Genomic DNA, 115,343 nt, shown 5'->3' with positions numbered 1-115,343 from the left:
GTTCCAGAACCTCTCAAACACAAGACGATCTTTTCTCTTGACGTTGCCGCGCTCGTGGCTGGGACCAAATACAGGGGAGAATTCGAGAAGAGGATGAAGAAGTTGTTGCAGGTCGTCAGTCGAGATCCGAACATCATACTCTTCATTGACGAAATACACACGATTGTTGGAGCCGGTTCGGCCGAAGGCGCCGTGGACGCCGCGAACATTTTGAAGCCTGCGCTTGCCAGAGGTGAGATCAAGTGTATAGGTGCGACGACTCCCGACGAGTACAGGAAATACATTGAGAAGGATGCGGCACTCGAGAGGCGTTTCCAGAAGATCTACGTCAGAGAGCCGAGCGCCGAGGAGACGCTCAACATCCTCAAAGGTTTGAGACACAAGTACGAAGCACACCACAGGGTCAAGTACACCGACTCCGCACTGGAAGCGGCGGTCTATCTGTCGAAACGTTACATCACGGACCACTTCTTGCCGGACAAAGCCATCGATGTGGTGGACGAAGCCGGTGCGAGGGCGCGTTTGAAGAGCTTTGTTCTTCCACCGGAGATACAGGTTTTGAAGGCGCGTTTGGAACAGATCAAGAACGATAAGGAGCTCGCTGTGTTGAACCAGGATTACGAGAAGGCTGCGGAACTGAAAGAAGAGGAAAGAACACTTTCCGCACAGCTGAACGAAAAGTACCAAGCGTGGAGAAAAGCTGTCGAATCTTCAATAATAACCGTTGACGTTGATCAGGTTGCGGAGGTCGTGTCGAGCTGGACAGGCATACCTTTGATGAAGATAGAAGAAAGCGAAAGTGAGAAGCTGTTGAACCTCGAGAAGGCATTGCATCAGCGCATCGTGGGTCAAGACGAAGCCATAAAGGCCATCGCGAGGGCCATAAGACGCGCCCGCAGCGGTTTGAAAGATCCGAGGCGCCCCATCGGTGTGTTTCTGTTCCTTGGACCCACGGGTGTAGGTAAAACGGAGCTGACGAAGGTGCTCGCCGCACACCTCTTTGGTGACGAGAAGGCGCTGGTTAGGTTCGACATGAGCGAGTACATGGAGAGGTTCTCTGTTTCGAGGTTGATCGGGGCACCTCCAGGCTACGTTGGTTACGAGGAGGGTGGAACGCTGACCGAAAAGGTCAGACGCAGACCCTTCTCAGTCATTCTGTTCGATGAGATCGAGAAGGCACATCCGGACGTCTTTAACATCCTGCTTCAGATCATGGACGATGGTCGTCTGACCGATTCTCAGGGTAGAGAGGTGGACTTCAAGAACACGATCATCGTCATGACCAGCAACATTGGAGGTACGTTGATAAACAAGTCCAAGAGAACGCTCGGTTTCGTCTCTCAGGAAGATGCACAACGCGATTACGATGAGATGAAGACGCTCGTTCTCGAAGAAGTCAAGAAGACTTTCAGACCGGAGTTTCTGAACCGAATAGACGAAATAGTGGTCTTCCACCCGCTGTCAAAGGAGGACGTCTCGAAGATCATCGACATACTCATCTCGGACTTGAAAGACAGGTTGAAGAGCAAGGGACTCGACGTGGTCTTGGCAAAATCTGCTAAAGAGTTTTTGATAGAGAAAGGTTTCGATCCCGTGTACGGTGCAAGACCTTTGAAGCGAGCCATCCAACAGTATCTGGAAGATCCGCTCGCCGAAGAGATACTCAGAGGCAAGTTCAATCCGGGTGACGTAATCGTTTGTTCTCGCGGCAAAGACGGTCTGAAATTCACTAAGAGACGCAGGACAAAGGCAGGAGTTCTGCAGGGATGAAGAAGACCAGCCATTTTGTTTGTGAAAACTGTGGCTACGAATCGCCAAAATGGTTTGGAAAGTGTCCAAGTTGCGGTGCGTGGAACACGGCCAGGCAGGTCACAAACGTTGAAGGTGAACGGCGAAAGAACTTGGTTGAACCAGTCAGTCTGACGGCTCTCACAACAGAACCGAGGTTGAAGAGGATTCGAACCGGTTTTTTTGAACTCGACGAGGCGTTGAGTGGTGGTTTGTTACCAGGACAGGTAATTCTGCTCGGTGGGGAGCCAGGCGTCGGTAAGAGTAGCCTGGCTCTCCAGATTTCTTGTCACCTTGCGAGCACGTTCAAAGTGTTGTACGTCAGTGCCGAGGAGTCGGCGGAACAAGTTGGCTACAGGGCGGCGAGGTTTGACTGTCGCTTCAAAGACAACGTCGTTGTCCTGAGCGAGAACGATCCGCAAGGTGTGCTGAACGTCTTGGACAGCTCTTATGAGTTTTTGGTCCTGGACTCACTCCAAGCCATGTATTCAGAGCAAGTCGGTGCTTATCCTGGAAGCATCGCTCAGGTTCGTACAGCTGCTTCACTGATCACGGAACGTTGTAAACAGCTTTCGATTCCCGCATTGCTCATAGCGCATATAACAAAGAGTGGTGAGATCGCGGGTCCAAAGATGGTTGAGCATCTGGTTGACACAGTGATCTATTTCGAGGGAGAGGCGAACACAGATTACAGGGTCCTCAGGGTTGTCAAGAACAGATTCGGCCCTTCTGGTGAGATGTGCATCTTTGAGATGACCGAGCTGGGTCTGAAACAGATCGACGAATCTTTCCTGATAGATGTGGAAGAACCACCAGCGGGCAACTGTCTCAGCTGCGTGATCGAAGGTTCGAAACCACTCGTTGTGCAACTGCAGGCCCTCGTGTCGAAGACAAGATCCGTTTCGCCAAGACGCGTGAGCAACGGCTACGATTTGACCAGACTCTTGATGCTTATAGCCATTCTGGAGCGTCAGGCACGTCTTTCTCTGGAGAGTCGAGACGTTTATGTGAACGTGATGGGTGGTTTGAGAATTACCGACACGGCCGCAGATTTGGCCGTCGCCTGCGCCATCGTTTCTTCTTTGACCGAGGTTCCACTGGGTAGAACTGCGGCCCTCGGTGAGATCAGTTTGGATGGAAGGATCAGGCCTGTTCACAGGATCAAGAATCGTCTCGACGCGCTGAGCAGGATCGAGTTGGAAAAAATACTGTTGCCCGCAAGTTCAGATCTTGCCAACAATTGCCGTGCGCTGAAAGACGTGAGATCCCTGCTGGACGTTCTGGGAGTGAGGAAAGTTGATCGCGAGTGAATTGCTCAACAAGATAGCCCTGTTGTCTCCGGGTACAAAACTCAGAAAGGCTCTGGATGACATAATGGCGGCGAATCTTGGAGCCCTGATACTCTTTGTTGACGATCTCTCAAAGCACAAAAACATCATTCAGGGCGGTTTTGAAGTGAACTGCACGTTCACTCCTGAAAGGTTGTACGAGCTGTCGAAAATGGATGGAGCAATAATTGTCTCGCAAGACGTTTCCAAAATCTTGATAGCGAACGCACACCTGGTTCCTGATCCAAATATTCCGACAGGAGAAACGGGTACGCGTCACAGGACCGCAGAAAGGGTGGCGCGTCAGACGAACTGCATGGTCGTTGCGATCTCGAAACGCAGGAATGTCGTAACCGTTTATTACGGACCCCACAAGTACGTGCTCAGTGACACCAGACTGTTGATGGCAAGGGTGTCTCAAGCTCTGAACGCGATGGAGAAGTATCGCCTCAACCTCGACAAACTGTTGTCTCACATCGATTCTGTCTTTGACGCGGGTGTGTCCATCTACGATGTGGCAAGGACTATAGAGAAAGCGATAAGGATGATGAGAATATACGAAGAAATCTATCCGTTCATTGTGGAACTCGGCGAGGAAGCCAGTCTGATCTGGGCGCAGCTGGAGGAGGTTCTTTCGGACGTCGAGGAGACCACGATGCTTTTGATCATGGATTACAGTACGGCGGATGTTGATCCAGATAAGGCCGCAGAAATGATTGAGAGGCTCAAACAGGAGAGAAACTTGACAGAGATGAAGATCATCAGGGAGTTGGGCCTCGACGTTCAAACGGTCGCACAGGCCGGTGAAACTGTGGTCTATCCAAAGGGTTACAGGTTCTTGAAAGAGACGGTGAAGATTCCCCTGAACGTTTCTCAGAACCTCGTGAAGACTTTCAAGAACTTGAAGAATCTCGGTGAAGCGGATGTGGAGGAACTGAAATCCGTGGATGGAATTGGAGAAAAAAGGGCGTTGGCAATTGTGTCCAATCTTGGTATGATAAAGAGAAGGGAAAAGACTCAGATTGGAAAGAAACCGGAATAGGAGAAGGAGGAAGACGAGATGAAGAGAACTTATCAGCCGAACCGAAGAAAGAGACAAAAGACACACGGTTTTCTCGTCAGGTCCCGTACGGCCTCGGGAAGGAAAGTGCTCGCCCGCAGAAGGGCGAAAGGTAGATGGAGATTGGCAGTTTGAATCTCCATTCGTTTCCCCGCCAGGAACGGCTGAGGTTAAAACGAGATTTCGACAGGGTTTTCCGTGAGGGAGTGTCTCTGCAGAATGAGCTTTTCACCGTCGTATACGCCAAGAATGGTCTCGATTTCAACAGGATTGCGATCGTGGTTCGAAAGAAACTGGGTAAAGCCCACGACAGGAACAAGATAAAGCGATGGGTCAGGGAGAGCTACAGAACCATGAAGTTAGAGATCGCCAAAGGCTACGATATCGTTGTGATTCCACGGAAGGCCCTGTCCGAAATCCTTGATACCATTGACTATTGGACGATCAGAGATGGATTGGAAGCGTTGTTGAAGAGGATAGGTACATGAGAAGGTTCGTCATGAACTGTATAAGGTTTTACCAAAAGTACATTTCCCCGATGAAACCTCCGACATGCAGGTTCACCCCGACCTGCTCGACTTACGCTTTACAAGCCGTTGAAAGGTTTGGAGTGTTCAAAGGTCTATTGCTCGCCATCTGGCGTGTCCTCAGGTGCAACCCGTTGAACCCGGGTGGTGAGGATCCCGTACCAGAAAAATTCACACTGAGGAGGAGATCGACTTGAAGAGGTTGCTCATCATCTCGATTCTGATCGTTGCAGTGTGCTTGAGCGTGGCACAGAACGAGATCAAAGTGACGTACCTTGCCAGTGGGATCAAGATCCAAACGCGTTTTGCGGAATACGAGTTCGATCAGAACGGTAATCTTGTTAATGTCTACCTGACGGCTGAAAGAAGAGTTCACGTTTTTGAGAGAGACAACGACGGCTTTGATGTCTTGACCGAGGACGGAACGTCCTTGAACGTCGTGGCTGAGGCACAACTCTTCGGCGAACAGGTTGCTACCAACAGTTACAGAGGTGATCTGACGCTCATCTATGACTATGGAGATGTGAAAAAGACTTACGTTTTTCGCAACGTTCCGGAGTATCTCATCGAGGTTCGATTGGAGACGAAGTTCCCGGTGACGGTGAGCCTGCCGCGTGTGTGGTTTGCCGACAACGACAGAGTGATCAAGGATTACTTTTTGTCCTTCGCACCCAAAACGAGAACACTGAGTCTGGTTAAGACCAGTTCGCAGAGAATCGTGTCGAACAACGTTACCATTGATTCCAGTGCCACCTTGATCTTTCATCTGGGACCCTACAAGAGAGTATTTCTGAAAAAACTTTTCCCGGGGGACTATGAAGAGCTCGTCTCAACGCTGAAAACCATTCCCGGTTCCTCCGCGTGGTACGATCCGGTCTTCTATCCCCTCGTATGGTTTTTCTGGTGGTTGTTCAAGCTCACCAAGAATTTCGGCTGGGCGATCATTCTGTTCACGATCGTTGTGAGGTTCGCGCTGTATCCTCTTTACCACGCTCAAACGAAGTCGATGATAAAGATGCGCAAGCTACAACCGAAGATCGAGATGATACGAAAGAAGTACAAAGACCCAACGAGGCAGCAAGAAGAACTCTTGAAAGCTTACAAAGAAGAAGGTGTGAATCCGGCGAGCGGTTGTCTCATGCTCGTTGTGCAACTTCCCGTTTTCTTTCTGTTGTACGCTGTGATACGTTACTTCCAAGAGGAGTTCGCGTTCAACGGTAGGTTCTTGATATGGTCTGACCTGTCGAAGGGAGGGTTCTCAGCCAACGCGGTGTTCGTTCTGATCACGATCCTGGCGAGCTACTACAACACGCTCATCACGAGCCAGGATGCCAGATCTGCCTGGCAGGGGATCCTCATGTCCGTTGCGTTCACTTTCCTGTTCGTGGGATTGCCGAGTGGTCTGTTTTTGTACTTCACAACCAACACAGTCATTCAATTGCTCGTCACTTACTACATTTACAAACGTTACAAGATCAGAGGGATCACCACACGTGAACTTCTGGGTTTGAGACCCAAGGGGTGAGTCGAGGTGAAGAAGGTCAGGATCAGCGCGCCAACAGTTGAAGAAGCCTTACAAAAAGCGAAGGAGCGTTTTGATCTGCGTGAAGGTGAATATGAATATACGATCATAGACAAAGGGTCGAAGGGGATCTTCGGTCTGTTCTCCAAGGATGCTGAAATTGAGATCAACTTCAACAGTAACTACTTCACGCGAAAATTAGAAGAATTCCTTTTGAACGCTTTGAGCGCCGGCGGTGACGTGGTAGTGAAAGTATCTTGCTCCGGCAGGAGATTCTTGGTGGAACTCGACGGATCAGATCTTGGAAGGCTCATCGGAAAGCACGGTAAAACGCTCGCCGCGCTCCAGCACGTTGCAATGATATACCTCAACAGAATGAGCGACACGAAACTTTCTGTATCGGTGGATGCGGGCCAGTACAAGAAACGGAGAAAGAAAAACCTGGAAGCGATCGTCAAGCAAGCGATTCAACGTGCAAAACTCACGAAAGGCAAAGTGATGCTCGATCCCATGTTCGCTTTCGAGCGCAGAATGGTCCACGAGATAGTGAAACGGCACAAAAATGTAAAGAGTTACTCAGTGGGTGTCGAGCCTTACAGGAAGGTCGTAATTGAGTACAGCGCAAACGGAAAAAACGAAGAAGAAGACAACTAAGCCCTTTTCCAGGCGTCTAACGCTGCGTTCGCGGCGGCGAACAAGACGTCCCGTCCTATTTCCGCGCTGCCTATAATGCTCTTTTCTTTATCGTTGGCGAGCCTTGTTACGTGGCAAACGACAAAGTCCTTGCCGGCCAAATTGACGACTCTCACGTCGTCCACTGAGTACACGTTGCTGGAGAGCTCTTCTACGGCCTTCAGAACCGCTGAAGCTGCTATTCTGAGCCTCTGCAGGCTTGTCCTGGGCCCCTCGGCGATGCCTTCGTAGGCTTCGTCATCGTGCCTGATTATGACGGTCACCCTCAAATTCTTTCCGACCTCTTCCGCCTTCACGGACTCGATCGTGTAATCCTCCATTGGCTGGTAGTCCTGGTTCAGCTGGGCAACACTGACGATCTTTCTGTCGATCCTCAAACCCGTCGAGGCGAGTATGGCGGTCTCGACGTCTCGAACGATCTGCTTGGGATTCTTCGCAGAATCGGCGACCACGTGGATCTCTTTCAGACCATCCGTGTCCGAAACCACTCGCGCAGCTATTATCCCGGAGATCTGTGTTATTATGCTTTCCAATTTTTTTGGATCGATCGACACCATCGTCCCCCCACACTCTGCATTTTATCATACAATCTGCCAGAATCGACTTGACAAGGTTTGTCTACGTTTATGATATAATAACGGCAAACATAGCCCGCAAACTGTTCAATGGAGGTGGTGTTGTGCGTAGGTTCTTCCTGGTAGTGTTGATGGTTTCCGCCGCGCTCATGTTTGCTGCCGAGGTCACCGAAGTTAGGATCGGTGCAGGTTGGGAGATGACTGGGCCCATCGCAGGATTTGGACAAATGTCCTGGGACGGTGTGAAGTTGGCCATGAAGCTCAGACCCACGGTCAACATTGGAGGAAAAGACGTACCCGTCAAGGTGATCCTGCTCGACAATAAGGGTGACAAGGCCGAGGCTGCAAACGTCGCAAGAAGGTTGATCGACATGGAAAAGGTCGTTGCGATTCTTGGTCCCTGCACGAGCTCATGCGCCTTGGCAGCAGGTGCGATCGCAGAACAAAAGCAAGTGCCCCTGGTGACGAACACCGCGACGAATCCACTCGTCACCCAGAACAGAAGGTTCATCTTCAGGGCCTGCTTTGTCGACACGTTGCAGGGTGAACTGCTCGCGAAGTTCGCATGGGAAGAGTTCAAGTCCAGGAAGGTTGCGATCTTCGTCGACGTTGCACAGGACTACGTCGTTGGGCTTGCGAATTACTTTAAGCGCGCTTTCGCCAAGTTTGGTGGAAAATTCTTTGAAGTCTACTACAACACTGGAGATCAGGATTTCTCCGCGCAGTTGACCTATGCTCTGGCCCAAAACCCCGACACGATCTTCCTGCCTGGTTATTATGCTGAGATAGCGCTCATTTGTAAACAAGCAAGGGAACTGGGTTTCACGGGTAACTTCCTTGCCGGTGATGGTGCGGATGCGCCAGAGCTGATCCAGATTGGTGGGAAATTCGTAGAGGGTCTCTGTTACACGACTTACTTCCACCAAGATGCGGATCTTTCACCGAAGACAAAACCGTTCGTCGAGGCTTACGTGAAAGAGTACAACAGAAGACCCGACGCGTTCGGTGCCCTTGCGTTCGACGCTTACAATCTGGTTCTGGACGCGATCGAACGAGCACAGTCTCTCGATCCGGTCGCAATAAGGGACGCCTTAGCTGCGACGAAAGACTTCGCCGGTGTCGCAGGTATGATAAGCTTTCCACCCGATTCGGGTGATCCTGTCAAGCCTGCGGTGATAATTGAAATCAAAGGTGGAAAACCAGAATTGAAAACGGTTGTAAGACCGTGAGGAATGAGCCCCCTCACGGGGGCTCTTCTGTGTCAAAGGGGGAGTGAGATTTGAGGCTCTCTGATTTTGTACAGCATTTGATCAACGCGTTCTCTCTCGGTGGGATCTACGCATTGATAGCTATCGGCTACACGATGGTCTATGGGATCCTGAGACTCATAAACTTCGCGCACGGTGACATCTTCACTTATGGTATCTATTTCGCTTTCTACGGGGTAACGCTCTTCATGTTTCCCTGGTGGTTATCCTTCATCACCGCGATCTTTTTCACCGCCTTTCTCGGAGCATTGATTGAAAGAATCGCTTATAGACCACTGAGAAATGCGCCAAGGATATCTGCACTCATAACTGCCATAGGAGTTTCTTTTTTCCTGCAGAACTTCGCCACGGTGGTTTTCGGTGGCCGGGCCAAATCTTTCAACCCTCAAACCGGGATGTATCCAGTGTACTTCTTGAAAATTCTGAAGTTGGGTGATGTCAGGATCAGATTGGTCACGCTGATAACGCTCTCGATTGTCGCCGTTTCGCTGTTGGTTCTGGTATGGATCGTCTACAAATCCAAGGTGGGTATGGCGATGCGGGCCATCTCGAAAGACATTCCCACAACGCGGCTCATGGGCGTGAACGCCGACAGGATCATAAGCTACACCTTCATGATCGGCTCTTCTCTCGCAGCGATCGGTGGCATACTCTGGGCCATGACCTACCCTCAGGTTTACCCCTACACCGGCATGGTACCCGGTTTGAAGGCGTTCATATCTGCAGTTGTCGGTGGAATAGGCAGCATACCGGGCGCAATGCTGGGGGGATTCATCCTTGGTGTCAGTGAAATCATGATCGTGGCTTTGTTCCCATCTATAGCAGGTTACAGGGACGCTATAGCCTACGTGATACTGATTTTCGTGCTTCTTGTGAGACCGACAGGAATACTCGGCGTTGAAGTTTCCGAAAAGGTGTGATGCGCATGTCGAAAAGACTGTCCGTCAAGACCAAAACCATTTTGACAATTCTCTTTGTCATTCTGATGGCGCTCTTGATAACTGTTGCCGACAAGAAGGCGAGCGATTACGTTGTGCTCATTCTGAACCTGATAGCCATCAACATAATCTTTGCGGTTTCGCTCAATTTGATAAACGGGATGACCGGGATCTTCTCTCTTGGACATGCAGGTTTCATAGCCATAGGCGCCTACACTTCGGTGCTGTTAACGCTTCCGATTGAACAGAAAGAGATCACTTATCTGATAAAACCGCTCATCTCTCCCTTCAACAGAATAGAACTGCCTTTCTTACCGGCGATCTTGATAGCCGGGCTCGTCTCGGCAGGTTTTGGATATCTGGTCGCCGCGCCGTCTCTCAGGCTGATAGGTGATTATTTGGCCATCGCGACGTTGGGTCTGGGTGAAACCATAAGGGTGATTGCGAACAACGCTTGGTCCATCACCAACGGCGCTCTGGGATTGAAAGGGATCCCATCTTACACGAACCTTTACTGGTCCTGGGGATGGGCCTTGATAACAGTTGTCGCCATAGCGAGCTTAGTGAGCAGTAGCTACGGTAGGGCTCTGAAAGCTATCAGGGAAGATCCAATCGCTGCAAAGGCAATGGGCATAAACGTTTTTTCACACCAGGTGATGAGTTTCGTCATTGGTTCGTTTTTCGCAGGTGTCGGAGGTGCTTTATGGGCGCATCTGATAACAACCATAGACCCGAAGTCCTTCGCTTTCGTCAGAACTTTCGAAATATTGATCATGGTTGTCCTCGGAGGGCTTGGAAGCATCACTGGTTCGATCATAGGTGCGGCGATCTACACCGTGGGGCTGGAGTTCCTCAGGGTGTTGGAGAGTCCGTTCAAGATCTGGTTCATCAACTATCCAGGTGTTCCGGGCATGAGGATGGTTGTGTTGTCCGTGCTTTTGATAGTTTTGATGCTTTTCTGGCAGAGAGGCATCATGGGCAGGAACGAGTTGAGCTGGGATTCAATCGTCTCGATCTTTGCCAAGCTCAAACGAGGTGGTAAAAGATGAACGAGGTCGTCCTTGAGCTCAAAAACGTCACGAAACGTTTCGGTGGTTTGACCGCGGTTGACAAATTCAGTGGACACGTCAAGAAGGGTGAGCTGGTCGGTCTCATAGGTCCTAACGGGGCCGGAAAGACCACGCTGTTCAACCTGATCACAGGTATGTACGAGCTGGATGAAGGAGAGATGGTTTTCCTCGGTAATAGATTGAACGGTCTGAAGCCACACGAGGTGACACGGCTCGGTATAGCGAGAACTTTTCAGAACATAAGGTTGTTCTCCGACATGAGTGTGCTCGAGAACGTCATGGTCGCACGACACTGCAAGCTTCGCAGCATGTTCTCCCTATTCAGTTTCGTTTTCAAGACCCCATCTGCTTTGAAGTTTGAAAAGAGTGTCAGAGAGCATTCGGAAAAACTTCTGGCAAAAGTTGGGTTGTTAAACTTTGCAAACGAAAAGGCCAGTGCGCTTCCTTACGGTTTACAGCGAAAGCTCGAGATAGCCCGAGCGCTTGCCACCGAACCGAAGCTTCTTTTGCTCGACGAACCCGCAGCGGGCATGAACCCGCAGGAAACCTCTGAGCTCATGGAGTTCATAAAGGCGATCAGAGACGAGTTTGGCCTGAGCATCATCGTGATCGAGCACGATATGAAGGTCATCATGGGCATATGCGAGAGGATTTACGTTATGGATTATGGAAAGCTGATTGCAGAGGGAACGCCAAGCCAGATCCAGTCGAATCCTTTGGTCATCAAAGCCTACCTCGGCGAGGAGGTGCTGCTGTGAGCGACGTCGTCCTGAAGATCGAAAATTTACACGTTCACTATGGGAGCATTCATGCCGTGAAGGGCATTTCTATAGAAGTCAAAAAGGGCCAGATCATCACACTGATAGGCGCCAACGGTGCGGGCAAAAGCACCACCCTGAAGGCGATCATGAACCTGGTGAAAAAGAGCTCCGGCAAAGTTCACTTTAATGGGGTTAACATAACAGATAAACCGACGCACTCGATCGTCCAGCTCGGGATCGCAATGGTTCCAGAAGGCAGGAGGATCTTTCCAAATCTCACCGTGTACGAAAACCTCATGATGGGGGCTTACAACAGAAAAGATCCAGACGGAATTGAGAAGGATCTTGAGTGGATCTTTTCACTCTTTCCACGGTTGAAGGAGCGTTTAAAACAACCCGGAGGAACTCTTTCTGGTGGAGAACAACAAATGTTAGCCGTTGCCAGAGGATTGATGACCCGTCCAAAGTTGCTCATGCTCGATGAGCCATCGCTCGGATTAGCCCCGCTTTTGGTGAAGGAAGTCTTCGAAGTGATTCAGAAGATAAGAGACGAAGCTGTTACAATATTGCTTGTGGAGCAAAACGCGTACGGTGCTCTGAAGATAGCCGATTATGCTTACGTTTTGGAAACAGGTAGAATAGTGCTGCAAGGACCTGGAAACGAGCTTCTGGCGAACGACGATGTCAGAAAGGCTTATCTTGGGGCGAAGGGGTGAAGGGATGAGAAACATTGCAGCACGTTTGATTCTCTTCATCGTGCCGTTGATAGTTGTACTTCTGGTGGTCGGAAACTCGCTGAGCTATCTGAGGGTATCACGAACGGTGGGAAAGTTGACCTCGCAGAACTTGGAGAGGTTGGTCCATTCGTACGCTCTGATCGTCTCATCGAGCTTGCAGAGCTGTGTGAATGTGGCCGAATCGCTGGCGAATACGCCCATGCTCAAGCCAATCCTTAATCTCGCGTTTGAAAACGCGGCCCTGACTCTTGCGAACTTCCTTTCGACTGAGCGTGAGAAGATGCCAGATTATGTCCGTGGCTGTTTCGTGATCGTTCCGGACGGTCGGTTTGTCATCAACGGCAGTGAGGAGATCTTCGTTTCCGAGAAGTTGAAGGAAATGCTATTGAGTGAGACAAGAATAGGAATGGACGTCGTCAAGGAGCTCTCGGAGGATCATTCGCTGGTGGTAATCGTTCCAGTGCGTGCCGAAGATAAGCTGATCGCTGGTGCGGGTGTCGTCTTCGACCTCTCCGTTTTCGATAAACTTATGAAAGAATTATCGGGAGACTCTCTGGAAGTCATCTTGAGCGATGAAGAGATGAAGATTGTTTCACACAGTGGGAACGTTGAACGAAGCAGGCATTTAAAAGAGCTTGGGTATGAGTTTTCTTCGTCTCTCAAGAAGTCGAAAATCGGTTCGAGGAGTGTTTATCTCATCAGCAGTTTCATTCCAAAAACCAACTGGTCAGTCCACATCTCCTCGCCGGCTGAATCAATCGAAGCGCCCATGACTTCCCTGAGAATCTACACGATCGTGTTGATATCCATAGTCTCCGTTGTCTCCGTTGTTGCGATCTTTTTGGTGGCTCGATGGTTTGGAAACAGGATCAAGAAACTGATACCCATCTTCGAGGCTGTCAGGTCCGGAGATCTGACAGCTTCGATTTTCGACAGATCACGTGACGAGATAGGACAGATCTGCAATCTGATGACAGAGGTTGTTGGCGAGTTGAAGAACCTTGTGAGCGAGACCAAAGCTTCGGCAAAGTTGGTCTTTGACGTGTCGAATTCCGTGCAGGGTTTCATTGACAAAGAGAAGACCGTCTCACGGGAGTTTCAAGATTCCTTCAAATCGATCGATGATAGAATGAAACGTGTTGCTGCGGCTTCTGAAGAGGTTAACGCCTCATTGGAAGAAATAAGCTCTTTCATCCAGAACCTCGCACGTGAGTCCACTCGTTTGCTTGAAAATTCGAGCAAGATGAAAGATCAACTCAAAGATGGCACAAGTTCGATCAGTAAGATCTCTCAGAGCATGGAAGAGGGTCTCAAATGGTCGATACAATCAAGAAAGAACATAGAAGAACTCGTTCAATCTTCAAACAAGATAAAGCAGATTGCCTCGACGATACAGAACATCTCCGAGCAGACCAACTTGCTCGCTCTGAACGCGGCCATAGAAGCAGCGAGGGCTGGAGAGAATGGAAGAGGATTTGCAGTCGTTGCGGAAGAAATAAGAAAACTGGCAAACCAAACAAAATCCTCCGTTTCACAGATAGAATCTATACTGACTGAAATCGAGGAAAGGGTGCAAAGAGTGGTTGAACTGACGACGAAGGTGGGCAACGTGGTCGAACAGGTTTACAACGAACAGAGCAGTTTGACCAAACTTCTGCAGGACACCATATCAGGTTTGAATCAGACTATGCAGACGTTTGAATCTATCACTTCCGCCGTACAGCAGCAGGCCGAATCCATTCAGGAAGTTTCTCAAGCTCTCAGCGAAGTTTCCAGGAACGTTTCGGAAACTTCAGATGAGACATCGAATCTATCGAAGCTTCTCACCGAACAACATCAGTTGATCGCATCTTTGATCAGTTCAATCGGAGATTTGTCCAGTTCTGTTTCTCGTTTGCAAGAACGTTTGGAAATTTTCAAAACGGGGTGATAAAAATGGGTAGGTTCAAAATCGTCCTCGACAGCACTTCTGACGTTCCCATGGGATGGATAGAAAAGTTCGACCTGGAGATAATTCCCTTGCATGTGACTTGGCCCGACGGCAGTCAAGAGGACGACACAAGAGATTTGAAAGAGATCCAGAGCTTTTACGATCGCATTTCCAAAGCGAAGGAACTTCCCAAGAGCTCCCAACCGTCTGTGGGAGAGTTCCTGAACCTCTACGAGAAAATCAAGAAGCAAGGCTACGAGGAGATCGTCGTCATGACGATTTCCTCCGCACTCTCTGGAACGTACGATTCTGCAGTGCAAGCCGCAAGGCAATTCGATCTGCCAGTTCATGTCATTGACACGAAGCTTGCTTCAGCGGCGATGCCTCTGCCGGCCAGAAGGGCCCGTGAGTTGGAAAAAGAGGGCAAGAGTGTGAGTGAGATCGTCAAAATCATCGAAGACGAGCTGAAGAGAGGCCGATACAAGGCAATCTTCTACGTTTCAAACTTCGATTTTCTCGTCAAAGGTGGAAGGGTCACACGACTACAGGGTTTTTTGGGTACTTTACTCAACCTGCACGTCGGCCTCTTCATAAACGAAGAAGGCAAACTGATCCCGTTCGAAAAAGCGAGGGGTCAAAAACGCGCACAGGAAATGCTGATCAAGAAAGCCCTGAGCATGGTGCCAGAAGGTAAAAAAGTCAGGTTGCTCATGGTGGACGCCAACGAACGCGAGAGCACCAAGGTGTTGCTTGAAATGCTTAAGCAACATTACGACGTTCTCGATGCCGAGTTCACTGAGATGGGCAAGGTAATCACAACACACGTTGGCCCAGGTACTGCCGGCTTCGGCATGGAGGTCGTTGAATGAAGTTTGCAGCCCTGTTGTTTGTCGTGGCTCTTGCATTGATCATCGTACTGAGTCAGGTCAGGTTGAACAAAATCGTCATCGTAGTTCTGGAAGATGGTGAGGCGAACTTCTTTCAAGGCGTGGAAGCGTTTCTGAAAGAGCACCGACTTCGTTATGAGGCTGTCAGGGTGAGAATCGATGCCGAAAAGCCTAAACTCGAAGCCAGCCTCAAGAAATATCAAAACAGCTATGCCGTCGGTCCTCGTATTAGTTCCCAGGCTCGCGATTTGCTTCCTTTTCTCGAAAAGTACAAGATCTTTGCAATCGCACCGCAGGTCACATCCTACCTCGTGGTGGGTAAGAGTAGCTATTTAATGAGTTTGTCGGTCACGGATGAGGAACAAGGTAAACAAATCGCGGAACTGTTAAAACGTTTCGGGCACGACAGGGTTCTTCTGGTTTGTGACAAGTTCAATCCAGTGTACAGCCAGTCTCTGGAAGAGAGTCTGCGTAAATTTTTATCTGTCGAGACCTTCAAATCAGTTCACATTTCGAGTGTCGATGAACTCGTTGACGAAGACTTTGCACATTACGATGTGATGGTCTTGGCTGTTGATGGAAGGCTGGCCGGAATGATTGCCCAGTTGGCCAAAACCAGGGGCTTCTCGGGAACACTCGTCGGAAGTGACTATGCTTTCGACAGAGATCTGATTCCGAGCGGAAAAGACGCAGTCGAAGGCATGCTTGTGTGCTGTCTGTTCAACTATCCCATCCTGATTGAGAAAGGTTTTGATGATATAGATGTTGCAGGTGCGTACGATGCGACGATGTTGATCGTCGAGCTGTTGCAAAACAAGATATCGCCTCAGAACGCCGCAGAATATCTGCGAGGCCGCAAGTTCGTCGGGGTCACGGGTGAGTTCGTTATCGGCAGTGATCTTTCATCGAAACGTGAACTGACTTTCGTTGAGGTAAGAAACGGGAGCTTTGAGATCGAGAGGTGAACGAATGAGCCTCAGAGAAATGGTGCTGCGCTTCAAGAGGTACGGCATGCTGCTGGTCTTGATACTCGTTGCCACGTTCGTGATGGGTCTTTTTCCCTTGGCCCGGAGGATAAATTCGTATTACTCAACGAGTTACGTGAGCTTGCTCAAAGGTTTCCTGAACGAGCTGCTCGACCAAGCGTCCAGCCAGAGCCAATCACCGTTCAATGCAGTCGTGAGGCGATTGAACAGACACGTCGACAGTGTCAGCAATATAGATCTATCGAACCTTTTGCGTTATGAGAAGCTACCTTGGGTTTCCTCAGATTTGAGGGGAATCTTCGTGCACGGTAACAGCGTGAAATTTCTGCTTGAACGCGAATCAGAGATTCTCTTGGTCGAGGTTCCCGTTTCCCTGTTCGAAAGAACCATTTCAGCTGACATGGCGTACGTTTTTCTGACCAGCTCAGAGGGAATCGTGGTGGTGTGTAACCGTCTGGATCTTCTCGGTTCGAAGCTCAACACAAACAAAGGCTTTCTGAGGATCAACGGTCTGGTAGGTTTTGTTCATTCAGAGCCTCTGGAGGGATTCGACGCCTTTGTTGGTTCCTTTATCCCGTTCGGCACATACCTGATCGTTTTGCTTCCATACATAATTGTTGCTCTGGCTGCGCTGTGCGGCGCAGTCTTCTGGCTGAACTTCGCCTACAGCTTTGAAAATCGGCTCATCACCGCGGTGAACGCTGTGTTAGACAACGTGAACCAGAGTCTGGCCAAGCTCGAGAAGACAGATGAGGTGGTTTTTGTTCCTTTGGAAACGAAAATCTCGGAACTTAACCAATTGCAGGATGGGATCCACAGACTCGTTGAGGCACAGAAAGCCTCCTGGCATGAGCTGCACGCGATGACACAGAACCTGCAGGACACGGTGAACGAGCTCGAAGAAACTCAGAAGATTCTGGAGGAGAGGAACGAACAAATCATCGCAACGTTAGCTGAAGCCATTGAAGTCAAGGATGCCAACACCTTCGGTCATTCGGACCGTGTCGTGACATTAGCTTTGGAACTTGCGAAGGAAGTAGGCTTGAGAGATCCCGCTGATCTGGAGGCGATCAAGTTCGGTGCGTTGTTGCACGACATAGGAAAGATAGGAATACCCGAACACATTCTCAACAAACCGGGTAGACTGACTCAGGAAGAGTACGAGATCATGAAGATGCATCCAATATATGGTGAGAAGATCATAAAGAAGATCTCCGGTTGGGACCTTGTTGCGGATATCATCAGACACCATCATGAGAACTACGACGGCTCAGGTTATCCCGATGGTTTGAAAGGAGACCAGATCACTCTGAGGGCGCAGATCGTGAGTCTGGTGGATGTGTTCTGCGCTCTGATCGAGGAAAGGCCTTACAGGCGTGCCATGAGTTTGGAAGAGGCCCTGAGATTGATCGAGAAAGAGATGGTTGGGACCAAGTTCGATCCAAGATTGTATCAGGCGTTCGTCAAGGTGCTCGAAAGATATCTGCGTGTGTACTCTGCTGGTTTATAATTTCCTTGGGTGATTTCATGATCGCGGTCGTTGGGGTTCTTCCAGAAGAAGTGAAACCTCTCATAGATGCACTTTCACCGAGATTGCAAGTTTCAGAGATCTTGAAACGCCCCGTTTTTCGTGGTTTGATCGGCACGAACGAAGTTTTAATAACGAGTGGCTGTGTTGGAAAGGTAGAAACCGCATGCGTCGTTCAAGCCCTGCTGGACAAATTCTCGCCTGATTGTGTCCTGCTCGTTGGCGCGGCTGGTGCACTTCGACAGGACATCTTGCTTGGGACGTTGATTGCAGGTACCGCTTATGTGGAGTACGACTTTTCACCGAGAGTAAACGTCGATTCTCTGATCAATCCTTCACAGGAAGTGTTCGCCCCTCTGCTGGAGTCGAGCGATGTCACTTGTGGGATTATCGCCTCGGGAGACAGCTTCATTTCTTCGGAGCTTGTTGCAAAGAAAATTCACGAGAACACCGGTGCCATCTGTGTGGACATGGACTCGGCGGCCGCGGCGAAGGTCTGTGTGGAGAATGAAAAACCCTTCCTATCCATGAAAGTCATAGTCGATTTTGCGGGTTCGAAGGCCATCGAACAGTACATAGAGAACCACCCGAAGTACGCACCGAGCCCCGCACGGTTGCTTGCCGAATCGCTGAAGAACCTGATCCTGGTATGAGGTGATGATCGTGTCGAATGTTCCAGAGGAGATCAGGAAGAGGGTTGAACAGCTCCGCGAAGAAATAGAGTACCACAACTACAGGTACTACGTTCTGGCATCCCCTGTGATAACCGACGAGGAGTACGACAGACTCATGCGCGAACTGATCGAACTGGAAAGACAGTATCCTGAACTGGTGACACCGGATTCCCCAACGCAGCGAGTGAGCGAGAAAGTTCTCGACGAGTTTCGAAGCGTACCTCACTCCGAACCGATGCTGAGTCTCGACAACACTTATAGCGAAGAAGAGATAAGACAGTTCGACGAGAGGATAAAGAGACTTTTGAACCTGAAAGAAGTAGTGTACGTTGCCGAGCTAAAGATAGATGGAGTCTCTGTGTCTCTCCGCTACGTGGATGGCAGGTTCGTTCAGGGCCTCAGCAGGGGTGATGGAACCAGGGGTGACGACATAAGTGAGAATTTGAAGAAGGTCAAGAGCATTCCCCTCAGATTGAGGAAATCGGTGAGCGTCGAGGTGCGTGGGGAAGTTTACATGCCCACGGATGTGTTCGAGAGACTGAACGAAGAAAGACAGAAGCGAGGCGAACCACTCTTTGCAAATCCCAGAAACGCAGCCGCCGGGACCCTCCGTCAGCTGGACACCAGAATTACTGCCGAACGCCATTTGGACAGTTTCATATACTACGTGCTGAAACCCGAACAGTATGGACTCAAGACCCAGTGGGAAGCGCTGAACTGGCTCAGAGAGATAGGTTTCAAAGTCAATCCACATTCAAAGTTGTGCACCGGTATCGACGAAGTCATAACTTACTGGAAAGAATGGACCCAGAAGAGGCGTGAGCTCGGCTACTGGGTCGATGGAGTGGTCGTGAAGGTTAACGAGTTCGAGCTGCAGCGTGCCCTGGGAACTACCGCAAAGGCTCCACGGTGGGCCATCGCATTTAAGTTCCCGTCCGAGCATGCCCGTACGAGGATCGTCGACGTGACGGTCCAAGTGGGTAGAACTGGTACTTTGACGCCCGTCGCTGAGCTGGAACCGGTTCAACTGGCTGGAACGATCGTCAAGAGGGCAAGTCTTCACAATTTCGACTACATAGAGGAAAAGGACATCCGAATCGGAGACTGGGTCTACATAGAAAAGGCTGGAGGCATAATCCCGCAGGTTGTCTCCGTGATTGAATCGCTCAGGACTGGTAGCGAACAAAAGATAGAACCACCAAAGAGGTGCCCGGTATGCGGAGGCGAAGTCGGGAAAATTGAGATCGGTGAGGTTGCGTTGAGATGCTTGAACCCACACTGCCCGGCGAAATTGAAGAGGGCTTTAGAAACGCTCGCATCGAGGAGCGCACTCGATATAAATGGCTTGGGTGAAAAGATGATAGACAGGCTCGTCGACTCAGGCCTGGTGAAGGACATCGCTGATATTTTTTATCTGACTCCGTTCGATCTCTCACAGCTTGGCCCTGGAATTGGGCAGAAGACCATCGCTAACCTTTTGAGCGAGATTGAAAAGGCTAAACGAGCACCCCTTCACAAGTGGATAACAGCCCTTGGAATACCGCTGGTCGGCGAGAAAACGGCTTATGTACTTGCTCAGAACTTCAGAAGTCTGAAGAAGCTCGCCGAAGCCGACGTGGATCAGCTCATGCAGATTCCGGGTATAGGGGAAGAGATAGCCCGCAGCATCGTTGAATACTTCAGGAACGAAAAGACAAAGGAAATACTGGAAAAACTGGAAAAAGCTGGTGTCAAACTTGAGGAAGAAAAATCTACTGAGACATCTGAAGCTCTAAAAGGTCTCACCTTCGCGGTGACGGGAACTTTGAAGAACTTCAGTCGAAGTGAGATCGAAGAGTTCATCATCGCACACGGAGGTAAAGTCACGGACAGCGTGTCTCGGAAAACTGATTATCTGATCGTCGGAGAAAACCCCGGCTCCAAGCTCGCAAGAGCCCAACAGCTCGGGGTGAAAATTCTCACCGAAGAGGAGTTCCTACAGAAGTTCAAACTCACAAAGCCCAAACAAGAGAGGTTGTTCTAAAACCTCACAAGTTTGGCAAGTTTCGCTATTCCCAGAGTGTGAGCATCCTGTAGAAAAGTTGTGCGTAGATCCTTGCGACCGTCACCAAATCATCCAGTGCGATCCTCTCGTCTGGTTGATGCTCCGTTCCTTCCCTTCCTGGAAGCAGCGGGCCGAACGCCACACCACACGGCACTGCGCGTGCGTAAGTGCCACCACCCATCGTTAAGAGCGTGGCAGGCTGGTTGGTCATCTCGGTGTAAACTTCGCTCAGAATCTTGATCAACTCGCTGTCTGGGGAAACGAACAATGGAGGTAGATGGTGCTCTCCCTCTACGTCCAGAGGCTTCAAAGCTTCCTTGATCTGTCTGGCCATCATCTCTTCGGAATAGTAGATGGGATATCTTATGTTGATCGTAGCCTCGAGCGTCTCATCGTTCATACGTACGGTTCCGAGATTCACAGTCAGATCTCCAACCACGCAGTCTCTGCCGGCGATCCTCAAAGACGATCCGTCCGTTTCGTAACCAATCTTGCTCGCGAGCACACGAACGAATGTCTTCACATCTTCGCTCAGATCGAGATCTCTCAAAAAATCCAAGAGCGCAGCGATGGCGTTGATCCCCTTCTCCGGCGTGGAACCATGTGCGGATTTACCCTGGGCTCGAACCACGAGCCTGTCGTTTTCTGTCGACCAATCTATGCGTGCGTTGTTCCTCGCTCGGAAAGTTTTCAATTTCTGCATCGTTTCATCGTCGACTGGGGAAAGCTCCACAACCGCACTCTGTGGTACCACGTTCGAAGCGTCTCCACCTTCGAATCTCAGCACTTTGATCTTTCCGCTCGAAGATAGATCTCTTTTCATCCTGATCCTGTAGGTTATTATTCCTTTCTCCGCGTATATGATTGGAAAAGCCGCGTCCGGCGTTACTGCGTACACCGGTTTTTCTTCCTTTTCGAAGTAGTGCTTCACACACTCCCAACCTGATTCCTCGTCCGTTCCCAGAATGATTCTCGCCCTATTCTTGATCGGTACGCCAGCTTCTTTGACCGCTTTGAGGGCGTAGATCACAGCCACGGTGGGACCTTTGTTGTCTGCAGCGCCACGACCCCAAAGATAGCCATCCTTGATGATCCCACCATAAGGATCAACGCTCCAACCTTCTCCTTCCGGAACGATGTCCAAATGACCCAGCACCGCGAAAAGTTTTCCAGTTTCTCCGTACTCTATGTGTCCCGCATAGCCATCCACATTCTTGACACGAAAACCGAGCCTCTCACCGAGTTTCAAAGCGTAATCCAACGCCTGTGCCACACCCTCGCCGAACGGCTTTCCAGGTGCTGGATCGGATTGGACAGATTTGATTTTCACTAAATTTGAAGCTTCTTTGAACATTTCTTCCTTGAGAGAGAGCACTATCTTGTCTATCTTTTCGTTCACCTCTTTGCACCTCCAAATAAGATGATACCAGCTATCCAAGAAGAACATCAAGCGCGGTCATGACGATGAAGCCGATCAAGATCCAGTAAGTCGTGATTCGCTCTTGGCCCTTCAAGTGCGTTTCAGGAATCACCTCATCGCTTATCACGAAAATCATCGCGCCCGCGGCCAACGCGAGCAGGTATGGCAACAACCCTTTCGCAAAACTTATCAGTGTCGCACCCAGCAGCCCACCAAGCGCTTCCACAACTCCTGTGAAGAGGGTGATGAAGAAGATGGACGACTTTTTGTACTTGGCACTCATCAAGGACGCCGCCACGGCTGCACCTTCGGGAATGTTCTGCAAACCTATAGCTATAGCGATTGTTAAAGCCTGTGGTGTGAAGCCTCCAACACCAACTGCCATGCCCTCAGGAAGATTGTGAATGGTGATCGCGATGATGAACAGCCAGATGGTTTTGAGACGCTTTGCATCTATTCCCTCGTGGCCCTTCGTGAAATGTTCGTGAGGCAGAAGCTTGTCCATAACGTCGACGAGAATACCTCCCAGTGCAAAACCAACGGCGAAGCGCAAAATCCCACCCAGCTCGATCGACGGTAGGGCTAAGCTGAATGCGCTTGCAGCGAGCATCACGCCTGCGGCAAAGCCAAGGAAGGCGTCTATCAATTTTTGTGAAGCAACCTTGTTGAACAACAGAAAAGGTATCGCACCGAGCACCGTGCTGGTGCCAGCGACACTGCTGTAGATCAAGCCACGCCAGAAGCCCGTCATAGTACCTTCGCTATGGCCTTCTTCACAGCCTCGATTGGTGCATTTATGCAGGTGAAGTTCTTGTCGTGGAAGTCCATCTCGTCTCGGACATGCTCTTCGTTCAGGTATTTCACATCGTCAATGTGTTTTCCATCGATCAGTCTGCAGACTGCTTCGGATGCAGCGATCACGCGCGGACAACCCACTGCTTTGAACGCAACGTCTTTCACGACGTAGTTCTCGATTCTCAAAAAGATCCGAACCTTGTCACCGTGTTCGGGATAGACGACTTCCGCGGTGTGTGTGTACTCTATGTCTTTGCAGTATTTTGGGTACATGAAGAGCTGCTTGAATTTGTCTGAATACATGAAGTTTTCCCCCTCAGGACATCTTCCTTAGTCTGTCGACTTCTTTGGAAAGGACTTCCACGAAATACTCTATCTCATTTTCGCTGTTGTCGTAACCCAGGCTTATCCTGATCGCTCCATCGATCATCCAGTCCTCAAGCTGCATCGCTTCAAGCACGTGCGACCTTGCCGTACCGTGGTGAGAAGAGCATGCGGAAGCTGTCGAAACTGATATTCCGTTCATGTCCAGCGCCGTTGCGAGTGTTTCACCAAGAACGTTCTTGAACGAAACGTTGATGTGAGAAAAGATCGTGTTCGAACCGTTTACGTGGTGGGCCGGGATGTTCTCAATGGCACTCAGGATCTTCTCTTTGAATCTTTTCACCTTCCCAGACCAAACCTCGTAATTCTTCTCAATGATCTCGAGCGCCAGCGCCATAGCGTACGCACCGGGCACGTTCTCAGTACCGCTTCTCAAACCCCTCTCGTGCCCTCCACCGTACATGATGGGCTCAACCTTCACTCGCTTCGACACGTACAGAAAACCACATCCCTTTGGCGCGTAGAACTTGTGACCGGACGCAGACAGCATGTCGACGAGTCTGGCGTCGATTTTGATTTTCCCTACGGCTTGGACCGCGTCGCTGTGGAGAACTATTCCATGTTCTCGAGCTATTTTGGATATCTCTTCTATCGGTTGGATCACTCCAGTTTCGTTGTTGACCCACATGATCGATGCGAGTACCGTATCTTTTCGTATCGCCCTTCTAAAGTCATCGGGCGTGACGTACCCGTCGCTCGTTGGTTTCAAGTAAGTCACACTGTATCCTTCTCTTTCCAACTGTTTGGCGACTTCGAGCACTGCAGGATGTTCGATCTGGGTGGTTATGATGTGCCCACCGTTTGGGAAGTTCGCTTTCAAAAAGCCTCGTATTGCGATGTTGTCGGACTCAGTCCCACCCGAAGTGAAGTAGATTTCTTCAGGCTCAACGTTCAAATGCTTCGCGATCTTGCTTCTGGCCTCCTCGTAAAGTCTTTTGGCTTCGTACCCGTGTGAGTGCAGACTGGAGGCGTTGCCGTAGAACTGTGTGAAGAGCTTGACCATCTCTTGTGCAACTTCATCGAAAACGCGCGTCGTTGCGGCGTGATCCAGATACACCCTCATGAACGATCACTTCCCAACGAGCGATTCTTCATACGCGCTGATCGCCTTTCTGAGTGTGTCTATCGCGAGATTGCTGCAGTGATATTTCACAGGAGGCAGGCCTCCGAGCCTCTCAACTATGTCCTTCCACGTGATCTTCTTGGCTTCCTCCAGCGTGAGGCCTTTGACAACTTCCGTCATCATGGAGGCCGTGGCGATGTTCGCAGCACACCCGTACGATTCGAACTTTATGTCCACGATCTTGTTGTCCTCGATCTTCAAATACACTGTCATCATGTCTCCACAAGCGATACTTCCTTCCGTGGCTTCAGCGTCCGGGTTTTCTATGCGTCCAAGATTTCTGGGGTTTTTGAAATGATCCAGAACCAGTTCTGTGTATTTCAACATGCGCATCACCTCTCAGCCTTGAGCGGGCTTATGTTGCGTAACCACTGGACGACCTTCTTCAGTTTCTCGACCGTGTAATCGAGTTCTTCCTTTGTTGTGAATCGACTGAACGTGAAACGGATCGAGCCGTGAGCACGTTCGTGATCACCACCTATGGCCAATATCGCGTAGTTGGGTTCGAGAGATTCCGAAGCACAAGCCGAGCCTGTCGCAACTTCTACTCCTTCAAGACTCAAACCCAAGCTGATCGCTTCTCCCTCGATGAACGAAAAGCTGAAGTTCACGTTGTAAGGTGTTCTCTTCTCACCCCTTGGTCCATTCAGTACGACATGCTCGATCTCGCTCTCGATCCTTCCTATGAAGTAATCCTGAAGCTCTCTCAACCTTCTGTAAGATTCTTCCATCTGCTCGAAGGCGAGTTCCGCAGCCTTCCTCATACCCATGATTGCAGGAACGTTTTCTCCACCAGGTCTTCGCTTGTCAAACGATTCTGCACCGTACATGATGGGTTCGATCTTCGTTCCTTTTCTGACGTACAGAAAACCGACGCCTTTTGGTCCGTGAAACTTGTGTCCACTGACGCTCACAAGATCCAGCTTCAAATCTTGAACGTCCAAAGGCATCTTTGCGTACATCTCGGCCGCGTCGGTGTGAAAGTATATCTTGTGGTCCTGCCTTGAAAGAATCTCTCCGATCTGCTTCAGGGGCATGATCGAACCCACGAAGTGACCGACCGCGATGACACTGACCAGGATCGTTGTGGGTCTCAAGGCTTTTTCGAATTCTTCGAGCCTCAACATTCCCTCGTGGTCCACTGGTACAACAGTCACTTCAAAACCTTCTTTCTTCAGAGCGTCTACGATACTCATCACTGAGCCGTGCTCGAGAGCAGATACGACGATGTGATTGCCTCTCTTCTTGTTTGCCCTCGCCACACCTATCAGAGCAAGGTTGTTCGCCTCGGTGGCGCCAGACGTGAAGATGATCTCTTCGTCTGAATTGGCGTTGATCGTTTTGGCAAAGAATTTTCGTGCCTCGGTAAGCTCATCGTAGATCTCCTGTGCAGACTCGTACAAACCGTCGGGCCTTGCAAACTTTTCAAGCATGTATTTTTCAACTTCTCCGATTACTTCCGGAAGAACCCTGGTAGTTCTGCAGTTATCCAAGAAAACCTTCATGATCCACCTCCTTCAGAGTTTCCGCACCACCCCGAGGATGATCCGGGCGATCTTTTTACCGGTTTCTTCAGCTATTCTCAGAACTTCTTCGGCAGTGAGCGGTTTGAGATCCTCGGGTACAGCACGGTCCGTGATGGCAGATATTCCCAGCACTTTTATTCCAGCGTGTCTGGCGACTATGACCTCCGGCACTGTGGACATACCCACGGCATCCGCACCGAGATTTCTGAACATGCGAAGTTCTGCTGCCGTCTCAAAGTTGGGTCCTGCCACCGCCACATACACACCTTCGTAAACTTCTATCTTTTCCTCCTCAGCCACCTCTTTTGCCAGACTTATGAGTTTTCTATCGTAAGGCTCGCTCATGTCCGGGAACCTCGGTCCCCATTCGTCCACGTTCTTTCCTCTGAGCGGGTTGTCCCACATGAAGTTTATGTGATCGGTTATGATCATCGGTCTTCCAACTTCGAACAATGGGTTCAAACCGCCAGCCGCGTTGGTCAAAAAGAGATACTTCACACCCAAAAGTTGCATGACCCTTATGGGGAACGTCACATCCTGCATCGAATGTCCCTCGTAGTAGTGGAACCTTCCGTTCATGAGCACGACGTCTTTGCCAGAGAGTTTTCCAAAGATCAGTTCACCTTTGTGACCTGGCGCCGTTGCCACTGGAAAACCTGGGATTTCTGCATACCTTATAGTTTTGGGTGATTCGATGACCTCCGCGATCCTTCCAAGTCCAGAACCGAGCACGATTCCAATGGTCGGCGATACCTCGATTCTTTCTTTCAAAAACTCCACAGCCTTCTTTACCCTCTCCACGTAATCCATCCTCTACACCCCCATCAACTTAAGAGTCCCTTTATGATGAGCTCGGTGGCTTCATCTTCACTCAAACCTTTACTCATGAGTGTTTCAAGTTGCTTCGCGTTCACCCTACCTATGGACGCTTCATGGGTGAGTTCCGCTCTGTCGTTGAAGACCTTCAATATTGGAACCGTGCTCACCTGCACATCTGAACCTTTGGTGATTTCCTCGCACTTCACGTGACCTTTCGAGTACTCTCCTCTTCCGTATGCCTCGTTGACGACACGCGCTCTGGCTCTATCCAGTGCAACGACGATGGTACTCAGCACGCCTCGAGATTCGACACCAACCAGGTCCACCTTCTCGTGGATGTCCACCTCATCGTTCCCACTCGCCCTCACGCGCGCCAGCATGTCAGCCACCGCACGATCTTTTAACTCCACAGAAAAGTCCAACCTCATCTTGCCGACACGGGTCTTCGTGAGCGCGAATCTGTTCACATAGAGCCCGTTCTCCTCCACGACCACGCGTGAAACAGTGATCAGATTGACCGTGCCCGCTTCCGAATGGTAATGCTCGTCTGAGTAGGACATCTTCGCGTTCTTCTTGACCACGACGTTCATGAGTGCATCGTGGGTGAATTGTTCCGTCCATGGAAACACACAGTGTGCGACAAAGTGGGCTTCGGCATCTTCCTCCACGACGATGTCGAAGATCACCTTTTGATAGCCGTCGCGTTGTAGATATCCTGTACACACGTGGATTGGGAACGAGAGCTTGGTTCCCTTCTTTATGATCATCTTCGCGTGAACGCCGTGTTCTATCGTCTGCGGCACGAGCTCCACGCCCGGAACGTTGTTCAGGCCGACCACTTTATCGCCGCTTATGATGATCGAAGCGATCCTTCTGTCCAGAAACTTCGATACGTCCCCGCCGGCCTTCTCGTACGCCTTAACGAGGGCTTCGAATTCAGTTCTTCTGTCTACATCAACTTGCATACCCATCACTCCTTGGCCGGCACGTTCGTGTGATCGCACACGTCACAGAAGCTTTTGTAATACCTCATGATCTTGTCCGGTGGACCAGTTTGAATGATCCTACCATCACACAGAACGTGGGCAACGTTTGCGATCGAAACCATCTCCTCGCGGTGTGTGATCATTACGAGTGAGCCACGATGTTCGACGATTCTCTGAGCCACAGCCTTTATCATGTCGAGTGAGAGAATATCTATGCCAGAATCAGGTTCGTCCATGATCGCGTATCTCGGTCTAAGCAACAAGATGGACGCCAGCTCGACTCGTTTTCTCTCACCACCACTCAACAATTCATCGACCATCCTGTTAAGATAGAGACCCGGAGACAGGCCGACCAGGTGCAGGACTTCCTCGAGATCACTCTGTGAAACCTTCATTTTTCCACCCAGTGTGAGGTACTGTCTCACCGTCAGACCTCTGAACCTGACTGGTTCCTGCCACATGAGATGTATCCCGAGTTTCGCCCTCTCATCGACTCTGAGGTCGGTGATGTCTACATCGTCGAGAAAGATCCTTCCTTCGGTTGGTTTGTAGCCTTCCAATCCCATGATCACATAGGCTAACGAGGACTTGCCAGCCCCGTTCGGCCCCATGATGACGTGTACTTCTTTCTCGTTGAACGTCAGATTGATATTCTTCAGTATGAACTTGGAATCTCTGACGAGACTGACGTTCTGCAACCTCAGCACCGTTCACACCCCATTAAGATTTTAATCACCTGGCTTTACAGCATATTGGACCTTTTAAGTCGGAAATGTTGCCTTCACAGATAGATGTGTGGCCCTTCTTGTCTGAAATCACCCCTGAAGGTCTTCTCGTCCAGAGACAGGTGCGCATCGAGATCGTGGTAAGCAAAAGCACCAGTGCCGGCCGCAAAGTGAATGCTCTGATTTATTCCAAGACTACTTTCACCCATGCAGCCTATCATGAGCTGAACGCCAGCCGACTGTGCCAGATGGACTATCGCCAGTGCGTCACTCACACCAGATTTCATGAGCTTTATGTTGATGAAATCCACAGCTTCTTCCTTGATCAACCTCAGCGCATCGTACTTGGTGAAGATAGATTCGTCCGCCGCCACAGGATAAGGACAGTTGAACCGCACCAGCTTGAGGCCTTCTATGTTGTAGCGGTTAACAGGTTGTTCGTACACCACAACCTCCACCCTTTCTGAGTGAAGTGTGTTTGCAAACTCGATCGCTTCTTTCGGAGTGAAGCCCTGGTTCGCGTCCACTATGAACACGGCTTCCGGAGCGATCTTTTTGGACTCAACCACTCTTTCAACGTCTTCCTTGAAGTTCTTGCCAACCTTTATCTTTATGATTCTGAAACCATCCTCGTATATCTTTTTCACCTTCTTCAGCGTCTTCTCAAGATCCATTATCCCCACCGTCAAGTCGGTCTCGATGTGGTCTTTCGCCCCTCCAAAAAATTCGTATGGTCTGATACCGATTCTCTTGCAGAAGGCATCGATTATTGCGAACTCGACTGCCGCTTTGATCGCAGGTGTCGCCCTGAGTTGCTGAAGCCTTGAGAACAGTTTCCCGTAGCTTTCAACGTCCTCACCAACGATCATTTCCTGAACCGTTTTCTCTGCTTGCATCATGATCTCGACCGTTTCACCCGAGATAACGAACAGAGTGGACGCCTCACCGAGCCCAACGGTGCCGTCCTCGAGTTCCAAGCGCACTTCGATGTTCTCCTGATCTTCGTGGGTGCCCAAAGAGATCGTGAACGGCTCGAAGTACCTGTAATAAGTCTTTTCGAACTTCACGCTCTTGATCTTCACAACATCGCCCCCATTCTCTCAAAGATTTTCTCGATCTGACTATCATCGAATGGATTGAACACCGGATAGACTTCATGCTTGAAATTCTCGTCCAGGCAAGAAATGCCGAGCACCTTTGTGGCTACAAATTTCTGTACCAGTGTGATTTCTGCATCCACATCTGGTTTCATATCTATACCTTCGAAGTACTCGAAATGCTTCCTGCTCGGATCGTGCACGAACACACTCATTTGGGGCATCGAACCGTAGATCAAACCGAGTGTGACCTGCCCGTACGCAGGATGCCTCAGTGCGCCCTGCCCTTCGATGAATATCAGTTTCTTGCCCTCAGATTCAAGCTTCAAAATGAGCTTTTCAATGACTCCCGGTATAAAATCAGCAGGTAAAGCATCGATCGCGACACCTTCATCGGCTCCAAGCATGATACCGGTTTGACCCGTTGCGAGGAAAGCCGCTGGCAGGCCTCTCTTCAATGCGAATTCGTACAGTTGAACCGCGGTGGTCCGTTTACCTGTAGCACAGTCAGTACCAAGCACCGCGACACGTAACGTATTGCTTTTGAAGATATCACCACGGAAAATAGAAAGCTCCCCGTTGTAGTGTCGTACATCGATGATTCTGACCTTCGCCGTCTTTGCCGCAGACTTGAAAGGTTCGATTTCGCTCAGTTTCATGTGGAGCCCTGAAAGAATGTCCATACCGAGATTGATCGCATCGAGCACGTGCTGCACCATGATGGGTGGTAGATAACCTCCAACACTTGCGATCCCGATGATCAGCACCTTCGCTCCAAGACGCGCTGCATCTTTCAAGTTGTCAACGATGGGCACATCGTACCTTATGGGCTTAACGAAATCCGACGCCCTCTTACCTGCGTGCTCGGCCACGACGCAGACGGGTTTGAGAATTTTGCTGTGTCTGAGAAGCCCATGGGTGGTTTTGGCCAGTGTTGAATCAAGCTGGCCCCACGCGAGCAACGCAGCGGGCGTTCCGGCTTCGAAGTAGTCCGAGATCCTCACAGAGTCACCTCCGCACGCCGAAGCGTCTACAGTAAAATCATATCAGAACCGATAATTCTGTTGGAGGAATGATGTTGGAAGGTTTCGTCGTGGAAACTTTCGGTAAGTTCGCCAAGCTGCGCACCGACAAAGGCGACATCGTGGTGAAGGTCAAAGGTCAACCACCAGAGGTTGGCAAGCTCGTGCGCATAAGTGATCAACCGTTGCTCGACAAGGTCTATCTGGCTGAAAAGGTCCTGCAACTGAAAGGTGATTCGCCATCTTTGTCCTCGCTCGAACCGATTCTGAAGGCGATCAAGAAGTTCAGGTTCGACGAAGACGTCGTCTTCCTTTCCCAAACGGTGCAGGCCGTTCAAAGCAGGACAGGAAAGTTGGACAGAGATTTCTACCGCTCGATCGCACGATACTACGAAACTGCCGAGGACGAAAGCTTTGGCATCTGGCTTTTCACACTCTCCAGTCCTTATATCTTTCAAAGCTTTCCCGACAAAGAAGCGCCCGTACATGTGTACATCGATAGGTCTCACCACACTTTCAGGATAGATTTCGTGAAAGACTCAAAGCCCATCGTGCTCGAGGGAAATGTCTGGCAACATCAGATCGTGCTGTCGTTTTCTCAGATGCTGCCGACCGAAAAGATGGAAGAATTGAGAGAAAGGCTTTCGAAACACTTCACGATCGTGAGGTTCGTCTTGGGGGCAGGTATCGATGGACTGTACGCGTGAGATCGCGGTGGCTCTCGGTTATGATCCAGAACGATTCGATGCACCGTTCGTCATAGCGAAGGGTAAAGGTGAACTCGCAAGAAAGATCTTGGAGGAAGCGAAGAAACACAACGTTCCAATCGTTCGATCGCCCGAGCTGGTGAAGAAATTGTACGAGCTTGAAATCCTCCAACAGATCCCCGAGGAACTCTTCATTGCCGTTGCGGAGATCTTAGTGTTCATTCGCAATCTATGAACCGGCTTTCCTCCTCTCGAGCAACTGTTTCAAGTTCTCCAGCTTTTCGGCAGTCTCGCGCAACATTCTGTCGCTTCGCTCAAGTTTGCTCGCCAGCCTCGAAAGCTGGTTTCTCAAAGCGGGGTTTTTTATCGTGGCTTCGTCGAACCTGTGTTTCTCGATGATATCACTTATCGCCCTCTCGATCTTTTCTTCAGTTCTGTCAGTTTTTCGCCCCGGAATCAATCCAACCAGGAACAGCACGATCGCGACTGCAAAGATGAGATAACTCTGCAATCGATCGTTTTTGTAAGTCGTCCCGACAAAGACCCTGAAACCGAACTGTTCGTTGTTTTTCTGTTTGAAGAGGTACTTTTTTCCTTCGTACTTTATCAGCGAAGAAGTTAAATTCGATAGATCCGAAACGACTGCGTCTATGTTCTTTCCCACCATCGACTTGTTCGAGGAAGCCAGCACCACACCAGACGGATCACACACATAGTACACGAACCCCTCAAAACCGAGTTTCAGATCCACAACGGCCACTTTCACGTTGGAATCTCTCCTCACCGCCACCACAGTCTTCTTCAGTTCAGGATCGAAACCTACGTACCCACCGAGCCTTTTGGCTATCTCTGTGTAACGAACCAGTTCAGGCGAACTGACATCCTTCAGCGATCCCTCGACCAGTTTCTCCGTTTGAAGATCAATCGCAACGAGGCACAGATCCAGAAACTGCTCCTGCAAGCGTTCTAAACCTGCGCTCCAGTCGTACAGGTGGAAGATCAACATTGCGAACACGAAAAACAAGAGCGCCAGCAACAGGGAACGTATCAATCTTCGAGCCATTTTCCCATCACCAACAGATCAACGTACCCATCGTTCAGGCGTATCGCCTTCTTCTTCCTTCCTTCGAGCTCGAAGCCGAACTTTTCGTACAGCCTGATGGCCCTTTCGTTGTTTGCCATGACCTCGAGCTGGATCTTCTTGAAGCCCTTCTCTTTCGCAATTCTGAGAGCTTGGCTCATCAGCATGCTCCCGATACCCTTGCCCCAATAAGGTTTCCTCACGCTTATACCCAGCTCCGCCTTGTGAAGGATCTTTCTCTTCCAGCTTCCGGCGAGCGTTATCATTCCGACGATCTCTCCGTGGTGCTCCGCAACGAGGAAGATCCGCCTTTCGTCTGTCAAATAGATACTTATGAAGCGCCGCGCCTCAAAGACATCCTCCACCTCGTCCGGATAGGTTATGAGAAAAGGAGACTCGCTCGTCACAGCCTTTTTAAAGATCACAAGCTGTGGTGCGTCGGAAAGCCTAACCCATCTGATTGTGATGTCCTCCACTCAATCCCTCCCAAAGAATCTGTCCAGATCCCTGAAACCGATCGAGAACATCAGAGGTCTACCGTGCGGGCAAGTGCTGTAACCCTCATTGATGATCTTCTCTGCGAGTTCTTTCATCTCGATTTCGCTCACTCTGTCTCTCGTTCTCATGGATTTTTTACACGCATGGTCCGCCAATATCTTCTTGATCGTTTCTCTCATACCCTGAAGATCGACAAGCTTCAGTTCATCGACGCTTTCTCTCAGGAACTCTTCAACCTCGCTGAGTTCCATCCAGTCTGGAATCTGTTCCACGACGAGTCCCTCGTCGCCCACGCTCAGAGCGAAACCGAGTTCTTTCAATACTTGAGACGATGCGAGTAAAGCGGCGTCCGTTTCTTTCATCCTGATCCTCATAGCAACGATCAACGTTTTGTTGTTTCTTTTTGCCAAAGAATTCATCATCTGCTCGAACACGATCCGCTCGTGTGCCGCATGAAAGTCCAAAATTACTAAACCTTCATCTTTCTCGAACAAAACGTACCTACCCCTCACTGTCCCAACGAATCTGAGCTTTTCTCCCTCTAAGAGTCTCTCTTCAACCTCCTCGATCTTTTCTGGCTGTACGCTCGGTCTGTAGAACTCAACGGGCTCCGCAACACGTGGCCTTTCCTGAACGTGGATCTGTCTCACGATGGGTTTCGCAAGCAACCTCCTCAGACTGTCCCTGACGAACTTGAACACGTCTTCCTCGTTGACGAACTTGACCTCGAGTTTTTGAGGATGCACGTTCACATCGATGTTTCTTGGGTTCAAAGACAATTTCAACACCACAAATGGATGTTTGCCCTTTTCGAGCATGTCAGAGTACGCGGCATAGACAGCACTCGTGAGGGTTTGGTTCACAACGAACCTGTCGTTCACAAAGCAGATCACCATTCCCCTCTTTGCGAACGTGTTCAGGCTCAAGCAACCTCTTAGTTGCATGTCCTTGTGTTCGACTTCGAACGATTTCAAACTCTGTACTGGAACATCCGGAAAGATGGCTTTCACCCTCTCGAGCAGGTCCGACGCCGCCAGATCGTACACGACCTGCTGATCTCTCACCAGGACGAAGTGTACATCCAGTCGCGACAAGCAGAATTTCTCGAAGATTTCTGTTACCATCCTCGATTCCACGGCCGCAGATTTCAGAAACTTTCTCCTCGCAGGGACGTTGAAGAAAAGATCTCTCACGATCACTGTTGTGCCCACGTCCGAGTGGATCGGTCTGCTGTAGACGAGTTTCCCTGCCACCACTTCTATCTCGTGACCAAATGGTGCTGATGCTGTTTTCGATATCACTCTCATTTTTGAAACAGAACTTATCGAATGCAACGCTTCTCCACGGAATCCAAACGACGAAAGGTTGGACAGATCGGAAAAGCTACTGATCTTGCTCGTTGTGTGTGGCAGAAAGCACACTTTTAGATCTTCTTCGTCCATGCCCTCACCGTCGTCCTTCACTTTCACTTCGCTCTTTCCACCATTGATCAGTTCCACGACGATTTTCTTCGCTTTGGCGTCCAAAGCGTTCTCGATCAATTCTTTCACAACAGAATGAACGCCGACCACCACTTCACCAGCTGCGATCTTAGAAACGACAGAATCGTCTAATCGTTTTATCTTCATTGCTTCACCTCTAAAACATATAATAAGCCAAAGAGAGAGGAGGAAGGCGAGATGAGTGGAAAAACAAGATCAGCGATGATCTTCATCGTCTTGATGGGCTTTGTGAGCCTGTTCTCGGACATCGTTTACGAAGGCGCACGCGGTGTGGCCGGTCCTTTCTTGTTACAGCTCGGCGCAGGTGCCGCCGTGGTGGCGTTCGCCGCAGGTTTCGGTGAATTCGCAGGTTACGTGCTCAGGCTCTTCACAGGTTATTTGGTCGATCGAACTAAGCGTTACTGGTTCTTCACGTTGCTGGGCTACAGTTTCAACCTCTTCGCCATACCTCTTCTGGCCTTCGTTTGGGACTGGAGGGTAGCCGTCTTTCTCATGATTCTGGAGCGCACTGGGAAAGCCATAAGAAAACCCGCACGGGACAGTATGGTGTCTTACGCTGCCAAGCAAGTAGGCCCAGGCTTCGGTTTCGGGATCGAAGAGGCTCTGGACCAGATAGGAGCCGTCACGGGTCCATTGTTGCTCTCATTGATCTTAAGCTTTAAATCTGGTGAGTTGATCGAACGTTACCATTTCGGTTTCTCGGTCCTCTGGATACCTGCCAGCGTCTCGATGGCGCTCTTGCTCACCGGAAAGTTTCTCTTTCCAAGGCCGATCGAGTTCGAAAAGAGTGGAGTCGAGAAATCTCAGCCTTCGAGAGGTTTGGGCGTGGAAGCTGTGTTGTATCTGGTCGCTGTTGGATTGCTCGCCGCAGGTTTCGTGGATTTTCCCTTGTTCTCTTACCACATGGCCAAGCGGGAGATCTTCACGAGCGCAATAGTTCCTTTGCTCTATTCAGTCGCGATGGGTGTTGATGCTGCGTCTGCCATCTTCTTTGGTAAACTTTACGACAAACTTGGCATAACGTCTCTCATGATTTCGTCAGCTGTTGGAGCGTTCGCTACCCCCTTCGTATTTCTGAGCGATGCCAGAACTTTTGTGATCATCGGTGTTAGCCTTTGGGGCATCAGCATGGGGGCGCAAGAATCGGTGATGAAAGCAGTGATAGCGAAGATGATACCACCCGAAAGAAGAGGTTTCGCCTACGGTCTGTTGAACTCCGTGTTTGGCATCTCCTGGTTTGCGGGAAGCTTCGTCATGGGACTTCTGTATCAGAACTGGCTTGGTGTCATGGTTTTGCTTTCTTTGTTGCTTCAGCTTGCGAGTGTTCTTGTGATGTTCTTGCTCAAAGTCCGCGCGGAGGTTTGAGGATGTACCAGAGCAGCTTGGTCACATCTTTCGGCACGTTCTTTTTCTGAAGCGGTGATTGGAGGTATCTGTAGAGCCATTCGAGCTTGAGGTTCTGGATGATCTTTGGAGCCCTTTTCTTGTAACCTGATATCACGTCAAAAGACCCACCCACGCCCATGGCGAGCGTGGCCGGTATCTTGTCGAAGTTTTCACCAATCCACATCTCCTGTTTTGGCACACCCATTCCCACAAACAACAGATCGGCTTTCGAGGAAGAAATTAAATCGATTGGTCCTTCACCATCGAAGTAACCGTGATGATAACCAGCCACTATGTTCCCGTAAGTTCTTTCAAGGTTTCTGGCAGCCTTTTCAACGATTTCCTGTTTGCTTCCAAGCAAGAAGACCCTCAATCCTTGTTTTGCCGCGAACTTGCAGAGTTCAAGCATCATGTCTATGCCGGTGACGCGTTCAGAACTTTTTTTGTGGAACCTTCTTATCGCCATGACAACGCCAAAACCGTCTGGTAGCACCAAATCGGCGCTCTGAACGATCCTCCTATATTCTGGCTTCTCTATGGCTGTCACGACGATGGTTGCGTTGGCGGTGACAACGAAGGTCTTCTTCTTCTGAAGTATTCTGCTCTGGATCTGTTCAAGCATCTCGCTAAAGGTTCCTGTAGTGATTGGTAAGCCGAAGATTTCTACCTTTTCCAAGAACGAACCTCCAAACAAAATTTAAGGCCGGTGGACCCGGCCTTCTGGTGCCGAGGGCGGGACTTGAACCCGCACGGGTGGAAACCCACATGATCCTGAGTCATGCGCGTCTGCCATTTCCGCCACCTCGGCGCGCCGTCGTAAATAATATTACCACACACGTTGGCTTTGTTCAAGACTCTTCAAAGAGACGGTGAGATACAGAACAGATACAGAAGGGAAACGGCAATGTCAGAGTTTTAGTGTTCTATATCTATAGAACACTATGACAATGGAGGTGACAGGATGTTTTCCATCGTGCAATCCAAACTCCTGGGAACGCTCATCACCATCGCAGTGCTCGGTTTAGTCGGTTGGTTGACACCCTTTGCACCTTTCAAATTTATCGTTGCTTTAGCCTCGATCGTGATACTTGCGCTTTCCCTCAGAGTCTACATCAAACGCATCGCCGGACTCGTCGTGCTGTCGATCGTCATTTTTCTCTTGCCTATGACGGTGAATCTGTACTCGAGGATTATCTTTCAGGCACTCGAAAACTTGAACGTGTGGCCGTACGTGTCGGTTCAAACCGAGCGCAAACCGACGGCAACGATTCAGATCGAACCGTCCATCTCGATCAAGATCGATGGGAGCTTGGAGGTGTCCCTTGTCGAGGGTAGATCGCTCGAGTATCCCTCGGAGTTGAATGTGAGAAACCTTCAAGATCGATTGGAGATCTCTGGTGGGGAGAAGTCGAGAAAGTACGTCTTGAGGATCGGGACGGATGTACTAAAGACCCTCCAACTCAGTGCGACCTCGATCTCGCTCAAGGGTGAGGGATCGCTCGAACAGCTCGAGCTGAGGGCAACGGCTGTGAACGTGCGTGGTAATTTAGTAAGCACGCGGTTTTTCGTCGATGGGACTGGTGTGAACATGAGTGGGAACTTCTCGGGTGAGAACTTGATAGTGGATGGAACGGGTGTGAACCTGAATGGAAGATTCTCTTTCACACGAACGAAGATCGATGGCACTGGAGTGAACCTGAAAGTCGAACTGAGAAACTGTGAGTCGGTGATTGTGGATGCCGTGGGCGTTAACGGAACCATCGACGTGACGGGAACGCTTCCCACCGTGCTCGTTTTGAACGGAACGGGTGGCACGGTCACCGTACGCAACAAGATAGGAAACAAGTTGCAGTTGCAGAGTTCAAACGTGAAGATCCGAAGCGAGTGATGGTGATGTTGCGGAAGATCGACAAACACAGCGGTGTACCTGCATACCTTCAGATAGTCAATCAGATCAAAGCGGAGATCTTGCTCGGCAATTTGAAAGCGGGTCAGCAACTTCCGACGGTTCGAGAGCTCGAGACGATCTTCGACGTGAACATAAATACGATACTCAAAGCCCTCGAAAGGCTGAAAGCGGAAGGCCTCGTTGTGTCGGAGCAAGGCATCGGATACTTCGTGGTGAAAGAACTGAACATCGATGCCGAAGTGGTTGTCGCAATCAAGCAGTTGGTATCGAAGTTGAAATCAAAACAGTTCGATCTGTACACGACTTTAGTCCTCGTTGAGGAGGTGTGGAGGAATGAAAGAGTTTGAAGCCTACATGAAAAAGCAACTCCTTGAAAAGTTCCCGAGCATGGTGTTCTTCTTCGTCGTCATGATGATACCCAACTATGGTGCAAAGGTGTTCGGCACGTTCTTCCTGATACTCTTCTCTGTCGCCAGCGACGTGAGGCAAAAGAGGTTGGATCTGTTACTCTACCTTCCTTTGACACGCAAACAGATCTTCTGGTTTGAATACGCTTTCCTTTCGCTCATGCTCGGCATAACCTTTTTCGTTGGTCTACCCTTCGCTGAGAAAAATGTCGGAGTCTGGCTCACGTTGCTCAAATCGCTGATCTTTCTCTGGGCTTATCTGAGCATCGTGTTGTCTGCCGTCAGCGTGGGATTCGACCCATTCGGCGCCGCTTTCTTGTTCCTCTTGTTCGACATAGTCATGGGTTCGATCGGCTCGACGAGACTCTCGGTCAGTTTCAACCCATACAAGTTCATCAGCCCGTTGAGACAGGAGAGTGTGTTAGCCTCGGCAGCGTTCGCCGCGGTGCTCACTTACGCTTCTTACAGATTGTTCACGACGAGGAGTGGTGAAAGATGATTCGAGTGGAGCATCTCAGGAAGAATTTCTCTGGCAAACAGGTGCTCAGCGACGTGTCTTTCTTTGTTGAGCCTGGAAGCATCCTTGCGTTGGTTGGTCCCAACGGCGCGGGAAAAACCACAACGATCCGCTGCATCACTGGAGTGTTGAAGCCAGATGCCGGTTCAGTGACCCTTTTCGGCGAGAGGTTCGAACACGTCACATCGCACACCGCAAAACAAAGGATCGCCGTTGTGCCGGAAGAAAGAGTTGTTTTCAGAAACTTCAGTGGGGCAGACTACGCACAGCTGTGGGCGAGCCTGTATCCCAAATGGGACGATTCGATCTTCTCAAATTTCGTGGCTCGTTATGGGTTCGATCTTTCACAGAAGGTCGAATCTTACTCCATAGGCATGAAGACGCTTTTTTTGCTTGGCCTATGCATTTCCAGTCAGGCAGACGTGCTGATCCTCGACGAACCTACGCAACACCTGGATCCCACGGTGAGGCTGGAAGTGATGTCTCTCTTGAAAGAGTACGTGGATGGAGAAAGGTCGGCCATAGTCTCTTCCCACGAGATCTTCGAACTTGAAGAGTACGCAACACATATGGCGATCATCAAAGAGGGAAGGATCATCTACACAGACTCTATAGATGAGGCTAAGGAGAAGCACAGGATCGTCGAAAAGGGAGAAAGCATTCAGGATGGAGAAGTCGTTGGTTTGGTGGGTCAGAACGTGCTCGTGAAGGCAAGCAGCGATGTTGGAAAATATCCCAAGCTCAGCGAGATCGTGGTGGCTTATCTGACAGGCAAATCCGAGCGGAAACTCGCGTTGAAATGAAAGCGGGCCTTTCGGCCCGCTTTTTCTTCACTCTCTCAACAGCACTAAATACAGAACGAACAGAATCGCAAGGATCCACGTGAACCAGTGTATCTGCTTACCTTTTCCCGAAAGCAACTTGACGATGGGATACGTAACGATTCCGAGTGCTATACCGTTGGCGATGGAATAGGTCAATGGCATCATGAGCAACGTTATGAACGCAGGAATCGCTTCCGTCACATCGTCCCAGTCGATCTTCTTCAAACTCTTCATCATGAGCACGCCGACGAATATCAGAGCAGGGGCCGTTGCCGCAGCGGGAACGGTCATCGCCAAAGGTGAGAAAAAGAGCATCAACAGCATCAGAACGGCGACCGTCACAGCGGTTAATCCAGTCCTTCCACCTTCCGCTATTCCAGCACTACTCTCTATGTAAGTGGTTACCGTGGAGGTTCCGAACATCGCACCCACTGAAGTTCCAACTGCATCTGCAAGGTACGCCTTCGAGGCTCTCGGGAATTCACCGTTTTTTGTGAAGCCAGTTGATTCGGCCAGTCCCGTCAAGGTTCCCACCGTGTCGAAAAAGTCTACAAAGAAGAACGTGAAAACCACCATCCAGAACGTGGCGCTCCCGAGCGCCTGAAGGTTGAAATCCATTTTCATGAACGTCGGTGCAATGCTCGGTACCTTACCCACAATTCCCTGATACTTCGTCACACCGAAAATCGGTAGCGCACCTATGAGCGTGCTCGCTAAGATACCTATCATAATGGCGCCCGGTATTCTCATAGCGAAAAGCGCAGCGATGATGAAGAAACCTATTATCGCCACCAAGACGTTCGGGTCGCTCAGATGACCAAGACTCACAAAGGTTGCAGGATCGCTCACGACGATCCCAGCGCTCTTCAAACCTATGAACGCGATGAACAATCCAATGCCTGCACCGGTTGCGAGTTTCACCGAAGCAGGTATCGCTTTGACAACGAAGCTCCTTGCTCCTGTGATCGTCAGAACGATAAAAATTATCCCTTCCACGAACACCGCTGCGAGCGCAACTCTCCAGTCTATGCCCATCTTCAGACACACTGTGAAAGCAAAATAAGCGTTCAGGCCCATACCTGGAGCGAGTGCAAATGGATAGTTCGCGTAGAGCCCCATGATCATCGTTGCGATGAAGCTACCAATGATGGTGGCGACCATGAAAGCCCCGAAAAACTGTGTGTACAGACTGCTACCAGGGGTTGCTCCAGGTATTACGTTGATGAGGATCGAAGGGTTCACGAAGACGATGTAGGCCATAGTGAGAAATGTTGTGATTCCTGCGATGATCTCGCGACGAACAGTAGTACCTTGCTCTTTCAAACGAAAGAGCTTCTCCATGTTTTCTCCCTCCCACAGGTAGAAGTGCACAACGAAAACACAGCAATGATAATACCTTTCGCTTCTTAACATTTTTTGAAGGGCAAGTTGAAAGAGCAAGAAAGTGAGAGGCTCAGTCGATGAGGACAAACGCAAAAAGCCCCCTTGCGGGGGCTTGGGATTATGGCTGATGAAAATCGTTTATTCAGTTTTCTAACCTACCAGGGTGCTTAGAATTTGGGGAGAGCTCTCGCGAGGAATCAACCAACAATATCTTTTTGATTTGAGTCCTTGTTGTGTGACCGCTTCGTTCGCATGGTCTTCACGGCGATCTCGTGTTTCGTAGTTGGCTATGTATAGTGATGATTCGGTTCGAATGGTGATGCTTGGTCTGTGAGAGTTGCAACTTTCAATGATTTTGATGAATCTTTCCGAAACCATTAGATTGGGAGCGCACACTCTTTTCAAGCATAGTTCGTTACGAAAGATTAGACCAAGGGCCATTTACGGGATGCTTCCCGCTGAAGAATGTACCATCCAAGGAGCGCTCCCATAAATATATATACGGATGTGACTATTGCGGCGAGGAAACTACGATGTAAAACTCACCGATACAACGTCATGTTTGGGCTGTTGCTGATGGAAAAGATCCAGACCACATTTTCAAAACATGGTCGAGTACAATCAACAAGCCAGTTCTGGATGTGGTGAAGAGTAGAAGAAACTTGACACTGAGTTGGTTGTGTGCTAATATGATTAACGGCGTTGCGGGGTGGAGCAGCCAGGCAGCTCGTTGGGCTCATAACCCAAAGGTCGCAGGTTCAAATCCTGCCCCCGCTACCAGGTATGTAACCAGGTTTAAGCATTTCAAATGAAACCCGAACGTTACTGAGACTGGCCCCCGAGGTTATTCGGGGGCATTATTTTCCTGTTTATTCTCCGGGGGGCGATTCAGAACAAGGGACAGTTCAGCCAGAGTTAACTCCGCTAAAATATAAACTGGATGTTACTCAACCAACGATTCAAAGAAGTTAGTTCAAGTTTCAGAAAGATATTCAGGAAAGTGGATCGCACAGGCAGCAAAGGGGCTATCGTGAAGGACAATTCTGGGGGGTGAAGATCGTGAAAAGGTTGATTGTAGCGGTGTTTTTCATGATTTTTTCAGCCATCGCTTTTGCTTTGTCTCTCGTAATAGTCAACTCGTTCCTCTATGACTTTGCTTTCTTTGATGATCCTGCAACGAGTGATGAGGCATTTTGCTCACGGGTTGTTAACGGAGACACGATTGTGATAAACGATGGCGTATACGTTCGATTGATCGGTGTGAATACGCCCGAAACGGTACATCCAAGCAAGCCCGTTGAGCAGTTTGGAAAAGAAGCATCGGAGTTTACGAGGACACATCTTGAAGGCAAAACGGTCTATCTGACGTATGACCAGAACAGGCAGGACAAATATGGACGACTCTTAGCGTACGTGTGGCTTCCTGTTGAATTTAGAGGAGAAACAAAATACGTTTTGTGGAACGCCGTCTTGATCCTGAACGGATACGGAAACGTTTACACTGATTTTGCGTTCAAAGAAGAGTACATGGAGAAATTCAGAGAGCTTGAATGCTATGCGAGAAAACTCAGACTTGGACTGTGGAGCACATCCACCGAGCCACAGAAAGCGCAGGGAAGTACATCCACCGGACCACAGAAAACACAAGAGAGTACACCTGTCGAATCGCAGGAGACAGAGGACGTAAAGACGTACAACGTGAAGATTGTCACTATTCAGTACAAAGGCAAGGATGAATACATTGTCATTCAAAACTTTGGAACTTCTCCTGTGAACCTCGCTGGTTGGAAGATCTTCAGCAAGGGCGGACAGTGGTACACGTTCCCAAATATCACGCTTGATCCAGGCGAAATAATATCTGTGCACTCAGGACCAGAGGCAAGTGGAGCCCTCGTATGGACGAACCAATACATCTGGAACGACAAAGGTGATAAAGCTACACTGTACGATGTCAACGGGAACGTGGTGAGTGAGTACGAGTATTAAAAAGCGCCTTCATGAGTCGATGCTGTCAGTTCTGCACACCAGAAGGTCACACACATATATTACACATCTTCACGTGTAGGTGGTACATATACACGCTTCGTTCTTCCACTTCAGAAGTGCTATTATATGTACGTAGGGGGGATATTTGATCACCATCATAGATCTGTTCCGACATGGTAGGTATCCCATACAACACCGTAGTTCAGATGAGACTGAAGAGATCCTGCGTCAGTTCTTGGAACTGATCTGAGATGGGTGGCTTTTTCTCAAGCACTCGAAAAACTGGCGCAATGTAGAACCACTTCCAGAGAACTTCCGAAGATGCTGGGATACTGGAGCGTTACCGACGTCATAAACACACATGAAAAACTATCACAGGTAATTGAGATCCTTAGCAAACTCGAGCTTGTAAAGAGTCAGCTTTGATGGAAGGCTCTTGAATGAATTTAGGACGCTCACCTTTAGATGATGGAGTCTGCATTACTGAGTGAAAAGGATCAAGTTCCCTGCCAATGATTAAAGAAACTTGTCCAAGTTGTCGTTATGTCCGAAAGTTTGCGAAGGAGGGACAGGACATGAAGGAAAACGAAAGGGAAAAGGATCCTCAGGACCAGGAAGGAGAAAGTCATATCACTAATCAGAAAGAGCCTGTCATCTCGAAACTCACGGTAGTTGTTCTGATGATTTTGTGTTCTGCTTCAGTTGCGACCAGTCTGCTGGCATTGCTTATGCTCAATCATTTCATCGGTGCCACTCGACTCGCGATTATTAGAGCACGAGATGATGGTTCATTAGTTCGTGATATTATCAAACAAGCAGATTTAAGACTTTCCTCATCCGATTACGAGACCGCTCATCTGATGATTTTGAACTCGCTGAAGATCTTCCCAGACAATGCCAAACTTCTCAATGAATACGATCAGATCCTCAGCGCAGTCATTTCGAACGTTGACAATCCTCAAGCCGTGTTCGGGATACTGAACGACGGAGAAACTCTCATCATAAAGTTCATGTCCGAGGCCGAACCGTCGCATTTTCTGAGTCTGAACCGAATTCTGAAGCTCATAAGAGACAAAAGATCAAAATATCTGGAGAATATGGTAAAGTACATTCGAAAACTGGAAGAGGAAGGGAACACAGACAGGGTAAACCTCCTAATAAAGAATTTTTTGCATGTTTTCTCATCTTCCAGGGAATTGACTGACAACATTGTGGATTTGCTTCTCAAAAGATTGGAACGCCTTTCAGCATTAGAGAATCCCTCACTCAATCTTGCATACGTGACCTTAGAAATGGCCGTTTCCCTTGAGGAAAGATTTGCTCTGAACGCAGTTGATAGCACGTCCATCAAAGATCGTATTGACAGAATTAATGAGCTAATCAGTGACATAGAAAGAAAAGAACTGAACAAAGAGGTCGATTCCTTATGTTCTGAGTTGGAAAGAGAACAACTTCAACCATATCCAGATATGGATGAAGCAGAACTATCGGCGAAAGTTCAGAACCTACTGGCAAAAGCCCAGAGATTGATTAATAATCCTCTTCTGGAAAACAGTGACAGAGAGAGAATTTACGAGGGTATGTACAACGTACAGAAAGCTATGCAGAAGACACTTGAAGAGAAAAGCTTGAGGAATTTGAAGGATTACAATCGGTGGGCTCTGGAGATTCTGAAAGTGTACAGTCAAGATTGGAATGTTTCACAGATACAGCAGTATGCAAAAGAACTAGGACAGATTGATACAAGATACCTGTTTCCGGAAGTCAATGTGTATTACAACTGGGTACTATCCAAGATCGTGGAAAAATTGAAAAAAGAAAACGATCTCAAGGTATTCGTTGACACCATGTTCAATCAAGGTAAACGATCACCCTGAAGGGGGGGCCAACGGATATGAAGAAGACACTGATAGCCTTTTGGTTTCTGGTATCGGTGTTTGCTTTCGGATTGCCTGAGATGTATCATGCTTCCGAAACAGTGAGAGTGCTAAATATTCTAAAAATTCCTGCAAGATACGAACAATTAGTGACCTTTCACAGAGCTATAGATACTGTTCCGGGCTCCTATGCACCTGGTGGATGGTATCACAGAGAAAGGTGGGGACACGACACGAATAGTTTAGCAAAGCTTCTAAGTAGTGATAGCTCCGGGCTTTCAGTTTCACAGAAACGAGTAGCATGGGCCATTCACATTCTTCAAGACTCCAAAACAAAGGCAGGTGTCCCATATGAATCAGTAGTGGAAGCAAGAAAAATCCTATCGAGAGAATTCTTCAAGCCTACTACTATCAGGGCCGTGGGACGTATTGCTGTGCTGAGTATTTTCGATTTCATATACCAGGTCGCTCTTCTGGATGTTGATCCAATAACTGCTTTAGAGCGTACGTTCACGGGGTTTGTAATAAGTACTGGTTCGACAATTGTTGTGAACTTCCTTGTTTCAAGGATATTCCCGTATGTCTACTCTCAGCCTGGCAGATTCCTGTCATTTTTGCCTTCGGGATTCCTAGGTCCAATCATTTACATCGTAGTGGATATCACCCTAAGAGCCATAGCGACCGGGTCATTCAGAGAAGCACTATTTTCTCCCCAGACCCTCCTGAACTCTTGTATAATCACGCTGTTTTTTGTTCCGGGAGGCCAGTATATTGTTCCTGCAGCAATGGCATTCAGCTGGATATTGAACTGGATCAGGTATAGTGAAATGAAAGCGAAGTATGAACTGTTCGACGAATTCCTCCACAAAGAGTACTATGAGCGTCTTTTGAGCCAAGTTGAGATGGGTGTAAGATGATCTTAGTCTTTTTTGAAAGGACGCTTACTCAGGAAGGTAAAGATGTCATGTGATGCAATGTGAGGAAGGTTATTATTATTTTGAATTCGACGGCGTGGCTCCGGGAAACTACGCCCTCGTAGTGGATAATACAGACGATGGATGGGAGGTTACTGACTTCGATTTTGTAAATGATTATGCTGTTTTCGATCTTGAGGTTTACTTTCAGCCTTACTAAAGGAGTTTCATGATTAAACGAGCCGTTGTACGTGCTTATCATAACCCAGATATTGCACACAAAAACATTGTGAAAGTGCGCAAAGGTGCTCCTGGAAGTCACCCCGAACGAAGTTCTGGGACGTTGAAGATTGTTACAAGCTTTTCTAAAGATGCCATCAAACAGGATAGCCTTCTGAGAATGGCGGTACTCTATCAAACGATATGGAAGGATTGCTCAAAGACTGATCCGTCGAGGTAATGGCGAAGATATCTACATGGAGGATGTAGAGCTGAAGAAACAGAAGCACAGATAATACCTTCCATCCTGGGAGCAGAAGGTTTCAGAACTGTTGCGTATCTCATGCTCTTGCGAGAGCATGACCGGCCGCGCAGAGAGCTATCCTTTCGATAAGGCATAGGATCGTACTCGTGTTTTTACCCCGAAGCACCAACATATCAGACAGCTGAACAAAGGGGAGGAAGTCATCCTCCCCTTTTTGGTAAAGTGTCTTCACCACTTGGTGGTTCCGAACGAGGACGAAGTTTCAATCTTACCGATTCGTGGGCTCCACCGTCACCTCATCGAAATAGATCGTCGTAGGTTTGTGCAAACCGAGCTCGAAGCTTATCTGAACGACTTCGTCCACATCTTTTGGATGTGTGTAAGAATATGTGAAGGTTTGCCATTCAGTTGTGAGATTCACAGTTTGAACAAAGTAGTTTATCCATGGATCGTGGTTCTGAAGGATCTTGACGTTTATCAATCTTGGAACATCTGCTTTGGCTTTGAACGAGATGGTGTAACTCTTTCCACGCTTCAAACCGATCCACTGGTTGAACTGGATATGCCAGGTGTCAGTTCCTGAGTTTGCAACGATTATGTATGCGTAGCCATTCTTCACTCCGTAATCGCTCACACGAGCACCGCTTATTCCGTACCTTCCAGCTTCCCAGATGAACCATTCGTCTGGCCTATTCGCCTGATCGTTCATGATGGGTTCGTCAAAACTCGGGTTGTTGATCTTCTCGAAGGTGACTTCAGGTACCTCTTGCTCCAGTTCGATTTCTTGCACTTCTTCGTACACTTCTGGGCCAACGTCCTCGTAAACTCTTATGTAATCGATGTACATGCGCTGCGGGAACTGTGTCGTTTCGTCTGGATAACCGGGCCAGTAACCTCCAACCGCCACGTTGACGATCAGGAAGAAGGGTTGATCAAAGACCCATTTGAGTCCCAACGCTTCGAGTTTGGCTTTGGTGAGCACATGATAGAGCTTTCCGTCCACGTACCACTCGATCGCGTCCTTGTCCCATTCGATGTGGAACACGTGAAATTCATCTGAAAAGTCAGGCTCATCCTTGGACAATTTGTAAGCGTTCCCTATGGAAGCTCCACCCGAGTAACCTGGGCCGTGGGCCGTTCCATAAACGGTTCTGGTGTCATGACCAAGCATTTCCATGATATCGATTTCACCGCATGTTGGCCATCCAACTTCTCCTATGTTGCTTCCGAGCATCCAGAGAGCCGGCCATATACCTTGTCCTTTCGGCAATTTCGCTCTTATTTCGATTTTTCCGTACTGAATCTCGAACTTTCCCTCCGTCGTCATCCTCGCGGACGTATAGTCGTAGGTGCCATATTCGTCCGAAACAGTTTCCTTTCTGGCTTCTATGACCAAACATCCGTTTTCGATGAAGGCATTTTCTTTCGTGTAGTACTGGAGCTCAGCGTTCCCCCAGCCGGGAATTCCTTTCGCGTGTCCGTTTCCAATCTCGAAATTCCACACACTCTCGTCTACGAAATCTTCGTCGAACTCTTGACTCCAAACAAGCTTCCATTCTTTCACCTTTCGCTTCCTCGCTCCCGGCTCGGAGACCTCCACGACTCCAACCTCCTTCATGACCACGTCGTCTATCCAAACCGTTCCAACGGCTCTTCCAAGTTGAAACTCAAAGCGCGCTTTCGGATCAGTCTCTTGCCTCATGACGAATTCGAATTCGTAAGTTTGCCAGTCTGTGCTAAGATTGAAAACCATTCCTCCTGATTCATCAGTGCCGGGATTGTAGGCTGGCCAGCCTCTCGTCGCGATGCCTCCGATTTTCACGCCGACGTTTCTTTCACTCGAGGCCTTTGCCTTGAAAGATACCCTGTACTTGTGATACTTCTCCACCAGGATCGGGGATTGAATGATCTGGATCGACCAGGTATGATGTCCACCGTTTGTGATCTCGACGACGAGAACTCCATCTTCGACGTATGCCGTGCCTTCACCACCACTGTTGGGGAAGAAGATCCAGTTTTCCCTGGTGTCGATGAAACCATCCGGAGCCGGTGGCTCGATGTCGACGTTCGCGATGAGAATTGGTCGATCGAATGAACCGTTCGTAAGAACGTTCTGAGCGAGCACGATGATCGGCAAAAGAAACAAGACAGAAAGAACCTTCTTCATGCTCACCACCTCACGGTGCAAACCTCACTTCCTCTTTCAAAACGAACGTTCCCTTCAACCTGATGTCCCTCGAGGAAGAGCCCACTCTGACTTCGTACTCTCCTTTTTCCAAGAGCCATTCTTCTCCATCGAAACTCGCAAGGTCTCTCAGTGGTATTTCGATGCAGATCTCTTCAAACTCGTCACGGTTCAAAAGTTGCGTTTTGTGGAAGGCCTTGAGTTCCTGGAAAGGTTTATCAATCTTTCCCTTCGGCGCTCTGATGTAAACCTGCGATACCTCTTTTCCAGCCATATCACCCACGTTCTTGATTACATAAGAGACCTTCAAGACGTCGCTGTCCACAGAGACTTTCAGATCACCGTAGTCGAACTTCGTGTAGGAAAGACCGTAACCGAACTCGTAAGCTGGTTCAACACCGAAGGTGTCGTAATACCTGTAGCCAACGAAGATGTCTTCTTCGTAGATCACTCTTTCGGGATCTTCCTTGGGTTCTCCCGGAAAGTTCCATGAAGGCACGTCTGAGTAATCTTTTGGGAACGTGGTGGGTAGTTTTCCAGACGGATTCGCTTCACCCGTCAAAAGGTCTGCGACGATCCTACCAGTTTCTTGTCCAGCCTGCCAGATCAACAAGATCCCGTCGACCAGATCTCGCCAGCTCACCATCTCGATGGGACCACCTATGTTGAGCAACACAACAACCTTTTTTCCAACCTCATGGAACTGCTTCGAAACTACTTGAAGGAGTTTGACTTCATCGTCAGAGAGGTAGAAATCTCCCTTGATCGGTTTTCTGTCTTCTCCTTCGCCAGAGATTCTGCTTATCACTACGATCGCAAGGTCGTTCCTTTCAGCGAATTTCTTCACTTCGTCCTCCGTCAAGAAATCTTCCAACAACTTCGGATAGACCAAAAATCCCCAAGGATGTTGCACTGGTTTGTATTGCTCCGTTTCTCTCATCTTCTTGATGTACTCTTCGTACATGTTCGCGAGTTCCTCGTCCACCTTCAATCCTTTCTCTTTCGCACCTTCGAGGACGGAGATCGCGTACCTCGGGTGTGTGTCTCCACTTCCCGTTCCTCCCTTGATCGTTTCTATCTGTCCTGTTCCGAAGATGGCGATCTTTGCATCTTTCTGAATGGGAAGGGTGTTTTCGTTCTTCAAAAGTACTGCACCCTCAATACCCGCTTTGTGAGCGATCTTCGCGTGTGCATCGAGGTCCGGTTCGTTGGAGTACTTATAAGCCTTGAAAGAAGGGGAGTTCACAAGAACGTTCAAAATGTTCCTCACACACTCGTTCAAAGTTTCCTCGCTCAGTTTTCCTTCCTTAAGAGCCTCCATGATTTCACTGATTTCGTCTTTTCTGAACATGTTCACCTGGTTCACCTTACCGGGCATTATCAGATCGTTCCCCGCCTTGAGTTGTTCGACGGGGTTGTCTCCAGCGAACCAATCAGTCATGACGAAACCTTCGAACCCCCACTGCTTTCTCAAAACCTTCGTCAAGAGCCACTCGTTCTGTGAACAATACTTTCCGTTCAACTTGTTGTAGGCGCTCATCACACTCCAAGGTTTGGACTTCTTGACGGCTATTTCAAAGCCTCTGAGGTATATCTCTCTCAAGGCTCTTTCAGAGACGATCGTGTCCACGCTCATTCGATTGGTTTCTTGGTTGTTCGCTGCAAAATGTTTCAGACACGCACCAACGCCTTGTGACTGTACACCCTTCACGAAAGCGGATGCCATCTCTCCCGAAAGGACTGGATCTTCCGAATAGTACTCGAAATTTCTTCCGCACAACGGGTTTCTGTGTATGTTCATCGCAGGTGCCAAGAGGATGTCGACACCGTACTCTCTAACTTCCTCACCCATCGCTTTGCCCACTTCTTCCAAAATCTCGAGGTTCCAGGTGGAAGCGAGCATCACCGCGATCGGAAAAGCAGTTGCATGATAAGTTTTCTCATCGTTCTCGCGCGTTGGGTTAATTCTCAATCCGGCCGGACCGTCTGCCAGGATGGCGCTCGGTAGACCCAAACGCGGTATCGAGTGCGTTTCGCCCGCCACTCCAGCGACTCTCGATTGTGGATTGGAGAACACACCCGGCATTCCAACCCCAACAACGATTTTCACCTTTTCTTCCAAAGTGAGCTTCGAAACGATTTCATCCACGTTTATCATCCTCATCCCTCCTCTTTCGTTCCCGAAAAATGAAGAAAGACAGAAATAAGACTGTGAAGATCATCAAGCCGAGGTTCACGTAGAACTCGACAGGCCTTGTACCTTTCAACAGATAGTAGAGCAGTACGAAAATCTCCAGCACCAACGCCCAGGCGAAGATGGTCAAAATGGCGCGCGTGAACATCTCACAGACCTTCCAATTTCCTGTAGAGTTTCGGGATGCTCTCCACCAAAACCTTCGAATACTCGTGGGTTGGTTCGAGCACCACTTTGTCTGGATGACCCCTTTCCACTATTTCTCCGTCCTTCATCACGAAGATGTTGTCAGACACGTAGTAAGCGAGCCCGAGATCGTGGGTTATGAATATGATGGAGGTTCCCTGTTCTTTTCTCAGCTCCTCCAGAAGTTGTATGATCCCTCCTCTGCTCGAGGCATCTATCATGGAGGTCGGTTCGTCCGCGACTATCAAAAAAGGTCTCAAGATCCAACATCTGGCTATCATGATCCTTTGCTTTTGTCCACCGGAGATCTGGTGTGGATACTTTCCCAGAACATCCTTGGGATCTATCCCCACTCTGACGAGCGATTCTTTTATCAGTTCCAACGCTTCTTTCTTGTTGGAAGGTTTCTTCTCCAACAGGTTAATCGCTTGCCAAAGCGTTCTTTCGACTGGATAGAAGGGATTGTAACTCGCGAACGGATCTTGAAAGACCGCGTGAACTTTTCTTCGAAAGTCTTTGATCGATTCATGATCTTTCAAGTCTTTCCAGATATCTTTGCCTTCGAAGATGATCCTTCCACTTGTCGGAGGAATGAGTCTCAAGATCATCTTCGCGGTTGTTGTCTTACCAGAACCACTCTCTCCCACGAGTGAGACAATTTCTCCTTCTTTGACTTCGAAAGAAACGTTTTTCACAGCCTCTATGCGTTTTCTTGAGAAGAACCCCAGGGTGAATATCTTGGTGAGGTTTTCAACCACGAGTCTGCTCATGTTCTCTCCTCCGAATACAGAAAACAGGCCACCTTTGAACCTTCCTCAACTTCTCTTAACTCTGGTTCTCTTTCCTTGCACACCTCCATCACATGTGGACATCTGGGATGGAACCTGCATCCGCTGGGTGGATTTATCAAGTTGGGTGGCGTGCCGGGAATCACGCTGATGCCTCTTCTTCTGACCTCAGGTTCAGGCGTCAACACCGAATTGAACAGACCTTTCGTGTATGGATGGAGGGGTCTTTGCAATATCTTCTCCATGGTGGATATCTCAACGATCTTTCCAGCGTACATGACGATAATCCTGTCGGCGATCTGTCGAACGGTGGCGATGTCGTGCGTTATGAAGATGATGCTCCTCACAACACCCATTCTCTTCAACTGCATCAAGACTTTGAGGAACACCTTTTGGTTGACTACGTCGAGGGCAGACGTCGGTTCATCTGCTATCAGAAGCTTTGGGTTCAAAATCGTCGCTATGGCTATGACCGCCCTCTGTCTCATGCCTCCACTGAGTTCGAATGGGTATCTCTTCAACCAAAGTGGGTTCAGGCCAACTTCTTCAAATCTTTTTTCAGCTTTCTGCAAAAGTTCTTTCCCATTCAGTTCGTGCGACTGTGCCAGGTGTTCAACGTATTTTGCCATCCTTATCGTCGGCATCAGAGCGTTCATCGCGCTCTGCGGAACGATGGTTATCTCTTTTCCCCAAAGTTTTTTCTTCACTTCCTCCCTCGACATGGAGGAGATCTCTTCGAATTTTCCGTCGATCTTCATGAACACTTTGCCTTCGACCAGAGTTAGCGGCTTTAAGATGTTCATAGAAATGAGGTTCGAAAGCGTGGTCTTTCCGCAACCTGATTCACCCACCACACCGATGACCTCGTCTTCAAATATTTCGAACGAAACTCCATCCACTGCCCTGACGGAAACTTTCTCCAATTTATAGTAGGCCTTCGCGTTTTCTATTCGCATCAATACTTCGTTCACTCTCTATTCCTCCCTCAAGCGCGGGTTGAAAACTTCATCCATCGTCGTACTGATAACCATGAGCGACGCCGTCAAAGCAACGATGGCAACTCCTGGTGGAACGAACCACCACCACAGTCCTCTTCTCACAGCTTCCATGAGCACCGCCCATTGCAACATCAAACCAAGAGAAATTCCTCTCGTGGGTCCAAGACCTATCAGACTCAAACCCGCCTCGCCCATTATGCCTCCGTTTATGAAGAGCACGAAGGACATGAAGGCGTAGGTGGCTATGGTCGGCAGTAAATCTTCTATCACCAATCTCATGTCCGAATAACCCGCCATGATCGAGAGATAGACGTACTCTCTCGACATGACACTCATCAACTGTGCCCTGATCGCCCTCGCGAACCAAGGCCACTGGAACAGCCCCAAGATCACGGCGACAACTTCCATGCTTCTTATCCTCAGATAACTCGCGATCAGTATGGCTATGAGGATAGATGGTGTCGTCAAAACGATGTTCGTTATCGCCATCAACGTGTCATCCACAATGCCTCTTTTCACCGCCGCCAGACTACCAACGACAGTTCCAATACTCAAGGAAATGATCGCCGCAAGAAAACCTATGTAAAGGGAGGATCGAATGCCGTGGAGAAGTTGTGCCAGAACATCTCTGCCGTACGTGTCCGTACCCAGCGGATACTTAGCGGAAGGAGGTTGTTCGTAATCCCACGTCATCTTGGTGGGACTGACTCTGTAAAGAACAGGTCCCAAAATGCCCAACATCAAGAAGAAGAGGAATATCGAAATGCCTACTATGAATTTTTTATTCTTGAAAAGTGGCCTTATCATCGTCGCGAACATTCTTCATTCCTCCTGTCCGAGTCTTATCCTCGGATCTATCAGTGCGTACAAGAAATCCACGATGAAGTTCGCTAGATAGATCGATGCGATGAGAATGACGAATATTCCCTGTATCATCGGATAATCCAGCGTTGTCAGAGCTTTGAAGAGCAGAAAGCCCGTGCCGGGATAGTTGAACACGATTTCGGTGATCAGAGCACCTCCAAGGATTCCTCCCAAACTCAGAGCGAGCCCCGTTATCTGTGGCAAAAGCGAGTTTCTGAAGGCGTACTTGAAGATCCTCTTGTCTTTCATTCCAAGATACTCTGAGAACAAAGAATAATCGCTTCCAAGTTCATAAACAACCATCACCCTCATGCCTATCGCCCAGCCACCCATCGCAGAGATCACGATTGAAGCGAAGGGCATCACGTAGTGTTTCAGAGCGTCCAAGAAAAATCCCCAGCTCAGGTTCGGTATGGTTCCCAGAGAGTAGGCACCTTGAGTGGGAAGCCAACCGAGTCTCACGCCGAAGAAGAAAATGAATATCATTCCGAGCCAGTAGTAGGGTATCTGTGAAACGATCAAGGAAGTTGTCAAAACCCCTTTGTCTATCCACGTGTTTCGTCTGTAAGCTGCCATTGCCCCGAGGGTGTTACCGAGTATCCACGCAACGAGTGTTGCGGGTAGAAGAAGAACCAACGTCCAAGGTATCACAGGAACGACGAGGTCTATAACCTTTCGAGGATAGAAGGATATGGAAGTTCCAAGATCACCGCGCAACGCTTTGAAAACGAACGTCACGTACTGAACCAACAGAGGTTTGTCGATCCCAAACTCTGCCATCAAAGTTCTCTCGGCAGCCCTTATGGCTTCTGGATTCGCTTGGGCCAGTCTTGAAAGGTTCGAAAGCAATTGAGCGAGTGGATTTCCGGGGATCGCCCTCGGAAGTATGAAAACTATAGTGGTCGCAACGATGTACGTCACCAAAAGAAAGATGAAACGTCTCAAAAGGAACTTGAACAACGGTTTGGAAGCCATTTCTTTCTCCACTCCTCTTGGGAGATTGTAAACCGGCCCCAGACGGGGCCGGATAGATCACTTCTTTGCGGACTGAAGATCCTCAAACACCTTCGAGGTTGGTACGCCCATTCCGCCTTTGTCGGTGGTTTCTATCCACTTTGGAACAGGCTGCGGGTTGTTTTTTGGAGAGATACCGAACAGTGTTGGCAAAGTGTCCACATGCCACGGGGCAGGCCTGAACCAGTACGGATTGTCTTGGTTCGGCCAGTTGATCCAGTACTTCGTCGAGTACTCGTACCAATGAGCTGTGAAGAACGCTGGAACGCTTGGCATATCTCTGTAGATGATCTCTTGAATTCTGAAGTACGCGTTCTTTCGAACTTCTGGATCCAGCGTCGAGACGGCTCTGTCCAATAGTTCAACGACCTCATCGTTGTCGTACCTCTGCCAATCTCCAGCCCAAGTCACTTCACCGACTGGTGCAGAAAGCCTCTTGTCGAGCACGAACCTGTAGATGTTGAACGGATGATCGAAGCTTGGACCAACGCTCCAGGAAATGATGATGTCGAAAGTTCCTTTAGTCATTCTGTCTGCCCAGACGGAGTAGTCTGGGAATTCTGTGACAACATCGATGCCTATGCTTCTCAGATTCTCGGCGATCATTTCGCACATCATCATCCAGTCTGTCCATCCGTATGGAACAGATATAGTGTACGGACCAAGTTTCTTACCGTCTGGTCCAACTCTGATACCATCCTTGCCAACCTTGTAACCAGCTTCGTCGAGGATCTTCTTTGCTTTCGCAAGATCGAATGGTATCCTTCCATCACTCGTGCCCCAAGTTTTTCTTGCAAGATCGTAGTTTATATACTGCTTGTTGGGTTCAAACAGGTCTATGACCATAGATGGATGCGCTTGACTACCATAACCGAAGTAGGCCTTGACCAACATTTCTTCGTAAGGTATTGCGTGGGCAATCGCTTTTCTGACAGCAGGATCGGAAAGCCCAGGTTTTGTGTTGTTCAGATAGACAAATCCCACGCCATCGGGCAAGTAGTATGGTTTTTCGTTGTACCAAGTACCGATGGGCAGTTTCTTCTTCTCCCACATCTCCCATACACTTGGTATGAAGAGTCCAGCCCAGTCGACGTCTCCTTTTTCCACGGCCAAGCTCGCACTCGGGTTGTCTTTGTAGATCACGTGTCCGATGAATTTCGGCCTCGGCAGTCCGAAGATGTCCTTGCCCCACCAGTTGTCAATCCTCTGGTAGATGACGATGTTCGGATCGTAGTAGTAAAGCTTGTAAGGACCAGAGACGACTTGTTCGTCTGGTTTATCGTTGACCCAGTCTCTAATCGTTCCTTCTGCTTCGAGTTTGGAGTAAACATGCTTCGGCATCGGCTGAGCACCGAGTGAATAGGAGAGGAACTGATAGTAGTTCAGCGCATCTTCTCTGGCTTTGAATTCAACAACTTTCGTGTCGATCGCCTTCACGTACTCAATGTATTTGTCCCAACCAACGCCTGGTCCAACACCAAGCTTTTTCGAAAGCTCCAGTGCGTACACGAAGTCCTCTGCCGTGATGGGTTGACCATCGCTCCACTTCGCCTCGGGCCTTATGTGGATTCTGATGGTCTTGTCATCGACGAATTCGTACTTCTGTGCGATGAACGGTATCCATGCGTCCCTTCCAAGATCGTACTGGAACGCCGAGACGAACAGGAACTGGTCTGTTCCCCAAGTTGACTGTGGTGCGTACAGGTTCCATGTCGTTGCCGGCCCCCAGAGAGCACCGGCGATGTAGACAGTTTCCTCCCTTGGAATGGTGACCTGCGCGATCAAAAGCACAGTTAATGCCAAGACAAGAAGCACCAAGAACCGCCTCATGAAACCACCTCCTCGGATGGTGTAACCCCCCTCTTATAGGGTTTTCAAAACATTCTCGATGACCAAAACGTTACCACCAACAAGGGATGGTGGAACTTCTTTGAAGATGGAATCTCTTATCACCACACCTGTCAGTATCTCCTTTTCCGTGATGGTTTCCAGTTCTCTTCTTATGTACGGTCCAAAGGTCTCGTATATGTCGTTTATCAATCCTCCCAAAATGATGACATCGGGATTCAAAAAGTAAACAAGGTCTCTGAGAACAACTGCGACATGGTGCAAGTAATCCTCCAGGATTTTTTTCACATCCCTTTGTCCAATGAACCAGAGACGCTTTAAACGTTGAAACTTTTCTTCCAGCGGGCTATCATTGTTTCCGATCCATTTTTGCACCTTGTCAATGAGCCTCGAAATGGAAAGAAAACTTTCTATCTCGTTTTTGTCTCCGTTGAATGTCACATGCCCGATTTCCCCCGCGGCGGAGTTCTTTCCTCTGACGATGCTCCCGTCCACCGAGATCGCACCACCTATGCCTTCACCGAAATAGAGAAAGAACGCAACCTTCGATCTCTTCACATCCTGAGAGAAAAATTGTTCAGCCATAAGAGAAAGGTTGGCATCGTTTTCGACAAAAACTTCCATATTCAGATCCACGAACTCCTGTTGAAAATCTATGTTCTTCCAACTCAAATTCGGCGCGAAGATCAAAAGCTTTTTCTCGTAGTTGACCATACCCGGCAATGAAAATACGATCTTTGTGATATCCTTCCTGATGGTTTTCTCCTTTATGATCTTTTCGAATGACATCTTCACACTCTCTTTGAACAGTTCAAAGTTCGGTGGTGTGGGAAATCTTTCGATGACCTTCCACGAACCATCAAGGAAACCGATTGCAACGAGTGTTTCCAGGACCTCGACGTTGTACACAACCGAGGTAATGAAAGATCTCGTGGGACCATAGATGACAGGCTTTCTCCTTTTACCCGTAGTGAAACCTCTCTCCTGTACGAGTCCCTCGTTCACGAGCTCGTTCATTATCCGCCAGATGGCACTCTGGGCAAGTTTTGTGTGACGCACAATTTCCATCCTGCTACTTTGTCCTCTCTCTATCAGGTACCTCAGAATCAATTTTTTGTTCTCTCTCTTCATGGAAATGGGATTCAATTTAGTGTGCGTCGAAGGTCCCTCCATTCGTCTTTGAATATCTTTCTCAGAAATAAATCATACACTATCGCAACGTTAACTTCAAGTCTGATCCAAGGCAAATTTCAGTCAAAAGGCGAGGCTGTCAGCACTCAGACGGTGATAATCTCTGAAAACTTTTGTTTTCGTCCCGAATCATGTGTTTTCGTTATTTTGAGTAATGTTACAGAACGATGTGCTTCGCTGACCACGTCGTGCCTCAGATGATGGAAGAAATCAATAAGCTTCATCCGCATGTAAGTACAGTGGATTGGTGCTCAGAGCAGCTTCTTCTGTCGGTGTTGCTATTCCACTCGGTTGGTTCTATTGCGTCGGCAGCCAACCTGACTATGAGTGTTGTTGACGAACAAGGTTTCTTGCTTACCCTTGATAAGCAGGATGCTGGATAAGTTCGGCGGGAGAAGGCTCTGCCTCTTAGTGTGGGAGGTACGTTTCTATCGGCTGATGCTTGGTTTTGCTCGTTCCATCAGATTCTTCACGCTCTCACAGGTGCGGCGTACGGACTGGCTTTCACATATGGCATGATGGGGCTTTCAGCTCCCACGTTCTTTGTCTCGGTTCTTTTGTTCTTCAATTTAGTGAACATCGTCTTCGTGCAGCTTAAAATACAAAGGGGCTCGAGAAAAGTGTCGTTCACGTTCGCTGAACTGAAAACACACCGCATGTTAGTTGCTTGATGCTGGTGAAGTTTTTCTGCGTTCTGTGTGTTACAACTTTCCAGACTTCTTTTGCCTTGATCTCTCAGTCCATATCTCATCTGGTTCTGTATTCGATGTTCCCGAACGTCACAGTTCTGTTGGCACTTCTGGCACCTCTATTGATTCTATCTTGACAAGCGTTTCACGAGGTTCGTTGGTCACACAGTTGATCGTGACAAACTCGAGGAACACTAAGTATATTCAACTCCATCGACAGTTTGATGAAGATACTCAGCCCGTTTTTGGATACCTTCACATTTCAGTACCTCGGCCCAGTGTGCTTTGGTTCTTTCGGAGCAAGTTTCGCGTTGATCGCAAGGGTCTCGTTCGTCTTGCTGTTCCGTCCGAGATACAAGCATTTCCTTTCTAAGCCTTCGATGTGAGTTCCGCCAAAGTCTAAGAGAGCTCACCGTTGATTTTCTTCATCAAAGTTGGTATCTGTAGCTTCTGTGGACATTTACTCAGACATTCACCGCATTCGGTGCAGAAGGCTGCAGAGATTTTCTGGCTACTGAACCAGCGATACTCACCTTTCGCCATCTCGAAATTTTCGAACATGATCGCTTCGTTGTACAACCTGAAGTTCGCAGGAATATCCACACCATGGGGACATGGCATGCAATAACCACACTCGGTACAGTTTATCACTGCGTAGGACTCCAAAGTTTTTCTCAACTCGTCGATCAAACGGAGTTCTTCTTCCGTCAAGTTGTTGGGTACCAGCTGCTCTGCTATTTCAACGTTCTCTTTCACCTGTTCGAAAGTGCTCATCCCACTAAGAATGACAGATACCTCTGGAAAGTTCGCAAGCCACCTTAGACTCCATTCCACGGCGGACCAGTTCTTTCCGCTTTTTCTGAGAACGCTCATGGCTCTGTCGGGCAACCTCGCAAGCTTCCCACCCTTTAGTGGTTCCATTATCACGACGGGTAAGCCCTTCGAGGCTGCGTACTTCAGACCCCTCAAGCCGGCTTGGTAGTTTATGTCCATGTAGTTCAATTGAATCTGACAGAAGTCCCAGCCATCGTATTCGTCGATGATTTTTTTGAAGATGGGGTATTTGTCGTGAAAGGAAAAGCCCGCGAATCTAAGCTTTCCCTCTGCCTTCGCTCGTTCGAAGAATTTGTCAAACCTCAGGCTCTTGATCTTTTCCCATCTCTCTTTACTCAAAGCGTGCATCAGGTACATGTCGATGTGATCGGTTTGGAGTTTTTCCAGCTGTTCGTCGAGGAATTTGTAGAAATCTTCATGACTTTCCACTTGCCAAACAGGGGACTTCGTGGCCAGAAAAGTCTTTTCTCTGTAGCCGTCTTTCAGCGCCTTACCAACGAGTATCTCGCTCCTTCCCCTGTGGTAAGGATAAGCGGTATCGACGTAGTTGACTCCGTGATCGATCGCGTATCTGATCATTTCTATAGCCTTATCTTCATCGATTTGTGAATCATCGTTGTTGAGTGTGGGTAACCTCATTGCTCCGAAGCCTAAGATGGAACAGCGCACGTTTTTGAAGGTTCTGTATTGCATTTTCACACCTCCCTGTGTAATTGTTGCGGCTCTCTGTCGAGGATACCAAATTTTATCAGATCCATCAGCTTGTCCGATTCGACCATGATTCTCTCCAGGTTGTTCAAAAGTTCCTCGGGTTTGTCTCGATACTGATCCAAATAACTGTTAGCTACACCATCGAAAACTGCCGTGATAAATTTTAAAGCATCTTCCTCACTGATGCCTCGTCTTAATTTCACGGATTTGATCTTCTCAAGCAAGATCTCTCTCGAATCCAGAAGAGCTTCCCTGATCAAACCCAGTACGATCGCGCGCAGCTTTGGAGAAAGATTCGTTACTGTGAGGAGGAACTTCGAATAGACGGGATTCTCGATTGCCAGAGTGATCTTCTGCAAGCCCCATTTCTTGATGAATTCGAAAAAATCCTCGTTTTTTACTTGTTTGGCGAACTCTTCAAATTTTTTCTTAGACCAGGAAAGAACGTGCTTGTAGCATTCGATGTACAAATTTTCCTTGCTCTTGAAGTAATGAAACAACAAACCTTTCGACACTTTCGCTTTCTTAGCGATCGAATTTGTCGAAGCGGCTGCGTAACCTTTTTCCGAGAATTCTTCTATGGAAGCCTTCAAGATTCGCTCCACGACTTCGTGCACTACACCACCTTCTTCACAAATAGATGTCCTTTTTCGAGTAAAAGAAAAGCGAAGAAAGAACCAGCGCAAGGTTCAGAAAGAAATATATCACTAAGAAGACGGGTTCCATCCTCCCGTACTTCACTATTCTGATTCCTTCGGAGTAATAGAAGGGCGTTAGATATTTCAAGAGCTCGAGCTTCTCCGTGAGTTTGCTTGCCATGGCAAGGATGTACAAAACGAACGTCATACCAATGCTAAATGAGGTGGTGCTGTCCTGACGTTTAGCAAGAACGATGACGGCAAAAACCAGATTTGAGACGGTGAGATGCAGAAGAATCTGTGAGAGCCATAAGAGCCAAAACTTGGTGTAATCGACCGCACCTTGCTTAAAGAATTCGACCATCAAAAGTGAAGATACACAAATTACGAGATCGAACGTCAAGATCAAAGTCAGTGTGCTCGAAATCTTTTGCAAAAGAACGTTAGATCTTTTGACTGGTTTTGAGAGGAGAAATTCGGCGGTTTTCTCGCTCTCTTCTTTGGCGAGCACTTTGCAGGTCAGAAGAACCGCGAAGATGCTTCCAACCAGGGTCACGTAGATGCTGGAAATGCTGGCCTGATAGTTCAAAATGTTGGAAAAATCGAGATCTTCCAGACCGAAGATCCTCAGGAAAGCTTTGGGCATGAGCTTCATCATTCTTGTCAAAAGCTCGGTATCTTTCACCATGGATGGATAAACCGATATGTACATCAACTGCACGAGCACGAGTGCAACCATCCAAACGATAGTCGTCTTGATGTTCCTCTTCATCTCCCACGTGTAGACGTTCATCTTTCCCCCTCCTCGTAAAAGGATAGAAAGAGTTCCTCAAGCGAAGGATCCTCGATCCATATGTTCTCGATCTGAATCTCTGAAAGTTTCTTCAAAAGCTCGTTAATGTCTCCACTGTATTTGAAACTGATCGTTGAGTCGTCGATCCTTCGATGTGGGATTTTCAGGGTCCTTTCGAGTTCGTCTATCTGCCTCGATTGAAGGGTGATGGATTTGTAGTTGAACCCGGCCAGCTGCTCTATTTTTCCTGTCTTCACCACTTTGCCCTCTTTGATCATCGCGAATTCATCACACAGCTTTTGAACTTCACTCAGTATGTGTGAAGAAAAAAAGATCGTCGTACCCTGCCCTTTCAGTTCTCGGATTATTTCGAACAGTCTGTTCTGCATGATTGGATCGAGCCCGTTGGTCGGCTCATCACATATGAGCAGCTTTGGTTTGTGTAGAAGGGCCTGTACTATAGCGACCTTTTTCTTATTACCCGTAGACAGTTCTCGAAACTTCTTTTTCGGATCGAGTTCGAAAATTTCGCACAACTCCTTGATGTATTTTTTATCAACTCTGTCGTAAAAGCTCGCCGAGTAGTTGAGCAGTTCATCAACAGTGACGCTCGAATAATAATTCACTTCGCCTGGAACGTACCCGATCTCTTTTCTTATTTCATGACCTTCTCTTGTGCAGTCTTTACCAAAGATCCTTGCGGTACCAGAGGTTGGGAATATCAAACCGAGGAGAATCCTTATTGTCGTGGTTTTTCCTGCACCGTTCGGACCAATGAAGCCGAAGATCTCTCCTTCCTCAACGGAGAAACTAACGTCAACTATTCCCCTGTGCTTTCCATAGTACTTGCACAGGTTTCTGGTTTCTATGACAGACATCTTCACACCTCCTTGACCATGTGGTCAACAGGATCATACCACAGATTGACCACGTGGTCAAGTATCTCAAAAATCTTGAGACAAAATCCTTCTCTTTCACACGTGGGTGCGGACGATGATCACAAAACGCCCCTCCATCGGAGGGGCGTCATCTTTATGAAAAAACTTTCAGTGCAGAACCTGCTCCGCCGCGATCACGAGAGGATAAGACGTCGGAGCCGAAGTCAGCAGTGGATGGGTTCCGATCTGCATGGTGAACAAATCGTTTGCGGTTATACCCTTTTGGATTCCAAGACTCAATATGTTCACGATCTCACCAACACTTTTTCCACCGTAGAGTTGTGCCCCGAGCAGGATCCTACTGTCTTGGGAAAATATGAGTTTCACAATGAGTTTGCTCGTATCGTCAAACTTACCCGGGTGTCTGTCGATACCTTCGGCCTTACCAACGACGATTTCAAATCCTTCTTCTTTCGCGGTTCTTTCTGTTATTCCCACGGAACCGAACGCTTTGTGTCCTATGACGGTGGAATACGCATTCAACGAACCTTTGTTGGTTCTGATAACCTTCAGTCCATACAAATTGGACGCCACGATCCTCGCATCGAAAACGGCGGCCGAGGCGAGCATGAGCCTTGAAGGCTTGCCAGTCAGAAAATCCTTGTGTTGCACGCAATCACCGGCCGCGAAGACGTCTGGCTTAGACGTTCTCATGTATTCGTCCGTTTCTATGAAACCGTACTCTGTGATCTTGAGGCCCAGTTGCCGGGCAAGCTCTGTGTTGGGTTTGTAACCCGTTGCCAGTATGACGGCGTCCGCGGGTATGTTTTCTCCATTGTCCAGCTTTACACCTTCGACGGATTTCGACCCGTAGATTTCTACAACCTTCCTGCTCGTGTAGACCTTCAGATTTTCTGCTTCGATCTCTTTGCGTGCCAGCTCTCCAAAGTCTGGATCGAAAGACACAGGTAGAAGGCAATCCATGATTTCTACGACGGTTACGTTCTTTCCGGCCCGCTTCAGTTCGTCGGCTACCTCGATGCCTATGAACCCACCACCGATGATGGCGATGTTTCTACAAGTTCTGGTCTTCTCGAGCACTGAGCTCAAATATTTTGCGTCCTTAGAGATCGTGAAGACGTTTGAAAGATCTATCCCAGCGATTCTGGGAACTGCCGGGATTGAACCGGTTGCGAGAATGAGTTTCTCATAAATGATCTCTTTTCCTGTTTTAGTGACGATCTTCTTTTGATCTGTGTCACCGCCGACGACTTCATCTATCAGCAGGTCGATTCCTGCCTTTTGAAATCTTTCTTCCACTCCCATGAAGTCGTTCTCCACACCGTCAAGTGTGTGAAAGACATAAGGAATACCACAAGGGACCAGTTCCTTCTCTGTCTTTTTGATCACGAGCACCTTCTTGTCCTTGTAAAACTTCTTGGTAGTCAGGGCCGCGACCAATCCGGCAGGCCCTCCTCCAACGACTACGACATCGTACCTCATTCCATCACCTCCAGAAGAAATATGAGAGAAGAAAAGATTCATCACGATTTTATACCAAATTCCAACTTAATGAGCGGCACGATCTTATGCAGCCTTGCTGGATTATAATCCACTTCGGGTGATGCTTTTGAGAATCGTTTTTCTGGGAACCTCTGCGGCCGTTTCGAGCAACAAAAGGGACAACACATCGCTTCTAATTGATGATGTGCTCATCGATTGTCCTGGAAACGTGTTTGGCAAGATGATCAAAGCCGGCTACGATCCATTGAAGCTTCGCACGATAATCATCACGCACAGACACGTTGACCATGCTTATGGTTTGCCATCCCTGTTGGAGATGCTCAGACTCTCGGGTAAAAAGGAACCGCTGAAAATATGCATCAACGAAGACTTTTTCTTCGAAATGAGACAGATCCTGAGTGTGTACGGATTAATCCGCGAAGATTTTCCTTTAGAAATGGCACCCATCCGAGTCGATGGCTGTGTTCTCTTCGAAGATTCCTTGAGAATCGAAACCTTCGCCGTGAAGCACAGTGTTCCTAACTTTGGTCTCAAGTTCTCAACCTCCAGCGCGTGCGTTGTGTACACGAGCGACACAGAGCCGTGCGAAGAGGTGGTTGAACGAGCGAAAGGTGTGGACTTGCTTGTGCACGAAGCCACGTGTTCTGAACTCGTGACTGGCAAGAAGGAAGGTCATAGCTGTGTGGAGGATGCGGCACGGATCGCGAAGCAGGCAGGGGTTAAGAACTTGTGTCTGGTTCACCTCGGACTGGAACTGGAAGAACATTTGTGCAAGCTCACACGCACAGCTGAAGAGATCTTCAATGGCAGGATCATTGTCCCTGAAGATCTGGATCGAGTGATAGTGTGACTATGACGAGACTCTGGTTGCTCGGCTTTGGTTTCTTTGGCATAAACACAATCTGGCCTTTGTACAACGCGTACGTTCCAATATTTCTCAAATCCTTTGGCCTTTCATCCTTCGTCGTTGGCGGGTACATGACCCTCGACAACATCTTCGCCCTGGTGCTCTCACCTTACGTTGGGGCGCTGAGCGATCAAACGGTGACGAAACTGGGAAAAAGGAAACCCTACATTCTGATCGGAGCCCCCCTGGCCGCGCTGTTTTTCTTTCTGATACCAGTTTTCTGGGCAAAACACAACTTCCTGACCGTTACGTTCAGCATCATTTTCATGAACTTTGCGATGGCACTTTTCCGATCCCCTTTGATCGCCCTCATGCCCGACACAACACCTTCACAGTATAGAAGCCAGGCCAACGGGATCATCAATTTCATGGGGGGCCTCGGTGCGATGCTCGCTTATCTTTCTGGAAGATTCTTGTACGAATCTTCGCCAGTCATGCCCTTCCTCGTGGGATCTGTCTTGTTGCTCTTGTCCAACGGTCTCGTGATCCTGTTGGTGAGAGAACCTACCCACGGTGGCGCGAAGATCAAATTCTCGATCAAGGAGACGTTCAGAAAAAGCCATTCGGAATTACTTGAAAACCTCAAAGAGGTGATCTTGTCTCGGGAAAAGAGCTTGTTGTTCATGCTTCTATCCATCTTCATCTGGTTCACCGGCTTCAATGCGCTGGAAACGTTCTTCACGAGTTATGCGAAGTTCTATCTGAAACTGCCTGAACAGATCGCCACGGGCATGCTCGGAGTGTTGTCGTTGGCTTTCATGCTTTTCGCAGTTCCCGCTGGTCACATCGGCGCGAGGATCGGCAGAAAAAGATCGATAATTCTTGGACTCATCATCACGGCCAGCTGTCTCTTTGTGGGAACGCTGATTGCTTCAGTAACCAGTGGTGAGGCAATAATCAAACCTTTTCTGGTGCTGTTCATAGTCGGTGGGACGGGTTGGGCGCTGACGAACGTCAATTCCTTGCCAATGGTGCTGGACATGGCTCCCGAGCGAAAACTGGGTGGTTACACCGGGCTGTATTATTTTTCCTCAATGCTTGCAAACATAGTCTCACCACCGCTCACAGGTTTGATCATGGACATTTTTGGCTATAAAGTGCTGTTCAACTTTGCGGCGATTTTTGTGATCTGCGCCTCGATCACCATGATTCTCGTCAAACGCGGTGACGCTGTGAGAAGGATTTGAGAGTCACTCTCGAAAGCTCGTCCTTCAGAAGGATCTTGAGCAACTCCAAATTGATCTCTTCGCTCCGCGTCATTTCCAAGGCATCTCTCGGTTCACCACTGATGTCCACACCAACGATTTCGAATTCTTTGCACAGGAGTTCTACAGCTTCCAAAAGCTCTTCGGGTTTCATAGCACCCTGATCCCAACCCAGCTTGAGAAAACGATCCGAGAGGACATCTTTGTCTATGCTCAAATAGATTGGATGTTCCAAGCATCTGGGAAGGTCATTCTTTGTTCTCAGTATGTGCACCGCTTCAAGATTGTTCAATTTCTTCGCAGCTCTGATCCATCCATCACACGAGAGCAGCGTTGAAACCTCCTTCATATCGTCTCTGTGGTTGTCGAAGACGACGAGCTCGAAGGGTGTATCGATCAGTGTCAAGAAAATGTAGGAGAAATGATGGTAGGCAGAATCACCCAGAAAGACCACCTTGGCTCGTTTGACCAGCTTTCCGACGAGCGTCAGAGTGGTTTCATCACACATGTACTTGACCGACCTGAGATGCCTCAGGTCCAAGTGTTTCGATCTTTCAAGGAGCCTTGGTTGGAAGAGATATACCCCCTCGAAGTCCAAAAGGAGCACGTCTTGTTTCATCGTGAGGTTCCCCCGTGGATAGTCTCTCAAGTTGATTATAGAACTTCAGACGCTGTGAGAGCCCGTGAAGATAAGTGTGTTGACAACGAGACAACTATGTGTGGTAAAATCATCGTGCGATATCGGTTTTTCAAAGGTGTAGTTTGAGTCTCGTCGGGATGGTCCACGAACTGATGGCTTGACTTGTTGTACCTTGTGGTATAATAGTAAATGTGGCCCCATAGGATAACGGCTAGTCCATCGGATTCTCAGTCCGAAGGTCGGGGTTCGACTCCCCGTGGGGCTACCAGACTTTATAGAAAATGCGTTAGGGGACGTCCGAAATGGTCCCCTATTTTTTTTCGTCAAACGCAGACATCGTCGTACAAGCCTTGCAGATGGATGTCCAAAGAACAGGAAGAACTTTCGGATTCATTTTTCGCAAACTCGATTATCCTCACATGTCTATGAGAATATCTATCAAAGAAAAGCCTGGCCTGATGGCCGGGCTCAACTTCAAGGGGTATTCATTGAGCCAGAACTTCTGCCCACGTTGTGACGGGCCAAGTGGTCTTGAAGAGTTCTTCAACTGCTGGTGCCGCGAGCTCTCTGATCGCTTTCAGAGCTCCTTCATCGAGTTTGATCACTTTCATACCGTTATCCTGTAAGAACCTGATGATATCTCCCTCGCTCGCTTTGAGTTTCTCCGTGGCCCAAGTGCACACTTCGTCCATGATCTTGTGAACGAGCTGTCTTTCTTCAAGGGTCAGTCTTTCGTAGGCAGTTTTGTTCATAGTGATCCAACCAACACCACACTGATGGTTCGTGATGATCAGATAAGTCTGTACTTCGTAAAGTTTGAAGGAAGATATCTGAGTCACGTCACCTTCGGAAGCTTCGGCCCCACCTTCCTTCAAAGCTTGGTACAGTTCTGTCAATGGCACCGGCACAGCTTTTGCGCCGATCGCTTCCCAGATCTTGATCCACGTGGGTACGACGGGCAGTCTCAACTTCAAGTCTTTGATGTCCGAAGGACCATAGATAGGTTTGCTCGCTGTCATCTGTCTGTAACCACGATAGACTGTACCGAGGCAGATCATGTTGCCCTTCTCGGCGATGAGTGCTTTTGCTTTTTCGCCGATCGGTCCGTTCCAGACCCTCAAGAAGTGCTCGTAGTCTTTGATGACAAACGGTGCGTTCACGAAGAAGTATTCAGGTGCGAAGACCTCCACAGGTCGGCCACCGGTGAACTGCAAATCAACCAAGCCCTGGGCGCACTGGTTGTTCGCTTCTTCCTCCGACACCACACCAATCTGAAGTTCTACCACTATCGCTTTTTTCGTCTCAGCCTCGATCTTCTCTTTGAACTGCTTCATGGCCTCTGCGAGGATGTGACCTTCCTGAAATGGTGTTGTGGCCTTCAATACAATTTGAAACCCAAACAGCGCCGTGACGATCAATGCGAGTGAGAGAACGAAAAGTTTCCTCACAACCAACACCCCCTATCTGAGAACTTTCCCCTTCGATACACCCCTCACATCATCCAATGAAAACCCGCTTGCCAAGTTCCGCAGAGGCGTATGCTGCGTACATCACCAACATGGTTTCTTTTGCAAGATCGAAACCACTCAAAACGCTTCTGTCTTCCAACACAGCCATCGCGAAATCTGCCATTTCCTGTGGATATCCCCTGGTCCAGAATTCATCGGGTGAGGGAAAACTGTAACCTGCCTTCGTCTCGAGCTTTTCGCTGATGTACTCATCACCCCACACAGATTCATTCGGAGCGAACGCAACCATGGCGTTGTTCGGTGTGATGTTGGCCAGTATCATACCTTTAGAGCCGTAGAGCTCTATTCTGTTCTTTACACCTCCCAGACTCACATCGGTTGAAAACACCGTGGCTCTGGAGCCATCCTCGAATTCCAATATCACGACTGACCAATCTTCAACATCTTGCCACGAACTGACGACGTAGCAAGGTTTGTCTTTCAAGGCTTCCATCTTCGTGAGGTTCGCGATGTCCGCCAGTACCGCTTTTGGCTTTATGGGTTTGCCGTCTCTGACGTATCCTTCGTAATGCTTCAAGTGGATCACCGTAGCTATGGGATGTGAGCCAAGGCGTATCAGACTTCCTCCGCCGGACGTTTTCCATCTGCGTGAGTAAGTTGCTTGAGAGCCTGAATGACTACATTCAGCGCGCAATTCGAAGCACACCATGTCAGAGGCTTTCAGCATTCTCTTCATCTTCTCGATCGCCGGTGCGTACACCCAGTTTTCAGCGTACATGAATTTGACGTTAGCCTTCTTGATCTTATCTTCCAAGAGTGCGACCTTCTCTTTCACTTTCTCGTACATGTGCGTTTTTGAGATCTTGCCAACCTCCTCGACCTCGGGCATATCCTCACCGAAGTAACCCGTGAGGGGTTTCTCGCAAATCACATGCTTGTGATTTTCAACTGCGCAGAGTATCACGTCATCGTGCAGGCTGGTTGGTGTGCAAACATCAACCACGTCCACATCAGGGCTCGAACACAGCTGCTCGAAGTTGTCGAATACGTGAGCGATTCCGTGTTGCTTCGCAAATCTTTCGGCGTTTTCTCTATGCCCCGCACAGACACCTACCACATCAACAATCTGATGATTCTGTCTGAATGCTGCCATGTGGATCTTCGCGATGAAGCCGGCTCCCACGATTCCAACTCTCACTCTCTTCATGTGCACAACCCCCTCACAGAACGAGCATGTCGGGCCTCACAAAGGAGATTCCCTCCACTTCGAGCTTCACTGCTGGAAAAACAAAAGGCTTGGTGATCATGATGGGACCTGTTTCGGTGATGACGAATCCATCTTCCGATTTCGTTCCGCTGATCGTTGGATTCCAACAGAAAGCCTGGTTTCGCCTCACGATCTGTTGGCAATCAGGTGTTACTCTCACATCTCTTGCGTAGTAACCCATGGGCCCGCCTTGATGGTGCAACTTCCATTCGCCGTGATAACCTCTCTTTTCGTACTCTTCTATCGCTGCGAGCACAGGCACGTTCATCTTTTCTCCGATTTTCGTTTTTGCGATCATTACACACTCGATCTCCACGTTCTCTCTGTACTGTTTCAACAACTGATTCGGTGGTTCTCCGAAGTGGACCATTCGTGTAACCGTTGTGATCAATCCCTTGTACCTCGCGTTGACGGAAACCATCACGAGCCGTTCAATCTTTCTCATAGTGGGTATCGGATGTCTGTAGAGTTTCGCCCTCTCGTCCGCCGCAACCATGAAGCCCGTTGGGTCGATTCTGTACTTCCAAAGCTCAGCGCTGATTCTTCCTGCTATCTCGGCTTCCGTATCACCAGGTCTTGTGAAAAGGAGAACACTTTCCAGGGCTCTGGACAACTTCTCTCCGAGGTACAAATATCGTTCTACCTCAGCTTGCGTCAACTCGTACCTGAGCTCGTTGAACTCTGCCTCAACGTGTATCAAACCTGGTACAGCAGTATCGCAACCCACCCTTTCTCCGGCGATCCTTCTGACGATTTCAAGCTCTTTGTTTTCGTACCATTCGTAAGAGAGGATCTCAAAACCGAGTTCTGCGACCTCTTCATCCATCATTCTTGGTGCTTCGATCTTGTTCGCTATGACATAACAGTTGTCCTTCGTAACGAGGACTGAAGCCACACCCATTTCCGTTGCGATGCCGACCATGTTCAAACCACCGGCGGTGATCCAAGAAAAGTTGGGTTGCTTCTTCATCAACATCGCAGATAGGCCCTTTCTTTCGAGGAATTCCCTCACACGGTCCAACTTTACCTTTACTTCTTCTGTCCTGGTCATGACCTTGTGGCCTCCTTTTTCGAAGCTCTGTACGCTCCTATCAGAGAAAGGGTCACAGAAACGAAGGCTGCCAAGAGCAAAGTCAACGAGATTGGCCTTTTGAAGAGGATAGTCCAGTCGTTCTTTGCAATGAGGAGCGTTCTGTTGAGGTTCTGTTCCGCCATGGGACCAAGTATCAAACCAAGTACCAACGGCGGCATGGGAAAGCCCGCCTTCCTCATGAGGTATCCCAGTACACCAAAACACAACGCTACACCGACATCGTATACACTGTTCCTCAGCGAGAAAGAACCTACGATGCACAAAACCAACACGATGGGCATCAGTATCTCGTCTCTGATCTTGAGAATGTTCGGAGCAAGAATGATGGACACGAACCCGACCGCGAGCATCATGAACTGGATGACGAACCAACCCGCGAAGAAGGAGTAGACAATGTTTGCTTGTTGAGTGAACATCAACGGACCGGGACGTACCCCGATCAGAACGAACGCACCAAGCATCACGGCGGTCACCGCATCACCGGGCACCCCGAGCGACAGAGTTGGTACCATGGCTCCACCGGTCACGGCATTGTTGGCAGTCTCACAAACCACAACGCCTTCAAGTGCACCCTGACCAAACTTTTCTTTGTTCTTGGACCATCTCCTCAACTCGTTGTAGGCCAGAAAAGTTGCGATCGCACCGCCTGTACCTGGCAGAACCCCTATCAGAGTACCAATGATGATACCGACGACGATGGGTAAGACCAAACTCTTCATTTCTTCCCAGGTGAGAAACAGCTGACCCAATGAAGCAGTGATCTGAGCCCGTTCACCCTTTTTTTCAAGCCTATTCAAAACTTCGGATACCGCGAAAACTCCAATCATGACAGGCAGAAAATTGAAACCATTGGCCAGAGCATCAATGCCCAATGTTAGGCGTTGGGAACCTGTTATGTTGTCAATGCCTATCAAGGATAGTAAGAGACCTACGAGTCCGGAAATGAGACCCCTGAGCAGGTCTTTTCCTGAGACGCTCGCAATTATGGTCAAGCCAAACACAGCCAGAGCGAAATATTCGGGAGGACCAAACTTGAGAGCGAACCTGGCAAGCAGCGGGGCCAGGAAAACCATGCACACGCCGCTTGCAATACCGCCGAAGAACGAGCCAATGAGTGCTGCAGAGATAGCCTTGCCTGCTTTCCCCTGTAGCGCCAGCGGATACCCATCTATGGATGTGGCTGCCGCAGATGGCGTACCGGGTGTTCTCAAGAGGATTGCAGCAATGGAGCCACCGAACATCGAGGCGCAATACATGCCGGTCAACATCAGCAAAGCTGTCTCGGGTTTCATGTAGTAGGTGAATGGCAGAAGCAAGATTATGCCCATCGACGAAGTGACACCCGGAAGCGCACCAACAACGATTCCACTCGTGACACCAACGAGCATGATCAACAAGTTGAAAGGTTGAAACGCTATTCTGAGCCCTTCGAGCCAATAGTTGATCATTCGAACTCACACCTCACAACGAAAACCTTGGCAGAGGCACTTTGAAGACGACGGTGAAGACGTAATAGATCAGGAGGGATGTGATCACACTCAGGACGACGTTCATGAAATGTTTCCTGTAACCGAACACGTACATCGCGAAGAATAGAAGAGGTGCAGTTGTGATGAGAAAGCCAAGTTTTTTCAAAAGGTAGAGATAGAGAACGAACGAAGCAACGAGACCAACGAGGTTCAACACGAATCTGGTATCAATGCGCGAAGGTTTAACGACCACCCTCTTCGACAGCAAGGCGCGCAGTGCAAGGATGACGCCACACACGATCAGACACACCGTGACCAAGCGTGGAAAACCTGCCGAACCGAGTCCAATTCTTGGTCTTTTGATTCCGATCGTGCTCAAAAGGAATAGCAAACCTGTGATAGACACGATCAAACCCGACAACAGATCGCCTTTTCTCGACATACTAATCACCGAAATCCCCGCCCCGAAGGGCGGGGAATGCCTCATTTCCCGTACTTTTCTCCGACCTTCTTGATCTTCATCAAATTCTCCCAGAACGCGTTCTGCTCGCGCACGAACTTGGCGTACGTCACCGTGTCCATGTAGTGGATCACGCTTCCCATTTCCTTAGCTTTTGCCAGGAAGTCTGGATCGTTGATGCACTTGTAAAAGATGTCGTGGAGTGCCTGAACGATCTCTGGAGGTGTTCCTCTCCGGACTGCTACGCCTCGCCACATGCCCAGCGTGAAGTCGTAACCCTGTTCCTTAGCTGTTGGCACGTCCGGAAACACGATGAGCCTCTGTGTACCAAGAACTGCCAGGCATCTCAGTTGACCTCCCTGAACCTGTGCCACACCCTCGGGTGCGGCGGCCATCACCGCATCGATGTGACCCGCAACCAAATCCGCGATCGCCGGTGCACCGCCGTTGTAAGGCACGTGGATGAACTTCACACCCACGAAGTCCTCGAACGCGAGCGCCACCAGGTGGTTGCCACCACCTGCACCTCCGTTACCCATCGTGATGGTTTCTGGGTTCGCTCGTGCAGCCTTCAGAAGGTCCTCCAAGGTCTTGTACGGCGAGTTCACGTTAACGAGTATATAGCTTGGGTCGTTCACGATGTTGATCACTGGAATGAAGTCATCCACGGTAAACTTCACGTTGCTCCAGTGAATTTTCGTGATGATCGGTGTGGCCAAAGACAGTAATGTGTAACCGTCGGGTTCAGCCTTGAGAAACTCCATCGTGCCTGTCACCGCACCGGCCCCTGGAATGTTATTGATCACGAGTGGCTGGCCATTAGCGTACTTTGGAAACACAGACGCAACGGCTCTGAACAACATGTCCGTAGCTCCACCAGCAGACCAGGGAACGATGATCGTTACGGGTCTCGTTGGAAAGTTCACCTGCGAAAACGCAAGAATACCTATCAAGAGTAAAGCAAGCAAAACTTTTGACCTCATGTGCACACCTCCCCACTTTTGGAAATATTTTTTTCGGAGAGCCACTACCACGTTATTGATTCAGAATAGGCAGAAAGTTGCTTTAGTAGGAAAATTAAGGCCGAGCGATAATTAAAGCCGTTACTGTCTTTCGCTGGTGTTCAAAAAAATTTTATCTCTACACTGGCAAATTGTGACACAACAGTGTTTTCAAAATAGTTGCGATACAGTTACAAACGAATGACCGTCGCTTCGAATTCAGTCATTTGGTTCGGTACAGCCTGTCGCCTGCATCACCCAGGCCGGGCAGGATGTAACCGTGGTCGTTCAGCTGTCTATCCAGTGCGGCGGCGTACACGTGCACGTCTGGATGATGAGTTTGCAATGCTTCCACTCCCTTGGGTGCGGCGATCAAACAGACCAGAACGATGTTCTTTGCCCCGTGCTGTTTCAAAATGTTCACTGCGTGGACTGCGGAAAAACCAGTCGCCAACATAGGATCGAGCAAGAAAACAACGCTCTTTTCCTCTATTTTTGGCAACTTGCAATAATACTGTACAGGCCTCAAGGTTTCGGGATCTCTGTAAACACCAATGTGCCCCACAGACGCGTTGGGCATCAGTTCGAGGATACTGTCGACCATGCCCAAACCCGCACGCAAGATGGGTACGACGACCATCTTTTTGTCCTCGATCGCATAGCCCTTGGTCCTTTCGAGTGGCGTTTCAACATCAATCTCGATTGTTTCAACGTTGCGCGTCGCTTCGTATGCGAGAAGGAAGGTTATTTCCCTGAGGAGTTCTCTGAACTCTTTAGGACCGGTGTCCTTGTTCCTCATAATGGTGAGCTTGTGCTTTATGAGTGGATGATCCACAACGTTGAACATGATTCGAACCCTCCCTCAAAGCAAAATAAAAGGGAGCGTTCAGCTCCCTTGTACTGGACCAAAATTTTGCAATGGCCATATGCGCAGTATGGGCTTTCCAATAATGTGGTCCTTAGGTACAAAACCGAAGTAACGGCTGTCGAAGCTGTCGTTCGTGTTATCACCCATGAAGAAGTAGAATCCCTTTGGAACTTCGACCTCAACACCCTCAGGTGTTCTTCTGATGTACTTGCTCAAGTCGATGTCTTTGTAGATGTCCGAGAACGTGCGATCGAAAGGAACGCCCAGCGGCACGGGATACATGCCTCCAACGACGGAGAACACCAAATTTGCAGCTTCGATATCTTTCTGCGCGAGCCGTTGCAAATACTGCCTGTATGCCGTTTGGTTGTTTCTCAACTGGCTCGCTTCGACGAACCAGTTGAGAAGCTCTGGATACTTGAAGATACCTTCCGGCGCGTAAACGATGTTCTTCAACTGCTCGTCCAATTTTCCGTTGACGTACAGATGGTATTCGCCGTCCTCCGAAAGCTTGATCTGCAAAACATCCCCTTCCTCGCCAACGAGGCGCTTGACATATTTCACCCTTCCTCTGAACTTACTTGGTGCGAACAGATCCATGAACTTGTCGAAGGGTCTCAACATAGTCAAGGCACGCTCGTCTATGAACGGGGCCCAGAAAACAACTATGTCACCTCTTTGTGGCTCTCTAACCGTGTAGGTTACCTTTTCTATGAACAACCTGTCACCCACGTTTATTGTGGGTATCATCGATCCGGTTGGTACCAGCATGGTCTCGAAGACGTACAGTCTGATGATCGTTGCGGCGACGATCGCGTAGGCCAAAGATTTCAACCAATCCAATGTATGCTTCTTCAGTTTCTCCTTGTCGATCGATATCGACTTCGACCTTTCTTCATTTCTCACGACTTTCTTTACCACGAACGTCACTCTCTTTTTTCTTTCAGCTTGATCTTTCCCTTCACATCGCGCAAATAATACAGCTTGGCTCTTCTCGTCTGTGCTTTCCTGACGACCTCCAGTTTCTCAACGACTGGCGAGTGATAGGGGAAGGTCCTCTCAACACCTATACCTCCACTTGCAATCTTGCGTACTGTGAACGTTTTGCTGAGGCCAGATCCTCTGATCTTGATGACGATACCTTCGAAGATCTGAATTCGTTCTTTTCCTCCTTCCACGACCTTGACGTGAACCCTGACGGTATCACCCGGTCTGAACTCGGGAAGCTGTCTGTACTGATCCTTCTCGATCAGTCTCACAACGTTATCCATGCTCACGGTTCATACCTCCTCTCCAATCAACCTGTCTATGATTATTGCGGCAGCCGCTCTCACTGAAAGATGGTTGTAATCCGATTTTTCGCGAACAGGTTCGAGAACGTAATGACACATATCCACCAATTCCTGCGGCATACCCCAGCTCGTTCCGAATAATATGAGTACAGGTCTCTCAGTTTTTCTTATTATCTCGGCACCCTCTTTGTAACTGATGCTGTTTGGCCTCTTTTTGGCCGAGGTGAAAAACAACAGGGGCTCTTTGCCCGTATCTTGCTTTATTGCATCCAAGACGTCTTCTATGTAGGACTTCAATTCGACAAGCTTGAGTGCCTCCGTTCTGCTGATGTTGTATTCTCTGCCGGCTCCTTCGACCCAGTAGTTCAGGACAGTCTTCACCACTTCCTGCTGTGCTGGCAGGTTCGTGACGATGTAGTACTTCCTGATCCCATAGCTTCGCGCTGTCCTCGCGATGTCATGCACGTCCAGGTTCGTCACCGCACTGGAAACTATCTTACCATCTTTTCCCAGAACCGGATAATGAATCAGGGCTATCCTTATGTCGTTCAACACATTCCACCAGCTCCTGTATCAAGTGAATGAGGGCCTTCTTCTCTTCGACAGAGAACTGCCTTGCGAGGAAAAGGTCCGGTCTCCTCAACGCTGTCAGTTTCAGACTCTCCGCAGTCCTCCACAGCTCCACCATTTCGTGGTTTCCACTCAGCAACACTTCAGGAACGCGAAGACCCCTGTACTCAACGGGCCTCGTGTACTGAGGATGATCGAGCAAATCGTTGTAGAAAGAATCTCTCTTCACTGATTCGTCCTCGACCACTCCTGGAACGAACCTGCTGACGGCGTCACAGATCACCATCGCTGCCAGTTCTCCCCCGCTCAGCACATAGTCACCAATAGAAATTTCCAGATCCACCAGGCTCTTGACTCTCTCGTCGATACCTTCGTATCTGCCACAGAATATTAGAAGGTTCTTCTTCTTTGAAAGCTCCATCGCCAGTTTGTTATTCAGTGTGATTCCCTGTGGCGATGTGAGGATCGTGTACAAATCACCGAACTGTTGCTTGCAGTGATCGTGCAGTTCAAAAAAGGGCTCCGGTTTCATAACCATGCCCGGCCCGCCACCGTAAGGATAATCGTCCACGGTTCTGTGTCGATCGTGCGCGAAGTCTCGAAGGTTCATTATTTCTATCTCGATCTTTCCCTCTTCCACAGCCTGTGCGATCACACCGTACTCTTTGACGACCCTCACGAAGTTTGGGAAAATCGTTGCAATTATGATCCTCATCACATCCACTCCAGAAGCCTGACCACGAGCTTCTTCTGTGGCTCGAATTCTACGACGCATTCCTTAATCATGGGTATTAGAATCTCACCACTGTCGCCTTTCACTACCGCGACATCGTTCGAACCGGTCTCTATGATGTCGACCACTTTGCCCAATCTTTTGCCTTGCTCGTCATATACTTCGACGTTCAACAGCTGATAGAAGTAATATTCACCGGTTTTGAGTTTTGGCAAATCCTCGAGTCTTATCGCCAGTTGCAATCCCACGATCTTCTTGGCTTTTTCCAAACTGTCTATACCTTCGATCTTCACCAAGTACTCTTTACCAACTTTTTTCATTTTCTGAACTGTGACTCTGTAAATTCCATTGCGGGCCTCGTCCTGTATGAAAACCTGTTTGAGGTTGGAGAAAACCTCCTTCACGTTGGTCATCGGAAAAACCTTGACGTTACCAAACAAACCGTGAGTTCGCGTGATCTTGCCGATCACGATGTACTCGCTCACCTTACCACCCGCAAAGTGAAATCTTCCACATCGAAGAGTGCCGATAGCAGGACCTTCAGTGACTTGATGGTTCTACCGTCTTTTCCTATGACCTGACCTACGTCTTCTTCGTTCACAACGATCTCGAGGACCTTGCCGTTAGCCTCGTCGAACTCGACGACAACGACGTCCTCGGGATGTTTGACTATTCCCTTGACGATGTGCTCAAGCACCTGTTTCATCTGTGGTTTCTCTCTTACCATACTTGATTTCGTGCACCCTCTTCATCACGCCGGCTTTACTGAGTATGTCCCTCGCCGTGTCGCTGGGTTGCGCACCCTTCAAGATCCATTCGACTGCCCTCTCAACGTTGACCTTTATCTCTGCCGGATTGCGCAAGGGATTGTAATAACCCAGCGACTCGATGTACGCTCCGTCACGCCTCCTTCTTGAATCAACCACGACGATCCTGTAGAAAGGCATGTGCCTCTTTCCTAACCTTGTGAGTCTGATCCTTACCACGTGAACACCTCCTCAAAGCCCGAAGGGCAGTTTCAGCTTTCCATGTTTGAACCTCTGCATGAGTTCCCTCATCTGCTCGTAAGATTTCAGCAGCTTGTTGACATCTTGAACCGTTGTACCACTACCTTTTGCGATCCTCAACTTTCTGCTGGCATTCAGAATCCTGGGGTTTTTTCTCTCCTCGGCTGTCATGGAGTTGATGATCGCTTCAATTTTCTTGAGTTCTTTTTCGCTCGCGTTCACATCGATTTTTGGAGCACCAGGCAACATTTCGAACACCGAGCTTAGTGGTCCAAGTTTTTTGAGTTCTCTGAGCTGCTCGCGAAAGTCTTCCAGCGTAAACTGTGCCTGAAGCAATTTCTTTGCCGTCGCTTCCATCTTTTCTTTGTCGAGCTCTTTTTCAGCCTTCTCTATCAAACTCAGCACATCGCCCATGCCGAGGATCCTACCGGCGATCCTGTCAGGATAGAACGGTTCCAATGCGTCAAGTTTTTCTCCCACACCAATGAACTTGACGGGTTTCCCCGTAACATAGCTTATCGACAGGATCACTCCACCGCGGGCATCACCATCCAGCTTGGTCACTATGAAACCCGTCAGAGAAAGTCTTCTGTCGAATTCCAGCGCCGAGTTCACCGCATCCTGTCCAACCATCGCGTCGATGACCATGAGTATCTCGTCCGGATTGGTGAGTGCCTTTATATCTTCGAGCTCTTTCATCATCTCGTCATCGATGTGAAGCCTTCCGGCGGTGTCGAGCACCAAAACATTGCAGCGAAGGTCCTGAGCAGCCTTCAGAGCACCTTTGACTATCTGAATCGCGTTCTTCCTGTCTCCGCAGAACACTGGGATGTTGATGCTCTTACCAAGTTTTTCCAGCTGGTCTATAGCTGCAGGCCTGTACGTGTCGGCGGCAACGAGCATGGGGCTTCTGCCCTGTTTTCTCAAGTGGAGTGCGAGCTTGCCTGCCGTTGTCGTTTTTCCGCTGCCCTGAAGGCCAACCAGCATGATCACGGAAGGATGGTGCCTCAATTCAAGCGGTGCGTTGGCACGTCCCATTATGTTGATCAGCTCGTCTCTGACGATCTTTATGAACTGCTGATCTGGTGTAAAACTTCTGAGAACTTCTTCTCCCAACGCCTTCTGTTTAACGTTCTCGACGAAATCCTTGACCACTTTGTAGTTGACGTCGGCCTCGAGCAGGGACAGCTTGACCTGCCTCACGGCCTCGTTGATGTTCTTCTCCGTCAGCCTTCCTTGCCCAGTGATCGTTTTGAAGATCTTCGAAAGTTTCTCCTGAAGATTTTCGAACATGGACAACACCTCTTTTCATGATACGTCATGTCGAGGTCCAAATCAATTAAGTGAAGGGCAGAGTTCGAAACGAATGTGACGCTTCTATGTTACAATCATCGCACGATAATCGTGTGAATTAACTTAATCCACACACTTTCGCATCCTCATTGTCACAGTATCTGACCCCTGAGCTTCAAGAAAACTTTAATCTGTGGTGCCGCATCAATTAACACGATTGGTGTATACATAGTTCGCATGGCGAAATATTCTAATCCTTTTCGTGCACTGAAGAACAGGAACTATTTCCTTTTTTGGTTACCACAGAGTATCTCTTTGATCGGCACCTGGATTGATACCACACTCAGGGGCTGGGTTGCTGTCAACCTTTTTGCTGAAAACAAAGCAGCGGGGTTTATTGGTTTGATCGCCCTGCTCAAAGGACTTCCCACGGTCATCCTTTCTCCTGCATGTGGCGTGATCATAGACTGGTTTGGTCCTAAAAACGTTCTGCTCTTCACACAGATCGCGGATGCACTCAATGCGACACTCATGGCGTATCTGGTTTACAGGAACGTTTTGAACGCCGTTCAGCTGCTTGTGCTCAGCGTCGTGATGGGAATTTCCCAGGCCTTCTATCTGCCATCGCGTAACAGCTTCATTGGATCCATTGTTCCAAAGAAATTGCTTTCGAACGCACTCGCCCTCCATGCCATGATATTCAACTTAGCAAGGATGATAGGACCTTCCATTGCAGGGTTCGTGGTCGAATACAAAGGTTTGGGGTTCGGTTTCGTGGTGAACGCCTTGACGTTCTTGCCATTGATCGTCTCTCTGATGTTCATAAGAGTACAGAAACCTGTGCAACAGCACGTTCAAAGGGATTTCTTTGCAGATCTGAAGGCTGGCATACGCTACGTGGCATCCAGCAAGGTTTTGCTGGTCACCTTTCTTTCTTCGACGATTTACGCCGTTTTCGGCATGCCTTACAGCATGCTGATGCAGGCGTTCGCGAAGAGTGCTGTGAAGACGGGACTCACAGGCTATGGGTTGATCATGGGATCGATGGGACTTGGAGCGCTCGTTGGTGCCATGCTCGCGGGCTCTCTCGAAATCGACACGGTGATAAAGTTCAAAGAAGAACGCTTCATACTGTGGATCGGACTGAGCACCTTAGTTTCCTTCCTCTACCCACCGGCGGCGTACGTTATGTCTTTCCTGAACGGTGCCGCGCAGACGATCTTCTTCAACACGGCAAATACAAGGACTCAATATCTTTCGCCTCCAAACATGCGTGGCAGGACCATGTCTCTCTATGCGCTCATCAACACCGGAGGTTCACCAGCTGGTACCTTCCTCTTCGGCCTGTTAGCAAATGCGATCGGGATAAGAAACACCTACGGGATCCTGGCCTTCGCGATGATCGCTTACTTTCTCACCAGAAGGATCGTCAAATCGTTACAGCTCGATCTGGAGAGTCTTTCTCAAATCAGATAACTCACACCGCTGGCAACAACCGTTGCGAGCAAGATGTACCTGAGCCAGTTAACGCCCTTTTTCACCGCGAACTTCGCTCCGAGTTGAGCCCCAATCATGCTGCCCGCACCGAGGATAACGCCTGCCAACGGCTGCACCTTCCCGTTGAGAAGGAATATGAGCAACGAAAACGGTGTGTACAGTAGAACTATGAAAACCTTCAGCGCGTTGTTCTTCACCAGGTCGAGTCCAAGCAACACGGCGGTGAAAAAGACGAAGAAAAAGCCAACTCCTGCCTGAATGAAGCCACCGTAGAAGCCGATGCCAAAAAAGGCCAGAACGATGAGTGCAACGTTCAACCGTTCTTTCTTCTGTCCGGACCACATGGAAGGCTTCGCAATAATGAAGAAGGCCATCACGAGCAGTAGTACACCTACGATCTTTTTCAGAAGAGTCTGAGGTATGTTCACCACCACGTAAGTCCCCGCGATCGAACCTATCGTTGCGGGAATGGCACACAGCAAAGACAGTTTCACGGGTAACACTTTATCTTTGTAAAAGCTTCGGACCGCCGTTATGTTCTGCATCAGGATGGCGATCCTGTTCGTACCGTTTGCAATGCTCAGATCCATACCCAGCAACGTCAACAGAGGCAGAGTTATGAGACTTCCACCACCGCCCACAACGTTTAAAAAGCCCGACGCGATTCCAGACAAAAAGACGAGAAAGTACAGCAAGGCGCATTCCTCCTACACGTTTTCTGTAACGAGAACAATCAGAAGTTCTATCAGGTTCTTCAGATCCTTTATCGAAATGCATTCTGCAGGAGTGTGCAGGTATCTGACTGCAAGCGTTATGGGCACCATCTTCGCTCCGAACTCCATAGCTACAGAACCATCAGTGCCCCCGCCTGTCACGCCAACCTGCACTGGGAGACTGTGCTTTTCAGCCAGGTTCAGGATCTGTCTCATAAGATCGTAGTTCGCAAAGGCGCTGTTGTCCAGCATTCTCAAGATTGGTCCTTTGCCCACGGCGACGTCTCCGGTGAGGACTGAACAACACGCGAAAGAATCGATCGCATAACACACGTCTATCCTGTGGTTCGACACGAACGCTTTGGCGCCCTTAAGGCCTATCTCCTCTTGAACCGTCCAAACGAAGTAGACTTTTTTGTCGAGCTTCTTGTCTTTCACTCCGTTCAAAACCTCGAGTAACGCCAGACAGCCGAAACGATCGTCGAGCGATCTCATCGCAAAGAATTCACCGTTCAGCAAGCTCGCGTGTTTTTTGAAGACCGCGTAGTCCAGCACCTTTACACCGAGCGCTTCGGCTTCATCTTTGCTCCTGCAACCGATGTCTATTCTCAGATTCTCAGTTGTTTGCTGGCTTGAAAGATGTGGTGGTGTGATGCCGATCACACCTTCCAATATTCCTGATTCAGTCACGACCTGAATGTGCGAACCTGCGAGGATCCTGTCGTCGAAGCCTCCTACTTTTCTGAAATTAAGCGTTCCATCGTTGTTCACGCCGGTAACGATCAGACCGATTTCGTCCATGTGTGCCATGAGCGCAACAGTTTTTTCTCCTTCACCGAGCTCCACGATGAGGTTTCCAACATTGTCCACACGGTGGGGAACCTCCAGCTTCTCGATCAAATGTTGTCGAACCTTTTCTTCTCTCCCTGACACTCCTGGAACAGAACACAGTTCGATCAACTTTTCCACGAGTTTGTCCACGAAATTCACCCCGGAAAGATTGTACCAGAAAGTTCGCTTCGAAAACTATTCGACTCTTTGAAACAGTTCTTTCGCCCGATTAAAGAGTTTTTTCGAAAAAAAGGCAAGCGTCAGGGCACAACCCAAGGGCCCCATGTAAACGACGAATGAGACAATGGTGCGAATCTTGAGAAATTCGAGCAGTGCGAGTTGAAGGGATGGCAGCACAGGCAGGATGTAAACCAGCGAAGTCAGCAACAACAATCCCTGAACGATCAAGACCTTTGTGGTGTTCAGAACACGGGAGGGATTGGAAGGCTCAGCCTTTGAAGGCTGTTTGAGGTAGAAGAACATACCCAGTGTGGAAGAAAAGACGAACGTAACGAACACCGTTGGCACAAGCAAGAAGGCCGCGGCAGACATTGAGAACCAGAATTTGAAAAACACCAGCAGTGCTGAAAACAGGCCCCAGTAGATAAAGGATGGTACAAACAGCTTCGGCAAGAGGATGTCCACGTCCCTCAACGGAAAAACAAGCGGTAGAGGCCAGACAGCGAGTTCCTGCTTGGTCAGCATGGCAGAATTGTACGCAACGTAAGTTCCACTCAGCACCATCGAGATCAAAAGTGCAGGGATGGGAGATTTGAGCGAAAGTCCGAACAGAACGGCGAAGATGACTGGATAGACCAGCGTGAACAAACCCTGCTCACTCCTCGCCATGAGTTTGAAGTCTTTCCAGAACATTCTGCCACCATTGAAAGCCTTGTTCCTCGCCCTCCCCGTAGAGCTGGTCTGTTCGAAACTCAGTTTCTCGGCCACGGGTGACGAAAGCAAGACTAACAGAAAGCAGAACGCCAGCATCAGCAGAGAATACACTGGTTCATCTAAGGCTTTGATGGGCCACGCGAAGATGTTCAGAGGATGCGTCAGCTTGACGAGTGTCGCTGATAAGGTCCCAGGATCACGTGTGAGTAAGACCTGAACGTAGTTCGGTAAAAACTGCGTCGCGAGGAAGAACAGCACCACGGTGGCTATCAAGCCCACCACTGTAACCCTTCTTGCGACGGACTTGCTCAAGAGCAGGCCAAAGACACAGGAGAGCAGCACAGAAATCGAGAGCATGAGAAGCACAAACAGAAAGGCAACGATCAGGCCAAGAAAAAGATTTTCTCCGCGTGCCACAACGTAGGCAGGGAAAACGAACAGATACATCACAACGGGAAAAGATTGCATCGAGAGTGTCAAAATCATCTGATAGGCCACGATCGTCCAACGTCTCATAGGAAATGTCAGCAACAACTGAATCTCTTCGTTTCGTGAAAACGAGTTGATCAAACTTGGTACGAACGAGGTCAGGAAAAGAAAACCGTTCAGCAACGTCCATTGGAGAATCAGCAAAGCTGATAAATCGTGGGAATTTATTGTGACGGACGACAAGATCTTGAACGTTTCGAAAAAGATCGAACCCAACGGAAGACCGATCATGAAAGAGGCAGCGATCGTGACGAGAAAACCGGGCAACCGCCGTGCCCTGCCGCTTCTTTGACGATAGTTTGTCCACAGCCCGTACTTCAACAGCACGAACAACCGGCGCATGAATCACAGCTCCTCAACGATCTGAAGTATGTCTTGCTCTGTCGCAGTCAGGCGCAGAAAAACATCTTCCAGGCTCGCCACGTTGTCTTTCACAAGCTTCCTCAGTTCGTCCATCGTGCCTTCCGCGATGAGCAAACCTTTGTCTATGATACCTATCCGCGAGCACATTTTTTCTGCTATCTCGAGTACGTGCGTCGTCATGAAGATCGTGCAACCTTCCGATGCGTACTTCGTGAGCAACAACTTCAGTATTTTCGCAGATTTGGCATCTAAGCCGACGGTTGGTTCATCCAAAAAGATCACCTTAGGTTTTCTCATCAACACACTCATCAAAAGCAGTTTCTGTTTCATTCCATGAGACATGTCGGAGATGTACTTGTCGAGATAGTTCACTCCAAAGGCTGTGGAGAGCTCTTCGATCCTGTCATGCATCGTTCGCTTGTCCAGACCAAATATCTCGATGATGAAGTTTAGGAACTCGTAACCCTTCAGGTTCGAATACATACGTGGTTCGTCGGGAACAACGCCGATCGATCTCTTGATCTTTATCTCGTCCTGCTTCATGTCCATGCCGAGCACGCGAACAGTTCCGGAAGTGGGTTTGAGCGTTCCGGTGAGCAATCTGATCGTCGTCGTCTTTCCGGCTCCGTTTGGACCGAGAAAACCGTAGATTTCACCCTGAAAAACCTTGAGGTTCAAATCCTTGACCGCACAAATTTTTCCGAAATTCTTGACCAGATTCTGAGTTTCTATGACAACGTTCGCCATCCTGTCCCTCCTACAATCTCTCCGCGGCCAGGCTCGCCAGAGCAGATCTAACCCCCATCTTCAGAGTGATGTGCGCTACGAGGGGGTTGCCGATCAGCCTGCTGGCCGCGTACACCAAGCCGTTGCTGTCTTTGTCCAGATAAGGTGTGTCTATCTGGTATGGATCACCGCACAATACGACCTTCGTGTTGTTTCCGATCCTGGTGAGAATGGTTTTCACCTCGTGTGGCGTCAGGTTCTGGGCTTCATCTATGATCACGAACTGGTTCGGTATGGTTCTTCCCCTTATGAAACTGAGTGCTTCTATTTCCATGACGTTCTTCTTCAGAAACTCCTTCAGACTCATTTCCACACGATCGAAGAGAAATTCCAGATTATCCATGATCGGTTGCATCCAAGGCTCGAGCTTCTCCTCGAGCGAACCGGGTAAGAATCCCACGTCTTTGCCCATGGGAACGAGTGGACGCGCCACGATGATCCTTCTGTATTTCTTCTGGTTGATCGTTTTTTCCAGCGCACAGGCGAGTGCTATGAGTGTTTTACCTGTCCCAGCCATTCCAACCAGCGTTACCAAAGAAACATCGTCGTCCATCATTGCGTCCATAGCGTAGAGCTGTTCTTCGTTCAGAGGTTGAACGCCCCAGATCGTGCTCGAAAGGTCCAAAGACAACTTCGCTGCCTTGCCTTGCTTCACCTTGAAGTACCCGTTGGGACTCTTGATGTACTCGTTCTCGAGAAAGCCGTCCAGCGATTCCCCTTCCGAGATGGTTCTTTCAGACATTCTGTAGCCATCTGGAAGCAACGCGAGATTGGATCTGTCCGTCAGATAATCTTGTGCCTGGATGCCCAATGCGGAGGCTTTCACCCGCAAACTTATATCCTTACTCACCAGTATCGTCGGGATCGAACTCGTTCTGCTCAGTCTCACGACATACGCGAGAATCCAGTTGTCTATGTACTTGGATCGAAAATACTCGACGAAGTCTTCCCTGAGGTTTGTCAGGCTCATCACTGTCAACGTTCCTCCGTTTTCCAAACGCACGCCTTTGGAAAGATCTCCAGACTGTCTGAGCCTGTCCAGTTCTCTCACCACTTGCCTTGCCGACCTGCCCACTGAGTCAGATCTTCTCTTGAGCGAATCGAGCTCTTCGAGAACCGGAAGGGGTATGACGATGTTGTTATCCTCGAAACTGTAGATGCTCTCCGGATCATGGACCAAAACGTTGGTGTCCAGAACGTAGTTCTTAACCATCATTCACCACTCCATGTCTTCACCAATTCGGTAACGTCCATCCTCAAATCACGAGTCATTCTCAAAAAAATCTTCGCAGTGATGATCGCATCATCCAGGGCCCTGTGTGTGGGTGCTGGAAGATCGTAATGTTTTGCGAGCCAGGAGAGAGTCTTTCTCTCCCTGAAGAGCAGTTCGGCGATCTCGTAAGTGTCCAAGAAACGCACAGTGGGAAGGAAAGTTCCAACATCCTTGGCCGTGAAATCGAGAAAGGTCAGGTCGAACTCCGCACGGTGAAAGATCATGACCGACCTGCTTATGTAACTGCGAATCTTGTCGAAAACTTCGTCCATGCTCGGTGCGTTCTGCAACTGTTCGTTCCCTATACCATGCACCTTTTCGATCGTGGCTGGGACTCGTATCTGCGGGTTCACCAAAGAATGGTAGATCCCTCTGTAGAGAATCTTGCCCTTGTAGATGGGCACCATGGCGACTTCTACTATGCGATCGCCGGCCAGAGGATCGGTACCCGTTGTTTCCGTGTCCATGGCGCAGAAGATGAGATCCGTCGGTCTCGTTCTCAAACCACTCTCTCCTTGATGTGCACATCGAGTTGCGGGAACGGTATCACGATGCCATTGGCTTCGAGTTCTCTCTTGATCCTGTTTGCCAAACTGTTGAGAGCATCGAAATAGTTCTGACGCTGGACCCAGAAATTCACATTGAAGTCTATCGAGGATGAACCGAATTCGGCGAAAACAATCGAGTTGGACCGTTCTGGGGACTTCTCAACGAATGGTTCTTCTTCAATGCATTTTCTGAGTATCTCCAAGACTTTTTCGAGATCGCTTCCGTAGGAAACTGAAACCTTCAGGGTGAATCTTCTAACGTTCGTGGGCCAGTAGTTGATAAGTCTTTGATTCCACACCTGCTTGTTGGGCACCAAGACGTGTTTCCCATCGAAAGTCCGCAGTACTGTGTGGTTGTAGTTCACAACCTCGACGATACCGGTGATACCATCTATCTCAACGACGTCATTCTCGTGGAGCTTCCCTGTGAATATCACTAACAAACCACTGATGAAGTTCGAAAGTGGTTCCTGGATTGCCAAACCGACCGCGATTCCACCGATTCCAAGGGCCGTCACGTAGGGTAACAAGTTCACTCGCCAGATTCCCAGGACAACCATAAGAGCGATAACAAAAGTAATCGTGAGGAGTATGATCCGAAGCGTGTTTTTCATTCGAAGTTCTTTACCGAGTCTTTCCGCACCTTTGAGTATGCTTGCGTATAAGAACCGATAAGCACCATAAGCGACAGCAACAGTGATGGCAGTTTTAATCAGCCTGATGACCACAGTCATCTCGTACACCTCCAAGAATCATAATAGCACAGTGTTTCGAGTATAATCACTGTAGTGAACGTGGGAGGTGGAGTGTGTGAAGATAGTCGAATCTGCACCGAACTTCAGTGAGGGAAGAAACGAAGAGATCGTTAGGCAAATAATTGCTCAGGCTGAAGGAGTTCAGGACGTGTGGATCTTGGACTGGTCAATGGACATCGACCACAACAGGTCCGTGGTGACGTTGGTGGGTTCACCCGAGCCACTTTTGGAGGCGCTCTTCAGGATGACCAAGAAGGCCATGGAGCTCATTGATCTGAGGACGCACAAAGGAGAACATCCGCGGATGGGCGCGACGGACGTTATACCTCTTGTGCCGGTTATGAACATCACGATGGAAGAATGCGTGGAACTGTCGAAAAGACTTGGAAAGCGGATAGGTGACGAACTGAATATACCCGTTTTTCTTTACGAAAGGTCGGCGACAGCTCCTCACAGGGAAAATTTGGCGGACATAAGGAAAGGCGAGTTCGAAGGTTTCTTCGAGAAGATCAAAGATCCGCGCTGGAAACCAGACTTCGGGCCAGAAGAAGTACACCCAACAGCGGGTGTAACCGCAGTGGGGGCGAGGGAGTATCTGATAGCGTTCAATGTGAATCTGGGAACGACGAGGATAGAGATCGCCGAAAAGATTGCGAAGGCCGTACGACACATCAGCGGTGGGTACAGGTACGTCAAGGCGATCGCCGTGGACTTGAAGGAAAAGGGCATGGTTCAGGTATCGATGAACATGACGAACTACAAGAAGAGTCCCTTGTTCAGAGTCTTCGAAACGATAAAGCGAGAAGCGGAAAGATACGGCGTGCCCGTTGTGGGTACGGAGATCATAGGTATGGTTCCGATGCAGGCGATGCTCGAAGTTGCCCAGTTCTATTTGCAACTCGACGACTTTGACATGAACAGGATCATCGAGAGCAAGATCCTCGAGATACTTGCCAACAAACTGAAAGAGGTGGAGCAATGATAGAACTCATCGTTGCTGCGGACAAACTTTGTACACCGAAGGGTAACGGCCCGAAATCAGGACAGGACATGTCTCAAGTCGAGCTCTTGGAAGGTGTGTACATCTGGATCGAGAGTGGAAAAATAGTCGAAATCTCCACGTCGAAACCAAAGAGCTTTGTCAGGTTCGTCGAAGCAGATCTGGTGGTCCCTGGCTTCGTCGACTGTCACACGCACATACCTTTCTACGGTTTCAGGGAGAACGATTTTCTCAAGCGCGTGGGTGGAGCGACCTATTTGCAGCTGCACAGCTCGGGTGGGGGGTTGTTTGAGACCGTCGAAAAAGTGAGAAAGGCTTCAGAAACCGACCTTTTGAGGTTTAATCTGAGGTTTCTGAGGGAACTTTTGAAAAAGGGTGTAACGACCGTGGAGTGCAAGAGCGGCTATGGACTCGACAGGGAAAACGAGTTGAAACAACTGAACGTGATCGACAAACTTTCCAAGATTGCCCCGCAGGACATCGTTTCCACTTTTCTCGGTGCGCACGCCATTCCCAAAGGTCTGAACGAGGGTGAGTATGTCGATCAGTTGATCGACATGCTGGACGAAGTCAAGAACTACACAAACTTCGTTGACATCTTCTGCGATGTTGGGGCCTTCAGCGTGGAATCAGCAAAAACCTTCTTAACGAAGGCATTAGAAAAGGGCTTCAAGTTGCGTATTCACGCGGACGAAATATCGAACATAGGAGCGAGCAGGCTCGCTGCGGAGTTGAAGGCCGTCTCTGCGGATCATCTCTTAAAGATAGACGAAGACGCCATCCAAGCGTTGGCCGGGTCGGGAACGATCGCAGTCTTGATGCCTTCGACGAGTTTCCATTTGAATGAAACGTATGCACCGGCACGAAAGTTCATTGAATCGAACGTACCCGTAGCCATCGCAAGTGATTTCAATCCTGGTTCGAGTCCCACGCTGGAGCCGACGTTCGTCATGCATTTGGCCGTGAGATATCTGAAAATGTCCCCAGAAGAAATACTTACAGCTTTCACGCTCAATGCATCCTGTGTGCTCGGTCTTTCCGAAAGAATCGGAACTGTTGAGGTTGGAAAGCAAGCAGATTTGGTCCTGTATGATGATGCGAATCTTCTCACACTTCCGTACATGATTGGCCTGACTCCCAAAGCTGTTGTGAAGAGAGGTCAGGTTTTTGAGAATTGATGTGTTCGTTCTGGGCAAGCTGAAGGACTTCGCGCAGATCGCCAACGAATATGTCAAGATGCTTTCGCAGTTCCACGAGGTGAAACTGCTCGAGCTGGGGCACGAGAACATCGAAGACACCTCCTCTCTGAAGAGAGATTCGGCGAAGGTTCTCAGAATGTTGAGAGACGACGATCACCTCATCCTTCTGGATGAGCACGGTAAGGACTTTGACTCGATTTCCTTCGCTCATCACATCTCTGAACTCATCATGACCAGAGGCAAACTCGTTTTTTTGGTGGGTGGGCCCCTCGGTGTGGACGATAGTTTGAAAAAAAGGGCAAACGAAAGAATTTCACTTTCAAAGCTGACGTTAACGCATCGAATCGCAACGATAGTTCTTCTGGAGCAACTTTTCAGAAGTTTTAAGATTCTGAGCAACCAGAAGTATCATTATTAAACTGGAGGTGGTTTTCTGGTGGAGGATCCTTACGGTAGTTTGTTGCAGCTTTTGATAATGATCTTGCTACTGGCCTTTTCGGCACTTTTCTCAGCCTCGGAGACGGCCCTGACGTCTTTGAGCAGGCTTAAACTGATCAAGAAAAACGAGCAAGAATCGATCCACAGAGTCAACCGTATGTTGACCGCGGTTTTGATCATGAACAACTTCGTCAATCTCATGCTTTCGTCTGTCGCCACGTTGCTGTTCGTCAGGTTGTTCAGCAATCTGAATGAGGGTCTCGTGGCTTTGCTTGGAACGATCTTCGTCACGCTGATCGTGCTCGTGGTGGGGGAGATTTCTCCGAAGATCTACGCGAGGGAGTATTCTGAACGTGTGTACCAGCGCGTGGACAGGCTGTTGAGATTCTTGGATCGAGTTCTTGCTCCTTTGATAAACCCGCTGCTCCACATCAGCAACCTGTTGGTGCGTCTGCTGGGTGGCAAGGCGATGGAGGATGCACCGTTCATAACCACTGAAGACATTATCAACGCCGTGAGCGCTGGCACCGAGGGTGGTACGATAAGCAAACAGGAAGGAATGATTGTCGAGCGTACTTTCGAAATGAGCGAGACCGACATAAAGGAGATCATGACGCCCAGGGTGGACGTGGTTGCCATCAGTGAGAGCGCCACGATAGAAGAATTCATCAAACTTGTGAATGAAGAGGGTTATTCACGAATCCCTGTTTACAAGGAAGACATCGACGACATCGTAGGCATCTGCTATGTGAAGGATGCCGTGGGGCTCATCGAAGAGCTGGGATGGGAAGTCGCCAGAAACAAGAAAGTTTCGGAAATCATGAGAGAACCCATATTCGTGCCTGAGACCATGAAGGTGAGCACGCTGTTAAGGGTGTTCAAGGAGAAGAAGATGCACATGGCGATCGTGGTGGATGAGTTCGGTGGCACTGCAGGCATCGTAACGCTGGAGGACATCCTCGAAGAGCTCGTAGGAGAGATCATGGACGAGTACGACTACGACGAGACGAGTGGGATAAAGAAGGTGACAGAGAACAGTTATATGGTGAGGGGCACGACACCTTTGAACGACATCGAGAGAGAACTTGACGTCGAATTTCCACCGACCGAGCATGAAACACTTGCAGGTTATCTGCTCGAACAATTTCAGAGGATTCCTTCCGTCGGCGAAGAGCTGGACGTGAACGGCTTTCACTTCAAGATTGTCGCCGCGACTAAGAGTAAGATAGAAAGAGTTTTGATGACGATAAAGAGGGGAGAAACGAATGAACGAGACCAAGTTGATAGAAAAAGCGATTGAAGCGATGAGCAAAGCCTACGCACCCTACTCCAAATTCAAGGTCGGTGCAGCACTTTTGACGAAGTCTGGCAGGATCTTCACAGGTTGCAACGTGGAAAATGCATCGTTCGGTCTATCCATCTGTGCGGAACGGGTGGCGATATTCTCAGCTGTTGCGGCAGGTGAGGTACAATTCGAGAAGCTCGTTGTTGTTGCGAACACAGACTCGCCCGTCAGCCCGTGCGGTGCATGCAGGCAGGTCATGAGTGAGTTCGGAGATTTTGAAGTTCTGCTCGTCAACACAAGGAGAGAAGTGGTCAGAACCCGAGTCTCTGAGCTTCTACCACGTGCTTTCAAACTCAGGGAGGGATGAATTTGAAGTCTGGTTTCGTCACACTCGTTGGAAGACCAAACGTTGGCAAGTCCAGTCTGATCAACAGCTTCGTGGGAAGAAAGGTTCTCATCGTGACTGAGAAACCACAGACGACGCGTAATCGCATACGTTGTGTTTACACCGATTCTGAACACCAGATCATCTTCATCGACACACCTGGAATCCACAAACCTATGCACAGGTTGGGACACTTCATGGTCGAGGCCGCGATACAGGCGATGAAAGGTGTGGATCTGATACTGTTCGTTGTGGACGCAACGAAGGGTCTGGGAGAGCCCGAAGAACGTATCGTTGAACTCCTCAGGGCTTCCAAGAACAGAACGTTCCTGGTTATCAACAAGATAGACCTCGCTGAGGATTACCATCGATGGGCGGAGCTGGCCAAGGAGAAATACGAGTTTGAAAAGGTTTTCTTCACCAGTGTGGTTAAAAACGAGGGAATCGCAGAGCTGTTCGAAGCTGTCAAGTCGGCTATGCCGGATGGTCCAATGTATTTTCCGCCCGACACGGTTACGGACCGCCCACTCTCGTTCCAGTTCGCAGAGATCATCCGTGAAAAGGTTCTGTTGCTCACGAGAGACGAAGTTCCACATTGCGTTGCGGTGATCGTGGATGAGATAACTGAGAGGGAAAACGGGGTGATGTACGTGGCCGCGACCATCTACGTCGAGAGGGACTCGCAGAAAGGAATACTCATAGGCAAGGACGGTAGGATGATAAAGCAAATCGGCACGCTCGCCAGGCTCGAGATGGAGCAGATCACCGCTAAAAAGATATACCTTGATCTGCATGTGAAGGTCAAGAAAAATTGGCGGGACAAAGATTTCATAATCCTGAACGAAATAGGGATGAAGGACGATCTGCGATGAGACCCAGACTGTACGTGGACCTTTCCAAGATACGTGCGAACGCGCAGAGAGTGCTTGAATTTCTATCGAAACATGGAATCGAGTTGGTCGCAGTCACGAAGGTCACACTGGGCGATCCAAACATCGCAAGAGTGCTACGTGAAGCTGGCGTTCGGATCATAGGTGAGTCGAGAATTCAAAACGTTGAAAGATTGATCTCGAGTGGTGTGACTGGGCCTTTCATGATGCTCAGAATACCCCAGCTCAGCGAAATAGATAGCATTGTTGGTCTGTGCGACTATATCCTTGTTTCTGAACTCGATGTTGTGAGGAAAATAGAGGAACTCTGCAGAGAAAAGAAACACAGAACGAAGCTGATCTACATGGTCGACGTGGGTGATCTCAGGGAGGGAGTCTGGTACGAAAATGCGGTGGAAGAAGTGGTGCAAGCCGCGAAAATGTGTGACTGGGCTGAGCTCTGTGGTGTGGGGACAAACCTTGGTTGTTACGGTGGGGTGTTGGCGAGCGAGGAAAACATGAGAATGTTGTTGAACATCAGAGATAACGTTGAAAGGCTCACCAAAAAGTCCTTCCCCATAGTTTCTGGTGGCAACACGTCGGCTTTGAAACTGGTTGAAGAGGAAAGGCTCCCACAGGGTGTGAACCAGTTCAGGGTGGGGGAAGCGATCTATCTGGGTACGGATGTGACGAACAATAGAGAAATAAGCTGGCTTGAAAGAGATGCGTTCATACTTGAAGCGGAAGTGATAGAGCTGAAGACCAAACCGTCCGTTCCAGTGGGCGAAACGGGTTTCGATGCTTTTGGTAGGAAGCCAAACTTCTTTGACAAAGGTTGGCGGCGAAGGGCGATACTTGCACTCGGAGAGCAAGACACCGTGCCGGGCCAGTTAAAACCGTTGGACGAGAAGGTAGAAGTTATACACGCATCGAGCGATCACACAATCGTTGATATCAGCGATGTGGACAGATCGATCCGCGTGGGAGACACAATGAAATTCAGACTCACGTATGCAGCCCTGTTGAGAGCGATGACTTGTCCCCACGTCGAAAAGATTTACGTGTGAGGGAGGTTGAGTGAATGGCCTTCTTGGATGAGAACTATCTTTTGACCAATCCAACTGCGAGGGAAATCTATCCCTTGGTGAAGGATCTTCCAATAGTGGACGCACACAACCACAGCGATGCCAAAGAAATCGTTGAGAACAGAGGCTGGAACGACATTTGGGAAGCGGAGGCCGCAACAGACCACTACGTGTGGGAGCTGATGAGGAGAAGGAACGTTCCTGAAGAAAAGATCACTGGAAAGGCCAGCAATTACGAAAAATGGCTCGCGCTCGCTGAGGTCTTTCCGAAATTCGTCGGCAATCCAACCTATGAATGGATCCATCTGGATCTGAAAAGGCGCTTCCACATCCATGAAATCATTTCGAAAGATACCGCGCAGATCATCTGGAACAAGGCGAAAGAAAGGCTTCAAAGCGATGACATGAAGCCGCAGAAGCTTCTGCAGAACATGGGTGTTGAGATCATGTGCACGACGAACGATCCAGTGGAAGATCTCTATTATCATATCCTCGCGCGCGAAAAAGTTAAGGGAACGAAGATACTGCCGACGTGGCGCCCCGACAGATTCTGCAAGGTTCATTCGCCGAACTTTAAGAACTTCGTCACACAGCTTGAGGAACGCACGAACGTTTCTATCGCAAAGCTTTCCGATTTTCTTGACGCGTTGAGGAAAACTCACGATCACTTCGACGAACTTGGTTGTGTGTGCAGCGATCATGCCTTGCTCGAACCAATCGTTCAGAGGATCGATGAGAATGTGGCGTCGGAGATATTCGAGAAGGCTTTGAAATCAGGTGTATCTTACGAAGAACATCTGAAGTTTCAGTCCTTCATGATGTACAAGTTTGCAGAGATGAACGCCGAAAAGAACTGGGTGATGCAGCTGCACATCGGAGCCATGAGGGATTACAGGACCAAGCTCTTCGAGGAGCTCGGTCCTGACAGTGGCGGAGACATAATCGCTGGCTTCGTCGATGTGGCGAGGGGTATGAAGGATTTCTTCAACGATTTCGATGGAAAGCTCGGGATCGTCCTCTACTGTATGGACATGAGCTACTTACCCGTTATGGCGACCATAGCGAGATCTTTTGAGAACGTCTTTCTGGGGGCCCCGTGGTGGTTCAACGATAGTCCTTTGGGTATGCGATCGCAGCTTGAATACATCGCCTCGGTGGATCTGCTGAGCAACTTCGTCGGCATGGTCACTGATTCGAGAAAGCTCGTGTCTTACGGTTCCAGGACAGAGATGTTCAGACGGGTTCTCTGCGACGTCGTTGGAAACATGGTTGAGCGCGGTCAGGTACCTTTGAAAGAGGCTGTCGAACTCTGTTTTGAACTGAGCTATCGCAGACCGAAAGAGTTCTTCTTTGGGAGATGAGAGGTGTGCAATTCAGTGAGAAGGACAGAAAGAAAATTGAGGCGAAGGTGAAAGAGGGTTACAACCTCATCGAGATCGTGGTGAAAAACAGAAACAGATTCGCGATATTTGAAAAGAACGAAAACTACATCGCGATCAAACTGTCCAAGTTGCCGAAACACAGCGAAGACGAGTTGAGCGAAGAATGATTCGATCGTTGCCCTGTCGATCACGCGTATTCTGACGACATGCACAGGATCTTTCCTATCTTCAAGTCGAACAGTCTCGAAGAGTTCGCGGGTCTTATCACCACGGCGGTGTCGAGACCTCTGCTGGAGCCACCGCACACAACCACCCATTCGTCGCACCTGACGAGTCCGGCATCGGCAGCCATCAGAGAGATCTCGACGCACACTTTGAAGCCCTGACTGATCAAACGGAGCGCGTCAGCGACTATCTCTGCCGCATGTATGTCCCCATATTTTCTTCTGAACGCCCTCTCCACACTCGAGAGCGCATGTGTTGCTGTGTGAACGATGTGGCCCGCCTCGATGAGGCGTTTCTTCACATCGGCCGAAAACTCGTCGCAGTTTGGTTCCTTGAAACCCACGTGGTGCGTGACGACGATGAGTTTGATCCCCTCTGGAACCATCGACAGCGCCTTCTCTGCACTGTAACCTCGTGAAGATGCGATGAGCAGTTTCTTCGACTCGGTCTTCAAAGCTTCCTCTATCGCGATCTTGAGAGTCGATTCCGTGTTGACTTCACCTTCAGTTTTGAACAGTATCATCCATCGCACCTCCTGCTATACTAATAGTACCAGATGCGAACCAATTGGAGGTGGCCCTCTTGGAAAGAATCAAACTGGACGATCTTCTCAAGTTCAAGTTCCTTTCGAGTCTAACGATCTCTCCGGATGCAAGCAAAGTAGCTTTCGTTGTCCACGAGATGAACCAAGACGACAACAACTACAAGTCAATCATTTGGCTCTACGATGCTCGAACGGCTCAACTGTCTCAGCTCACTTCGTCGAACCAAGACAGCTCGCCGCTCTGGTTGAACGATTCAAAGCTTCTCTTTGTTTCTTGGAGGGACGAGAAGGACAGAAAGAGAAAGGAAAACGGAGAACCCTTGACACCGTTTTACACGATCGACGTGACTCGAGGCGAGGCGAAACGTACTTTCGAACTACCCTTTTTCGTGAAGCAGATCAAGAAATTGAACGAGAACACACTCTTGTTCACAGCTGTTTATGATCACAGGCTGAAAGATTTCTGGAAGTTGTCCAAGGACGAAAGAGAAAACGTACTCAAAACGTTGAAGGAAGAGAAAGACTACGAGGTGCTCGACGAAATACCTTTCTGGTCCAACGGTTCTGGCTTCACGAACAAGAAGAGGATAAGACTCTTCAGCTACAACCTTCAAACCGGACAGATCGTACCCATCAGCGATGAACTTTCAAATGTTGAGCACTTTTCAGACAGTTTGGACGGAAGGACAGTTCTCTACGTGGCCAATCGATTCGAACACGTGATGAAACGATCCAACGATCTGTATCTTTACGATTTGGAGAAGAACGAATCGATAAAGCTCACGCACACCGACAACTTCAGATACACTTTCGCAGAGTTCATCGATGGCAAGGTCATCTTCGCAGGAAGCGACATGCGAAGATATGGCATCAACGAGAATCCCAAGTTCTACTCGCTCGATCTTTCGAGCGGACAAGTTGAGCTTCTCACACCAGACTTCGATGCCAGCCTTCACAACAGTGTGAACAGCGACTGCAGGTTCGGCTCGAACAGAACCTTCAAAGTCGATGGAAAATACCTATACTTCGTGAGCACACAGTGGCACGATGCCCAGATGTACAGGATCGATGGTTCAGGAAGGATCGAACAGCTCACGTTCAACAAAGGCTCCGTCGATGGTTTCGACGTGCTGAGTGGGAAGATCTTCTTTGTCGGTTTGAGGAACATGAAACTCCAAGAAATCTACGAGCTCGTTGTCGGGGAAGAAAAACAGATCAGCCAGTTCAACGAGTGGGTTCAAAAGGAGAGACACATCTCGAGGCCAGAACGTTTCACGTTCACCGCGAACGATGGTGTCACGATCGAAGGTTGGATCATGAAACCATTTGGCTTTGAACCTGGGAAGAAATATCCGACGGTCTTGGAGATCCACGGTGGTCCGAAGACCGTCTATGGAGAAGTCTTTTTCCACGAGATGCAACTGCTCGCAAGCGAAGGTTATGTTGTTTTGTACTGCAATCCTCGTGGGAGCGACGGCAGGGGAAACGAGTTCGCGGACATCCGTGGTAAGTACGGAACGATCGATTACGAGGACATAATGCAGCTCGTGGATGAGTGTCTGAAGAATTTCGCGTTCATAGATGAAAGCAAGTTGGGAGTCACGGGTGGATCTTACGGAGGCTTCATGACGAACTGGATCATCGGGCACACGCATCGTTTCAAGGCTGCGGTGTCTCAAAGGAGTATCGCGAACTGGATCAGCAAATTCGGAACGACGGACATAGGCTATTTCTTCGTTGAAGATCAGCACTTAGCCACACCGTGGAGTGACTTCGAAAAACTGTGGTGGCATTCGCCGATGAGGTACGCCAATGAAGTGAAGACTCCCACTTTGTTCATTCACTCAGAGGAAGACTACAGATGCTGGCTTGTCGAAGGCATCCAGATGTTCACGTCGTTGAAATACCATGGGGTGGAAACCAAGCTCGTCATGTTCAGAGGAGAAAACCACGAACTGAGCAGGAGTGGAAAACCGCTTCACAGGATGAGAAGACTCAAAGAAATCCTCGATTGGTTTGAAAAACATCTCAAATGAAGGGGCGCAAGGCCCCTTCGTTTTTTTCATGGGTTGATCTGTATATCACCCAAGTCGACTCTTTGGTTCGTCACGGTCAGTTGGATCGTCGTCGCTGGCTCGGGATCCTGTGAAGATTGCCAATTGGTGTACAGCTTCAACTCGTAAGTACCAGGTCTCACCTTGCAGAGTTTGAACTCACCTTCTTGCCATTTGCCAGATCTTTTGTGCGTGAGCGTCACCGCCGTTGAACTTGACTGAGTTGTTTCGAAGAGTGCAACGAGAACGTGAGGAACTCCGTTGCCGTTTTGATCGACAACTCGTCCTGTCACATCGTAGAGTTGGCCGTAACGCACGTTGATCACGGGAGTCATGTGATACTCCACTGGGTTTTGTCCGTGTTGATTGCTCGTTTCAGATCCTGTGACCTTGATGGATCTTGAAAGATCGAAGTCAAGAACGATCTTTGAGCCTTCTGTGACTTCGAAGCCTTGAAGATTGTACTTCAAAGATCCCGAATCGATCCTCAGCGAGTGATCTGTTCCATCCACGGTGATCGTGGCGCTGGAGATCTCAAAACGCAGTTGGCCATAGATTCCAGCCGGAACTGAACCAAGGTAAAGTTCCTCTCCAACGAGTTCAAGAAGGTTCACGGTCGTTGCCTCGTCGCTGACGACCACGGTCGCATCGTCGCTCAAGAGTAATATCCGATCGATCGTTACAAAAATGCTTTCAACTTGTTCAATGGGAAGCACCGCATCGGTGAGGTAGACTCCAACGCTCTTTGAAGAATTCGAACCGCCAGTCAAGATAGTGCACGCAACGAGTGACAGAAACAGTGCCGAAACGATCAGAGACAGCAACCATCTTTTCATAACGTCACCTCCTTTTGTTTAATATTACCACACGATCCACAAAAAGTCTCATGCTCGTTTTTTCAACTTAAAAGGCTATGTGCAGTGTGGATCAAGTATCATCTTTGATCATCTTATTATCTCTCCAAAGCTCTTCCGTAAGTTTAATTATGAAGCCTACATCACTGAGTGTTGAAGACCAGTCATACGTCTGTCTCCAGCTCCAGTGGATACGGACTCAGATAGCGCTGGTCCAAAAGGTAATCGATGTGAAGCTTGCGCGCGTATTCTCTGAAGATCGCTCTGATCTTCGTCAAGCTTGTCGAACCCGTTGCGAAATCGTCGAGCAAGCTCAGCAGTTTTCTTTTCTCAACATCGTTGACTCTGTCTTTGAAGTATCCATAGATGTGTTGCAGCACGTTGAAATGTTTAGCCTTCGTTGGTTTGATCGTAAGAGCCATGGTGAACAGATCGCTGTACTCTCTCGTAAGATCGGCCAAAGTCAAAGCGTTCAAATTGGAAACGAGCCTTCCGAGCTTCTTCAAAAGCGAAGGGCTGTGTGCCATGAGCAAGTACTTGTACCTTTCGTGAAATTTCAAGACGTCCATTTTTGTAAAGCCACCTTCGAACATTCCTCTCATCTCCGCACTGGCAAAGATCCTGCAAAGGAAATGCTCTCGTAGCCAGAAGTTCCTCAACCTGAATTCGTCTATGAACGCGGCCTTGGAGAATTTCTCCATCGCCATCTGCGCAAAGATGCCGGACGTCTTCAAAACGAGCTTTTTGTTTTCAGAGAATCTGTAAGCCGTGGCGTCCGAGAGAGCGCAGGATGGAGACTTTCTCTTGAGCACGAATCCATCAACCGCACCGAGTTTTTCTAAAAAATCCGCGCTGAACTCTACCAATCTTTTCGTGAGATCTTGACCTGTGTCTTTCTGCATTAACCGTTTCTCACCGTCGAAAACGATCACTATGGGAGATCGAGGAACGCTCAAACCGATTCCGACCTCAGGACAGACCGGGACCACATCGACGTGCTCTGCGAGCTTTTTGCAGAATTCGTCTTCGATGATTCGTGCGTTGTATCTGACGGGTTCACAGTTCAAACAAGCCGAGAAAACCAACCTTGGGCGAGCAAAACTTCCTCGCACACCTTTACCCCCTGATCACACCTTTCACAACGTTCATGACTATTCCTGAAAACAGTGGCACGGAAACGTTGTCGTTGATCGCCAACGGTAAAACCTCACAGATTGTCGCTGCGATCGCTCCAAGCAATCCGACCCCCAGCGGTACGAAGTTCATCACGTGCAGAACGTAGGCTGTGTAGATACACAGCACCAAGTGTGCGAGTGTACCCTCGACTGTTTTGTGGAAGAGTTTCTTCTTTCCAAAGTTCATACCGATGATCTTCGCCGCCACATCACCTAAGATCAGAAAAGAGCAAGCGGCGATCGCCAACTCGTCTTCGAAGAACAGATAGCTCAGCGTCACACCGAGCAGAAAAAGAGTCATCGAAGAAAGGCGCTTCCTCTCGGTTTCCTTGAACATTTTGAACTTGAACTCATCGTGGAAGAACCTTTCGACCCTTCTGTGGGAGAGTCTCACCAGATCAAGTACAAGAAAGATGGCGATCAAAACACTCATCAAGAACATGAAGGAAGTTTTTCCGATGTGGTAACCGAGAATGAGAAGCAAAAAGGCTGCCGGCCGGATGAGCACGCGCCAAGGCCTAATATCTTCTTGAAACTTGATCAATCTCCAAACGATTATGTTGTAAAGATTGATCGTCAAGAGCACCAGCACTGGAAGTACGATGAAATGAGAACGATCCGGCATCCTCACCATGACCAGCAACGCGAGTGCCGGCAGGACGAACAAGCCAACCACGTCGCCCCTCCTTGAGGTTAGGAAAAGAACGAGAACGATCAACGCTAAGATTGAAAGATCAGATAGCAAAGTGCTGAACGGAAGCTTCAGCCATTCCGTCCAAAGAAAGTACAAAAGTATGCCTACTGTCGTTGCCGCACCACGACCACCTCTGAACTGAAGATAGAAGGGAAACACGTGGCCAGCGACAGCAGACATCGCTGAGACAAAGCAAACGTGCTCCGGCAAACCCAAAAGCGAGCTCAACTTGAACGCAAGCACACCTTTGGAAGTGTCATACAGGGCGGTGAAAACGGCCGGCCAAAGACCAACGTTCCTGTAGACGTTCGTTGTGCCAGCGTGCTTGGTACCGAGTTCACGTATGTCGACACCGAGCAGCGTTCTGGTTATGAAGTACGCTGGTAAGAAACTTCCAAGCAAATAGCCGAGCAAGATGGCGACAATGGTTCCCACAACGACCCCTCCATTGACAATTTTAGTCCCTCATATAGGTTCTCAGGTAAGTTCTGCTAAAATAGAGGCGCCGTGAATCCTGTGAGGGGGGTGTGAACATGAGAAGGTTGCTCGTCGCTCTCGTCTTGACACTGCTCGTGACTTTCGTCTTGGCTTCCTACGTGAAAAACGTCATCTACTTCATAGGTGATGGGATGGGTTTCAACCACGTGTATCTTGCAAGTATCCTTGAAGGAAGACCGCTCAACATGATGAAGAGCCAACATGTTGGGATCGTCAAGACCTTTTCCGCCAACACGTGGGTGACAGACTCGGCTGCCGCTGGTACCGCACTCGCGTCCGGTTTCAAGACGAACAACGGCATGATCGGTATGCTTCCAAACAAAGAGCCAGTACCTTCTATTGCTGAGATCTTGAAGTTGTATGGGGTAAAGGTTGGCATAGTCGTCACGTGTAGAATCACTCACGCCACGCCCGCGGCGTTCTACGGACACGTTCCCGACAGAGACATGGAGAACGAACTCGCCGAACAACTGATCGAGAGTGACTTCGATGTGATCATGGGCGGAGGTATGAGACACTTCCTCCCCGCGTCGGTCAAAGGCAGTAGCAGGAAGGATGAAAAAGATCTCATATCTCTGGCAAGAGAGCGTGGTTATACTGTGATCACCAAGAAGAGTGAGTTGGCACAGGTTGAAGGCGGAAAGTTACTCGCGTTGTTCGCTTCGAGCCATCTTGCACCTGCGAGCGAAAGGACAGGGGAACAACCGATGCTCTATGAGATGGTGGAGAAGGCGCTGGAACTGCTGTCTAAAGATGGTGAACCTTTCTTCTTGATGGTCGAAGGATCTCAAATCGACTGGGAGGCGCACGGCAACGATCCATACGGGGTTTGGAAAGAAGTAGTCGAGTTTGACAAGGCGGTCGGTGTCGCACTCGAATTTGCGAAAAAGAACCCAGACACCCTCATCGTTGTTAGCTCTGACCACGAAACCGGAGGCCTATCGACCTCTACGGGAACCTACATGCTTGAAGTGGACAAGCTTAGAAAATTCAAAGCCAACACCGACTGGTTCATATCTAGACACTCTATCGAAGAGAAAGAAAAATTCATAGCGGCAGTAAAGGAATTCTACGATATTGACATGAGTGAAGAAGAGTACTCACAGCTTTTGAACGTAAAGAAGACTGCAAAGAGTGTGTACGATTTACCCAACGCGTTCGGACGTTACGTCAGCTCCAAGGCATTGCTCGGTTGGACAACTTTCGACCATACTGGCGATCCAGTTCCCATCTTCGCCTTTGGACCTGGTGCCGAACATTTCACAGGATGGCTTGACAACACGGATGTGCCAAGGATCATCGCTCGATTGATGGGGTATCCTCTCACCTATCCGATTCAAAAAGAACCCATCATCACTGGTCCTGTTCTCTACTGAGGCAGATCAAAAAGGATCGAGGGTGGGCGTTGCCCACCCTTCTTGTTAACTTGAGTCGAAACAAGGAGCAAAAGGAAGACTCGCTGAACTTTTAAAGATTAAAAGCCTACGGAAACGCTAAGACGTACGATTTCGTCGGTTTTATTGATTTTTCGGACTTGACATCGTGATTTACCTATGGCTAACTCTTGTTGGACATCGTGCCGGTAACGTTACCGGCACAAAGTGAGGGGGGATGTTCACATGAAGAAGTTTCTCGTACTCGTCCTCGCCACGATCATGGTCTTTGTCTTCGCAAAGGAAAGGATCGTCATCAACAGCTACATGTCCGATCCTGCTCCGAGAAAAGCCCTTGCAGAACTCGTGGAGATTTTCCAGCAGAAGTATCCTGAGTACGAGGTTGTCGTGAACACGTTCGCACACGAGGACTTCAAGGTGCTCCTGAGGACCTGGCTCGCTTCACCGAAAGGTACTGCGGACGTCGTTACGTGGTTCGCGGGTGAAAGGATGCGCTACTTCGCAGAGATGGGGTTGATAGTTCCAGTCGAAGAAGTTTTCGAAGGTGCGAAGTGGGAGGACTACTTCCCCGAAGCGTTCAGGAGCACTTGCTCGTACAAAGACAAGATCTACTTCATCCCGCAGAGCTGGTATTGGTGGGGCGTTTACTACAGAAAATCCGTTTTCGAAAAATTCGGCATCAAGGAACCGAAAACCTGGGACGAGTTCTTACAGGTGTGTGAGACTCTGAAAAAGAACGGTATAGTTCCCATCACCATCGGAACCAAGTTCCCGTGGACCGCGGCAGGTTGGTTCGACATCTTGAACCTGAGGATCAACGGACTTGACTATCACATTGCCCTCACCGCCGGAGAAGTTCCGTACACCGATGCGAAGCTTCTGAAGGTGTTCGAGTACTGGAGACAGATCATAGACAAAGGATACCTGCTCCCCAACCACACTGCTTACGAGTGGCAGGAAGCGGCGACCTTCCTGTTCAGAGGACAGGCTGGTATGTACTACATGGGACAGTTCATCAAAGACGTTGCGCCCACTGAAGTGAAAGACGATCTCGACTTCTTCAGGTTCCCCATCATCGATCCAGCCGTTGCACCGTACGAGGAAACACCGATCGATGGTTTCATGGTCCCGGCGAATGCCCCCAACAAGAAAGGTGCGATCGTGTTCCTGAGATTCATCGCTTCCAAAGAAGCACAGGAGAAGTTCGCGAAGGATCTCGGCAGGTTGGCAGCGAACGTGGCGGTTGCACCACCTGACGCACACGCAAAGAAAGGTCTCGACATGATCCTCGCCTCGGCTGGTGTGGCTCAGTTCTACGACAGGGATACCAATCCAGAGATGGCTGAAGTCGGAATGAACGCGTTCATAGAGTTCATGCAGAATCCTGGAAAGATCACAGACATATTGAAGAGACTTGAAGCCGAGAGAAAGAGAATCTACGGCAAGTGAACCTCGCCCGCGGGCATCTCGCCCGTGGGCTTTTTGAGGTGATCGAATGAAGAAAAAGTTGGCGCCCTATCTCTTTCTCGCGGGGCCGTTAGCCCTCTATTTCATCTGGGTCATATACCCTATCTTTCGAACTTTCGTAGTGAGTTTCACACGTTGGGACGGTATGACGCGACCAAGATTCGTCGGGTGGGAAAATTTCATTCGACTATTCAACGATCGTTATTTCATCCTTTCTCTTTTGAACAACTTCAAGTGGATGGTTGGCTTTGTCATACTTTCTATACCTTTGGGACTTTTCTTTGCGATGCTCATGGACCAAAAGTATCCTGGTCACAAGGTCTACAAATCTTTGGTGTATCTGCCCATGGCACTTTCCTTTGTGGTCATAGGTCAGATATGGTCGTGGGTGCTTGAACCTTCTGGGGGCATCGTGAACACGTTTCTGCGTTGGATGGGACTTGAAAGTCTCGCCAAGCCTTGGTTGAGCGATCCAAGGATCGTCACCTACTCACTGATTTGGGCTGCGCTGTGGAGGCAGGTTCCTTACGCGATGGTCCTCTTCCTCGCAGGACTTCAGAGTGTCGATAGGGAACACGTGGAAGCGGCCATAGTCGATGGTGCGAACGCGTTTCAGAGGTTTTGGTACGTCATACTTCCAGAGCTCAGGCCTGCGATGGTGATAACGATCACGGTGAACATCATCGACTCACTCCGTGCGTTCGACATCGTCTTCGTCATGACCAGAGGAGGGCCCTACTATTCTTCGAGCGTCATGGCGAACTACATGTACATCCAAGCTTTCCACAACTACAGGATGGGTTACGGCGCAGCGATCGCAGTGATACAGTTCTTGATCACCCTCGGCTTCATTCTCGTCTACGTATTGAACGTGCTCAAGAGGGAGGAAAGGTTATGAGGAAAACTTTGAAGGCTACGCTTTTCTACATTCTGTGTACGTTGATCGTGGTGCTGTGGATGGTACCGTTCGTGGTGGCGTTCTTCACCGCGTTCAAGACAATGGACGAGATCTTCATGCTCAGAAACTTTTGGTCTCCTCCGAAAACGTGGACGTTTGAGAACTTCAAAGTCGCTTGGATTGAAGGTCGAATGGGTCGATATTTCATCAACACAACGATTGTCACGGCTGTTTCTGTTGTAGGTACACTCTTTCTGTCCAGTCTGAGTGCTTACGCGCTCGCTTGGTACGAGTTCAAACTGCGCACGGCGATCTTGATGATCTTCGTCTCAGGTATGCTGATACCCTTTCAGATGTTGCTCATTCCCGTCTACAGATTCTCCGTCGTGACGGGCTTGTACGACACGCTGATTGGTGTTATCTTGTTTCACATCGCTTTCCAGCTGGGCTTTTGTACCTTCTTCTTGCGTAACTTCATGGTGACGATACCGTCGAGCCTCTTCGATGCTGCAAGGATCGATGGAGCCGGTGCCTTCAAGATCTACTCCAAGATCATCATGCCCTTGGTGAAACCTGCCGTGGCCGCTCTGAGTATCCTCGAATTCACATGGATATGGAACGATTATCTTTGGTCTTTGATCTTACTTCAAAGCGATGCGAAGAAGACCGTTACGATTGGCTTGACGACCTTGCAGGGCCAATGGATCAGTAGTTGGAACATCATAGCCGCCGGGGCCTTGCTCGCCGCGACCGTTCCTGTTATAGTCTTTCTGATCTTCCAACGCTATTTCATTCAGGGTCTCACTTTGGGTAGCATAAAGGGTTGAGGAGGGATTCGATGCAGATCTACGGTGCCGATTATTATCCAGAGCATTGGGATGAGTCTGTTTGGGAGAACCATGTGAAAATGATGAAAGAAATAGGCATTGAGTGGGTGAGGGTTGGAGAGTTCGCCTGGTCGATCGTTGAACCGGAGGAAGGTCGGTACGATTTTTCAAAACTTGAGAAACCTTTGAAGTTGTTGAAAGATGCGGGCATCAAGATCATTGTCGGCACGCCCACCGCCGCGCCACCCATGTGGCTGATCAAGAAACATCCACACGTACTGCCCGTCGACAAATTCGGTAGACAGAAAGGTGCGGGTAGCAGGCGACATTATTGTCCTGCGAACGACGTGTACCGTGAGTACTCGAAGAAGATCGTTGAGAAGTACGCTCAGCACCTTTCAACTTACGCGGACATGTGGCAGATCGACAACGAGTTTGGTTGTCACGACACGACGCTTTGCTACTGTGAATCGACACGAAGGGCGTTCATCGAATGGTTGAAAAAAAGATACGTTTCCATAGATGAGCTCAACTATCGTTGGGGCAACAGATTCTGGAGCCAGACCGTCAACGATTGGGATGAAATTGTCCTGCCCATCAACACGCCTGCGTTTGAAAATCCTCACATGATGCTCGATTTCTTCAGGTTTTCGACCGACATCCATATCGATTACATGAACATGCAGATTGAGATTATAAGAAAGTACTCCGAAAAACCGATAACCCACAACTTCATGGTAGACTTTTTCGATCTCGACTACAAAAAACTTTCTGAACACATAGATCTTGTGAGCTGGGACAACTACGTTTCGACGAAGATCTACGATCCTCTCAGGCAGGCCGCCAACCACGATCTGATGAGATCTTTGAAGAAGAAACCATTCCTCGTGATGGAACAACAACCGGGGAGGGTGAACTGGAAAACGATCAACGAACAGTATCCCGACGGATATTTGAGACTGTGGATAAAACAAGCGCACTTGCATGGCGCGCTCGGTGTGCTCGTGTTCAGGTTCGATCAGATCCAATGGGGCGCAGAACAGTTCCACGGTGCGTTGCTGGATTACGCGGGCAAAAAGACCGACAGGTGCGAAGAGTTTGCACAGGCCAAACGAGAAACACAAGGAGTCGTGGTTCCGCAAAAAGAGGTTGCCATTTACTTCTCCTACGAGAACGCGTGGATTCACAGGATAAACCATCTGAATCGCAACTTCAATTACTGGGAATCTGTGATGGAGATCTATAAAGGCGTCAGGAGACTCGGCTACAACGCCGATTTCGTGTTTGACGATGACGAGATCGACTCCTACAGGTTGTTGATCGTCCCCTATGCGATGTATTTACCAGAGAAACTCATCGAGAAACTCGAAACTTTCCAAGGTGACGTCTTGGTCACCTGCATGACCTCGATCAAAGACGAATACAACTGGATGAGAACAGATTTCCCGTACGGTTTACAGCGACTTCTCGGTCTCGAGATCGTTGACTTTGCGGGCACGGAGAAGGTGGACCTGAACGTTTCGAATTTACAGTTGAGTGGAAACTTCTGGTGTGATAAAATCAAGGTCAAAGATGCGGAGGTGCTGGGCTCTTTCGAAACAGGCCCGTTCGTTGGAATGCCTTGTGTCACCAAGCGAGGCAACAAATATTACGTTGCCACGGTGGCTGATGAGTTCTTTTACACATTCTTGCTGGGTAATCTTTTGCCGGCAAGGTTCGTCGGTGGTGGGGTGGATGCTATCCAGACGCGGGAGAAACTGATGCTTTTGAATGTTCGGGACCATGAGAGTGTGGTTTGGATGTCAAACAAGAAAATCGCTTTGGGAGCTTTCGAGAGCTGGGAGGTCTGAGCTTTGGCAAAGAGGTTCATCACGATAAAGGATATAGCTGAGGAAGCGGGAGTTTCCGTGAACACAGTCTCCAGAGCTTTGAACAACAAACCTGACGTGAGCCCGCAGACCAAGGAGAAGGTGTTGGAGATCGCAAAGAAGCTTGGCTACATTAGAAATTCCGATGCCGTTCTCTTCAGAAAGGGTACGACGAAGACCATAGGCGTGGTGTTCGAAGACAGTTCCAACCCATTCTATGCGGAAGTCTTCAAAGGAATCGAGACAAGCGCACGAAAGTACGGCTATCAGGTCATTCTGATGAACACGGAGAGAGATTACATAAACGAAATGCAGGCTGTGGACACACTCCTGCAGAAGCGCGTGGATGGTATCATCATCTCTCCAACGCAGTTCGACAGTAAGGATATCGAGAAGCTCGTCAAGCTCAACTTTCCCTTCGTGATACTCGGAGTCCACTTCGAGAACGATGAGCTCGACGAAGTCTACTCGAACGACGTGAAAGGTGGTTATTCGGCAACGAAACATCTGTTGTCGAAAGGCAGAAGGAAGATTTTGATGCTCAACGGGTTCATGTACAAATCCGTAGCCCGCATGAGGTACGAAGGTTACGTGGAAGCTCTGAGAGAGTTCGGTCTGCAGCCTTATGCCATGGTGGAGATCGAAGAAGGCTACGAGTCGGCTTTCAACAAGATCATGGAACTGAAAGACATCGATTTCGATGGTTTGTTCTGTTTCAACGACGTTTTTGCGATCGCCGCATTGAAGGCACTGAGATTGCTCGGAAAGAGAGTCCCAGAGGACGTGGCAGTGGTGGGCTACGACGACATTTCGTACGCGGAGTTCGTTCAACCCTCCCTCACAACCGTCAGAATCGACAAATTCTTGGAAGGCATCGTCGCCTTCGAGATGCTCTACGAAAGATTGTCGAACCTTCGAACGAGTCCCAAACAGGTGGTTCTCGATGTCGAACTGATCGTGAGGGAGAGCGCATGAACATCGTCCTCGTCGCCGAAGCTTCAACGAAACTTCAGCGCGCCTTCAAAATCTGGGGACTTTCGTTCCTGGTCGGTGTAAACGTCCTGTTCGATGCGTTCTCCAGCGGTCGAATCCTGCTGAGGAATATGAAAAGATTGCACATCGATCCATCAAAAATTGAGCACGTCGTTCTATCGCACGAACACTGGGACCACGTTGGTGGACTTGGAGAGCTTCTGAAGACGAATCCGAACATCAAGGTCTACATCTGTGAAGGGTTCAGCCAAAGGTTTGAAGACGCTCTCAAAGACAGATTCTCTGTTGAAGTCATCAGAGTCAGAGATCCGCTGCGAATAGCTCCGAGCATTCACTCTTCTGGCCAGATCGAAGGAAGGTACAACGACAGGACGATCTTCGAACAATGCTTGGTCGTGGATCGTGGTGAGTTCGTAGACGTGCTGGTTGGATGCTGCCATCCAGGTGTGATCAAGATGGTACAGACCGTGTTGGAGCGCTTTGGAAAGCCGATTGGGCTTTTAGCTGGAGGGCTTCATCTGCTGGACAAAGAAACTTCGGAGATATCTCGGATCGTCGATGAAATAGAAAGGTTGAACGTTAAGAGAATCATGCCGTGCCATTGCACGGGCCGTGAAGCCGTTGAGATTTTCGGAAAGAGATTCCAAGACAGGCTCATTCCCGCAAGGGTGGGCATCGAGTTGTGAGGGGTGTTAAGAATGCTGCTGATTGTTCTGATCCTGTTGTTCTTTTTGGGCTTCTTTGTCGGGCGCTTTTTGAGAACCGGCTGGATCAAAAAATACAAAGTTCTGATCGTTTTGACTTTCCTTCTTCTCTTTGCGCTCGGCGTCGAGATTGGATCGAACGACGACGTAGTCTCGAAGCTCGAGAGCATTCTCTTTTCATCTTTCGCGGTGTCGAGTTTCGCCGTCTTGGGAAGTTTCATCTTCGCTGTGATTTTTGAAAGGGTGTCAAAGAAGTGATGGTGCTTCTGCTTTTAAGCTCTGTTGTGGCTGGCGTATTCGCAGGCCGATGGACCAGCTTGAGACTTCCTGATTGGTCTGTCAATGCGGTTCTCTACGTCATCGTTTTTCTCGTTGGAGTGGACCTGAGCAAGGAAAAGGTTCGATTCGACGTGATCAAGAAGGTTCTGCTCAGCGTCGCGGCAACCGTGCTCGGGACTTATTCGGGAGCCTTGGTTCTCTCTTTCTTCTCACCCATGAAACGTTTTGAACTTCTCGCCGTCGCCTCCGGATTCGGTTGGTACAGTTTGTCTGCGATCATCATTTCGAACCTTCACAGCACGCAACTCGGTGCCATCGCATTCTTTTCGAACGTCATGAGGGAACTGTATGCGATCGTGTTGACACCGATTCTCTCGAGGTATTCCAAAACTGCCGTTGTATCGATAGCAGGTGCGACCTCGATGGACACGCTGCTCGGACCTATCTCACACTACACGGACAGAGAGACATCACTTTTGGCATTCGCGCATGGTTTCATTGTGACAATGCTTGTGCCGGTCCTGGTGAATACGTTTCTTGCTTTCCGATGATTCCTCAATCGGTGTTAAACGAGATTTCCCAAGAATGTTGCCAGACCGGGAAGCGTTGGGGTATGATTTGTATTTGGTGAAAAAATGAGAGGATTGCTTTCCATTTCTCCAGTTTTGGTAGTTTTGGGAGTCATGCTTTTCAGCAATCTGTCGACGTCCATGGCCGCTCTATTGGGCTTGCTCAGCGCTGTTGCGGTCTCTTTGACGTTCTTCGAAACATCCCTTGAAGTGGCTTTGAGATCATGTGTGGCTGGTTTTGTCGCTGCCTTTCCGGTTTCTCTCATAGTTCCTGCCTCGCTATTTCAACTTTCGATAATGGAACGATCCGGTGCCATGAACAAAGCAGTTGGATTGATGAAAGAATCGCTGAGCGATCGACCCGCAAGCAGGATAATCGCTCTGGTGATAGGAATTGGAACGATCCTGGCATCGGTTGGAGCAGTGCCAGTCACCGTGCTCACACCGATCCTGGTGGCCTTCGGTTACGGTTCGAGGACTTCGATAGCTCTATCGGCACTGGGTTACGATTCTCTCTGCACCTATTCGATCCTTGGAGTTCCTTTGGTCGTGTTCTGCGACATGGTTGGGCTGGATCTGATCGACGGTGCTAAGTACTTCTTACCTTACGTGCCCGTTGTTTCGTGCCTGATCACTTTCGCAGTCCTTCTCACCGCACATGGAAAGAAGTTCGCTCTCAAGTATCTTCATCTTTTTTCTTTGACCGTCGGACTCTTGTCTTATCTTGGTGCCGTCATTGCGATCTATATTAGGGCCCCTGTTTTGACCGGCTTGATCGTTGGAACTTTGATCGTTCTGGTTTTGAGTTTCTCAAAAAGGAGTAAACCCGTTGAAGCAGGATCATTAAAACGCTTGAATGACTTTCTTCATGCCTTTTTCCCGTGGATCGTTTTGATATTCTTCATATCCTTCTTCAACCTCTTTGAACCCATCAGAGAACTGGTTTACGAAAAGCTGTCCTTCCCAGTGTATTTCTTCGGCACATCACTGAAACCTGTTCATATGAGATTACTTTGGCAGGCTTATACCTGGATCTTTGTCTCCAGCTTTATCAGCGTCTGTTTTTACAAATTCGGCAGAAAGGAATTGCTGATAACTTTTAGAAAAACCTTCAAAAGAAGTTGGCAACCCTTTTGGTCCGCCTCGTTTTTCTTCATGACGGCTTACTTGATGCTCCACTCTGGTTTTGTCAAAACCACTGACGGCTTTCAACTCTTGAACGAGGAAATGAACATGATCAACGCACTGACCAGCTACTCAGCAAGACTTTTCAAAAACGTTTTCCCACTCTTAACGCCTTTCATAGGAGTCTTCGGCGGATTCATAACGGGCACCCAAACTTCTGCAACCGCGATGTTCACTGTGTACACGGTTCAAACGTCACGAACTTTGAATCTGTCGCCTTTCATGATGGCCGCAGCCGTTTCTTTCGGTAGCGGTCTTGCCTCTGCCATATCTCCATCCAAGCTTCAAAACGCAGCCGCTTCAATAGATCAAATTGGCGAAGAGAAAAGAGTCATAAAGACAATGATTCCTTTGGTTTTGACACTCACCATTTTTACCTCCATTGTGAGCTATCTTTTCAGAAGAACCGTCCTGCCCTGAGTCTCACAAAGAGCTTGGGGGTGAGAGGAGTGGAAGCAGTCCTCGTTGAAAACGTGAGCAAGTACTTTAAAAAGAAAGACCGGATCATCCGTGCTGTACAGAACGTCTCTTTCGAGGTAATGAAAGGGGAGATCTTTGGAATACTCGGTCCGAATGGATCGGGTAAGTCAACTCTCATCAGGATGATCGCAACACTTCTGATCCCAGACGAAGGTACAATCAGGATCTTCGGACTGGACGCGATCAAAGATTCGAAAAAGGTGCGAGAACTGATTCACAGGGTTTCAACCGATGCGAGCTTCTTCAAAAAGCTCTCAGCTTATGAAAATCTCATCTTCTCAGCTGGGATTTACGGCTTGAGCAGAAAGCACGCGATGAAACGTATAATGGAGCTTGCGAATGCTTTAGGATTCGATGGTTCGAGGTTGAAGGATCCTGTTGAGGAGTTCTCGCGGGGTATGCAGCAAAAAACTGCCATAATGAGGGCTTTCCTAACAAAACCGAAACTTCTGTTACTCGATGAACCAACGACTGGGTTGGATCCAAGGGCGAAACGTGAGGTTCAGTCTCTGATACTTGAGGCGAACAGGAATGGCAGTACCGTGATTCTCTCCACACATGACATGGAAGAAGCCGCGAAGCTTTGTCACAGAGTCATGATAATCCACAACGGAAGAGTCGTCGCACTCGGAGAACCTGAAAAACTCAGTGAAGCGTTGAGAAACGAGAAAAATAACCCGACACTCGAAGACGTTTTCCTGAAATACACAGGGACCAGTTTCGAAGAGGCCGACGTGGAGGAGGTCGAGTGAATGAGTGGCTGGTTCAGAGAGCTAAGGGCAGCTCTGGCCTTCGTGGAACGGAACTTCAACCTGATCAAGAGGTATTGGAAATGGGAATTGGTGTTTTTTGCTTACACTGTGGCCAATACCGTGACCATAGGATTCATAGGAGTTGGATTCGTGAGATTTGGTTCCACAGTTGATGTTAATTACCTTGTGTTGTACATGCTCATAGGTTCAATAATGTGGGGTTATCTCTCTATACTATTTGAAGTGGTCGCCGAAACAGTGGCTTGGGAAAGGTGGGAAGAGACGATAGAGTACACATTCATGGCACCGGTCGAGAGAGTCACGCACCTTTTGAGCGTGTGCGTTTTCAGCGTGCTCTATGGAATCCTGAGAAGTGGTTTGATTTTAATCTTGGTATCGCTGTTGTTCAAACTGGATCTTTCGGGGGCAAACTTAACCGGAGCGGGGTTGGTTTTGCTGGTGTCTTCCGTGTCATTCATGGGTCTCGGGATGGCTGGGGCAGTCCTACCCCTGATCTCTCCAGAAAAGGGCGTGCAAGTTGTTCACATATTTCAAGCGCTTTTACTCATGTTTTCCGGAGTCTACTACGAAGTCGATGTCTTGCCATACTGGATGCAGAGAATCGCTGTTTTCTCACCGGCGACTTACGCTTTGAGGGGTATGAGGCTGGCCATCCTTGAAGGCGCTTCAACAGAGCGACTTTGGTCTCAACTTTTACCGCTTATGATACTCGGTGTGACACTCTTGCCGCTCGGGATAATCCTCTTCATTCACTTCGAGAGGTTCGCGAAGAAGAAAGGATTGCTCAAGAGGCACGGTTGAGGAAATTGAAAGCCCCGCGGGTGCGGGGCTTTCGTTTCAGTTCAGCTTCTCGGGAAAACTATGAATTTGATGGCGGTTCTCGTTTCCTTGTCGATCTCGACATCTGTGAACGCCGGAATACTGACAAGGTCAATCCCACTCGGCGCCAAATAGCCTCTCGCGATGGCGATTGCCTTGACTGCCTGGTTTACAGCACCGGCACCGATCGCCTGAAGTTCCGCCCTTCCATGCTCTCTGATCATACCTGCGAGTGCTCCAGCCACCTTGTTGGGGTTTGAATTGGATGCTACCTTCAGTACTTCCATCACTTCTACCTCCTTTTCAACAGCCATTGTGACCACCACTGTACCCAACGTCGCTTTCACCGAGGAGACACTGGCGCGCCTGGCAGGACTTGAACCCGCAACCATCGGATCCGAAGTCCGACGCTCTATCCATTGAGCTACAGGCGCGCTCGTCTGGGGTGACCAGCGGGACTTGAACCCGCGACCACCTGATCCACAGTCAGGCGCTCTACCTTACTGAGCTATGGTCACCACGCTGGCGCGCCCGGCGGGAGTCGAACCCACAACCCTCGGATTAGAAGTCCGATGCTCTATCCTATTGAGCTACGGGCGCTGGAGCGGGCGACGGGATTCGAACCCGCAACCCTCGGCTTGGAAGGCCGATGCTCTACCATTGAGCTACACCCGCTTTCACCAACATGTATTTTACTACGACCTCAAGAAAAATCAAGTCGGCCAATTCACTTTTCAGCGTCAGACCTCAGCAAGAATTCATCGGCGAAGTGAGTTTCTCTAAGATGTTCGTGAATTTCTGATTGTAGATATTGCTCATTTCACCGGAGTTAACGTGCCCTTTTGGCCCCACTTGATCGATTCTACAAGTTGATGTATAATGTCAAGGCGGAAGCACGTGTGAGCCAGCGTAGCTCAGTCGGCAGAGCGGCGCACTCGTAATGCGCAGGTCGGGGGTTCGAATCCCTTCGCTGGCTCCATTTTTCTTTCTGGGTGGTGCGAAGGATTTTAGATCCTCTCGAATTCAAAGTCCTCAAGTTCGTCCAGACGCAGAAGTTGCTCTCCAAAGGTGAAAGCGTCCTCGTGGCACTGTCGGGTGGAATCGATTCCGTTAGCCTCTTGCATGTGCTTCTTCAGTTGCGTGAAATTTACCGCCTGCGCGTCTGTGCCGCCCATCTCAATCATATGCTCAGAGCTACAGCGGACAGGGATGAAGCCTTCGTGAGTGATCTCTGTGCCAAACTGAAGGTTGAACTCTGTGTTGAAAGAATTGACGTAGCCAAATTCTGCGAAGAGAACAAACTTGGCATTGAAGAAGGTGCGAGGAAGCTGAGGTATCAGTTCTTGGACAACGCAAAACGAAAACTTCAGTGCGATGTGATTGCGCTTGCTCACAACTTGAACGATCTGGTTGAAACCATGTTGCACAGGATCGTGCGCGGGACCGGCCCACTCGGTCTGGTTGCGATGAAACCCAGGTTTCAGGACAAGATAAGGCCGTTCATTTACATAGAGAGGTCAGAAATAGAAGAGTACGCAAAGAGAAAGAACCTGAGTTTTGTAGAGGACGAGACCAATTACGATGTCAGGTACACGAGAAACTACATTCGACACGTCGTCATCCCGGCTCTGAGAAGAATCAATCCTTCGATCGAAAAAGCCCTGCTGCAGTTGCACGTGTCGAACATGTTGATCGAAAGGCACGTGGAAGAGTTCTTAAGAAAGCAAAGGCTGGTGAGATTTAGAGATCGTACCATCTTCTCGAGCAGAAAACTGAGTGACTTCGAACTGGTGGAACTGCTCAGAAGTTGTGTGAAAGAGTTCGGCGAACAACTCGAGTTCGAACACGTTCAACAACTTCTTGAGCGTGCGCACAGTCCATCCTGGAAGATCGAGCTTGCAAAGGGACTCTGGCTTGAGAAGGGCTTTGATCTGTTCTGTGTCGAACGCGAACACGATGTACTCGAATCTTTGAAGATTGAAGAGTGTGGACTGTACGACTTCAACGGTTGGTGCTTCAAACTCAACGATCGAATCGAGAGTGATCAATACATCTTCGTAAAACTCCCCATTCTGGTGAGAGTCAGGAAACCCGGTGATAGAGTCTCTTCAAAGAAGCTGAAGGATCTGATGATCGAGGCACGTATACCGAGTTTCCTGCGTGATGAGATGCCCGTAGTTGAAGAGAATGGTATAATTCTGTGGGTACCATACGTGTACGTTGACAAAAGGTTGAATGAGAGACTAAAAAACGATGATTTTCTCGTTCTGAACCTGCTGGAAAATCCATTCCGAGTTATACTTGAATTGAGAAAGGAGGAAGAATGATTTGAACGGAAATCGACCGAACTACATCTCGCTCATCTTCGCCGCACTCGTCATACTCTCGATATTCTGGCTCGTTCGTTCCCTTTACAGTCCTACCAACAACGTGTCGAAGATGAGTTTCAGTGATTTCATACAGATAGTCGAGACGGACCCGGGGCGCATCGCCGAAGTTGTGGTGAGAGACGATGGTACGATAAGGGTTATTTCTAAGCGAGGCGAGTACTACGAAATCTATGCACCGTGGTTCTCTCAGGATACACAGATGATAAAACTACTCAGCGAAAAGGGCATACGCGTGACCGGCGAGAAGGGCTTGAGCAGCTCTTTCTGGATCAATGTCATTGGTAACGTGATCTTCATAGTGTTCTTGCTGTTCATGTTCTTCTTCATGATGAGAACCATATCCGGACGAAACAATCAAGCATTCACGTTCACTCGTAGCAGAGCCCAGATGGTCAGGCCCGGCCAGCAACGTGTCACTTTCAACGACGTTGCCGGTGTGGACGAAGCGATAGAAGAGCTCAGGGAAACGGTCCTGTTCTTGAAAGATCCTGCGAGGTTTGCGCGCATAGGTGCCAGAATGCCGAAAGGTATATTGCTCGTTGGGCCTCCGGGTACGGGTAAAAC

At 49.0% G+C, this 115,343-nt stretch carries 116 protein-coding genes and 8 tRNA genes (2 of these 124 running past the window's edge); 59 read left to right on the top strand and 65 right to left on the bottom strand.

Features of this window, described 5'->3' with window-relative positions; all coding sequences use genetic code 11:
* The 8 genes in view from AJ81_RS10200 to jag are tightly spaced (at most 18 nt apart) and all read left to right on the top strand, a layout consistent with a single transcriptional unit that may run on beyond the window.
* Positions 1-1,770, top strand: the 3' portion of a protein-coding gene (locus tag AJ81_RS10200) for an ATP-dependent Clp protease ATP-binding subunit (RefSeq protein WP_031502725.1). Its footprint begins 684 nt before the window's first position; the window shows 1,770 of its 2,454 coding nt (coding positions 685-2,454); the start codon falls outside the window, past its left edge; it ends in the stop codon at positions 1,768-1,770.
* Positions 1,767-3,098: a DNA repair protein RadA gene (radA, locus tag AJ81_RS10195; RefSeq protein WP_031502723.1), complete on the top strand. Its 1,332-nt coding sequence runs from the start codon at positions 1,767-1,769 to the stop codon at positions 3,096-3,098. Before AJ81_RS10200 ends, radA begins: the two co-directional genes overlap by 4 nt.
* A complete protein-coding gene (disA, locus tag AJ81_RS10190) occupies positions 3,085-4,158 on the top strand; it encodes a DNA integrity scanning diadenylate cyclase DisA (RefSeq protein ID WP_031502721.1) in 1,074 nt (357 codons plus the stop codon). The genes radA and disA overlap by 14 nt, the downstream gene beginning before the upstream one ends.
* Positions 4,159-4,176: 18 nt before the next feature.
* Entirely contained in the window at positions 4,177-4,311 is a 135-nt protein-coding gene (gene rpmH, locus AJ81_RS10185) for a 50S ribosomal protein L34 (RefSeq protein ID WP_031502719.1), read from the top strand.
* Positions 4,293-4,664 (top strand): ribonuclease P protein component, encoded by a 372-nt coding sequence (gene rnpA / locus AJ81_RS10180; protein WP_031502717.1) that lies wholly within the window; start codon positions 4,293-4,295, stop codon positions 4,662-4,664. Before rpmH ends, rnpA begins: the two co-directional genes overlap by 19 nt.
* A complete protein-coding gene (gene yidD / locus AJ81_RS10175) occupies positions 4,661-4,900 on the top strand; it encodes a membrane protein insertion efficiency factor YidD (protein ID WP_031502716.1) in 240 nt (79 codons plus the stop codon). The genes rnpA and yidD overlap by 4 nt, the downstream gene beginning before the upstream one ends.
* Positions 4,891-6,228: a membrane protein insertase YidC gene (gene yidC / locus AJ81_RS10170; RefSeq protein WP_407636284.1), complete on the top strand. Its 1,338-nt coding sequence runs from the start codon at positions 4,891-4,893 to the stop codon at positions 6,226-6,228. Before yidD ends, yidC begins: the two co-directional genes overlap by 10 nt.
* Positions 6,229-6,234: 6 nt before the next feature.
* The gene (jag, locus tag AJ81_RS10165; RefSeq protein WP_031502713.1) at positions 6,235-6,879 is read left to right on the top strand and encodes an RNA-binding cell elongation regulator Jag/EloR; all 645 of its coding nucleotides are present in this window, start codon (positions 6,235-6,237) and stop codon (positions 6,877-6,879) included.
* Here jag and AJ81_RS10160 read toward each other — a convergent pair.
* Positions 6,876-7,472, bottom strand: coding sequence for a hypothetical protein (locus AJ81_RS10160; RefSeq protein WP_231845429.1), 597 nt, complete (start codon positions 7,470-7,472; stop codon positions 6,876-6,878). The genes jag and AJ81_RS10160 overlap by 4 nt on opposite strands.
* A 125-nt stretch (positions 7,473-7,597) precedes the next feature.
* On the opposite strand from AJ81_RS10160, the gene AJ81_RS10155 reads away from it, so the two are divergent.
* From AJ81_RS10155 to ligA, 11 genes are read left to right on the top strand one after another with little or no spacing between them, the layout of a single operon-like run.
* Complete coding sequence (locus AJ81_RS10155) at positions 7,598-8,722, top strand: ABC transporter substrate-binding protein (protein WP_031502709.1); 1,125 nt, start codon at positions 7,598-7,600, stop codon at positions 8,720-8,722.
* A gap of 50 nt (positions 8,723-8,772) precedes the next feature.
* On the top strand, positions 8,773-9,681 hold the full coding sequence (locus AJ81_RS10150; RefSeq protein ID WP_031502706.1) for a branched-chain amino acid ABC transporter permease: 909 nt from the start codon (positions 8,773-8,775) through the stop codon (positions 9,679-9,681).
* 5 nt (positions 9,682-9,686) lie between these two features.
* Complete coding sequence (locus tag AJ81_RS10145) at positions 9,687-10,748, top strand: branched-chain amino acid ABC transporter permease (RefSeq protein ID WP_096325193.1); 1,062 nt, start codon at positions 9,687-9,689, stop codon at positions 10,746-10,748.
* A complete protein-coding gene (locus tag AJ81_RS10140) occupies positions 10,745-11,527 on the top strand; it encodes an ABC transporter ATP-binding protein (RefSeq protein WP_031502703.1) in 783 nt (260 codons plus the stop codon). Before AJ81_RS10145 ends, AJ81_RS10140 begins: the two co-directional genes overlap by 4 nt.
* The gene (locus tag AJ81_RS10135) at positions 11,524-12,246 is read left to right on the top strand and encodes an ABC transporter ATP-binding protein (protein ID WP_031502702.1); all 723 of its coding nucleotides are present in this window, start codon (positions 11,524-11,526) and stop codon (positions 12,244-12,246) included. Before AJ81_RS10140 ends, AJ81_RS10135 begins: the two co-directional genes overlap by 4 nt.
* 4 nt (positions 12,247-12,250) lie before the next feature.
* Positions 12,251-14,197 carry a methyl-accepting chemotaxis protein gene (locus AJ81_RS10130; protein WP_031502699.1) on the top strand — a complete coding sequence of 649 codons (1,947 nt, stop codon included), beginning with the start codon at positions 12,251-12,253 and terminating at the stop codon, positions 14,195-14,197.
* A 5-nt stretch (positions 14,198-14,202) separates the two neighbouring features.
* Positions 14,203-15,066 carry a DegV family protein gene (locus AJ81_RS10125; RefSeq protein WP_031502698.1) on the top strand — a complete coding sequence of 288 codons (864 nt, stop codon included), beginning with the start codon at positions 14,203-14,205 and terminating at the stop codon, positions 15,064-15,066.
* Positions 15,063-16,049, top strand: coding sequence for an ABC transporter substrate-binding protein (locus AJ81_RS10120; protein WP_031502696.1), 987 nt, complete (start codon positions 15,063-15,065; stop codon positions 16,047-16,049). The genes AJ81_RS10125 and AJ81_RS10120 overlap by 4 nt, the downstream gene beginning before the upstream one ends.
* A gap of 4 nt (positions 16,050-16,053) precedes the next feature.
* Positions 16,054-17,580, top strand: coding sequence for an HD-GYP domain-containing protein (locus AJ81_RS10115; protein ID WP_031502694.1), 1,527 nt, complete (start codon positions 16,054-16,056; stop codon positions 17,578-17,580).
* A 17-nt stretch (positions 17,581-17,597) separates the two neighbouring features.
* A complete protein-coding gene (locus tag AJ81_RS10110; protein ID WP_064462351.1) occupies positions 17,598-18,251 on the top strand; it encodes a 5'-methylthioadenosine/S-adenosylhomocysteine nucleosidase in 654 nt (217 codons plus the stop codon).
* 10 nt (positions 18,252-18,261) lie between these two features.
* Positions 18,262-20,295 (top strand): NAD-dependent DNA ligase LigA, encoded by a 2,034-nt coding sequence (ligA, locus tag AJ81_RS10105; protein WP_248691101.1) that lies wholly within the window; start codon positions 18,262-18,264, stop codon positions 20,293-20,295.
* A gap of 25 nt (positions 20,296-20,320) precedes the next feature.
* Here the strand turns inward: ligA and pepV are convergent, their stop codons facing one another.
* The 11 genes from pepV to AJ81_RS10050 all read right to left on the bottom strand — a co-directional run bounded on the left by pepV (position 20,321) and on the right by AJ81_RS10050 (position 30,195).
* Complete coding sequence (gene pepV, locus AJ81_RS10100; protein ID WP_031502688.1) at positions 20,321-21,715, bottom strand: dipeptidase PepV; 1,395 nt, start codon at positions 21,713-21,715, stop codon at positions 20,321-20,323.
* Between the two features lie 31 nt (positions 21,716-21,746).
* Positions 21,747-22,487: a ZIP family metal transporter gene (locus tag AJ81_RS10095; protein WP_031502687.1), complete on the bottom strand. Its 741-nt coding sequence runs from the start codon at positions 22,485-22,487 to the stop codon at positions 21,747-21,749.
* Entirely contained in the window at positions 22,484-22,834 is a 351-nt protein-coding gene (locus AJ81_RS10090; protein WP_031502685.1) for an iron-sulfur cluster assembly scaffold protein, read from the bottom strand. The genes AJ81_RS10095 and AJ81_RS10090 overlap by 4 nt, the downstream gene beginning before the upstream one ends.
* 13 nt (positions 22,835-22,847) lie before the next feature.
* A complete protein-coding gene (locus AJ81_RS10085; RefSeq protein WP_031502683.1) occupies positions 22,848-23,978 on the bottom strand; it encodes a cysteine desulfurase family protein in 1,131 nt (376 codons plus the stop codon).
* 6 nt (positions 23,979-23,984) lie between these two features.
* Positions 23,985-24,365, bottom strand: coding sequence for an iron-sulfur cluster assembly scaffold protein NifU (locus AJ81_RS10080; protein ID WP_031502681.1), 381 nt, complete (start codon positions 24,363-24,365; stop codon positions 23,985-23,987).
* A gap of 5 nt (positions 24,366-24,370) precedes the next feature.
* Entirely contained in the window at positions 24,371-25,543 is a 1,173-nt protein-coding gene (locus AJ81_RS10075; protein ID WP_031502679.1) for a cysteine desulfurase family protein, read from the bottom strand.
* 12 nt (positions 25,544-25,555) lie between these two features.
* Positions 25,556-26,374: a purine-nucleoside phosphorylase gene (locus AJ81_RS10070; protein ID WP_031502677.1), complete on the bottom strand. Its 819-nt coding sequence runs from the start codon at positions 26,372-26,374 to the stop codon at positions 25,556-25,558.
* Positions 26,375-26,388: 14 nt separating this feature from the next.
* Positions 26,389-27,348 carry a SufB/SufD family protein gene (locus AJ81_RS10065; RefSeq protein ID WP_031502673.1) on the bottom strand — a complete coding sequence of 320 codons (960 nt, stop codon included), beginning with the start codon at positions 27,346-27,348 and terminating at the stop codon, positions 26,389-26,391.
* Between the two features lie 5 nt (positions 27,349-27,353).
* Positions 27,354-28,076, bottom strand: coding sequence for an ATP-binding cassette domain-containing protein (locus AJ81_RS10060; RefSeq protein WP_031502671.1), 723 nt, complete (start codon positions 28,074-28,076; stop codon positions 27,354-27,356).
* 74 nt (positions 28,077-28,150) lie between these two features.
* Positions 28,151-29,176, bottom strand: coding sequence for an L-Ala-D/L-Glu epimerase (locus AJ81_RS10055; RefSeq protein ID WP_031502669.1), 1,026 nt, complete (start codon positions 29,174-29,176; stop codon positions 28,151-28,153).
* Positions 29,173-30,195: a DUF1611 domain-containing protein gene (locus tag AJ81_RS10050; protein WP_031502667.1), complete on the bottom strand. Its 1,023-nt coding sequence runs from the start codon at positions 30,193-30,195 to the stop codon at positions 29,173-29,175. The genes AJ81_RS10055 and AJ81_RS10050 overlap by 4 nt, the downstream gene beginning before the upstream one ends.
* Positions 30,196-30,269: 74 nt before the next feature.
* On the opposite strand from AJ81_RS10050, the gene AJ81_RS10045 reads away from it, so the two are divergent.
* Both AJ81_RS10045 and AJ81_RS10040 read left to right on the top strand, forming a co-directional pair.
* A complete protein-coding gene (locus tag AJ81_RS10045; RefSeq protein ID WP_031502666.1) occupies positions 30,270-30,920 on the top strand; it encodes a hypothetical protein in 651 nt (216 codons plus the stop codon).
* Positions 30,904-31,155, top strand: coding sequence for an EscU/YscU/HrcU family type III secretion system export apparatus switch protein (locus tag AJ81_RS10040; RefSeq protein WP_031502664.1), 252 nt, complete (start codon positions 30,904-30,906; stop codon positions 31,153-31,155). Before AJ81_RS10045 ends, AJ81_RS10040 begins: the two co-directional genes overlap by 17 nt.
* Here AJ81_RS10040 and AJ81_RS10035 read toward each other — a convergent pair.
* Genes AJ81_RS10035 through mutL form a run of 3 tightly spaced genes read right to left on the bottom strand, consistent with a single transcriptional unit; the run spans position 31,150 to position 34,127 of the window.
* Positions 31,150-31,983 (bottom strand): PDC sensor domain-containing protein, encoded by an 834-nt coding sequence (locus AJ81_RS10035; protein ID WP_031502662.1) that lies wholly within the window; start codon positions 31,981-31,983, stop codon positions 31,150-31,152. The two genes, AJ81_RS10040 and AJ81_RS10035, sit on opposite strands and share 6 nt — an antisense overlap.
* Positions 31,968-32,477, bottom strand: a complete 510-nt coding sequence (locus AJ81_RS10030; protein ID WP_031502660.1) for a GNAT family N-acetyltransferase — start codon at positions 32,475-32,477, stop codon at positions 31,968-31,970. Before AJ81_RS10030 ends, AJ81_RS10035 begins: the two co-directional genes overlap by 16 nt.
* Positions 32,478-34,127 carry a DNA mismatch repair endonuclease MutL gene (gene mutL / locus AJ81_RS10025; protein WP_031502658.1) on the bottom strand — a complete coding sequence of 550 codons (1,650 nt, stop codon included), beginning with the start codon at positions 34,125-34,127 and terminating at the stop codon, positions 32,478-32,480. It abuts the gene before it with no gap.
* Between the two features lie 51 nt (positions 34,128-34,178).
* On the opposite strand from mutL, the gene AJ81_RS10020 reads away from it, so the two are divergent.
* A complete protein-coding gene (locus AJ81_RS10020) occupies positions 34,179-35,366 on the top strand; it encodes an MFS transporter (RefSeq protein WP_031502657.1) in 1,188 nt (395 codons plus the stop codon).
* Here the strand turns inward: AJ81_RS10020 and AJ81_RS10015 are convergent.
* Both AJ81_RS10015 and AJ81_RS10010 read right to left on the bottom strand, forming a co-directional pair.
* Positions 35,344-36,063, bottom strand: a complete 720-nt coding sequence (locus tag AJ81_RS10015) for a WecB/TagA/CpsF family glycosyltransferase (protein WP_031502655.1) — start codon at positions 36,061-36,063, stop codon at positions 35,344-35,346. The two genes, AJ81_RS10020 and AJ81_RS10015, sit on opposite strands and share 23 nt — an antisense overlap.
* A 45-nt stretch (positions 36,064-36,108) precedes the next feature.
* A tRNA-Leu gene (locus AJ81_RS10010) sits at positions 36,109-36,195 on the bottom strand.
* A 153-nt stretch (positions 36,196-36,348) separates the two neighbouring features.
* Between AJ81_RS10010 and AJ81_RS10005 the strand changes: the two genes are divergently transcribed.
* Genes AJ81_RS10005 through AJ81_RS09990 form a run of 4 tightly spaced genes read left to right on the top strand, consistent with a single transcriptional unit; the run spans position 36,349 to position 39,023 of the window.
* The gene (locus AJ81_RS10005; RefSeq protein WP_031502654.1) at positions 36,349-37,275 is read left to right on the top strand and encodes a hypothetical protein; all 927 of its coding nucleotides are present in this window, start codon (positions 36,349-36,351) and stop codon (positions 37,273-37,275) included.
* A gap of 5 nt (positions 37,276-37,280) precedes the next feature.
* Positions 37,281-37,643: a GntR family transcriptional regulator gene (locus AJ81_RS10000; protein WP_031502652.1), complete on the top strand. Its 363-nt coding sequence runs from the start codon at positions 37,281-37,283 to the stop codon at positions 37,641-37,643.
* Positions 37,630-38,202: a hypothetical protein gene (locus tag AJ81_RS09995; RefSeq protein WP_031502650.1), complete on the top strand. Its 573-nt coding sequence runs from the start codon at positions 37,630-37,632 to the stop codon at positions 38,200-38,202. Before AJ81_RS10000 ends, AJ81_RS09995 begins: the two co-directional genes overlap by 14 nt.
* Complete coding sequence (locus AJ81_RS09990; RefSeq protein WP_031502649.1) at positions 38,199-39,023, top strand: ABC transporter ATP-binding protein; 825 nt, start codon at positions 38,199-38,201, stop codon at positions 39,021-39,023. Before AJ81_RS09995 ends, AJ81_RS09990 begins: the two co-directional genes overlap by 4 nt.
* Positions 39,024-39,050: 27 nt before the next feature.
* On the opposite strand, the gene AJ81_RS09985 is transcribed toward AJ81_RS09990, so the two are convergent.
* Positions 39,051-40,385: an NCS2 family permease gene (locus AJ81_RS09985; RefSeq protein ID WP_031502647.1), complete on the bottom strand. Its 1,335-nt coding sequence runs from the start codon at positions 40,383-40,385 to the stop codon at positions 39,051-39,053.
* 745 nt (positions 40,386-41,130) lie between these two features.
* On the opposite strand from AJ81_RS09985, the gene AJ81_RS09980 reads away from it, so the two are divergent.
* The 4 genes from AJ81_RS09980 to AJ81_RS09965 all read left to right on the top strand — a co-directional run bounded on the left by AJ81_RS09980 (position 41,131) and on the right by AJ81_RS09965 (position 45,207).
* Positions 41,131-41,207: transfer RNA gene (locus AJ81_RS09980), tRNA-Met, on the top strand.
* Positions 41,208-41,486: 279 nt separating this feature from the next.
* Positions 41,487-42,413, top strand: coding sequence for a thermonuclease family protein (locus AJ81_RS09975; RefSeq protein WP_051368916.1), 927 nt, complete (start codon positions 41,487-41,489; stop codon positions 42,411-42,413).
* Positions 42,414-42,988: 575 nt separating this feature from the next.
* Entirely contained in the window at positions 42,989-44,290 is a 1,302-nt protein-coding gene (locus AJ81_RS09970) for a hypothetical protein (RefSeq protein WP_031502643.1), read from the top strand.
* A 17-nt stretch (positions 44,291-44,307) separates the two neighbouring features.
* Positions 44,308-45,207, top strand: a complete 900-nt coding sequence (locus AJ81_RS09965; protein ID WP_031502642.1) for a hypothetical protein — start codon at positions 44,308-44,310, stop codon at positions 45,205-45,207.
* Positions 45,208-45,581: 374 nt separating this feature from the next.
* On the opposite strand, the gene AJ81_RS11060 is transcribed toward AJ81_RS09965, so the two are convergent.
* The 15 genes from AJ81_RS11060 to AJ81_RS09890 all read right to left on the bottom strand — a co-directional run bounded on the left by AJ81_RS11060 (position 45,582) and on the right by AJ81_RS09890 (position 63,002).
* Complete coding sequence (locus AJ81_RS11060) at positions 45,582-45,713, bottom strand: hypothetical protein (protein ID WP_257008736.1); 132 nt, start codon at positions 45,711-45,713, stop codon at positions 45,582-45,584.
* 243 nt (positions 45,714-45,956) lie between these two features.
* A complete protein-coding gene (locus AJ81_RS09960) occupies positions 45,957-47,855 on the bottom strand; it encodes a carbohydrate binding domain-containing protein (protein ID WP_031502641.1) in 1,899 nt (632 codons plus the stop codon).
* Between the two features lie 10 nt (positions 47,856-47,865).
* The gene (locus AJ81_RS09955) at positions 47,866-50,031 is read right to left on the bottom strand and encodes a beta-glucosidase (protein ID WP_031502639.1); all 2,166 of its coding nucleotides are present in this window, start codon (positions 50,029-50,031) and stop codon (positions 47,866-47,868) included.
* Positions 50,015-50,215: a TM0026 family membrane protein gene (locus AJ81_RS09950; protein ID WP_031502636.1), complete on the bottom strand. Its 201-nt coding sequence runs from the start codon at positions 50,213-50,215 to the stop codon at positions 50,015-50,017. Before AJ81_RS09950 ends, AJ81_RS09955 begins: the two co-directional genes overlap by 17 nt.
* A gap of 1 nt (position 50,216) precedes the next feature.
* The gene (locus AJ81_RS09945; protein WP_031502634.1) at positions 50,217-51,023 is read right to left on the bottom strand and encodes an ABC transporter ATP-binding protein; all 807 of its coding nucleotides are present in this window, start codon (positions 51,021-51,023) and stop codon (positions 50,217-50,219) included.
* Positions 51,020-51,997 (bottom strand): ABC transporter ATP-binding protein, encoded by a 978-nt coding sequence (locus AJ81_RS09940; RefSeq protein WP_038059600.1) that lies wholly within the window; start codon positions 51,995-51,997, stop codon positions 51,020-51,022. Before AJ81_RS09940 ends, AJ81_RS09945 begins: the two co-directional genes overlap by 4 nt.
* 18 nt (positions 51,998-52,015) lie before the next feature.
* Positions 52,016-52,858: an ABC transporter permease gene (locus AJ81_RS09935; RefSeq protein ID WP_031502631.1), complete on the bottom strand. Its 843-nt coding sequence runs from the start codon at positions 52,856-52,858 to the stop codon at positions 52,016-52,018.
* A gap of 3 nt (positions 52,859-52,861) precedes the next feature.
* The gene (locus AJ81_RS09930) at positions 52,862-53,878 is read right to left on the bottom strand and encodes an ABC transporter permease (protein ID WP_031502629.1); all 1,017 of its coding nucleotides are present in this window, start codon (positions 53,876-53,878) and stop codon (positions 52,862-52,864) included.
* A gap of 57 nt (positions 53,879-53,935) precedes the next feature.
* Positions 53,936-55,747, bottom strand: coding sequence for an ABC transporter substrate-binding protein (locus AJ81_RS09925; protein ID WP_031502628.1), 1,812 nt, complete (start codon positions 55,745-55,747; stop codon positions 53,936-53,938).
* A 33-nt stretch (positions 55,748-55,780) separates the two neighbouring features.
* The gene (locus AJ81_RS09920) at positions 55,781-56,875 is read right to left on the bottom strand and encodes an ROK family transcriptional regulator (protein WP_231845431.1); all 1,095 of its coding nucleotides are present in this window, start codon (positions 56,873-56,875) and stop codon (positions 55,781-55,783) included.
* A gap of 1,169 nt (positions 56,876-58,044) precedes the next feature.
* A complete protein-coding gene (locus tag AJ81_RS09910; protein WP_031502622.1) occupies positions 58,045-59,172 on the bottom strand; it encodes an aldo/keto reductase in 1,128 nt (375 codons plus the stop codon).
* Positions 59,173-59,174: 2 nt separating this feature from the next.
* Positions 59,175-59,807 carry a TetR/AcrR family transcriptional regulator gene (locus tag AJ81_RS09905; protein WP_051368918.1) on the bottom strand — a complete coding sequence of 211 codons (633 nt, stop codon included), beginning with the start codon at positions 59,805-59,807 and terminating at the stop codon, positions 59,175-59,177.
* 13 nt (positions 59,808-59,820) lie between these two features.
* Entirely contained in the window at positions 59,821-60,621 is an 801-nt protein-coding gene (locus AJ81_RS09900; protein ID WP_031502618.1) for an ABC transporter permease subunit, read from the bottom strand.
* Positions 60,618-61,499: an ABC transporter ATP-binding protein gene (locus AJ81_RS09895; RefSeq protein ID WP_031502617.1), complete on the bottom strand. Its 882-nt coding sequence runs from the start codon at positions 61,497-61,499 to the stop codon at positions 60,618-60,620. The genes AJ81_RS09900 and AJ81_RS09895 overlap by 4 nt, the downstream gene beginning before the upstream one ends.
* Before the next feature lie 168 nt (positions 61,500-61,667).
* A complete protein-coding gene (locus AJ81_RS09890) occupies positions 61,668-63,002 on the bottom strand; it encodes an FAD-dependent oxidoreductase (RefSeq protein WP_031502615.1) in 1,335 nt (444 codons plus the stop codon).
* 127 nt (positions 63,003-63,129) lie between these two features.
* On the opposite strand from AJ81_RS09890, the gene AJ81_RS09885 reads away from it, so the two are divergent.
* Both AJ81_RS09885 and AJ81_RS09880 read left to right on the top strand, forming a co-directional pair.
* Positions 63,130-63,873 (top strand): MBL fold metallo-hydrolase, encoded by a 744-nt coding sequence (locus AJ81_RS09885; protein ID WP_031502614.1) that lies wholly within the window; start codon positions 63,130-63,132, stop codon positions 63,871-63,873.
* Positions 63,874-63,875: 2 nt separating this feature from the next.
* Positions 63,876-65,117: an MFS transporter gene (locus AJ81_RS09880; protein WP_031502612.1), complete on the top strand. Its 1,242-nt coding sequence runs from the start codon at positions 63,876-63,878 to the stop codon at positions 65,115-65,117.
* Here the strand turns inward: AJ81_RS09880 and AJ81_RS09875 are convergent.
* Positions 65,086-65,754 carry a hypothetical protein gene (locus AJ81_RS09875; protein ID WP_031502610.1) on the bottom strand — a complete coding sequence of 223 codons (669 nt, stop codon included), beginning with the start codon at positions 65,752-65,754 and terminating at the stop codon, positions 65,086-65,088. The genes AJ81_RS09880 and AJ81_RS09875 overlap by 32 nt on opposite strands.
* Before the next feature lie 214 nt (positions 65,755-65,968).
* Between AJ81_RS09875 and AJ81_RS09870 the strand changes: the two genes are divergently transcribed.
* Positions 65,969-66,043, top strand: a tRNA-Glu gene (locus AJ81_RS09870).
* Positions 66,044-66,260: 217 nt separating this feature from the next.
* Here the strand turns inward: AJ81_RS09870 and AJ81_RS09865 are convergent.
* The 15 genes from AJ81_RS09865 to ffh form a co-directional block, all read right to left on the bottom strand.
* Complete coding sequence (locus tag AJ81_RS09865; protein WP_031502608.1) at positions 66,261-67,223, bottom strand: TRAP transporter substrate-binding protein; 963 nt, start codon at positions 67,221-67,223, stop codon at positions 66,261-66,263.
* A gap of 49 nt (positions 67,224-67,272) precedes the next feature.
* The gene (locus AJ81_RS09860; protein WP_031502606.1) at positions 67,273-68,451 is read right to left on the bottom strand and encodes a Gfo/Idh/MocA family protein; all 1,179 of its coding nucleotides are present in this window, start codon (positions 68,449-68,451) and stop codon (positions 67,273-67,275) included.
* Positions 68,452-68,464: 13 nt separating this feature from the next.
* Positions 68,465-69,562 (bottom strand): M24 family metallopeptidase, encoded by a 1,098-nt coding sequence (locus AJ81_RS09855; RefSeq protein ID WP_031502604.1) that lies wholly within the window; start codon positions 69,560-69,562, stop codon positions 68,465-68,467.
* Positions 69,559-71,052 carry a tripartite tricarboxylate transporter permease gene (locus AJ81_RS09850; RefSeq protein ID WP_031502603.1) on the bottom strand — a complete coding sequence of 498 codons (1,494 nt, stop codon included), beginning with the start codon at positions 71,050-71,052 and terminating at the stop codon, positions 69,559-69,561. Before AJ81_RS09850 ends, AJ81_RS09855 begins: the two co-directional genes overlap by 4 nt.
* 13 nt (positions 71,053-71,065) lie before the next feature.
* Positions 71,066-71,515 carry a tripartite tricarboxylate transporter TctB family protein gene (locus AJ81_RS09845; protein WP_051368920.1) on the bottom strand — a complete coding sequence of 150 codons (450 nt, stop codon included), beginning with the start codon at positions 71,513-71,515 and terminating at the stop codon, positions 71,066-71,068.
* 41 nt (positions 71,516-71,556) lie between these two features.
* Positions 71,557-72,516: a tripartite tricarboxylate transporter substrate binding protein gene (locus AJ81_RS09840; RefSeq protein ID WP_031502600.1), complete on the bottom strand. Its 960-nt coding sequence runs from the start codon at positions 72,514-72,516 to the stop codon at positions 71,557-71,559.
* Positions 72,517-72,757: 241 nt separating this feature from the next.
* Complete coding sequence (upp, locus tag AJ81_RS09835) at positions 72,758-73,381, bottom strand: uracil phosphoribosyltransferase (RefSeq protein ID WP_031502598.1); 624 nt, start codon at positions 73,379-73,381, stop codon at positions 72,758-72,760.
* Between the two features lie 39 nt (positions 73,382-73,420).
* Positions 73,421-74,323, bottom strand: a complete 903-nt coding sequence (lepB, locus tag AJ81_RS09830; protein ID WP_407636277.1) for a signal peptidase I — start codon at positions 74,321-74,323, stop codon at positions 73,421-73,423.
* Positions 74,324-74,328: 5 nt separating this feature from the next.
* The gene (rplS, locus tag AJ81_RS09825; protein WP_031502593.1) at positions 74,329-74,673 is read right to left on the bottom strand and encodes a 50S ribosomal protein L19; all 345 of its coding nucleotides are present in this window, start codon (positions 74,671-74,673) and stop codon (positions 74,329-74,331) included.
* 9 nt (positions 74,674-74,682) lie between these two features.
* Positions 74,683-75,249 carry an RNA methyltransferase gene (locus tag AJ81_RS09820; RefSeq protein ID WP_031503288.1) on the bottom strand — a complete coding sequence of 189 codons (567 nt, stop codon included), beginning with the start codon at positions 75,247-75,249 and terminating at the stop codon, positions 74,683-74,685.
* Positions 75,191-75,979, bottom strand: a complete 789-nt coding sequence (trmD, locus tag AJ81_RS09815) for a tRNA (guanosine(37)-N1)-methyltransferase TrmD (protein WP_051368921.1) — start codon at positions 75,977-75,979, stop codon at positions 75,191-75,193. Before trmD ends, AJ81_RS09820 begins: the two co-directional genes overlap by 59 nt.
* A complete protein-coding gene (gene rimM, locus AJ81_RS09810) occupies positions 75,979-76,482 on the bottom strand; it encodes a ribosome maturation factor RimM (RefSeq protein ID WP_031502590.1) in 504 nt (167 codons plus the stop codon). The genes trmD and rimM overlap by 1 nt, the downstream gene beginning before the upstream one ends.
* Complete coding sequence (locus AJ81_RS09805) at positions 76,479-76,703, bottom strand: KH domain-containing protein (RefSeq protein WP_031502589.1); 225 nt, start codon at positions 76,701-76,703, stop codon at positions 76,479-76,481. Before AJ81_RS09805 ends, rimM begins: the two co-directional genes overlap by 4 nt.
* Positions 76,687-76,983 carry a 30S ribosomal protein S16 gene (gene rpsP, locus AJ81_RS09800; RefSeq protein ID WP_031502587.1) on the bottom strand — a complete coding sequence of 99 codons (297 nt, stop codon included), beginning with the start codon at positions 76,981-76,983 and terminating at the stop codon, positions 76,687-76,689. Before rpsP ends, AJ81_RS09805 begins: the two co-directional genes overlap by 17 nt.
* Before the next feature lie 12 nt (positions 76,984-76,995).
* Positions 76,996-78,297, bottom strand: coding sequence for a signal recognition particle protein (gene ffh, locus AJ81_RS09795; RefSeq protein ID WP_031502586.1), 1,302 nt, complete (start codon positions 78,295-78,297; stop codon positions 76,996-76,998).
* A 237-nt stretch (positions 78,298-78,534) separates the two neighbouring features.
* Here ffh and AJ81_RS09790 point away from each other — a divergent pair, with 237 nt between their 5' ends.
* Positions 78,535-79,773, top strand: a complete 1,239-nt coding sequence (locus AJ81_RS09790; protein ID WP_031502584.1) for an MFS transporter — start codon at positions 78,535-78,537, stop codon at positions 79,771-79,773.
* Here the strand turns inward: AJ81_RS09790 and AJ81_RS09785 are convergent.
* The 7 genes from AJ81_RS09785 to AJ81_RS09755 are packed head-to-tail and all read right to left on the bottom strand — an operon-like array spanning position 79,761 to position 86,425.
* Complete coding sequence (locus tag AJ81_RS09785) at positions 79,761-80,489, bottom strand: sulfite exporter TauE/SafE family protein (protein WP_031502582.1); 729 nt, start codon at positions 80,487-80,489, stop codon at positions 79,761-79,763. The two genes, AJ81_RS09790 and AJ81_RS09785, sit on opposite strands and share 13 nt — an antisense overlap.
* Before the next feature lie 12 nt (positions 80,490-80,501).
* Positions 80,502-81,488: a M42 family metallopeptidase gene (locus AJ81_RS09780; protein WP_031502581.1), complete on the bottom strand. Its 987-nt coding sequence runs from the start codon at positions 81,486-81,488 to the stop codon at positions 80,502-80,504.
* 45 nt (positions 81,489-81,533) lie between these two features.
* Complete coding sequence (locus AJ81_RS09775; protein WP_031502580.1) at positions 81,534-83,063, bottom strand: hypothetical protein; 1,530 nt, start codon at positions 83,061-83,063, stop codon at positions 81,534-81,536.
* 3 nt (positions 83,064-83,066) lie between these two features.
* Entirely contained in the window at positions 83,067-83,831 is a 765-nt protein-coding gene (locus AJ81_RS09770; protein WP_031502578.1) for an ABC transporter ATP-binding protein, read from the bottom strand.
* A 10-nt stretch (positions 83,832-83,841) separates the two neighbouring features.
* On the bottom strand, positions 83,842-85,083 hold the full coding sequence (locus tag AJ81_RS09765; protein ID WP_031502576.1) for a PhoH family protein: 1,242 nt from the start codon (positions 85,081-85,083) through the stop codon (positions 83,842-83,844).
* Positions 85,083-85,646, bottom strand: a complete 564-nt coding sequence (locus tag AJ81_RS09760; RefSeq protein ID WP_231845432.1) for a 3'-5' exonuclease — start codon at positions 85,644-85,646, stop codon at positions 85,083-85,085. Before AJ81_RS09760 ends, AJ81_RS09765 begins: the two co-directional genes overlap by 1 nt.
* Entirely contained in the window at positions 85,643-86,425 is a 783-nt protein-coding gene (locus tag AJ81_RS09755) for a mechanosensitive ion channel family protein (RefSeq protein ID WP_031502572.1), read from the bottom strand. Before AJ81_RS09755 ends, AJ81_RS09760 begins: the two co-directional genes overlap by 4 nt.
* Positions 86,426-86,501: 76 nt before the next feature.
* Between AJ81_RS09755 and ftcD the strand changes: the two genes are divergently transcribed.
* The 9 genes from ftcD to AJ81_RS09710 are packed head-to-tail and all read left to right on the top strand — an operon-like array spanning position 86,502 to position 94,256.
* Entirely contained in the window at positions 86,502-87,428 is a 927-nt protein-coding gene (gene ftcD, locus AJ81_RS09750) for a glutamate formimidoyltransferase (RefSeq protein ID WP_031502571.1), read from the top strand.
* On the top strand, positions 87,425-88,624 hold the full coding sequence (hutI, locus tag AJ81_RS09745) for an imidazolonepropionase (RefSeq protein ID WP_031502570.1): 1,200 nt from the start codon (positions 87,425-87,427) through the stop codon (positions 88,622-88,624). The genes ftcD and hutI overlap by 4 nt, the downstream gene beginning before the upstream one ends.
* Complete coding sequence (locus tag AJ81_RS09740) at positions 88,614-89,063, top strand: 23S rRNA (pseudouridine(1915)-N(3))-methyltransferase RlmH (protein WP_031502568.1); 450 nt, start codon at positions 88,614-88,616, stop codon at positions 89,061-89,063. The genes hutI and AJ81_RS09740 overlap by 11 nt, the downstream gene beginning before the upstream one ends.
* 18 nt (positions 89,064-89,081) lie before the next feature.
* Positions 89,082-90,383, top strand: coding sequence for a hemolysin family protein (locus AJ81_RS09735; RefSeq protein ID WP_031502566.1), 1,302 nt, complete (start codon positions 89,082-89,084; stop codon positions 90,381-90,383).
* Positions 90,349-90,735: a cytidine deaminase gene (locus AJ81_RS09730; protein WP_031502565.1), complete on the top strand. Its 387-nt coding sequence runs from the start codon at positions 90,349-90,351 to the stop codon at positions 90,733-90,735. The genes AJ81_RS09735 and AJ81_RS09730 overlap by 35 nt, the downstream gene beginning before the upstream one ends.
* A 2-nt stretch (positions 90,736-90,737) precedes the next feature.
* On the top strand, positions 90,738-91,625 hold the full coding sequence (gene era / locus AJ81_RS09725) for a GTPase Era (protein WP_096325191.1): 888 nt from the start codon (positions 90,738-90,740) through the stop codon (positions 91,623-91,625).
* On the top strand, positions 91,622-92,689 hold the full coding sequence (locus tag AJ81_RS09720) for an alanine/ornithine racemase family PLP-dependent enzyme (RefSeq protein ID WP_031502562.1): 1,068 nt from the start codon (positions 91,622-91,624) through the stop codon (positions 92,687-92,689). The genes era and AJ81_RS09720 overlap by 4 nt, the downstream gene beginning before the upstream one ends.
* Positions 92,690-92,703: 14 nt before the next feature.
* Positions 92,704-94,068, top strand: coding sequence for a glucuronate isomerase (gene uxaC, locus AJ81_RS09715; RefSeq protein ID WP_031502561.1), 1,365 nt, complete (start codon positions 92,704-92,706; stop codon positions 94,066-94,068).
* Between the two features lie 5 nt (positions 94,069-94,073).
* Positions 94,074-94,256, top strand: coding sequence for a hypothetical protein (locus tag AJ81_RS09710; RefSeq protein ID WP_231845433.1), 183 nt, complete (start codon positions 94,074-94,076; stop codon positions 94,254-94,256).
* Between the two features lie 20 nt (positions 94,257-94,276).
* Here AJ81_RS09710 and AJ81_RS09705 read toward each other — a convergent pair whose 3' ends face one another.
* Positions 94,277-94,837: a pyruvate kinase alpha/beta domain-containing protein gene (locus AJ81_RS09705; protein WP_031502557.1), complete on the bottom strand. Its 561-nt coding sequence runs from the start codon at positions 94,835-94,837 to the stop codon at positions 94,277-94,279.
* A 50-nt stretch (positions 94,838-94,887) separates the two neighbouring features.
* Between AJ81_RS09705 and AJ81_RS09700 the strand changes: the two genes are divergently transcribed.
* Complete coding sequence (locus AJ81_RS09700) at positions 94,888-96,894, top strand: S9 family peptidase (RefSeq protein ID WP_306452433.1); 2,007 nt, start codon at positions 94,888-94,890, stop codon at positions 96,892-96,894.
* Positions 96,895-96,920: 26 nt separating this feature from the next.
* On the opposite strand, the gene AJ81_RS09695 is transcribed toward AJ81_RS09700, so the two are convergent.
* The 3 genes from AJ81_RS09695 to AJ81_RS09685 all read right to left on the bottom strand — a co-directional run bounded on the left by AJ81_RS09695 (position 96,921) and on the right by AJ81_RS09685 (position 100,070).
* Positions 96,921-97,748, bottom strand: coding sequence for a DUF4382 domain-containing protein (locus AJ81_RS09695; RefSeq protein WP_031502554.1), 828 nt, complete (start codon positions 97,746-97,748; stop codon positions 96,921-96,923).
* Positions 97,749-97,930: 182 nt separating this feature from the next.
* Positions 97,931-98,878, bottom strand: a complete 948-nt coding sequence (locus tag AJ81_RS09690; protein ID WP_031502553.1) for a YbgA family protein — start codon at positions 98,876-98,878, stop codon at positions 97,931-97,933.
* A 4-nt stretch (positions 98,879-98,882) separates the two neighbouring features.
* A complete protein-coding gene (locus tag AJ81_RS09685) occupies positions 98,883-100,070 on the bottom strand; it encodes a glycerol-3-phosphate acyltransferase (protein ID WP_031502551.1) in 1,188 nt (395 codons plus the stop codon).
* Positions 100,071-100,168: 98 nt separating this feature from the next.
* On the opposite strand from AJ81_RS09685, the gene AJ81_RS09680 reads away from it, so the two are divergent.
* The 12 genes from AJ81_RS09680 (at position 100,169) to AJ81_RS09625 (ending at position 112,371) form a co-directional block, all read left to right on the top strand.
* Complete coding sequence (locus AJ81_RS09680) at positions 100,169-101,509, top strand: alkaline phosphatase (RefSeq protein WP_031502550.1); 1,341 nt, start codon at positions 100,169-100,171, stop codon at positions 101,507-101,509.
* Positions 101,510-101,752: 243 nt separating this feature from the next.
* Positions 101,753-102,976 carry an ABC transporter substrate-binding protein gene (locus AJ81_RS09675; RefSeq protein WP_031502548.1) on the top strand — a complete coding sequence of 408 codons (1,224 nt, stop codon included), beginning with the start codon at positions 101,753-101,755 and terminating at the stop codon, positions 102,974-102,976.
* A gap of 46 nt (positions 102,977-103,022) precedes the next feature.
* Complete coding sequence (locus tag AJ81_RS09670) at positions 103,023-103,892, top strand: carbohydrate ABC transporter permease (protein ID WP_031502546.1); 870 nt, start codon at positions 103,023-103,025, stop codon at positions 103,890-103,892.
* Positions 103,889-104,719 carry a carbohydrate ABC transporter permease gene (locus AJ81_RS09665; RefSeq protein WP_031502544.1) on the top strand — a complete coding sequence of 277 codons (831 nt, stop codon included), beginning with the start codon at positions 103,889-103,891 and terminating at the stop codon, positions 104,717-104,719. The genes AJ81_RS09670 and AJ81_RS09665 overlap by 4 nt, the downstream gene beginning before the upstream one ends.
* 11 nt (positions 104,720-104,730) lie before the next feature.
* Complete coding sequence (locus AJ81_RS09660) at positions 104,731-106,569, top strand: beta-galactosidase (RefSeq protein ID WP_031502542.1); 1,839 nt, start codon at positions 104,731-104,733, stop codon at positions 106,567-106,569.
* 3 nt (positions 106,570-106,572) lie between these two features.
* Positions 106,573-107,562 carry a LacI family DNA-binding transcriptional regulator gene (locus AJ81_RS09655; protein ID WP_031502541.1) on the top strand — a complete coding sequence of 330 codons (990 nt, stop codon included), beginning with the start codon at positions 106,573-106,575 and terminating at the stop codon, positions 107,560-107,562.
* Positions 107,559-108,266 carry an MBL fold metallo-hydrolase gene (locus AJ81_RS09650; RefSeq protein WP_031502539.1) on the top strand — a complete coding sequence of 236 codons (708 nt, stop codon included), beginning with the start codon at positions 107,559-107,561 and terminating at the stop codon, positions 108,264-108,266. Before AJ81_RS09655 ends, AJ81_RS09650 begins: the two co-directional genes overlap by 4 nt.
* 12 nt (positions 108,267-108,278) lie before the next feature.
* Complete coding sequence (locus AJ81_RS09645; protein ID WP_031502538.1) at positions 108,279-108,542, top strand: LysO family transporter; 264 nt, start codon at positions 108,279-108,281, stop codon at positions 108,540-108,542.
* A 59-nt stretch (positions 108,543-108,601) separates the two neighbouring features.
* Positions 108,602-109,114, top strand: a complete 513-nt coding sequence (locus AJ81_RS09640) for a LysO family transporter (protein WP_231845434.1) — start codon at positions 108,602-108,604, stop codon at positions 109,112-109,114.
* Positions 109,115-109,198: 84 nt separating this feature from the next.
* Positions 109,199-110,737, top strand: coding sequence for an L-lactate permease (locus AJ81_RS09635; protein ID WP_031502535.1), 1,539 nt, complete (start codon positions 109,199-109,201; stop codon positions 110,735-110,737).
* A 29-nt stretch (positions 110,738-110,766) separates the two neighbouring features.
* Positions 110,767-111,549 (top strand): ABC transporter ATP-binding protein, encoded by a 783-nt coding sequence (locus AJ81_RS09630; RefSeq protein ID WP_031502533.1) that lies wholly within the window; start codon positions 110,767-110,769, stop codon positions 111,547-111,549.
* Positions 111,550-112,371: an ABC transporter permease gene (locus tag AJ81_RS09625; protein WP_031502531.1), complete on the top strand. Its 822-nt coding sequence runs from the start codon at positions 111,550-111,552 to the stop codon at positions 112,369-112,371. It abuts the gene before it with no gap.
* 41 nt (positions 112,372-112,412) lie between these two features.
* On the opposite strand, the gene AJ81_RS09620 is transcribed toward AJ81_RS09625, so the two are convergent.
* The 5 genes from AJ81_RS09620 to AJ81_RS09600 form a co-directional block, all read right to left on the bottom strand.
* The gene (locus AJ81_RS09620) at positions 112,413-112,676 is read right to left on the bottom strand and encodes a stage V sporulation protein S (protein ID WP_031502530.1); all 264 of its coding nucleotides are present in this window, start codon (positions 112,674-112,676) and stop codon (positions 112,413-112,415) included.
* A gap of 71 nt (positions 112,677-112,747) precedes the next feature.
* Positions 112,748-112,823, bottom strand: a tRNA-Arg gene (locus tag AJ81_RS09615).
* 7 nt (positions 112,824-112,830) lie between these two features.
* Positions 112,831-112,907 (bottom strand) — tRNA-His (locus AJ81_RS09610).
* A gap of 5 nt (positions 112,908-112,912) precedes the next feature.
* A tRNA-Arg gene (locus AJ81_RS09605) sits at positions 112,913-112,989 on the bottom strand.
* Positions 112,990-113,064 (bottom strand) — tRNA-Gly (locus AJ81_RS09600).
* Positions 113,065-113,292: 228 nt separating this feature from the next.
* Between AJ81_RS09600 and AJ81_RS09595 the strand changes: the two genes are divergently transcribed.
* The 3 genes from AJ81_RS09595 to ftsH all read left to right on the top strand — a co-directional run.
* Positions 113,293-113,368: transfer RNA gene (locus AJ81_RS09595), tRNA-Thr, on the top strand.
* A gap of 16 nt (positions 113,369-113,384) precedes the next feature.
* Positions 113,385-114,716, top strand: coding sequence for a tRNA lysidine(34) synthetase TilS (tilS, locus tag AJ81_RS09590; RefSeq protein WP_231845435.1), 1,332 nt, complete (start codon positions 113,385-113,387; stop codon positions 114,714-114,716).
* Position 114,717: 1 nt separating this feature from the next.
* Positions 114,718-115,343, top strand: partial view of an ATP-dependent zinc metalloprotease FtsH gene (gene ftsH / locus AJ81_RS09585; RefSeq protein ID WP_031502528.1) — the beginning only. The gene runs 1,255 nt beyond the window's last position; 626 of the gene's 1,881 nt are visible here — the first part of the coding sequence; it begins with the start codon at positions 114,718-114,720; its stop codon lies off the right edge, out of view.

This window comes from Pseudothermotoga hypogea DSM 11164 = NBRC 106472, assembly GCF_000816145.1.
In the GTDB taxonomy this organism is placed as follows: domain Bacteria; phylum Thermotogota; class Thermotogae; order Thermotogales; family DSM-5069; genus Pseudothermotoga_A; species Pseudothermotoga_A hypogea.
Note: the sequence above shows the minus strand (reverse complement) of the source record. Positions and strands in the feature narration are given on the sequence as shown.

Excerpts from the sequence above, each read along its gene's own strand:
- AJ81_RS09900 (WP_031502618.1), bottom strand. The coding sequence starts at position 60,621 with ATGAACGTCTACACGTGGGAGATGAAGAGGAACATCAAGACGACTATC.
- AJ81_RS10115 (WP_031502694.1), top strand. The coding sequence starts at position 16,054 with ATGAGCCTCAGAGAAATGGTGCTGCGCTTCAAGAGGTACGGCATGCTG.
- AJ81_RS09675 (WP_031502548.1), top strand. The coding sequence starts at position 101,753 with ATGAAGAAGTTTCTCGTACTCGTCCTCGCCACGATCATGGTCTTTGTC.
- AJ81_RS09720 (WP_031502562.1), top strand. The coding sequence starts at position 91,622 with ATGAGACCCAGACTGTACGTGGACCTTTCCAAGATACGTGCGAACGCG.
- AJ81_RS09665 (WP_031502544.1), top strand. The coding sequence starts at position 103,889 with ATGAGGAAAACTTTGAAGGCTACGCTTTTCTACATTCTGTGTACGTTG.
- AJ81_RS09950 (WP_031502636.1), bottom strand. The coding sequence starts at position 50,215 with ATGTTCACGCGCGCCATTTTGACCATCTTCGCCTGGGCGTTGGTGCTG.
- rplS (WP_031502593.1), bottom strand. The coding sequence starts at position 74,673 with ATGGATAACGTTGTGAGACTGATCGAGAAGGATCAGTACAGACAGCTT.
- hutI (WP_031502570.1), top strand. The coding sequence starts at position 87,425 with ATGATAGAACTCATCGTTGCTGCGGACAAACTTTGTACACCGAAGGGT.
- AJ81_RS09965 (WP_031502642.1), top strand. The coding sequence starts at position 44,308 with ATGAAGAAGACACTGATAGCCTTTTGGTTTCTGGTATCGGTGTTTGCT.
- AJ81_RS09955 (WP_031502639.1), bottom strand. The coding sequence starts at position 50,031 with ATGATAAACGTGGATGAAATCGTTTCGAAGCTCACTTTGGAAGAAAAG.
- upp (WP_031502598.1), bottom strand. The coding sequence starts at position 73,381 with ATGTTCAACGTTGTGGATCATCCACTCATAAAGCACAAGCTCACCATT.
- AJ81_RS09990 (WP_031502649.1), top strand. The coding sequence starts at position 38,199 with ATGATTCGAGTGGAGCATCTCAGGAAGAATTTCTCTGGCAAACAGGTG.
- AJ81_RS09705 (WP_031502557.1), bottom strand. The coding sequence starts at position 94,837 with ATGATACTGTTCAAAACTGAAGGTGAAGTCAACACGGAATCGACTCTC.
- trmD (WP_051368921.1), bottom strand. The coding sequence starts at position 75,979 with ATGAGGATCATAATTGCAACGATTTTCCCAAACTTCGTGAGGGTCGTC.
- AJ81_RS09805 (WP_031502589.1), bottom strand. The coding sequence starts at position 76,703 with ATGAAACAGGTGCTTGAGCACATCGTCAAGGGAATAGTCAAACATCCC.
- AJ81_RS09930 (WP_031502629.1), bottom strand. The coding sequence starts at position 53,878 with ATGGCTTCCAAACCGTTGTTCAAGTTCCTTTTGAGACGTTTCATCTTT.
- AJ81_RS09670 (WP_031502546.1), top strand. The coding sequence starts at position 103,023 with ATGAAGAAAAAGTTGGCGCCCTATCTCTTTCTCGCGGGGCCGTTAGCC.
- AJ81_RS09880 (WP_031502612.1), top strand. The coding sequence starts at position 63,876 with ATGACGAGACTCTGGTTGCTCGGCTTTGGTTTCTTTGGCATAAACACA.
- AJ81_RS09660 (WP_031502542.1), top strand. The coding sequence starts at position 104,731 with ATGCAGATCTACGGTGCCGATTATTATCCAGAGCATTGGGATGAGTCT.
- AJ81_RS10120 (WP_031502696.1), top strand. The coding sequence starts at position 15,063 with ATGAAGTTTGCAGCCCTGTTGTTTGTCGTGGCTCTTGCATTGATCATC.
- AJ81_RS10075 (WP_031502679.1), bottom strand. The coding sequence starts at position 25,543 with ATGAAGGTTTTCTTGGATAACTGCAGAACTACCAGGGTTCTTCCGGAA.
- AJ81_RS10130 (WP_031502699.1), top strand. The coding sequence starts at position 12,251 with ATGAGAAACATTGCAGCACGTTTGATTCTCTTCATCGTGCCGTTGATA.
- AJ81_RS09840 (WP_031502600.1), bottom strand. The coding sequence starts at position 72,516 with ATGAGGTCAAAAGTTTTGCTTGCTTTACTCTTGATAGGTATTCTTGCG.
- AJ81_RS09845 (WP_051368920.1), bottom strand. The coding sequence starts at position 71,515 with ATGTCGAGAAAAGGCGATCTGTTGTCGGGTTTGATCGTGTCTATCACA.
- AJ81_RS09895 (WP_031502617.1), bottom strand. The coding sequence starts at position 61,499 with ATGTCTGTCATAGAAACCAGAAACCTGTGCAAGTACTATGGAAAGCAC.
- AJ81_RS09860 (WP_031502606.1), bottom strand. The coding sequence starts at position 68,451 with ATGAAGAGAGTGAGAGTTGGAATCGTGGGAGCCGGCTTCATCGCGAAG.
- AJ81_RS09935 (WP_031502631.1), bottom strand. The coding sequence starts at position 52,858 with ATGTTCGCGACGATGATAAGGCCACTTTTCAAGAATAAAAAATTCATA.
- AJ81_RS10040 (WP_031502664.1), top strand. The coding sequence starts at position 30,904 with ATGGACTGTACGCGTGAGATCGCGGTGGCTCTCGGTTATGATCCAGAA.
- AJ81_RS09650 (WP_031502539.1), top strand. The coding sequence starts at position 107,559 with ATGAACATCGTCCTCGTCGCCGAAGCTTCAACGAAACTTCAGCGCGCC.
- AJ81_RS09890 (WP_031502615.1), bottom strand. The coding sequence starts at position 63,002 with ATGAGGTACGATGTCGTAGTCGTTGGAGGAGGGCCTGCCGGATTGGTC.
- AJ81_RS10065 (WP_031502673.1), bottom strand. The coding sequence starts at position 27,348 with ATGCAAGTTGATGTAGACAGAAGAACTGAATTCGAAGCCCTCGTTAAG.
- AJ81_RS09695 (WP_031502554.1), bottom strand. The coding sequence starts at position 97,748 with ATGAAAAGATGGTTGCTGTCTCTGATCGTTTCGGCACTGTTTCTGTCA.
- AJ81_RS09680 (WP_031502550.1), top strand. The coding sequence starts at position 100,169 with ATGAGAAGGTTGCTCGTCGCTCTCGTCTTGACACTGCTCGTGACTTTC.
- AJ81_RS10095 (WP_031502687.1), bottom strand. The coding sequence starts at position 22,487 with ATGACGGGCTTCTGGCGTGGCTTGATCTACAGCAGTGTCGCTGGCACC.
- AJ81_RS09755 (WP_031502572.1), bottom strand. The coding sequence starts at position 86,425 with ATGACTGTGGTCATCAGGCTGATTAAAACTGCCATCACTGTTGCTGTC.
- AJ81_RS09790 (WP_031502584.1), top strand. The coding sequence starts at position 78,535 with ATGGCGAAATATTCTAATCCTTTTCGTGCACTGAAGAACAGGAACTAT.
- AJ81_RS09960 (WP_031502641.1), bottom strand. The coding sequence starts at position 47,855 with ATGAAGAAGGTTCTTTCTGTCTTGTTTCTTTTGCCGATCATCGTGCTC.
- AJ81_RS09850 (WP_031502603.1), bottom strand. The coding sequence starts at position 71,052 with ATGATCAACTATTGGCTCGAAGGGCTCAGAATAGCGTTTCAACCTTTC.
- AJ81_RS09620 (WP_031502530.1), bottom strand. The coding sequence starts at position 112,676 with ATGGAAGTACTGAAGGTAGCATCCAATTCAAACCCCAACAAGGTGGCT.
- radA (WP_031502723.1), top strand. The coding sequence starts at position 1,767 with ATGAAGAAGACCAGCCATTTTGTTTGTGAAAACTGTGGCTACGAATCG.
- AJ81_RS09995 (WP_031502650.1), top strand. The coding sequence starts at position 37,630 with ATGAAAGAGTTTGAAGCCTACATGAAAAAGCAACTCCTTGAAAAGTTC.
- AJ81_RS09855 (WP_031502604.1), bottom strand. The coding sequence starts at position 69,562 with ATGACCAGGACAGAAGAAGTAAAGGTAAAGTTGGACCGTGTGAGGGAA.
- AJ81_RS09770 (WP_031502578.1), bottom strand. The coding sequence starts at position 83,831 with ATGGCGAACGTTGTCATAGAAACTCAGAATCTGGTCAAGAATTTCGGA.
- AJ81_RS10020 (WP_031502657.1), top strand. The coding sequence starts at position 34,179 with ATGAGTGGAAAAACAAGATCAGCGATGATCTTCATCGTCTTGATGGGC.
- AJ81_RS09645 (WP_031502538.1), top strand. The coding sequence starts at position 108,279 with ATGCTGCTGATTGTTCTGATCCTGTTGTTCTTTTTGGGCTTCTTTGTC.
- AJ81_RS09875 (WP_031502610.1), bottom strand. The coding sequence starts at position 65,754 with ATGAAACAAGACGTGCTCCTTTTGGACTTCGAGGGGGTATATCTCTTC.
- ffh (WP_031502586.1), bottom strand. The coding sequence starts at position 78,297 with ATGTTCGAAAATCTTCAGGAGAAACTTTCGAAGATCTTCAAAACGATC.
- AJ81_RS09970 (WP_031502643.1), top strand. The coding sequence starts at position 42,989 with ATGAAGGAAAACGAAAGGGAAAAGGATCCTCAGGACCAGGAAGGAGAA.
- AJ81_RS09910 (WP_031502622.1), bottom strand. The coding sequence starts at position 59,172 with ATGCAATACAGAACCTTCAAAAACGTGCGCTGTTCCATCTTAGGCTTC.
- AJ81_RS09945 (WP_031502634.1), bottom strand. The coding sequence starts at position 51,023 with ATGAGCAGACTCGTGGTTGAAAACCTCACCAAGATATTCACCCTGGGG.
- AJ81_RS09940 (WP_038059600.1), bottom strand. The coding sequence starts at position 51,997 with ATGCGAATAGAAAACGCGAAGGCCTACTATAAATTGGAGAAAGTTTCC.
- AJ81_RS09765 (WP_031502576.1), bottom strand. The coding sequence starts at position 85,083 with ATGGTTAAGAACTACGTTCTGGACACCAACGTTTTGGTCCATGATCCG.
- AJ81_RS10070 (WP_031502677.1), bottom strand. The coding sequence starts at position 26,374 with ATGGATTACGTGGAGAGGGTAAAGAAGGCTGTGGAGTTTTTGAAAGAA.
- rnpA (WP_031502717.1), top strand. The coding sequence starts at position 4,293 with ATGGAGATTGGCAGTTTGAATCTCCATTCGTTTCCCCGCCAGGAACGG.
- uxaC (WP_031502561.1), top strand. The coding sequence starts at position 92,704 with ATGGCCTTCTTGGATGAGAACTATCTTTTGACCAATCCAACTGCGAGG.
- AJ81_RS10035 (WP_031502662.1), bottom strand. The coding sequence starts at position 31,983 with ATGGCTCGAAGATTGATACGTTCCCTGTTGCTGGCGCTCTTGTTTTTC.
- AJ81_RS10085 (WP_031502683.1), bottom strand. The coding sequence starts at position 23,978 with ATGAGGGTGTATCTGGATCACGCCGCAACGACGCGCGTTTTCGATGAA.
- AJ81_RS09775 (WP_031502580.1), bottom strand. The coding sequence starts at position 83,063 with ATGCGCCGGTTGTTCGTGCTGTTGAAGTACGGGCTGTGGACAAACTAT.
- AJ81_RS09925 (WP_031502628.1), bottom strand. The coding sequence starts at position 55,747 with ATGAGGCGGTTCTTGGTGCTTCTTGTCTTGGCATTAACTGTGCTTTTG.
- AJ81_RS10080 (WP_031502681.1), bottom strand. The coding sequence starts at position 24,365 with ATGTTGAAATACACAGAACTGGTTCTGGATCATTTCAAAAACCCCAGA.
- AJ81_RS09625 (WP_031502531.1), top strand. The coding sequence starts at position 111,550 with ATGAGTGGCTGGTTCAGAGAGCTAAGGGCAGCTCTGGCCTTCGTGGAA.
- AJ81_RS10110 (WP_064462351.1), top strand. The coding sequence starts at position 17,598 with ATGATCGCGGTCGTTGGGGTTCTTCCAGAAGAAGTGAAACCTCTCATA.
- AJ81_RS10090 (WP_031502685.1), bottom strand. The coding sequence starts at position 22,834 with ATGTATTCAGACAAATTCAAGCAGCTCTTCATGTACCCAAAATACTGC.
- AJ81_RS10145 (WP_096325193.1), top strand. The coding sequence starts at position 9,687 with ATGTCGAAAAGACTGTCCGTCAAGACCAAAACCATTTTGACAATTCTC.
- rpmH (WP_031502719.1), top strand. The coding sequence starts at position 4,177 with ATGAAGAGAACTTATCAGCCGAACCGAAGAAAGAGACAAAAGACACAC.
- AJ81_RS09635 (WP_031502535.1), top strand. The coding sequence starts at position 109,199 with ATGAGAGGATTGCTTTCCATTTCTCCAGTTTTGGTAGTTTTGGGAGTC.
- AJ81_RS10000 (WP_031502652.1), top strand. The coding sequence starts at position 37,281 with ATGTTGCGGAAGATCGACAAACACAGCGGTGTACCTGCATACCTTCAG.
- AJ81_RS09730 (WP_031502565.1), top strand. The coding sequence starts at position 90,349 with ATGAACGAGACCAAGTTGATAGAAAAAGCGATTGAAGCGATGAGCAAA.
- AJ81_RS10005 (WP_031502654.1), top strand. The coding sequence starts at position 36,349 with ATGTTTTCCATCGTGCAATCCAAACTCCTGGGAACGCTCATCACCATC.
- AJ81_RS10125 (WP_031502698.1), top strand. The coding sequence starts at position 14,203 with ATGGGTAGGTTCAAAATCGTCCTCGACAGCACTTCTGACGTTCCCATG.
- AJ81_RS10140 (WP_031502703.1), top strand. The coding sequence starts at position 10,745 with ATGAACGAGGTCGTCCTTGAGCTCAAAAACGTCACGAAACGTTTCGGT.
- mutL (WP_031502658.1), bottom strand. The coding sequence starts at position 34,127 with ATGAAGATAAAACGATTAGACGATTCTGTCGTTTCTAAGATCGCAGCT.
- AJ81_RS09985 (WP_031502647.1), bottom strand. The coding sequence starts at position 40,385 with ATGGAGAAGCTCTTTCGTTTGAAAGAGCAAGGTACTACTGTTCGTCGC.
- yidD (WP_031502716.1), top strand. The coding sequence starts at position 4,661 with ATGAGAAGGTTCGTCATGAACTGTATAAGGTTTTACCAAAAGTACATT.